We start from the raw sequence: 115343 nt of genomic DNA, 5'->3' as shown, positions 1-115343 counted from the left end.
TATAAACCTGTTGGATTCTTATTTTTTGATCTGAAAGATTATTTAGAATCTTTATTTAATAAAAAAGTTGATTTGGTCACTGTGAATGCTTTAAAACCAATATTAAAGCAAGATGTCTTGAATGAGGTGCAATTTCAATGATGATTAACAGGTACAAGCTATTTTTATCTGACATAGTGTAGTGAGCAGTTTAGATAGCTTAGTTAATCGGTCTATTATTCCAAAAGCAAAACTTCGAACATTTTCCCTAAAATTCTCCATTCCCAACTTGCCCATCCCCGCCATGTAGATTATATTAAAAAATAAGAACAACAGAATGGAGTAGATAATCTATGACGAATTATGAAAGCAATACACCACATATCATCACTTTTCCTAACGGGGTACCAGGGTTTGAACATTGTAGACAGTTTGAACTGACACAAGTGGAGCGGGATCTACCTTTCTATGACTTACAAGAAACAGAAGGGGAGATCACACTATTACTTACGAACCCATTCCTACTATTCCCAGACTATAAACTAGACTTATCTTCTGAAGTCCTACAAGAAGTACAAGCAACCAATGCAGAGGACGTATACATATTTACTATCATCACCATGGGAGAAACATTAGCGCAATCTACTGTTAATCTATTAGCACCAATCATTATCAATATGAATCAAAAATGTGGCAAGCAACATATCTTACATCAAAGCTCATACATATCAAAACAACCTTTTCCAGTAGAGTTGCCACATGGGGGTGTCAAATAATGCTTGTCTTGACACGTAAAATAGGAGAATCTATCGTTATCGGCAATGATATCGAGTTATTTGTACTAGAAACAGACGGAAATAATGTGAAATTGGGAGTGAAAGCTCCAAAACAAGTAGACATCTACCGCAAAGAAGTATACGTAGAAATACAAAAAGCGAACAAAGAAGCAGCAACGAAACATAAATTAGGTAGTAAATTTGCCGATTGGATGCGAAAAAACGAGAAAAAAAGCTAAATGGTGTCATAAAAGCGGTATAAAAAGCAAAATTTCGCTAATTTCAGCGATAATCAAGAGAAAATAGATAAAACAAATGAAAGTCTTCCTCCGATATATATAGTAGGCAAGGCGTGGGGCGGCCGACCTAGCGTCGTGTCAAATACAAGGATGTAATTTATTTCAAGGAGGAAATAATATCATGAGAATTAACCACAATATCAGTGCATTAAACACGCAAAACCAATTAGGAAGAAACAACACAGCAATCGGTAAATCTTTGGAGAAGTTATCTTCAGGTTACCGTATCAACCGTGCAGGAGACGATGCAGCAGGTCTTGCAATCTCCGAAAAAATGCGTGCTCAAATCAAAGGTTTGGACATGGCTGAGAAGAACTCTTTAGACGGAATTTCTTTAATCCAAACTGCTGAGGCTAACATGGACGAAGTACATAGCATGCTACAGCGTATGCGTGAACTATCTGTTCAAGCAATCAATGACACAAATACAGACGACGATCGTGCTAGTCTTCAATTAGAAATTGATGAGTTGAAAGATGAAATCGATAGAATCTCTGAAAATGCAGAATTCAATACTAAAAAATTGCTTAACGGTGATTTGGCTCTAGATATCACTGGAACCATAGCTAGTACAAATGTGACACTTTCTTCTGATGCATATGGTGTTAATCTGGACGCTGGGACTTACGCTTTTGAAGTTAAGGCCGGTACAACCACAGGGGAATTTGATATTGAGATAAAAGATGGTACAACCACAATTGGGTCAGCTTCAATTGATGTAAATGCTACACCTGAAGGGACTGTAACTATAAACGGACTAGAATTTAGTTGGGATAATGCTGCAAATGCTGTTACTGCAGGTACTGGAACCATTACAGTTGATGATTCTAAAGCATTAACGTTCCAAATAGGTGCTAACAGTGGACAAACAATGAAATTAAATATTAATGATATTGACACTTCTGCACTTGGAGTAGATAGTATTGATATTTCTACAGCAGCTAATGCTGAAGCAGCATTAGAAGATATTACAAATGCTATCAATAATATCTCCGCTGAGCGTGCAAAACTTGGTGCAAACCAAAACCGTTTAGAGCATACAATCAACAACTTAAGCACAGCTTCTGAAAACTTAACTGCTGCTGAGTCTCGTATCCGTGACGTAGACATGGCTGCTGAAATGATGGAGTACACAAAACAAAGTATTTTGGTACAAGCTGGTCAAGCTATGCTTGCTCAAGCAAACCAATTACCTCAAGGTGTTCTTCAATTGCTTGGATAATATTGATCCAACTCGCATTACAAAATCTCGAATTGCGCTCGCTGCAATTCGAGATTTTTTTTATATGTTGCCAAGACCACTACCCAAAGTGGTCTTTTTGTTATGTACATCTACCGCAATACATTATAAAATGAAGGATGATACGTACAATAAATACACTAAAAATACCATTCACATAAAGTAAGGAGCTAAAACGTAACATGAGTTTATTATCTGTAGAAAAATTAAGTCATACATTTGGAGAAAGAACGTTATTTAAAGAAGTTTCATTCCGCTTATTAGAAGGGGAGCACGTGGGATTAGTGGGTGCGAATGGTGTGGGTAAGTCTACACTCATGAACATCATTACAGGACAAGTCATTTACGACACAGGCAGAGTGGAGTGGACACCTGGCGTACATTACGGTTACTTAGATCAACATACCGTACTTACACCAGGCAAAAGTATGCGCGAAGTACTGCGAGAAGCTTTCATGCCACTGTTAGAGAAGGAAAAAGAATTGAATGCTGTCACAGAACAAATGGGTTCTGCTACACCAGAGGAATTAGAGCAATTACTAGAGCAAATGGGGGAGCTGCAAGAATACCTCGAAAATGCAGGTTTCTATGAACTAGATGTCAAAGTAGAAGAGGCAGCGCGTGGACTTGGATTGGATGCCGTAGGATTGGATCGTGATGTAGCGGCACTCAGCGGTGGACAGCGTACGAAAGTATTGCTTGCCAAGTTATTGCTGGAGAAGCCAAAAGTATTATTGCTGGATGAGCCGACCAACTATTTAGATGTAGAGCATATTCGCTGGCTTAGCGATTACTTGAAAAGCTACCCACATGCCTTTATCCTTATTTCTCATGATACGGAATTCATGAATGGCGTCACCGACGTTATTTTTCACTTAGAATTTTCTAAACTTAGCCGCTATAAAGCGACGTACGATAAATTTTTGGAACTAGCAGAATTGCACAAAAACCAACATTTGAATGCGTACCAAAAACAGCAAGACTTCATTAAAAAGCAGGAAGATTTTATCGCTAAAAATAAAGCGAGATATTCCACGACAGGACGAGCAAAAAGTCGTCAGAAGCAGTTGGATCGACTAGAGCGAATCGATCGCCCAGAAAATGCGATGAAACCGACATTCGAATTCAAAGAAACTCGTGCGAGTAGCCGCTACGTTTTTGAAGCGAAAGATTTAGAAATCGGGTATACGCATGCGTTGTTACCGAAAATGAACACGACACTGGAACGCGGGGAGAAAGTAGCGATTGTCGGCTGTAATGGGGTCGGGAAATCTACGTTACTCAAAACGATGTTAGGCAAAATCGAACCGGTATCAGGAGCAGTAGAACTTGGGGACTTCCTCGTACCTGCTTATTTCGAACAAGAAGTGAAAGCAGACCATAAGACGCCGATTGAAGATGTATGGGATGAATTTCCACATCTAGATCAACATCAAGTCCGTGCAGCATTGGCACATTGCGGTTTGAAAAACGAACACATCTCTCGTCCGATGAGTCAATTGAGCGGTGGTGAGCAGGCGAAAGTAAGGCTATGTAAATTGATGCAAAATGAAAGCAATTGGCTCGTATTTGACGAACCGACGAATCACTTGGATGTGACAGCGAAAGAAGAATTGAAGCGTGCGTTAAAAGCGTTCAAAGGCACTGTCGTTCTCGTTTGTCACGAACCTGACTTTTACCAAGATTGGGTTACAAAAGTATGGAACGTGGAAGAGTGGGCACACCAGCTAGAACAGCAGTAGGAACAGGAATAATCGTTAAAGATGAAAGGTGATGGGATGGCAAAATCAAAGTTTTATGTCGTATGGGAAGGGAAACAGCCTGGTGTATATAAGACATGGGCTGAGTGTCAGCAGCAGGTGAACAACTATACGCAAGCGAAATACAAGTCCTTTCCTTCGCTAGCAGAAGCAGAGAAAGCTTATCAGGATGGATGGAAAGCGTATTGGGGCAAAGGAAATACGCAACAGGCGAAATCCAAGCAAGGGAAAGCGTCCCAAACAGAGCTGTTTGCAGAAGAAGTAGATATGAACAGTATTAGTGTGGACGTCGGTTGTCGTGGCAATCCAGGTATTGTCGAATATAAAGGGGTCGATACGCAAACTGGGGAAGTGCTGTTTTACCATGGTCCCATTGATAAAGGCACGAACAATTTAGGTGAATTTATCGCTATTGTTCATGGTTTAGCTTATTTACAGCAGCAACATAGTGATAAAACGGTGTATACTGACTCCAGAACAGCGCTCAGTTGGCTTAAACAGAAGAAAGTAGCTTCCAGCCTCGTTCGAGATGAATCTACGAAAGAAATATGGGATTTAACAGATCGTGCAGTGCGCTGGTTGCAAAACAATACGTACAACAACAAAGTGCTGAAATGGAACACCGAAGTTTGGGGAGAAATTAAAGCAGATTTTGGCAGAAAATAAGCAGAGGAGAGCAGACAGTGAGTATATTATCTGTTGAACACATTAAAAAATCATACGGCGAAAAGGTGTTATTTGATGCCATCTCTTTTGCCATCTCAGCCAAACAACGTATTGGTCTTATTGGGGTGAACGGAACGGGTAAGTCCAGTTTATTGAAAGTGCTAGCTGGGCAGGACAGTATCGAAGGTGGAGACATCATCCATGCCAATCAATTTCATATCGAGTATTTACCACAGCAGCCCCTTTTTAAGCAAGGAGAGACGGTGTTAGCGCACGTGTATGATGGACAGTCTCCAGTCATGGGGCTCATTAGAGCGTACGAACAAGCGCAGCAAGCATTGGAAAGTGATCCAAACGATGAACGTAAACAAACCGCCTTGTACAGTGCGATGCAAAACATAGAGAATGCGGATGCGTGGGAAGTGCATACGACGGCAAAAATGGTTTTAAACCGCTTAGGGATTACGAAGTTGAATCAAGCGGTCTCGGAACTGTCTGGTGGACAGCAGAAAAAAGTGGCCATCGCTAGAGCCTTGATTCAACCTGCGGATTTATTGCTACTCGATGAGCCTACCAACCATCTGGATAATGATACGATTGCTTGGCTTGAGTCTTACTTAGCTCAATACCAAGGCGCATTAATGATGGTCACACATGATCGTTATTTTCTCAATCGGGTGACGAGTGACATATTTGAATTAGATCAAGGAAAGTTGTATACGTACAGTGGTAATTATGAAGTGTTTTTGGAGAAGAAAGCGGAGCGAGAAGAAATAGAGGCACAGCAAGAGAGTAAACGGCAAAATGTATTGCGCCGTGAATTAGCATGGTTGCGACGAGGAGCGAAGGCGAGAACGACGAAGCAAAAAGCGCGAATTGACCGTGTGCATGCGTTGCAAGCAAATGCCCCTAGTAAAGCAAACGACAACATTGAAGTGGTGACAGGTTCAAGTCGATTAGGGAAGAAAGTCATATCATTAGAACATATCTCTAAGTCCTATGGAGAGAAGAAGCTCATTGCTGATTTAAGTTATTTGATCGTTCCTGGCGAGCGGCTGGGCATTATTGGACGTAACGGTATCGGAAAATCGACGTTATTGCATCTGTTAGCAGGGAAAACGGCTCCAGATGAAGGCAATGTCATCATAGGGGAAACGGTGAAAATTGGCTACTATACGCAGCAGCATGACCCTATAGATGAGGATATGAAAGTGATTGAATATATACGTGAGCAAGCAGAAGCGATCACGAGTAGTGATGGGAAGAAGATAACAGCGGAACAAATGTTGGAAAGATTTCTGTTCCCTCGCAGTATGCAGTGGACGTTAGTGCGTAAATGTTCTGGTGGAGAACGACGTCGATTACATTTGCTTCGTATTTTAATGAGTGAACCGAACGTTTTATTTTTAGATGAGCCGACGAATGACTTGGACATTCAGACGTTAATGATTTTAGAAGATTATTTAGAAAATTTCCCAGGCGTCGTCATTACGGTTTCGCATGATCGTTACTTCTTGGACCGTGTTGTCGATCAACTGCTTTGTTTTGAAGGTGAAGGGAAAATCACGACCTTCCAAGGCAATTATTCCACTTACATGGAACAGCAAAAGCAAATAAAACAACAAGAACAAAAAGCCAAAGAAGCACAGTCACAGCAGGACAATAAGGTGGAGAAGTCAAGCAGCAGGAGTAAGCAAGTAAAGATGTCATATAAAGAGCAGCAAGAATGGAACGAAATCGAAGATGTCATCACTAATTTAGAAGAGCGCATTCAAGCATTGCAGCAAGAAATTGCGGATGCAGGGAGTAATAGTGAAATGGTGAATGATCGATTTTTGACATTACAAGAAGCGGAGGGACAGTTGGAAAAAGTAATGGACAGGTGGACGGAACTGTCACTGAAAATAGAAGAAATAGAAAAAAAGTAATCTGATGAGATGTGACTACTGTCATACAGCCCATCACTGTATGCAGTAGGTAGCAACTTCCGCCGCATACACTTCATTACTGCGGAGTTTCCAGTATGTATTGGTGTACATGCTCATCCATTTCCTTCATATAACGTTCCATCAAGGTGTACTCATCTTCCCTTAAGAAAGAATCATCTTTGTTAGCGAGAAATGTTTCTATCGGTAGAACACGGTACTGCCTTTTTCCATTATCGTAAAATTTATGAACCCAAGTCGGAATACTTTCAATGGTAGGAAATGTGATGGTGTGGTCAGGGAAGCTTTTTTCTATTGTGATGTTAAAGATAATGCCCACATCGGTATACATCGGCGTGCCTTGTGCAGGACCTTGATTGGAAATGAAATTACCGAGGGAATAAAGAATGATCCCTTCACGAGGATGCCCATCCTCATCTGTCGTTGTGACAACTTCATAAGGGTGAACGACATGGGGATGACTGCCTAAGATGATATCTGCTCCAGCTTGGATGAAGCGATGTGCAAGTTCTTTTTGCGCTTCTGAAGGTTCTCTGACGTACTCTGCACCGAAGTGAAGGGCTACAGTAACCACATCTGCCTGTTGTGCTACTGCCGTTTGTATGTGCTGTATAATGCGTTCTTCCTCTATGAGTTGTACCGCATACGCCATCTCCTCTGGAATAGGAATGCCATTTGTTCCATAAGTGTAGCTGAGAAAGGCCATGTTGATGTCATGTTGTTTGATAAATGTGATGTCGTTGGCATCTTCTAACGACAAGTGAGTGCCAATCGCTGTGAGTTCTTTATCCTGTAATTGCTCCAACGTTCGCCGCAAACCTTCTATACCTTGATCTAAACTGTGATTATTTGCAGTGGAGAGCACCGTGAATCCACTTTGTTTAAGCGCATCTGCAAGTTCATCTGGTGCATTAAAGAGTGGATAGCCATGAAAGCCTCTTTCTCTGCCTGCCAGTGGCGTTTCCAAATTTCCATACACCCAGTCCCCTTCTTTTAAAATGGGAGCGACTTCACGAAAAAAAGCATCGAATTGATACGTATCTGTAGCGGCATCATAGCCACTAGGCACTTGGGGGCTGTGCATCATAATATCACCGACAGCAATGAATTGTGCGCTTGTGGTGTAAGGTTCTGGCTCGGTTTTGTAGTGTTGTGATTGCATGGACACCATCTCTTGCATAAGCAATTCATCTTGCTGTAGCGTGTATAGAGCAGCGTGAGGGAATGATTCGGTATGGTCATAGATTTGCTTTTGCCATGCTTGCAAGCTGTCCCCGCTAGATAAAGGCATTAATAGTAGCATGAGCAAACATACCAATATTATTCTGAACATTCCCAAAACCTCCAAAATTCAGTTTATTTTATAATATTATAACATGAAGTATGAAAAGCATAATCGTCATTAATTAAGAAAGTAACAGGATTTCTGAACAACAAATGGAGCGTTTGAAAAAATAGTCTATTACTTTTACTTCTATTTCCCGTCAAAAATATAATGTCATCGATAATATAAGTTCGCAAGCCAATATGTACAAAGGGCTACGGACTTTTTTTGTTTGTATTTATTTGTGTTTCAACTTTTGTTGTGTTACCTCATGTGTGTCATTTGCATACATGTGGAGTGTTGTTGTATTGAAGTACAAAAAAATATACAATCAATCCGTACCCATGTTTGCATATTTACGCTATCATAAAAAGAAAGTAATCATGGGGAAAACTCATTTGATATACAGCGTTATACAGCATATTCAATAATAGGAGTGAAAAAAATGAAATTTACAAAGATGCACGGGTTAGGTAATGATTTTGTGATCGTTAATGACGAGCAAGTACCTCACAATATTCACGAATTAGCGGAGCAAATATGTGATCGGCATTTTGGTGTCGGTGCAGATGGACTCGTTTACATATTACCCTCACAACAAGCAGATGTGAAAATGCGTATTTTTAATGCAGATGGAACAGAAGCAGAGCAATGCGGCAATGCTATCCGCTGTGTTGCTAAATATGTGTATGATCATCAATTGACGAACAAAAGACAGTTAGAAATCGAAACGGCAGTCAGTGTGCAGCGTGTCGTATTAACGGTAGAAGATAACAAGGTGAGCACGGTGCAAGTTGACATGGGTGCTCCGATTTTACAAGGAACGCAAATCCCAACGGTGATACAAAGTGATGTAGTGAAACAGCATCCAATAGAAATAGAAGGAACAACGTTTCATTTTACAGCCGTATCCATGGGGAATCCGCACTGCGTTATTTTCGTGGATGATGCGGTAAATACAGATTTACATGCGTGGGGACCAAAGATAGAGAAGCATAGCTATTTCCCTAACAAGATTAATGTGGAATTTGTGACCGCTGTCTCCCCGCAACATCTGGACATGCGTGTGTGGGAACGTGGAGTTGGTCCTACTTTAGCTTGTGGGACAGGGGCATGTGCAACGTTGGTAGCTGCTGTGTTAAACGGTAAAGCAGACCGCTCCGCTACGGTTTCATTAGCAGGTGGAGACTTGTACATTAAATGGAATGAAGCAGATGATCACGTGTATATGACTGGAGCGGCAACGGAAGTGTATACAGGAGTGTGGGCTTAACACTACGATCTGGCATCCGTATATGTAGGCTTGTAGGTCGTAAAAGAAGCTTGATAATCATATCGTGACATTGTTTAGGGCAGCAGGGCAGGAACGTTCGTTTCTGCTCTCCTTTTTTTAGTGTTTTGCAAGCCATTCACTAGCAATAAAAGGATTGCTATCGTCAAGTAAGCAATATATAATGATGAAAAGTTTTACTGCTTCAACGTGGCATAAATATCGGTAGGTGGGTGAGGAAATGAGAGAGAAATTACTAGATGTGATTCAACATAAAATATTACTAGGAGATGGAGCGGCAGGAACGTATTTGTATCAATTAGGATTCCCTGTAGGCATCTCTTATGAACAGTTTAATATGACAAAACCACATATTATTACTCAGTTGCATCAAAAGTATTACGAAGCGGGTGCAAGGCTCATAGAAACGAATACGTACTCTGCTAACCGAGAAAAATTAGAAAAATACGGATTAGCAAATGAAGTACAATCGATCAATCGCGCTGCGGTGCGTATCGCTAGAGAAGCGGTAGGAGAAGATGCTTACGTGGTCGGAGCCGTTGGTTCTATTCGTGATGAACGAAAACATCATTTAGACCCCAAATACGTGCTGCAAAACTTACAAGAGCAAATTTCTATCCTATTAGAAGAACAAGTCGATGCGATTATGCTGGAGACATTTTTTGATGTGGAAGAAATTTCGATGGCCTTGCAGTTTATTCGTGAGGAAAGCAACATCCCTGTCCTATGTCAATTGGCAGTAGAAGATGCTACACGTATGATGGATGGGATGAAGATCGATCAGGCTTTTCTACAGTTAATGGATGAAGGGGCAGACATGATTGGATTGAATTGCCGCAGTGGACCACAAAATATGAAGCGTACATTGCAATACTTATACGATTGTGATGTGACAGGTCCATTCTCTATTTTTCCTAATGCCGGAAAACCTGACTATGTCGATGGAAAATATGAGTATGTCACCTCACCGCAATATTTTGCTGATCAAGTGTTGCCTTTTGTACAATACGGAGCACGCATCGTTGGTGGATGCTGTGGGACGACACCAGAACATATTGCTGCGATGAAAGCCGCTATCGATGATATTGATTTGGATCAACTGCATGCTCCTGCGCCCCAGTTGAAAAAGCAACCGCTACCGTTGAAGGTCGTTTCCAAATCGGAAGGTGACCACCATCAGCCTACCATCGTAGATATTGTGAAAGAGCGCCATGCTGTCATTGTAGAACTCGATCCACCGAAAGATCTGGATATTGATAAATTTTTAGCAGGCACAAAAGCGTTAAAAGAAGCTGGCGTCGATGCGTTAACGATGGCAGATAATTCGTTAGCGGTGACGAGAATGAGTAATATGGCGCTTGCAACGATCGTGAAAGAAAAGTATGACATCAGGCCACTCGTACATATTGCGTGTCGTGACCGTAATTTAATCGGTACGCAATCGCATATGATGGGATTTGATGCTTTAGATATAGATCATGTATTAGCAGTGACAGGGGACCCCGCGCGATTCGGTGACCTGCCTGGTGCAAGCTCTGTATACGACTTGAATTCATTTGAAATCATTCGCATGATTAAACAGTTGAATGAGGGAACGGCATTTTCAGGTAAACCATTAAAGCAGAAAGCGAATTTTGTCATTGGAGCTGCATTTAATCCACATGTAAAACATTTGCATAAAGCGATTGAACGGTTAGAGAAGAAAGTGGAATGCGGTGCGGATTACATTATGACGCAGCCTATTTATGATGCGGCATTGATTGAAGAACTTCATGAATCCACGAAGCATTTAGACGTACCTATTTTCGTTGGTATTGCACCGTTAGCAAGCGGAGGCAATGCGGAATATTTGCATAATGAAGTGCCAGGGATACAATTATCAGATGAAGTAAGACAGAGAATGGCAGGCTTAAGAGGGGAAGAAGGCAGAGCTGCAGGGGTGAAAATTGCAGAGGAATTACTGGATGTAGCGATGCCATTATTTAACGGTATTTATTTAATGACCCCATTTCTAGCTTATGATATGACGGTTGCTTTGACAAATTATGTGTGGAAAAAGACCAAACGTTTTGATTTGCACTTGTCCAAGTAAACAAAATAACTTAAAATAGGGTAATGGATGTGATACTAATGTATAGTATGACAGGGTATGGACTGTGTGATACGATGATAGACGATGTGTACGTTAAAATAGAAATGAAATCAGTGAACCATCGTTATTTAGAAAGTGCGATCCGTATGCCGAGGGAATGGATTCGTTTTGAAGATGCATTGAAAAAGCGGATTAAACAACGAATAAGCAGAGGGAAATTAGATGTTTTTATTACTGTAGAACAAGGAAGTCATGCTGAAAAGCATGTTTCTATGGATAGTAAGTTAGCATCTTCACTCCGAAACTCTTTAACAGAGATGCAGCATTATTTTAATGTTCAATCTGTTTCTTTGCATGACCTGCTGCAAGTTCCTGACTTGATTAAAGTGGAACAAGCGGAGATGCAGGCAGATGAAAACGTACAAGCTGCTTTATTGCAATGTTTGGATACTGCACTTTCTCAACTCATAAACATGAGATTTCAAGAAGCAGTACATATAAAAGAAGATTTAATAGAGCGTCTCACTCTATTGGAGAAAGTTATCCAACAAATAGACAGTGTATGTGATGATGTCAAACAAAACCACCGAGAAAAACTTCGCAATCGATTGAAGGAACTTCTCGAAGATAGTGATGTAGATGAAGTCAGATTCACGATGGAAGTGGCTTTATTGGCAGACCGCAGTGACATCAGCGAAGAATTGACAAGATTGAAGAGTCATTGCAAACAATTTTATACGCTTATGGAAACAGCAAGTCCCATTGGTCGAAAAATTGATTTTCTCATTCAAGAAATGAATCGTGAAACCAATACGATCGCTTCAAAAGTTAATGATCTTGCTGTGACAAACCATGTCATTCATATGAAATCGGAACTAGAAAAGATTCGCGAGCAAATACAAAATATAGAATAAAAGTCCGATAACATACGTATATGATTTGTATTTTGTGCAAATATGTATAGGGAGGAATTAAGCGTGCCAATTAAATTGATCAACATTGGATTCGGTAATATCGTTTCTGCTAATCGCATTATTTCCATTGTTAGTCCAGAATCGGCTCCAATCAAAAGAATTATCCAAGAGGCTAGGGATCGACATATGCTAATTGATGCTACATACGGTAGACGTACGAGAGCGGTAATTATAACCGATAGCGATCATGTGATACTTTCTGCTGTTCAACCGGAAACGGTAGCACATCGTTTAGCCAACAAAGAGGATGAACAAGATGATAAAAAGATGTGAGGTTTATGATGCATAAAGGATTATTAATTGTTTTGTCTGGACCTTCTGGTGTAGGCAAAGGGACGGTATGTGCCGCTCTACGAAAAAAAATGACAAATTTGGTGTACTCCATTTCTGCAACCACACGTTCTCCAAGAAAAGGGGAACAGGATAGTGTCAATTACTTTTTCAAAAGTAAACAAGAGTTCGAAGACATGATTGGTCGCGGAGAAATGTTGGAATGGGCTAAGTATGTGGATAATTACTATGGCACACCAGCGAAGTTTGTAGAGGAAACGACAGAATCAGGCAAAGACATCATACTAGAAATCGATGTCAAGGGCGCGATGCAAGTGAAAGAAAAGTGTCCGAATGGCGTGTTTATCTTTTTGGTTCCGCCATCTCTTAATGAATTGAGAAGTCGTATTGAGAATAGAGGCACAGAAAACGAAGCCACCATTCAAAGTCGTATGGTAGTAGCCAAAGAGGAAATTAACAGGCTGAAAAGCTATGATTATGTCGTGGTAAATGATCAAATTGAGCTGGCAAGCTCTCGCATTGAATCGATTATCGAAGCGGAACATTGTAAGCGAGAAAGAGTGTTCCCTGATATTGAAAAAGCGGCAATTGAAGCGTTTCAGGTAGATTAACTATCCCATTATTGTTACATTTTACGTAACATGGTATGCTATAAAGGGAAGAGGTGAGTGAACATATGTTAGAACCTTCTATCGATGAATTGGAACAGAAGGTGGGGAGCAAGTATTCATTAGTGATTGCATCTTCCCGCCGAGCTAGAGAATTAAGAGATGGTGCTGTTTGTTTATTGCCAAGAACACATTCACATAAATTTGTTGGCATGGCACTGGAAGAATTAATTGAAGATGAAGTAAAGATAGAAATAAGGGACGAAAGATAAGCAGTGAGAACAACAACCGAAGGGTTGTTTTTTTCTTTCTTGCTCTTTTTCGTAGTATGCTAATTTGAAAAAACAAGACAAAGAAAATGAACTTTATAATGGAAGCGGTGAGGTAACGTGGTTAAAGGTAAATCTATTATATTAGGTATTTCAGGTGGCATTGCTTCATATAAAGGGATAACACTCTGTAGTACATTAGTACAAGCTGGTGCAGACGTACAAGTCATTATGACGAATTCTGCATCTAAATTTATCGAACCGTTAACGTTTCAAACGATATCGCGCAATCCGGTTTATATAGATACATTTAACGAAACAAATCCGAAAGTCGTCTCGCATATTGATGCTGCGGATAAAGCAGATTTGGTCATTATCGCACCAGCTACTGCAAATATTTTAGCGAAAATGACACATGGCATCGCTGACGATATGTTAAGCACGACCCTTTTAGCAGTGACATGTCCTATCGTCATTGCTCCAGCCATGAATGTCAACATGTACGCACATCCTGCTGTACAGCAAAATATGCAAACGTTATTGGACAGAGGTGTACAGTTCATAGATCCGAATGAAGGCCAATTGGCTTGCGGTTATGTTGGGAAAGGGAGAATGGCTGAACCAGAGCAAATTTTCAACTACGTGCAGGACATGCTCGCCTCCAGTATGCAAAATAGCCAAAAGCTCAAAGGCAAGAAAGTGTTGATTACCGCAGGTGGAACGAGGGAGCGGATTGATCCTGTTCGCTATATTGCCAACGACTCTTCTGGAAAAATGGGTATTGCACTCGCAGAACAAGCAAGAGATCAAGGCGCGGATGTGACGTTTATTCACGGTCATATGACAGAGCCTTGTCCTACTGGTGTACAGTCTATATTTACAAGTTCATCTAAGGAAATGTATGACGCGGTGAATGAGCATTTTTCGCATACCGACATACTCGTGATGGCGGCAGCGGTGAGCGATTACCGACCGATCAACGTGGAAGAACAAAAAATAAAGAAAAAAAGTGACCAATGGGACATTGCACTACAGAAAACAGAAGACATATTGCAACACATGGGAAAACGTAAAACGAATCAGTTTATCGTTGGCTTTGCCGCGGAAACGGAAAACGGTGATGTTCATGCTCAAGATAAATTGAAACGTAAACATTGTGATTTGATCGTACTGAACGATGTCACTGTTCCAGGTGCAGGCTTTTCATCCAATACGAATATCGTAAAAGTATTTAATGAAGATGGCATGATAGCAGATTTACCGATGATGTCTAAAAAGCAAGTGGCAGCAGAGCTAATGTCTATTATCTCGGATACATTAATAGATGAAGGAAAGTAATCCGATGTTTGCAGAAGTTATTGTTGATGTTGCAACAGAAAATACAAATCGCATATATGATTATATCGTTCCTGATGCACTACTGCCGTGGGTTACGGTAGGAAGTAGAGTTGGAGTCACTTTCGGACCCAGAGTGGTACAAGGCTACGTCATTCAAATGAAGCAGACTAGTGAATACCCACGAGAAAAGTGCAAACCGATCACTAGAGTGCTAGATTCCTTGCCTCCGCTAACGAAAGAATTAATCGACTTATCCGTATGGGTGAGTGAACGATACGCTTGCCATCGCATCACAGCGATAAAGGCAATGCTTCCGTCTGCACTTCGGGCCAAGTACAAGCGAGTGTTGAGAATAAATGAGCAAACGGCACTACCTTCGATTGTCCTTGCAGAAGAACAGGACATCATTGCCTATATTCAGCACAAACAAAAAGTAGAGTTGAATGAACTATTAACTCATTTTCCTAAACATAGTAAAGTGATTCAAACGTTAATTCAAAACAACGTGCTGCTAGAACAACAAGAAATTAAAGATAAAGCAGCAAGTAAACAAAGGTTAACGGTCATTCCGCCTCATAAAAAAGCATTGCAGCAATATGTAGAGCAATGTTCATCCAATGCAAAGGCGCAGTTAAAAGTATTGCATTATTTCATAGAACATAACGATGAAATTGCGATCTCTGCTTTATCTAGGGAGTTAGGGATTACAACACAAGTGATGAAAGCGATGGAGGCCAAAGGATGGCTGCAAATACAAAAGCGTGAGGTGGCAAGAGATCCTTATGCTCATCGCACATTTGAAACTTCTACTCCATTGCAGCTCACGACGAATCAGCAACGCGTCTATGATGATGTAAGCAAGCCATTATCTTTACAGCAGTATGCGTGGTTTTTACTACACGGTGTAACGGGCAGTGGTAAAACAGAAATATACTTACAGCTAATTCAGCAATGCTTAGATCAAGGCAGAGAAGCGATCGTACTCGTGCCCGAGATTGCTTTAACAGCGCAGATGGTGGAACGGTTTAAAAGTAGGTTTGGCGATCTCGTAGCGGTACTGCATAGTCGACTTTCTACAGGTGAACGATACGACGAATGGAAGAAGATTAAGAATAGTAACTGCAAAGTGGTGATTGGAGCGAGATCTGCACTATTTGCTCCTTTTGATCGTATCGGCTTAATTATCATTGATGAAGAACATGAGTCGACGTACAAACAAGAAGAAAGTCCTAAATATCATGCGAAGCATATTGCATTGAAAAGAGCGCAGCATCATCAAGCCGTTGTTGTGCTTGGGTCGGCAACACCTTCACTAGAAACGTACTATGCTGCACGGAGAGGGAAAGAAAATTATTTAGGTTTACACGTGCGAGTGGGGAACCAGCCACTGCCTCCTGTTCAACTCGTAGATATGCGCGAAGAGCTAAAAGAAGGCAATCGATCGATGTTCAGTCGTGCTTTACATGAAGCCATTGAAGATCGGTGCGAAAAAGGAGAGCAAATCGTGCTACTCATGAATCGACGCGGTTTTTCTACGTTCGTACTGTGCCGATCTTGTGGGTTTACGGCGACGTGTCCGCATTGTGAAATCTCGTTAACGTATCATCGTCATCAGCATCACATTCGCTGTCATTACTGTGGGTATACCGAACAAGAGTTAAAGCAATGTCCAGATTGTCAAAGTGAACACATTCGTTATTTTGGTGTGGGGACACAGCGTGTAGAGGAGCAATTAACAAAATATTTCCCAGGAATTAGAGTCATTCGGATGGATATGGATACGACAAGGGAAAAAGGTTCACACGAGAAGTGGCTAACCCAATTTAGAGAGAAGAAAGCCGACGTGTTGTTAGGTACGCAAATGGTGGCGAAAGGACTGGATTTCCCTGATGTCACGCTAGTAGGGGTCATTGCCGCAGACACCACACTAAAATTACCTGATTTTCGTGCAGCGGAAAAAACATTTCAGCTTTTAACGCAGGTTTCTGGAAGAGCAGGCCGACATGAACTGCCGGGCGAAGTTATTATCCAAACTTATAATCCAGATCACTACAGTCTGCTCAGTGCACAGCACCATGATTACGAAAAATTTGTATTACAAGAGTTGAATCAGCGTAAGCTGCATATGTACCCACCGTATTGTCATTTATTGCTCATTACGTTCAGTCATGAACATATTGATCTTCTCATCCATGCTGGTGAAATGCTCGTAGAACATTTGAGTTCCATGTGGCAGCGAGAAGGGAACGCGCATCAAGCATTGCCGCAAATATTAGGACCGGTTTCTTCTCCACTTGCGAAAGTGAAAGATAGATATCGTTTCCAATGCGTGATAAAATATTTGGGAGAAGCGAAGATCTTGAAGCAAGTACAAGCAACCATAGATCAAGTGAAAAATAATATAAACGATAAGCATCTGATGATCAGTATCGATGTAGATCCACAAATGATGCTTTGAATTTGAACATAATATAGCATGAAGGTTAGGTGAATGTAATGGGAATTCGTATTATTGTGAAAGACCCAGATCCGATATTAAAAAAAGTGTGTAAACCTGTCACGAAATTCAATGCCAATTTGCACAAATTGTTAGATGATATGGCAGCAACGATGTATGACGCTCCAGGAGTAGGACTTGCGGCTCCGCAAATAGGTATTTTAAAGCGTGTTTTCGTCATGGATGCTGGCGATGAGAACGGTTTGATTGAATTAATTAATCCTGAAATTGTAGAAAAAGAAGGCGAACAATTAAGTCAAGAAGGTTGTTTAAGTATCCCAGGATTTTTCGGTGATGTTCGTCGCTTCAAAACGATTAAGGTCAAGGCGCAAGATCGCAACGGTGAAACATTTTTCATGGATGCTGAAGATTATGTTGCAACGATTTATCAGCATGAAATGGATCATTTAAATGGCGTGTTATACACGGATATCGCAGAAAAGGTGTTTAGAGAAAAGGAATCTAACAATGAATAATAAAAAAACAAATATTATTTTTATGGGGACGCCTGACTTTGCCGTCCCTTCGCTGCGTTCTTTATTAAACAACGGTGACGTTCATCTATTAGCTGTGGTCACTCAGCCCGATCGTCCAAAAGGCAGAAAGAAAGTACTTACTGCCCCTCCAGTGAAAGAAGAGGCGATCAAACATGGCTTAAAAGTGTTGCAACCGGAAAAAATAAGAGAACATGTGCAGATGATTAGCGACTTGCAGCCCGATCTTATCGTTACAGCGGCTTACGGGCAAATACTGCCAGCTTCCTTATTAGACATTCCTCCTCTAGGGTGTATTAATGTACATGCTTCCCTTCTTCCCAAATACAGAGGGGGCGCGCCGATTCAGTATGCGCTACTACGCGGGGAAGAGAAAACAGGTGTAACGATCATGTATATGGCAGAAGGATTAGATACGGGAGACATGATTAGTAAAGTCGAAATCCCGATCAAAAAAGAAGATGACGCTGGAACGTTATTTGATACGTTAAGCCAAGCAGGATCGGTATTGTTACAAGAAACGTTGCCGAAATTAATAGCAAATGAAATCACTGCTGAGAAGCAAAATGACGAAGCAGCAACGTATGCCAAAACGTTAAAAAGAGAAGATGAAAAAATAGATTGGGAAAAAGGAAATGTAGATATTTACAACCACATTCGCGCGTTGTCCCCATGGCCTATTAGTTTTACTCTATATGAAGGTAAAGTATTGAAAATGGGGGCAAGCGTACATCCCGAAGATGCACCAGCTTGCAGCAATGAACATGCTAAGCCAGGTACGATATTACAGTTCGAAGACAAAGGCATGGAAGTCAAAACTGGAGATGGAAGCATCTGGATTACACATATTCAACCTGCTGGTAAGAAAATGTTGCCGGTGGAGCAATATATGCGCGGTAAAAAGCTAGAAATCGGTACCATATTAGGAGGAACGGATGAAACTGCAGCCAAATAAAATTCCTAAAACAGCAAGAGGATCAGCTTTACATGTGCTATGGCAAGTAGAAGAGGACAAGGCATATAGTAACATTGCCCTCAATCAACGATTACAGCACGTCAACTTATCGTTAAAAGATAGTGCGCTCACGACAGAAATTGTGTATGGCACCCTGCAATTTCAAAACGTTTTGGATAATGTGCTAAATACATTCGTGAGCAAAGGGGTGAAGAAGCTCCATGCATGGGTGAGATGTTTGCTTCGTATGAGTGCTTATCAATTCATGTATTTGGACAAAATTCCAGACCATGCGATCGTGAATGAAGCTGTGAACATAGCGAAAAAAATAGGACATAGCGGTATTTCTGGTATGGTGAATGGTGTGCTCCGCAATATGATTCGCAATCGTGAAGACTTGCACCTTCCAACCTCTACAGCGACTCCTAAAGAGATGGCGTTAACTTATGCTCATCCACAATGGATGATCCAAAAGTGGGTAAAGCAATATGGGAAAGAAGTGACAGAGCGTATTTGTTATGCGAACAACCAATCTGCTAAGCTTAGTATTCGAGTCAACATCAACAAAACAGATAGAACGACGCTCTTTCAATGGTTAGAGGACAATGGGTATGAACCTGCATACTCTTCCCTTTCTCCTGTCGGTATGGTGTTGAATAAAGGGACGGTAAGTAGTTTGACGAATACATCCCAGTATGAAAATGGACATTTTACGATACAAGATGAAAGTTCTATGCTCGTAGCGGACGTAGTCGATCCACAGCCGGGGATGATGGTGCTCGATATGTGTGCGGCTCCAGGTGGAAAAGCAACACATATAGCGGAAAAAATGCAAGGCAAAGGCACGGTGTATGCCAACGATATTCATCCACACAAACAACAGCTTATGGATCAGCAAGCTGCTCGTCTAGGGTTGCATCACATGAAGACGAAAATAAGTGATGCGGCTAACTTATCAGAGAAGTGGAATGAACCTACATTCGATGTGGTACTGCTTGATGCGCCTTGTTCTGGTTTAGGTGTTATGCGTCGCAAACCAGAGATGAAATGGACAAAGAGCGAAAAAGAAATAGCAGCGCTGCCTGCAATACAGCTGGAACTTTTGCGTGAAGCTGCCAAATTGGTGAAAAGCGGTGGGGATATCGTATACAGTACGTGTACGATGATAAGGGAAGAAAACGAAAAGGTGATAGCGCAGTTCTTGGAAGAACATGATAACATCACACTAAGTGATGCTAGTGCGCTGTTACAAGATCATGTCTTGGACACGTTGGCTTCAGAAAATAAGATGATACAAATACTTCCACATCACTTTAACTCCGATGGCTTTTTCATAGCTAGACTGCATAAGAAATGATACAATGAAAGAAATTGGAACAAGCTATAACATAAGCAATCGGAATAGCTATAACATAAGCAATAACAAACGAAACAGATAGTCATGTTTTTAATCATGTCAATAATAGAGTAAGAAGTAGCAAGAGATAGTAAGTGAATAATACAAAGTAAAGTACTGAGGTGTAATAGGTGTCCAACATAATCGTTCCATCCATCTATGATTTAACTTATGAACAATTACAAAGCTGGGTTAAAGACCATGGTCAGCCTGCTTTCCGTGCAAACCAAATTTTTGAATGGTTGTACAAAAAAAGAGTTACTGATTTTGAAATGATGACGAACCTTTCCAAATCATTTCGTGAACAACTAGCAGCATCATTTCGTTTTATCACATTAAAAGAAATTACACATATGCGTTCCAAAGACGGTACCGTTAAATTTTTATTTGCATTACATGATGAACATGCCATAGAAACGGTATTGATGAAGCACGACTATGGGTATAGTGTTTGTGTGACAACACAAGTTGGCTGTCGTATTGGATGTACGTTCTGTGCGTCTACATTAGGAGGTTTAAAGCGGAATTTAACGACAGGAGAAATTGTTGCTCAAGTGATGAAAGCACAAATCCTGCTAGATGAAGGAGAAGAACGTGTCAGCAGCGTCGTTGTTATGGGATCTGGTGAACCATTTGAGAACTACGAACCGACGATGGATTTCATGCGCATTTTGATTCATGAAAAAGCCCTGCACATTGGGCAACGACACATTACAGTGTCTACGAGTGGTATCGTACCTAGCATGTATAAGTTTGCAGATGAGAACACTCAAATTAACTTTGCAGTCTCCCTGCATGCACCGAACAATGAGCTGCGTTCGAAATTAATGCCTGTGAATCGAAGATTTCCTTTCGAAGAAGTGATGAAAGCATGTCACTATTATGTGGAGAAAACAGGTAGAAGAATCACATTCGAATACGCATTAATTGGTGGTGTGAATGATAAAGCAGAACATGCAGAACAATTGGCAGAATTGTTGCAGGGCATGTTATGTCACGTTAACTTAATTCCTGTAAATTACGTGCCAGAACGTGATTACGTCAGAACATCGAGAGAAGATGTTTTACATTTTGATCGTATTTTGAGAAATAAACGAATTAATTCAACTATACGTCGTGAACAAGGACACGATATTGCAGCGGCTTGTGGACAGTTGCGTGCAAAACATACGGAATCAAGTAAGAGGTAGGTGATGAACAATGAAGATGGTCAATCGCTCTGATGTAGGAAAAATCCGCATGGTAAATGAGGACCGAGCATGGAGTCAAGTCATCAATGGTCTTACGGTCGGTATTGTTGCCGATGGAATGGGTGGACATAAAGGTGGAGACATGGCTAGTGAAATGGCGATCGATCAAATCAAACAACACCTAAATCGTCATCTTTCCGCTGCATTGTTTGAGACCAACTTGGAGCAATGTGAAGTCATTGTGAAAGAAGCTATTCAGCAAGCAAATGAATACATTTATCAATACGCTACAAGCCATCCTGCCTTCGAAGGAATGGGAACGACATTAGTGACGGTTATCGCCTCACATGACAAATTGCTCATTGCTCATATTGGGGACAGTAGAGCGTATAAATTTGCGCACGGTGAGATGGATCAGCTGACAGAAGATCACTCTCTAGTGAATGAATTGCTGCGAAACGGACAAATCACTTCCGAAGAGGCAGCAGATCATCCCCGTAAAAATATTTTAATGAGAGCGTTAGGAACAGATCCTGAAGTAGAAGCAGATTTGTATTGCGGGGCATGGCAGCAAAATGATATTTTACTCATTTGTAGTGATGGGCTAAGTGGACTCGTGCAAGAAAAAGAAATAAAAAACATTGTAGGTTCAGAGCATCATTTAGATTGGAAAGCAGAAAAATTAATACAGCTAGCATTGGATGCTGGTGGGGAAGATAATGTGACTGTCGTCCTCCTTTTTAATGAAATTGAACCTGAGCAAGAGGGGTGGACAGATTGATTGGAAGTCAACTAGCTGGTAGATACGAAATTGAGAGTCGTGTTGGTGGCGGTGGCATGGCTATCGTGTACAAAGCCCGCGACATATTGCTCAATCGCAACGTAGCAGTAAAAATGCTTCGTAATCAGTATGTTCACGACGAAGAGTTTGTGAAAAGATTTCAAAGAGAAGCGCAATCCGCTGCTTCTTTATCTCATCACAATATCGTCAATATTTATGATGTGGGACAAGAAGAGGATGTTCATTACATCATTATGGAGTATGTAGACGGGAAGAACTTAAAAGAAAAAATAGAAGAGCAAGCGCCTTTGCAAGTGGATGAAGCGATACACATCGCAGAACAAATTTGTGATGCGCTGTTGCATGCCCATCAAAATATGATTATTCATCGAGATATCAAACCACATAATATTTTGCTTGGAAGTAATGGCAGAGTGAAAGTGACGGACTTTGGTATCGCTAGAGCCGTAACTTCGACAGACATCACACAAACAGGTGCAGTGCTCGGATCGGTACACTATTTTTCCCCTGAACAGGCCAAAGGTACGATGCAAGGCGTTAAGTCAGACTTGTATTCCCTTGGTATTGTGTTATATCAGATGCTAACGAATTCCCTTCCGTTTAAAGGGGAAAGTCCGATTAGTGTTGCACTCAAACATTTGCAAGAAAAAGTGGAGGAACCAAAACAGCTTAATCCTTTGATTCCTCAGTCGGTTGAAAATATTATTCTAAAAGCACTTCGCAAAAATCCAGAGGAAAGATATCAGTCTGCTGGAGAAATGTTAGAAGACTTGCGCACGTGTTTGAATGAAGAAAGACAGTACGAGAAAAAGGTCACGTATCATGATGAAGTAGATGATGAAGCTACAATTGTCATGCCAGCGATTAGCAATCGACATACGAACAGTGAACAGCAAGACACCATGGCGTTTTCTTCTGCATCACAAGATGCTGATGAGAACCATAAAGAGCATAGAAGTAATAAAAAATGGGTCAAACCACTCATTTGGGTATCGTCTATTTTTCTGCTAGTCATGGCTTCATGGATTGGAATTAATGCCATTAAGGCCTCTATTACCGTACCAGAAGTTGTCGTTCCTGATCTAATAAACAAATCGGAAGAAGAAGCAAAGCAATTATTATTACAAAATAATTTAGTACTTGGGGACATTACAGAAGAAAATAGTGAGGATATTGAAGCGGGAGACGTCATCAGTCAAAGTATGAAGGCTGGGATGAGCGTAAGAGAAAATTCAGAGATTGATTTGACCATTAGTACTGGTGTAGAGATGGTGGAAATGCCAGATTGGACGTTGGAAAAGTGGGAGGATGTACAATCTAGTATTATTACCTTTGTCGGTGATCAAGATCGTATTGATATTAATGCCGTCAAAAGCGAAGAAGAAGCAGGTACAATTATTAAACAATCACCGAGAGCTGGCAAGGAAATATCGATTGCTGACTCAGAATTTCGTTTTACGGTAAGTGAAGGACCTGGTACAGTAACGATGCCAGATATCATCAACAAAGATTTAGAAGAAGCGACATTACAACTTGAAGAACTTGGTCTAGTGGTAGACGAAGACATTCAATATTTAGAGAGTTATGAATTTGAAAAAGATCATGTCATGGAAACGAGTCCGTACAAAGCGGGCGATGAAAAAGTTCCTTTAGGACAAGAAATAAGATTGTACGTAAGTAGTGGTTACGCTGAGGATGCGATTTCGTACAGTCATACTATTAATGTATCTCCTGCTGAGGAGGGCGAGGTTTCACAAATTCGTATCGTTTATTCTGACGCTACCACGGTAGACGGATCACCAATAGAGTGGGGTGTTCGTGACATTAGCAGTGATACTTCATTCAATATTGATGTGATTTTAACGAAAACAACGCCTGCATTGATTGAGATACAGCGAGATAATAAATTTTTAGATAAAGTCACTGTAACGTTCGAAAATGCGACAGACGGAACATCTTCTTCGACAGAAGATAATACAGATGGAGGCAGTGAATAATGCCATCAGGGTTAATTATTAAAGCGCTAAGTGGATATTATTATGTTTTGCCAGATCATGATCAAGATAAAATCATTACGTGTAGGGCTAGAGGCGTATTTAAGAAAAAGGAAATTACACCTTTAGTCGGTGATAAGGTGGAGTATGAGCAGCGAGAAGGGGATGAGGGGACGATTGTACATGTTGGTGAGCGGCATGCTGAGCTTATTCGTCCGCCCATCGCCAATGTAGACACTGCGTTGCTTGTATTTTCACTAGCCGAACCGACAATGAATAAGCGTCTGTTGGATAAATTTCTTGTCCATGTGGAAAATGCAGGGCTAGATGCTTGTATTTGTTTAACCAAATCGGATTTGATACATGAAGATGATACAGTGATAGAGGAAGTGACGGCTGTTTACAGTAAGATCGGATATCCTATTTTTGTAACGAGCAAGGAAGATGTCACTACTGTAGATTCTCTTTTGCAGTCACTACAACATAAAATTGTCGTGCTTGCTGGTCAGTCTGGTGTGGGCAAATCTTCTTTAATTAATATCATACATCCAGAGTTAAAATTAAACACAGCTGAAATCAGTAACAAATTAGGCAGGGGAAAGCATACGACTCGACATGTGGAACTTATTGCCCTGCCTCATGGTGGTATGATTGCAGATACACCAGGATTTAGCTCTCTAGATTTCAATCAACTGGAAGTAGAAGATTTGGGAGATTGTTTTAAAGAATTTAGGTCGTATACAAGGCAGTGTAAGTTTCGTGGGTGTCTTCATGTCCAGGAACCAGGATGTAAAGTCATTGAGGCAAAAGATGACGGGGAGATTGACGCTACTCGATATGAGCATTATATACAATTTATTACGGAAATGAATGAAAACAAACGGAGGTACTAGACATGATGAAAATTGCACCATCCATTTTGTCCGCTGATTTTGCAAAATTAGGTGAAGAAATCAAAGAAGTGGAGACAGCAGGCGCAGATTGGCTCCACGTTGATATTATGGACGGACATTTTGTTCCCAACATTTCTATTGGTCCAATGATTATTGAAGCGATTAAACCACATACTGAGCTTCCACTAGATGTACATTTAATGATTTCTAATCCAGATGCTTATATTCCAACAGTAGCTAAAGCTGGAGCAGATCTCATCACCGTTCATGCAGAGGCGTCCGTTCATCTACATCGTACCGTGCAGCTTATTAAAGACCATGGTAAAAAAGCAGGCATTGCTTTTAATCCTGCTACGCCGATACAAGCCATCGAACCGATGATAAATGAGGTCGATTTAATTTTGGTCATGACAATAAACCCAGGTTTCGGAGGGCAGAAATTAATTGACTTTACGGTAGATAAAGTGAAAGCAGTACACGATCTAGTGCAACAGAAGGCAAATCATCCTGTTCATATTGAAGTGGATGGTGGTGTCAATGTGGATACGATAGATTCCCTTGCGCAGGCAGGAGCGGATGTATTAGTAGCTGGCAGTGCTATTTTCAATCAAAAAGATCGCAAGCAAGCGATACTGGATTTAAGAGAAGCAGTAACAAAATAGTCATAACATCATATTGGTTCAGCATATAATGATTACAAGAGTCAGCTCTTGTAATTTTTTTTGTCCATAATGATATAAAATGAAGAAATAATGAGATGAAGTTTACGCTCGAACAAGAATATGAAGGATGAAGGAAATCCTAAATATACAATCACATTTTTTAATGGTTGTGGAATATAATAACTATACACTGATTAGGGGGGCGTTTAAATGAGATTTTACACCATCAAACTTCCAAAATTTCTAGGTGGATTTATTAAAGCGGTCTTAAAAACATTTGAAAAAAAACAATAAGACATAAAAAACAACCGCCTTATATGATGCGGTTGCTCTTTTATGAATGAAAATTCTCATTGAATTTTACTCATGATTGTTCTAATTGTTATTATTGTAAATTATACACGTGTTACTTTGCCGGACTTTAAAGCACGAGTGCTAACGTAAACACGTTTTGGTTTGCCGTCAACTAAAATACGGACTTTTTGAACGTTAACTCCCCAACTGCGTTTTGTTTTATTATGGGCATGAGAAACATTATTTCCTTTTTTAGGACTTTTCCCAGTAATATAACATTTGCGAGCCATAACATCCACCTCCTCAAGCCAATTGAACAAGTTATTCAATCTTCACATTTTTGCACACTTTAGTTATAATAGCATAGTTAAAAAAGAGAAGTCAATAAACAGTATTGCTAGGAAGGAAATTATTGTTTTGTACAAATGGTCTTTTATTCATAAACTTGTTATAGTAAAATGGTAACTGTTCCATTTAAATCTCTAGTAAGGAGATGGTCATTGTGCCAGTTGAATTTAAAAATGCTGATGGTAACATTATTGTAACAGACGAGGTTATTTCGATCATAGCTGGCTCAGCAGCTTTAGATTGTTATGGCTTGGTTGGAATGTCCTCTCGCAAACAATTAAAAGATGGCATTGCCGAATTGTTAGGTCGCGAAAACCTTAGTCGTGGTGTAGAAGTTAGGAGAGAGAATGAAAATTTACATATAGATTTGTACATCATCGCAAGTTATGGGACGAAAATTTCAGAGATCGCACATAATATTCAAATAAAAGTGAAATATGTTTTAGAAGAAATTGTAGACATACAAGTGGATACAATAAACATATTTGTGCAAGGGGTTAGAGTTGCCCAATAGGAAGGAGAATACTCTTGAGTAAGGTCTTTATAGATGGACAGGATTTTATTAAGATGATTACCGTGTCCACGCAACGTTTAGCGGAGGAAGTGGAAACGGTTAATGCATTAAACGTCTTCCCAGTTCCTGATGGGGATACAGGCATTAATATGAGTATGACGTTAACTTCGGGAAATGAATATCTCCGGGAAAACATGTCCGATCATATCGGGCACTGTGCTGCAGCTTTTTCAAAAGGTTTGCTGATGGGGGCAAGAGGAAATTCGGGGGTTATATTATCCCAATTGTTCAGAGGTTTTGCCACCGCTGTGAGTGATAAAGAAAAAATTAATAGCGAACAGTTCGCAGCAGCATTACAAAAAGGTGTGGATATGGCCTATCAAGCTGTAGTTAAACCTGTAGAGGGTACGATACTAACAGTTTCAAAATCTTCCGCAAAAGCAGGGGTTCAAGCTGCAAAATATCATGAAGATATTTTGGAAGTGATGAGTGAGGTGTACCAAGAATCAGGTGTTGCTTTAGCGAAAACACCAGATCAGCTTGCTGTGTTGAAACAAGTAGGCGTAGTCGATTCTGGTGGACAAGGTCTCGTATTTATTTATGAAGGTTTCATGAAAGCTTTAAGTGGGAAAGAAGTGGATGATTTTATTATTCCAGAAAAGAAACCGCTATCTCAGCAATTCAAGAAAACATTCGATCCTATGAAAGCACAGTCTCAACTTGCTACGGAAGACATCGAATTCTTATATGATATGGAGTTTTTCATTGATATCGGTGCTGGTAAAGTATCTGGATCTACATTTGATGCAGATATATTTCGTCAGCAACTCGCGGAAGATGGCGACTCTATCTTGGTCATACAAGATGAGGATTTTGTGAAAGTCCATGTACATTCCAGAAAACCTGGGGATGTGTTTAACTACGCTATACAATACGGTGAACTAAGTCGCTTCCAAATTGAAAATATGCGTGAGCAGCATAGAGACATCGTAGAAGTGAAATCCATAGATGTGGAATCGAACAACAGTGCGGACACTTCAGAAGGAAGTAGTGTAGTCGAAGCAAATGAAGCAAGACAACCATACGGCATGGTAGCCGTTGCAGTAGGGGAAGGCATTAAAGAAGTACTGCAAAGCATTGGTGTTGATGTAATTTTATCTGGTGGTCAAACGATGAATCCAAGTACAGAAGAAATTGTACAAGCCATTAAAGAAACCAATGCAGACCAAGTATTCGTATTTCCAAACAATTCTAATATTATTATGGCAGCACAACAAGCGAAGGAATTGGTTGACGTGGATGTTGCTGTTATCCCAACGAAAACGATTTCTCAAGGAATGGTATCTGCGCTGGTATTCCAAGAACACCTGGATTTTACCGAAAACATGGAGCAGATGAAAGAAGCGATTTCGACGGTGAAATCAGGTCAAATTACTCATGCTGTTCGTGATACAGAGATTGATGGTGTTGCTATCAAAGAAGGAGACTATCTTGCTATTGAAGACGGCAGCATTATTACAGCAGAATCCAACATTGTGGATGCTGTAAAACATCTTATCGATCACATGATTGTAAATGAAGATGAAATTATGACAATTTTCACTGGTGAAGATGCAGAGGAAGAAACGACAAAAGAACTAACTTCATATATCGAGGAAAAGTACGAAGATATAGAGTTAGATGTGCTTGAGGGTGGACAGCCACTGTATCCATATTTATTATCCATTGAATCATAAAACATTGAATGATAGAAAAGTGTAAGTAATGAAAAAGGAGAGGTTGTGGCAACTATGTCAAAAATTCGTATTGTCACCGATAGCACTGCAGATATTCCACAGGAAGTAAGAGAACAGTTAAAGGTTGAAATGGTTCCACTTAAAGTTCATTTTGCTGAAGAAACATTTGTTGATGCTGTTACTATCCAATCTGAGCAATTTTATGAAAAGTTGAAACAAGCAAAAGATTTACCAACGACATCACAGCCTTCACCTAATGATTTTTTGGAAACGTATAATAAAATATTAGCGGAAGATGATGAAACCGAGATCATTTCCATTCATCTTTCTGCAGCAATGAGTGGAACGATTCACTCTGCTAAACTCGCACAATCGATGTTAGATCAACCGGAAAGAGTGAAAATTTTCGATGGTCGCTCCGCATCTTATGGAACAGGGTTTCTTGTTATAGCAGCAGTCAATGCAGCCAAACAAGGTCTATCATCCAGTGAGATTATACCATTGATTGAGGAAATTAGAGAAGAGATGCAATTGTACTTTTTCGTAGATACTTTGGAGTATTTACAAAAAGGAGGTCGCATAGGTAAAGCGGCTGCATTATTTGGAACGTTGCTAAACATTAAGCCAATCCTGTCTATTGATGACGAAGGTGAAGTCACGTCTGTAGATAAAATCAGAGGACAGAAAAAAGCGGTTGCGAAAGTGGTTCAAAATTACAAAGATCACTTTGGGGATGAACCTGTTATCGCTGTGTTTGCACATGGAGATACGGACTTATCTCACTTCGTTATGGATAAGATACACACGGAATTAAATGTGAAACATACGAGAGAAACAACGGTTGGTCCTGTTATTGGTACGCATGCTGGACCAGGAACTATAGGTATGTTTTTATATCCAGAACGCTATGCAAAATATTTATAATATTTCTGTTGAGCAAGTAAAAGGGATTGGCTCCCAAAAAGGTATTATATTACAGCAGCTTGGCATATCAAGCGTTGGGGACTTATTAGATTATTATCCTTATCGATACGAAGATTATCGCCTCCGGGAATTACACGAAGTCACCGATGGAGAAAAAATTACGGTACAAGGCATCATATACTCACAACCTAGCGTGCAGCATTTTGGTAAAAAGAAATCGAGACTTTATTGTAAAGTTTACGTTGGAAAAAGGCTGATTAGCGCGGTATGGTTTAACCAGGCTTATTTAAAAGAAAAAATAACTCCTAGTCGTGAGTTAATTTTATCAGGTAAATGGGATCAAAAAAGGCTGCAATTAACGGTATCCGAAACGGAGTTCTCTATAGAGAACTCCAAAGTTGCCGGCACATTGCAGCCTGTTTATTCATTAAATGCAAAAATCGGTCAAAAATGGATGATCAAAGTGATTACACAAGCGTTGGAGCAGTATCAAGATCACATTCCTGAAGTGCTGCCTGAAAGCATATTGAAGAAATACGACTTTTTATCTCGAAAAGAAGCCATCTATGCCCTTCATGTTCCAAGCTCTGTGGGTGAAGGTAAACAAGCACGAGAGCGTATGGCTTATGAAGAATTATTTTTATTCCAATTAAAGTTACAAGCTTATCGTTCACTTAACAAGAGACGGGCAGATGGTATTGCTCATGAAGTGGATAATCAAGCGGTGGTGAGTTTTTTAGACACATTGCCGTTCTCTTTAACTTCGTCGCAAAAAGAAGTGTTGCGTGAGATCATGAGAGATATGAAATCCCCATACAGCATGAATCGGTTACTACAAGGGGATGTTGGGTCAGGTAAAACTATTGTTGCCGCTATCGCTCTTTTTGTAGCTGTGAAAGCAGGGCATCAAGCTGCATTAATGGTACCTACTGAAATTTTAGCGGAACAACATTTACAATCTTTACAGCGGTGGTTTGCTCCATTTCAAGTAGAAGTTGCTTTATTGACAGGGAGTTTGACGTCAAAAAAAAGAAAAGATGTTATCGCCTCACTACAAATGGGGATGACACATATCGTAGTAGGTACACACGCATTAATTCAAGAAGATGTATATTTTCGGTCTTTATCTTTAGTAGTAACGGATGAGCAACATCGCTTCGGTGTAAATCAGCGCAGTATTTTAAGGCGAAAAGGGATGCATCCGGATGTGCTTACGATGACAGCTACACCTATTCCAAGAACGATGGCGATCACAGCATTCGGTGATATGGAAGTATCCACGTTGAAAGAAATGCCCAAGGGAAGAAAACAGATCAAAACGTATTGGGTAAAGCATGATATGTTGGAACGTATCCTTCATTTTATCGAAAAAGAAGTGAAGGCAGGAAGACAAGCGTACATCATTTGCCCGCTCATTGAGGAATCTGAAAAATTAGATGTGCAAAACGCCATCGACTTACATGCGATGATGCAGATGACATTTTCTCAACTGCGTATTGGATTACTGCACGGACAACTACATAATGATGAAAAAGAAGAAGTGATGCAGCAATTTCATGACAACAAGGTACAAGTGCTAGTGTCTACTACCGTAGTGGAGGTAGGTGTCGATGTTCCAAATGCAACGGTCATGGTTATCTACGACTCGGATCGCTTTGGACTGTCTCAACTCCATCAGCTTCGTGGGAGAGTAGGAAGAGGGGAGCATCAGTCTTACTGTATTTTAATTGCTGACCCTAAGACAGAAACCGGAGTAGAGCGAATGGAAGTCATGACGGAAACGAATGACGGTTTTGAAGTGTCTAGAAGAGACTTAGAAATACGTGGCCCAGGAGAATTTTTTGGTACAAAACAGAGCGGATTGCCAGAGTTTCATGTAGCGGATTTATCGCATGATTTTGCCTTATTGGAACAAGCCAGAGAAGATGCTTCTTTCCTTGTGAACCAACCTCAGTTTTGGAGCGATGTACAATATACTTCATTGCGTGATTTCCTGCAACGACAAGATATGTTTCAAAGTGGCTTATTGGACTGATAACGTGTTGGATAAAGTAAGCTTATGCTTTCTTCACCTTTTTTCACGCTTAAACATAGGATAAATGTGAAAGAATTACTCCAGCTATGGATGTTATTTTAAGGTGAAGGCGTGAAGAACATGTTTTTTAACGAAGGGTATAAGGAATACGGTGTAGATGAAGAAATTATTAATAAAGTAAAAAAGAAGTTAAAACAGCCAAAGATGAGAGGCAAAATCATCGGTATTTTTAGTTCCGCCTCTAAAGCAGATTTACAGAGCAAGGTGCAACTGAAGAAAATGGTGAGACAACTTTCTAGAACGACGGGAGTTACGATTGGACCAAAGCAAAGCCAAAATATGGTGAGCTTTATTATGGATCAAAAAATTGATCCTAATAACCCGTTGCATTTAATTAAAATTATTTCTATGTTTAAATAGACTGTATTGTACATCAGCTTACATCTTTATTCTAATTGTGTATTTTCTTTTCATGTCAGTCATGGAGTGAAGGTAATTCATATGCATGGTGAGCGGTAATAAGTTGGGGAACATATTCTCCACTTATTACCGCTTTTTATGAATCATAGAGATCTTATCTACTATATTCATTCTGTATGAACATTTACCGTTTACATCAGTGGTGCGAACAATCGTAATACAATATGAATTGCTTTCGTATAGAATGGCGTCTTTTTTAATTTGTCCATGTTCATTTCTTCACACTTTTTCATCGTCTCTAATATATCTTCTTTGACAGCTGAGATGACGTTGGAATGCATAAATAAAATCCCACATTCAAAATGTAAATAGAGGCTTCGATAGTCCATATTGATCGTTCCTACAACGGATATGGTGTCGTCTGCTACAATCATTTTGGCGTGAATGAACCCAGGTGTGTATTCATATATTTTAATGCCGTTTGCTACAAGCGCTCTGTAATAAGATTGTGTCGTCATAAAGACTATTTTTTTATCTGGAATATGAGGCGTAATAATGCGCACATCTACTCCACTTTTTGCAGCTCTAATTAAAGAAGTCATCATATTGTGATCTATGATCAGATAAGGTGTCGTGATATAGACATACTTTGTTGCCCTGTTGATAATGTTCAAATATGTATTTTCTGATACATCCCACGTATGTTTCGGTATGTCTGCAAAAGGCTGAACAAATCCATCTGATTTCACTCCACTAACTTCGTTTAAAAACTGCTGTGGTGCTAGATCGTTTTTCGAAGTATAGTTCCATAATTGAAGAAACATAGAGATGAGACTGGACACTGCCTCCCCTTCAATCATGACAGCCGTATCTTTCCAATGGCCGTATTTCTCTATGACATTAATGTATTCATCTGCAAGATTTAATCCACCGCAAAAGCCTACTTTTCCATCAATAACCGTAATTTTACGATGGTCACGTTGATTCATTAACAAATCTATTTTCGGTTTAAACGGATTAAACACTTCAACATGAATACCTGCTTCACGCAATGTTTTGTCGTAGCGGGCTGGTAAGGTATTAATCGTGCCTAAATCATCATACAGTAAGTATACTTTGACACCCTCAGCAGCTTTTTCTTTTAAAATTTCTAACGTGGTATTCCACATGACACCTTCTTCAATAATGAAATACTCCAGAAATATGAATTTTTTTGCTTTCTTCAACTGTGCCGTATGTTCTGCGAAAAAAGCTTCTCCAGTTGAAAAGTATGTACTATTCGTATTTTTCCATATTGGATATCCTACTGCATTTTTAATGAATTTAGATGTTTTTATATATTGTTGATCGATATGAGGAACCTCTTCATATATGTGTTCATGATGATCTAATAGTTTGGTGTGATATTTTAAATATTTCTTCATTTTTTGTTTAAATCTTACACTGGAAGGAGTGTGTACCGATGTAAGGTAAAATGCTACTCCTAGTAAGGGGAAAATCAATATCACGATGGACCAAGCTAATTTGTATGATGGGTTGTTATTGTTACCTATAATGATGATGACCATCACAATGGCAGCTAGCTGAACCAAAGAATAAATGAGTGAAGAGTATTGCAATATACCGGATATAATCACACTTAAAAACGCTATTTGTGCAACGATGATCGTACTAATGATAAAAAAACGACTAAATAGTAATCGTACAATTTTTTTCACTACTTGTCCTCCGAAATAATGTAATAAAGCAAAATGGATAATTGTTATGATTATTAACTATATCATACCTAATAATGCATGAGAATCATATATATGGAATACGATAACCAATATTGTGGTGAAACATGTAACGAGTTATTGGTTATCGTATATAGAAGTAAATGAAATACCATTATATCAAGCTGATTTTAAGTGTAATAGGTGCAATAGGTATTATAGGTGTAAATAGGTCCAATGAAGCAAAGTTTGAACATGTTGCATGCTGTACTGGAATTATTTCATGATTTGTTGTGGAGCAGTAAGTAGTACAAGGATTTGTTCGTCTCCAGTACGTTTCATGACGCGGTAACCTGTTGGAGCATCAGTAGCAATACCTTCTTCGTTTGGCATGCAATAACCGTTCACTCTACATGTGCCGTCGTCTCTAACACGTAACTGACCAATTAAACCGACTGCACTCCATTCATCTCTCTCTTGGCGAGGAATATACGTTTGTTCAGCATTATATTCAGGATTGACGACGCGTTGTCTTTCCACATGCTGTTCGACCATAAGATTGCCGTGATCATCATATTGATCTGGCACCAGCACATCTTCATAAATAGCACGACCCCATTCATCTGTTGCATAATATTCATGCCAATTATCATAGGAACCTGCTAACATACCAGGTGTGGCACTTGTTACACCTAAAATGTAACGGTCACTTGCAGTTGCTTTACGAATTTTTTCGCCATCAAGGGTGACAAAATAACCGACATCGATCTTATTGCCATCAAAGGATTCGAACATTTCAGCGAAGTCACATGGTCCGACTGATGTACCATTTAAGAAACAACCTTGACCACTGTTCCCAGAAATTCTAGCTTGAATGGCGCCATTAACCAAGAAAATGGAGTTGGACTCATTAGCAGATCCATTCCTTCCTATGATGATCGTTCTAGCGTTCCCATTTATATTCGTATTATCTCCAAAAGCAACGGACTGTGCACCGTCGGCAACAGTACGAAAACCAGTAGCAATGGCCTGATTGCCAGATGCAACAGTATTTGCGCCTGATGAGTGAGCTTGTGGTCCGCTGGCCACGGTATTTGCCCCTTGTGCATGCGCAGCCACTCCACTGGCTTCAGTATTTTGCCCTTGTGCATGCGCTTGTTCTCTCGTAGCTCTAGTGCCAGCCCCTTGTGCATGGGATTGATTACCTATAGCTTGCGTATTATTACCTTGGGAATGTGACTCTGTTCCTTCTGCTCTCGTATTCGCACCTTGGGCGTGAGAATTTCGTCCTATTGCTTGATTTGTGTTTCCTTGACAATGAGACTGTGCACCTTCTGCTAAATTATTTGCTCCTTCACAGTGTGATGCTTCTCCATTAGCGGTATTATTATTCCCTTCGCAGTGGGATTGATTTCCCATGGCCATGGTGTTGGCCCCTTCTGCATGGGATTCCGATCCACCTGCAATACTGCTTGCACCTTCTGCGTGGGCTGCAACCCCTTTTGCAATGGTAAATTGTCCTTCTGCATGTGCTTGCACTTCTTCTGCTCTCGTGCCAAAACCTTCGGAGTGAGTACACTCTGCAAGCGTAATGGTTTCACAACCTTCCGCATGAGAGAACTTCCCTTGTGCTGATGTTTTGCTTCCCTCTGCATGAGCACATTCACCCTCTACAATAGTATGGCAACCTTCCGCATGACTGCAATCTCCTATTGTCTGTGTATAATCTCCTTCGGCGTGAGAATTCATACCGATAGCAACGGTATGTGCTCCTTCTGCATGGGAGTTATCTCCTACTGTTTGAGTTTCATACCCTTCGGCATGAGAATTAACGCCATCCGCAATCGTCTTAGCTCCTTCGGAGTGAGCACTTTGCCCATTTGCATGAGTTAAGCTGCCTTCTGCGTGCGCGTAGTCTCCACAAGCACGAGTTTGATATCCTTCCGAGTGAGAAGTATCTCCTAATGCATGCGTTTCTTTCCCTTCGGAGTGAGAGTGGTCTCCATTCGCGTTTGTCTTCTTTCCTTCAGAGTGGGAACAATCTCCATTTGCTGTTGTGAAACAACCTTCACTATGTGAAGCAATACCATTTGCAAATGTATCTAGTCCGTTTGCGAAGGATGCTACACCATTTGCAAACGTGTTTTTTCCAAATGCTTTCGCGCATCGCCCATTGCTTTTAGCGTTGCAAAAATCTTTTTTTATCGGGATAGGGTCATAGTCAACATGTATCGGAGGACATGGAACCGAGTTTCCTTTATGGTATCTTTTTTTTCTTTTCTTTCTTTTGATAGCCAATGAACTAACCTCCATCGTATTTTAAAGTAAAAACGTGATGGTTAAGTAAGACGCTACATACCACTACTAACCAACATGCTTTTTGATACCCATTAAAATTAAAAATGTAAATTGCCTAATGGATAGGTGATGATGTATCATATGTGGCAGTACATTAGTCTGTATAGGTTAGTGACATTGGACAGATGACGATTTTATAGGAGGTTGTCTTGGTTCATTTGTCTTTCTATTGATTTTTATTCATACTTTTGTTTTTATTTTTATTATATAAAAAGGTGGTAATCCTTTGGCTCACACGATATTGGCAGTGGACGACGATATAGAAATATTAACATTGTTGGAACATAGTTTGTCATTCGAACACTTTCATGTCATGACAGCAACAACGGGTATAGAGGCTATGGAAGTAATCAAATCTAATCCGATTGATTTTGTTATTTTAGACATTATGATGCCTGAAATGGATGGATTAGAATTATGTAGAAAAATTAGAGAGGAATACCATATGCCGGTGATGCTTTTAAGTGCAAAAGATAGAGATGTAGATAAAATCGTAGGCTTAGAACTTGGAGCGGACGATTATATGACCAAACCGTTCAGTATACAGGAACTAGTGGCTCGTATAAAAGCACACTTTCGAAAATTGAAAAGAATGCAGCAACATGTATCTCCTGTCACTAATTTGGATAGTTGTATTGTAATAAACGACCAAACATATGAAGTGTTTTCAGATGGAAAAAAGTTGGATCTGTCAACGAAAGAGTTTTTGATTTTACAGTTTTTATCCTCTCGCCCGAATCAAGTATTTACACGTGAACAAATTTATCAAGGCATATGGGGAGATGACTTTGGGGATTTAAATACAGTAACCGTGCATATTAAAAACATTAGAAAAAAAATAGGAAAGACGTGTGACTGTATTAAGACGATATGGGGTGTGGGATACAAGTTCGTGGAAACGGGATTGCGGTCATGAGGCTAAAATTTCATATTCCTTTATTATTTTTGATTGTGATCGTTCTTATTTTTATTTTTACATTTCTGTATATCCGGTTTTCAGTATATGATTCAGTGAACAAAGATATTTACGATTCCCTACGAGAAATGGAAACCATTCAATATGAAATTATAGAGCGTATCAAAAATATTCATCCGAATCAAGCAGAAATTGAACGTGAATTATCTGCGATCGTAGAACAGGAAGAGTACGACATTACACTACTAGATGGTAACTTTGAAATGGAATTGTTTAATTCTCAAACTTTTGGTGGTTGGACAACAAGAGATAGCTGGTTTCCTATCATTATTAATAATCAAGTAGAGTATTTTATTACGGTTTCATTTGAAATAGATGGCAAAAAATTAGGGCTACAAGAAGCGTTAATGGATATTTTAGTTTTTTTTCAAATAATGTTGTTTATTGCTTTTGGACTGCTCATTTTATATTTTCAAGATAAAATTACGACACCACTAAATCATCTTATTCGACGGTTCAAAAAAGTGAATTTATATCAAAAGCTTCCTCCTTTATCGACAAATCGAAAAGATGAAATTCATGAGTTATATACAAGATTCAATGATATGGAAAAAAGAATTCGTGTCTCGTATGCAGAGCAAATGAATATGATTGCCGCCATTGCTCATGATTTGAAAACGCCGTTAACATCGATGAAAGGATTTTTGGAGTTAATGGAATCCAACGCTCCTTCAGAAAAGCAAAAACAAGAATATATCATGCTGATGGAAAAAAAGACCGATTTCATGGAGCAGCTTATTCAAGAATTTTCTCTCTTTTTTAAAAACGAATTAGAATTGGAGCAAATGGAGCAGAAAAAAGTGAATATGGCTTCATTTTTTAGATCCATTTGTGAAGAATACGAAGCAGAGCTCGAGGGTTTAGGTTATGCATGTAGGTCACAACATGATTTGTCTGATGATGTCTTTATTTTTGCCAATGAGAAGATGTTGCGAAGAGTGTTTGCAAATATTATTGGTAACGCCGTACGTCACGCAGAGCACAAAGATTTATTAGTTCGTTTGCATGGTTATCAACATGGTGATGACGTCGTCATGAGTATAGAAGATAACGGGCATGGTGTTCCGAAACAAGAGTTACCTTATTTATTTCAAAAGTTTTATACGGTAGATAAGTCACGTCGTAGCGAAGAGACAGGCACAGGTTTAGGGCTAGCGATAACTAAATCCATTGCGGAAAAACATGGTGGAAAAGTGGAAGCTTCGCTTACTTCTGAAGGAGGCCTTTCTATCATCATCCGTATTCCTTTGTATATGGAGTAGGAAGAATTTGTTTATTTTTTTATGATTCTTTATTATTGTTTCACTTTTGCTTTAGGTTTTGTTGTTATCTTTATGGTATGAACAACAAAAATGTAAAGTGAGGAATATGCAGATGAATGTGATTTTGAAGATGAAGTGGCCACTCGTTTTAATGTGGGTTATATTGGCGTTGGTTTTATTCATTACGATGCCAAGTTTAGACGATTTGGTCAGAGAGAAAGGGCAGCCGCAAATTCCTGATGGATATGTGTCCAAGTATGGGGAACAGTTAAATAACGAGTATGAATCATCGAACGGGCAAGATGTCATGGACATTGTTGTTGTGTTTCATGAAGAGGAAGGATTATCTTCTGAACAGATAAAGGACATTGAAACACAAGTCCAGCAATGGAAAGTTGATCAAGAAAATATTGGCATCTCTAGTGTGCTGTCCCATTTTGACAGGCCTGATTTGAAAGAGCAGTTTGTATCAGAAGATGAGTCAACGATATTAGTGCCTTTATCCATAGATAAATTAAATCGAACGGCAGATGAAGTGAGAGCTGATGTGGAGCGGTATATGCAAGTCGGTGACTTGGGCACATACTTGACAGGAAATGAACTTATTATTGCGGATCAGATAAAAACATCGCAGGAAGGTGTTAAAAAGACGGAAATATTTACGGTTTTATTTATCATTATCGTATTAGTCATTGTATTTCGATCTGTCGTTACACCTATCGTTTCTTTATTGTCAGTAGGGCTTACGTATTTGGTTTCATTAGGTGTTGTCGCTCACTTAGTGGATGCATTTAATTTTCCTTTTTCCACTACAACGCAAACGTTTTTAGTCCTTATTCTGTTTGGTATTGGTACAGACTATAATATTTTGTTATTTAGTCGTTTTAAAGAAGAATTGGCTAAAAATGAATCAGTGAAAGAAGCGGTGAAGACGACATATCGTACTGCGGGCAAAACGATTCTTTATAGCGGTATTGCGATTGCGATCGCATTTGGGATACTCGGATTTGCACAATTTTCTTTCTTTAAAGCATCTGTTGCTGTAGCTATTGCAGCGATCATATTAATTTTGCAACTGTTTACTTTCATGCCATTTTTCATGTCTATCATGGGTAAATTTATGTTTTGGCCTTCAAAGAAAGCCGTAGGACATGGAGAGAGCAGATCTTGGAAGAGTTTGGGTGCTTTTAGTGTCAAGCGTCCGATTGTGTCTGTTATCATCATATTGATCATTGTAGGTAGTGTATTTTTTGTATATGAAGGTGATGTTTCATTCAACAGTATTGATGAGGTAGATCAATCATACGAATCTATACAAGCATTTCGTATTCTATCGGATCAATTTACAGCTGGAAAATCAATGCCTACAACGGTATTATTGTCTGCTGATGAAGCGATGGATAGTAATGAATATTTAACGATAATTGAAAGTATTTCCGCTTCTATTGACAATATTGAAGGCGTCAAGACGGTATACGGACCTACAAGACCGCAAGGGGAAGTACTAGAAGCATTATACGTAACGGACCAAACTTCCACATTGCAAGACAATTTACAGTTAGCCAATGATGGAATTGTTGAAGTGTCATCTGGACTTTCAGAGGCAGAGCAAGGATTAGCACAAGCTCCGACAGAAGATTTTTCCAGTGTAGATCAATTAAATGAAGCGACAAAACAAGTGGGGCAGAGCTTGGTTTTAGTCAATAATGCGTTGATAGAAATAGAAGGTGGCTTGAATGAAGGGGTTGCAGGTGCGGAACAACTCGTAAGTGGAGCTGCTAGTTTGAAAGAAGGTTTACAACAAACAGAGCAATCCATTGGGCAACTGAGCAGTTCCTTTCAGCAAATAGAGAGTAGTTATGTGACGTTAGCAGATAATTATGTCGCAATGCAAGAGCAAATGAATGCGATGCAATCCTTACTAACGGTAATGGAACAACAGGCAGATGCAGTGGAAGAAGGACATGATCTGAGTAATGATGAATCGTATATACAACTAGTTTCCAGTATGGAACAGTTAAAAACGATGATCACTCAGATAAGTAGTGGATTGGAACAACTAAATGCTCAGTTTGCTTTAGTTAATGCATCGTTGCAACAAGGGAATGAAGGAATGGAAAGTATATTGCAAGCACAGCAGTCACTGATAGCAGGTGCAGAGCAATTAGAACAAGGGGCATCTTCTTTACAAGCTGGTTTACAGCAGGGAAGTGGTGGCCAAAGACAAGTGATCAACAACATGACGCAAATCAATAATGGTGTCAAACAGATTGAGCAAGGACAGGCCGCTTTAAGTGATGGATTGCAACAACTAGAGGAACAGCTTGGTACGCTGCAAGATGGATTAATGCAAAGTACGGAAGGTTTAAATGAAATCTCTGGTGGTTTATCGGAAGCGAATCAGTATCTGGGAGAACTAGCAGAAGCGCCATCCGATGAAATATACATTCCTGAAGCGTTGTTAGAAGATGAACAGTTTCAACTTGCACTAGATGCATACATGTCAGAAGATCGTAGTATAACGAAAATTTCCGTTGAATTAGAACAAGATCCTTATTCTTTCGAAGCGATGGAAATCATAGAGCAAGTGCAGCAAACGATAGATAGCCAGCTAGCCTATTACAATATGGAACAGCTAGAGGTCGGTATTGCAGGAGTATCTGCAATTAACCACGATTTAAATATTATTTCTCAAGGCGATTTCACACGTACCGTTATATTAATGCTAAGTGCTATCTTCGTTATCCTTATTGTGATTTTACGTGAAATATGGATGCCTATTTTCATTATTGTTTCTTTAATCTTAACTTATTTCACGGCTCTTACGATAACGGAATTATTTATTCCAGATTTGTTAGGATTGGAAGGCATGAACTGGGCTATTCCTTTCTATGGTTTTATCATGATTACGGCGTTAGGGGTAGATTATAGTATCTTTATAATGATGCGCTACAGAGAGTCTGAATTAAATTCACCAGTAGAGGCCATGGTAGATGCAATGAAGAAGATGGGTACCGTCATTATATCTGCCGCAATTATTTTATGTGGTACTTTTGCAGCCATGTATCCATCTGGAGTTGTGGTGTTGGTTCAAATCGCAACCATTGTCATCATTGGACTTATGCTATTGACTTTTGTTCTACTTCCTATTGTGTTGCCAGGTTTATTATCGTTAACACAAAAAGTATTTAAAAAATAAAATGAAACACACATGTATTCCCTTCGGTTGTTGTATTCGAACGAAGGGAATTTTTTTATGTATTAAGGTAGAAAAAATTACCTTCACTTTATCATTTTAAAATAGGAATATATGTTCTATACTAATCATAATGATATGACCATATGATGTAATGAAAGGGAGGGGAATAAAATTGCAGCAAAGTTGAGTGAAAGAGAATTGTATCAAGTAAAAGAGTATATTCTTTTCCCCGTCATCATCGATGTGCTTCATCATGATATACAAAAACTGCAAAAGACTTCATTAAAGATGGGGGATGCTTATATCTCTCAATTGCGTAGTATGGAACACCACGTGTATAAAGATTTTTACAAATTACGTCAAACACTAAAGAAAAATGGGATAGGTGTGTACCAGCAAAAAAGAGATGAGCACGGGATAACAGCAAAATATTGTTGTCGTGGTTATCATCATCAAAGTGTGATGATGTGGGAGTACATAAAAGCACAGTTACATAGTAAATTTGTATATTACTTGACTACAAATTAAATAGCCAAACCTTCAAATCTACATATATTCTTTCGTATATTGTTCTTCCAATACATGTAGTTTATGTTTTAACTTCGTTTGCATTTGCGTGATTTTACCTATTTTTGCTTTTAATATCAATCGATCATGTGTCTCCATATTTTTTCGCTTCATCTTCGCCTTATGTCCATCTAATATTTTCTGGAAGGTACGAATTTCTTTTCTATAGCGACTAGCTAATGAAGTGTTGAAATTTGTTTTTTTAGGAGTGGAATCATGATTCACTCTTTTTTTTGCTTTTTCTGATTCTATTTGTATCTCTGATTCCCTTTGCTTTTCTAGTTCTTTTTGTGCTTCATTCATTGCTCTTTGTGCTTCTATTTCTCTTTGTATTTCTAGTTCTTGCTGAAATTGAAGTTCTTGTTCTGTTGGCACTTCTATGGATTGTGGGAGTTGTTCAGCTGGTACTTCGGACTCTTTTTCTTTTTCTTTTTCTAGTTCGGCTAGCAATGCTTTATTTTCCATAGAAACATCTTGCTTTGTCTGCTTTTTTTTCTTACTGCTTTGTCGCTTTGCTGATTTCATTTTTGATGGGAGGTTATTTCCTTTTTTATCCATAACTTGTAGCCCGTCTTTTGCCTCTTGGCTAATAGTAACTTGCTGCACGAGTTCTTCTAATTTATCAATATGATGATTCATTTCTTTCATCGTATAATTGAATTGCTCCGCTGCAAAATCTAACAAAGACAAACTTGCGACCCTTCCTTCTTTCATAAGTTGGGAATTATTTTCACGCATTTCTTTAATACGCTTCATTTGTTCCGCCATTATTTTTTTCTTTTTTTCCTCCGTATCTATGGATGGTTCTGGGGTAGATGGCTTGTGATTTTCCTTTACATCAATTTCTTGTAATTGCATGATATCGTCCTCATCTTTCTTATCATTTTTTTGAATATGATCATCAGAGCAGATCGTCATCTGTTCTGTTTTTGTATGTTCTTCCACTGGATCAACAGCTGTGGTTGTAAGGTTTGGATTGTCATCTTGTATTAAGGTTATATTTTGTAGTAAATGGTGTAGGGTTGAAGTTTGAGGAATGGTGATTTGTGAGTGTAATGTTTTTTGCTTTTTATCGTGGAGTGATTGAATACGGTTAATTTGTTGCTGTAACATTTGTTTTTTGTCAGGATGTGTTTCTTGTAATTTTCTTAAATTCAGTTCGATTAAATCCCAGTCCATCATTTTTCCTTCGTTCACATGAATACTCACTTCGTATCCTCCTCCTCCTTTTACTATTACACTATATGGCATGAAGGGTAGTAATGTGCCTATAGTTTTCGCAGCACAAAAAAAACCGCAGGGAAATCCTGCGGCAATATGGTGTCTGATATTTTAATGTATCAAACACTTTCATGGGAGAGGAGAAACCGGATGAAGAGCTTATGGGGAAACGTAAGTCTTCTCCGCGGTTGTCAACGACATTTTATAATGTCGATATATTCATTATGTACTGTAATGTGAAAAATATACATGGAGATACATGCAAAGTACAACATATAAAGTGAAGGAAAGAAATATTTCATCCCTTACAATTTTTTTGTCTTTTAAAATCGAATTGAGTTGTGATACGATAAACAAGAATATTTTGTATGGAAGACCATGAAGAAAGCGTATACATCGAGACAAGATTAAAGGGTGAATAATATTGAGAGTAATTTCTGGTGAAGCAAGAGGTAGGGTATTAAAAGCAGTGCCAGGGCAAAATACCAGACCAACAACAGACAAGGTGAAAGAGTCTTTATTTAGTGTAATTGGGCCATATTTTTCTGACGAAATAGTACTGGATTTATTTGCTGGTACAGGCTCTTTAGGTATCGAAGCGTTAAGCAGAGGTGCGAAGAAAGCCATTTTTGTCGATGCAGAAAGGAAAAGTATTGAAGTTGTAAAACATAACATTATGGTGACTGGCTTTGAACAACAGGCTGAAATATATCGTAATGATGCGTTTAGAGCTTTGAATGCTTTACATAAGCGAGAGGTACAGTTTCAGCTCGTTTTCTTGGACCCTCCATATCGTATGAAAAATATGGACGAATTATTAGAACAGATGCAGCAAAAACAGTTACTCGCTAATGATTCAACCGTGGTGATCGAACATGATGCAAAACATCAATATCCACAACAAATTGGTGAGTTGCATCGTATACGAGAGCTTACATATGGAGATATTGCCATTTCAATTTATAAGCATACGGAAATAATTTGAGGTGAAAATAAAATGATGCATACAGTTCCTTGCAATCCTAGTATTGCTATATACCCAGGTAGCTTTGATCCCATTACAAATGGACATTTAGACATTATTAAAAGGGCGGCAAAACAGTTCGATCGTTTAGTCGTGGCGATTTTAAATAATCACAATAAAAATCCTTTGTTTACAGTAGAAGAGAGAACACAGTTAATAACTAAAGTGGTAGAAGATTTGCCTAATGTAGAAGTGGAGCATTTCAGCGGATTGCTCGTTCATTATATGGAAAATAAAGAGGCCAACGTTATTATTCGTGGTTTGCGTGCCATATCAGATTTCGAATATGAAATGCAAATCGCTTCTACGAATCATAAGTTAAGTGATGAGATTGAAACTTTTTTCATGATGACATTGCCACAATACAGCTTTCTAAGCTCTAGTATTGTCAAAGAAATTGCAAAATACAATGGCTCCGTTAAAGATTTAGTGCCACCAGCAGTTGAGCAAGCATTACTACAAAAATATAAAAGTAAAGATTGATGTATTCGTCATTGATTTTTACTGTTAAAAATGGAAATAAGATAAGAACTTAATGACATGAAGCATAGTAATGCAGTAAAGGCTAACAAGCTATAGCATGCAATGGTAAATGGAGATGGTACAGCAAAGTTTTCTCTGATGACTTGTTGAGTAGATACTGCAACCGTATTACTCTGATCCCAAAGATAAGTAAAGGCAGGATACAGTATCCACATCAACATAAATGCAATGATAGTTTGTATACTTTTAAATACAACAAATACGGAAAAACGAAGATCGATGTTAGATATGATGGCACGCACTTGCATGAGTGTAGACAGTCCACTCCAAGTCACTATAGCAGAGAGGATAGCAAGTTGAAGCACAGGATGATGCTGTATGTTAACACTTGTAAAATAAGCGCCTAGGTGCATTTCTAAAGCACCACTTATCCATGGAATTGTCCATGGTGCAGGAGTGAACGAAATAGTAATCATCTGTATCATTACAGAGAAAAACATCATAATACCGCCGATCAACATTAACGTTTGTATAGAATTGGATACGGCATCCCCTAGCACTTTACCGAAGCTCAACGTTTTGTTGGCATTCAAAAAAGCCAGTACTTCATGTTGTTTTAATGTTGGGTGGTTATCATGGGTAGTAGAAGAATGGAATATATATTTCAGTATAATAGTCATGATGAACACCGAGCATAGATGTGTGATCAATAACAACCAACCGTATGGACTATGTTGTAAAAAGCCGACACCAATCACCATAATGATAAAAATTGGATTTGTCATATGCGATAGGATAAGTAATTTTTCTCCTTCTTGTCTAGTGATGAAGTGATGCTGTCTTAAGGTGGCAGTCATTTTTGCCCCAGCGGGATACCCCGCAATACATCCTGTGGCCATTATCACGGCTGCGATGCCTGGTAAACGAAATAATGTTGTCATTAAAGGTTCGAAACTTTTACTCATGGTATGAAGCAATCCTAAAGCCATTAATATTTCTGTCAAAATAAGAAAAGGGAGCAGAGCAGGGAAAATAATCTCCCACCAAATTTGTAGCGACTGCAACGAGGCTTCAAAAGTTAGTTTGGGATTCATGAAAATATTTAACACCACCATAATGGAGACAACGGCTAATAAGAGCGTATGGATGTAACCTCGTACTTGTGTGGTCAATGCTCATTCATCCTTTCCACTTGTTTTGACAAGCTTACTACATCATACGTTACATCAGATTTACGTATGCGAATTAATATAAAAGAGAATCGTGAATAAAAGGGAGTGAAGCGATGCGTAGTTGGAATCAAAATAGAATGCAAAAGAGATGGATTATTTTTGCATTCATTTTTATACTCTTGTGGTTTATAGAAACCCCGTATGCTGTTTCCCAGCCAGGTAGCGCGCAAGAAGTACAGTCTATGATTGAGGTGAAAGATGGATTCACAGAAGAGGAAGGTTCACTGATGTTAACGACCGTTGCTTCCAGTAGAAGTGTCAATGTTTTTTATTTGATATACGCAGGCGTGCATCCTAATATGGATATTTATGAAAAGACAAACGAATCTGATGAAAATTATATTCAACGTCAACTTACTTTAATGAGGAGTTCACACCAAAATGCGATTGCAGCGGCATACGATATGGCAAACATTCCTTATGCTTTGTTAGAGCAAAGTGTGAGGGTAAACAGCATTGTTCCTGGCTATCCTGCCGATGGAAAATTGCAAGGTGGAGATGACATTACGCAAATTGATGATGTGAATATGACCAATGTGGATGAATTAATTTCATATATCAATACAAAGAGTGTTGGAGATGCGGTGGAAGTTTATTTCCTAAGAAATAACGAATCACAGTCAGTAACGTTAACATTAGCGTCTTCTCAAGATGGTGAAAGTCGTCCGCTCATGGGGGTTCAATTAGTAGATGTCCAAGAAATTAAACCAGATAGCCCCGATCATGAAGTCATGTTTGACGTGGAGAAGATAGGAGGCCCCTCCGCTGGGTTAATTTTTTCTCTAGAAATATATAATCAGTTGGTGGAAGAAGATATTACAAAAGGGTATGAGATTGCTGGAACTGGAACGATCAGTGACAGTGGAGCAGTTGGAGCAATAGGTGGTATAAAGCATAAAATCGTGGCTGCGCATGAAGAAGGAGCACAAATATTTTTGTGTCCTCCATCCAATTATGAAGAAGCTTTGGAGAAATGGAACGATCTAGAGACGGATATGCAGCTGGTACCCGTGAAATCGTTACAGGAAGCGATTGATTTTTTGCAAAATCTAAGTTGAGACACCTTACTTGACATATACTACAATCGTAAATACGTGACCACATGGCGAGCAAGTAAACAGCATTCTACGGATGTGTCATGTTGTTATCGCCGTAATGGCGCTTGTATAAAATCCCTTTTTACATCTTGTTGATTTATTTCAGGATAGGCAAGGGCATAGGCAGCAGCAGCTTGCAAATCAAGTTGTCCTATCGTCGAGAAAGTTCGATCTACATTCGTAATGACAGGGACTGTGGCAGTTTTCTTCATTTGTTTTAGTAATGTTCTTCCTTTTTCTGAAAATCCTAGTATACGAAGATACGGTACACCTTGAGCAAGTGTGCTAGCATTGATCATCTCTTTGGAATGTTGTAATAAGATGCGAACTAACATACGCTGTAATTTGGTTAACGTATATCTTTTTGTTTTTATTTTGGATAATAAATGCTGAACGGACGGTGCTTCCAACTGGAATAAAGATTGCTTTAATCGATGCTCCAATCCTTCTTGTACCTCGTATATTTCTTGAAGTTGATACGAAGAATACACAGTAAGGATATGGAAAAGTGGAGCGGCAAATTGCTCCCAGTCCATTGGGGCTCGTCCTTGTTCCCATTCTTTTTTTAAAATGTCATACGTATAGTGAGGCATGTAATCTTGAACTTCTTTAAGGGAATGTATGTCGTTCATCATATGTTTTCTTATTGCGGTTGCACTTGCAATGTTTTGATGTGTAATGTCTTGTTGGTTGTAATCTGCGTTTGTCCTTGCAATCGTAAGCGGATTGATACTGCTTTGCAATCTTTCTAGTGCAATGCAATAGTGTAATCCAAGTGTATTGTTGGGCTGTACTAGTTGTGCTATGGGTGTATTTACCATGGAAAATTCACGTACTGTTTGACTGTAAGCTTGTGGGTAATTGATGCCTTGTTTTAATGTTTGCTGTAATTTTTGCTTGAACTTTTCAGGCTCTTGACTGAGTTGTTTCGCAAGCTGTTTGATCCATTCTATTTCACCGCTTTCGCTTCCGAAACACAAATGCTGGACTACGCCAGTAGCGTGTAGTGCAGACACTGCACCATAAGCAAACCATTCTGCAGGCTGAGAAGCGAACATAACAGGAAGTTCAATGACAACATCAACCCCCATATGGAGAGCCATTTCTGTTCTTGCCCATTTATTGACGATACTAGGTTCTCCACGCTGAAGAAAATTTCCGCTCATGACCGCAATGACTGCATCCGCGTTTGCTGTTTGTTTTGCTTGTTGGAAATGATGTACATGCCCATTATGAAGAGGATTATATTCAACAATAATACCGACTGTGTTCATATTACCTCCCTGTAGAATATGTATTGAGTATACGCTAACTCGTCGTTTTCATATTTTTTACTATAGCATGAAACAGTTATGATTGACAAAATGGAGGTATTATCGGTATAATTACTTTGTTTGTTTGAGGTGAATTACTAGTGTCAACATTACGGATTAATGTAAAAGAATTAGCAGTTAGAAATAAACCGCTAGAAATCAATAAGCAACTTAATGTTCAACATCTTGTCGACGAAATGCCAGAAATCGTTTCTGCTACTCCGTTGGAGTTGCATTTAACAGCAGAATACAACAGAGGTATGGTACAAGTTAGTGGACAGTGTCAGATTACAGTTACATTTATATGTGCTCGCACTTTAGTTCATTTTAATGAAAATTTACATTATACATTTCATCAGATGTTTACAACATCACAGGCTCAAACGATGAAAGATGAAGATATAGAGTGGATTGAATTCGATACGTTTGATTTAGTCCCTTATATAGAAGAACAACTCATATTACAGTTCCCTCTCGTTCCTATTTGCAAGAACCCAAAGGAAGAAGATGAGGCATTGTTAAAAACGTATAGTGTAGAAGAACTGGAAGACACAGATGTACAACAAGTGAAAATTGATCCTAGGCTAGAAAAATTAAAAAGATTTTTTGATGAATGAACACTATGTATTGATTTCATTAAGGGGGTGGAAAGAATGGCAGTACCTTTTAGAAAAGTGTCTAAAACTCGTCGTAATATGCGTCGTACTCATTTTAAATTACAAGCACCAGGTATGGTAAGCTGTGATAATTGTGGAGAAATGAAAATAGCGCACCGTGTGTGCAAAAGCTGTGGGCATTACAAAGGAAGAGAAATCGTAAAATAAGGTAACAAAACACGTAGTACTTCATCTAAGATGAGGTGCTATTTTTTTGTATATATAACAAGTATTGTTTGGCTTTTATTTTAACTGGATACAAAAAAATGCTTCACAAATGGCCTTTTTTTATATATACTTACTATTAGTACCTGGTAATAAAAGAATTCAAACTGTATCATACAGTTTCAAATAATAGCAGAAGTAAGACACGCTAGAACGATTTGCATGTGTAAGGTGGTGCTCAAGATCAGCAAGCTCCCGAAGAAAAAAAGGCAGCAACATTTAGTTGAAAAAATTGAACATAATCCTTTTATCACAGATGAAGAATTAATGAAATGTTTTCAGGTAAGTATTCAAACTATTCGATTAGATCGCATGGAACTTGGTATACCTGAATTAAGAGAAAGAATGAAGAGTATGGCGGAGCAAACATACGATCAAGTGCGTTCCTTGCCGCCAGATGAAATTATAGGTGAAATTATTGATCTGCAGCTCGACGAGAGTGGGATATCTATCTTTGAAATAAAAGAATCTCATGTTTTTTCTCGTAATCGTATTGCAAGAGGTCATTACGTATTTGCACAGGCAAATTCACTTGCCATCGCTGTCATTGACGATGAGATTGCGTTAACGGCTAGTGCACACATTCGTTTCGTTCGATCTGTTCAACTTGGAGAGAAATGTATCGCAAAAGCATCTGTGAAATCGTCGAATAATGAGCAAGATAAGACAAAGGTAGAAGTTAATACATATGTAAATGACGAGTTGGTGTTTCATGGCGACTTCGTTGTATATCGTAGTGAAGACAACGGAAATAAGTAACGGAGAAAGGATGGAACAACATGAAAGTTGCAATAGATGCCATGGGAGGCGATCATGCACCTCACATTAATGTAGAGGGAGCTTTGCAAGCAGCCAAACAATGGAATGACATCGATATTGTGCTAGTTGGAAATAAGAATGAGATAGAAAAGGTAGAGACCAATTTCCCTTCTAACATTCACATTCATCATACGGAAGAAGTTATCTTACCAGATGATGAGCCTGTACGGGCTGTACGTCGTAAAAAGAATGCTTCCATGGTCGTTGCTGGAAAGATGGTAAAAGAAAAAGAAGTCGATGCGATGATTTCATGCGGTAATACGGGGGCATTAATGAGTACTGGAGTGCTCATTATTGGACGTATCAAAGGAGTAGAAAGACCTGCATTAGCTTCTATGATTCCCACTGCGGATGGAAAGGGTGTCATGGCATTAGATTTAGGGGCTAACATGGATGCAGCACCAGAGCATTTGTATCAGTACGCTGTGATGGGAAGCATGTATAGACATTTAGTAGATGACTTGTCTAAACCAAGGGTTGGTTTGCTGAATGTAGGCTCAGAGCAGAAAAAAGGAAATGATCTGATCAAGAAAACATATCCTTTGCTGCAAGAAGCACCTATTCATTTTATAGGTAATGTAGAATCCAGAGATGTGGTACAAGGAAATTGTGATGTGATGGTATGTGATGGATTCGTTGGCAACGTGATGTTAAAAGCGATGGAGGGAACAGGTGAACTTCTTTTTTCTCGTTTAAAAGAGGAACTCACTAAAAATATGTTTAGCAAAATGGGAGCGCTGATGTTGAAGCGTGGCCTCATGAATATAAAAAGTCAAATGGACCATAACGAATATGGCGGAGCGCCGCTTCTTGGTCTAGATGGCATATGTTTGAAATGTCATGGTTCTTCGAATGCTACAGCGATTAAAAATGCAGTGGGAAATGCAATCAAAGCACACCAAACGAAAGTTGTGGATGTGATTACGTCTAAAATTACAAGGGGTGAATGACCGTCATGAATCAAATTCCTGTAGGCGTGTTAGGGCTAGGAAAATATGTTCCTGATACTGTATTGACAAACAGTGATTTAGAAAAAATGGTGGACACAAATGATGAATGGATCAAGACGAGAACGGGAATAAGTGAACGTAGAATTTCTGCTAAAGATCAAGCAAGTTCAGACTTGGCGTTGCATGCAGCGAACCAAGCATTAGAGCGTGCGAACATGAAAGCAGAAGATTTAGATTTGATTGTGGTTGCGACAGTGACGCCAGATATGTCCTTCCCGTCTACTGCAAATATTTTGCAAAGTAAGCTTGGTGCTACAAAGGCAGCTGCCTTTGACCTGGCAGCAGCATGTACTGGATTTATATACGGATTATCTACTGCTTCTAATTTTATAGCCAACGGTTCCTATCGTTATGCGCTTGTTGTTGGTGTGGAAAGCCTATCTAAAATAACAGATTATACTGATCGAAATACATGTGTGTTGTTTGGAGATGGTGCAGGCGCTGCGGTGCTTGGACCTGTAGAAGAAGGAAGAGGATTTCAATCCTTTGTACTCGGTTCGGATGGGTCAAAAGGCGATTTGCTAAAGTTACCGGCTGGAGGATCTTTGCATCCTACTTCAGAAGAGACGCTTGCCAATAAAATGCACTATATTCATATGGAAGGTCGAGAAGTATTCAAGTTTGCCGTACGAGCTATGGGTAGTTCAGCAGAGGGAGCATTAAGTAAAGCAGGATTGGAAAAAGCTGATATTGACTTGTTAATTCCTCATCAAGCTAATGTGAGAATTATAGAATCAGCGGTGGAACGACTAGAATTACCTAAAGAAAAGTGTGTTGTGAATTTAGATCGTTATGGTAATATGTCTTCCGCTTCTATCCCAGTAGCACTTGCAGAATCATGGGAAGAAGGAAAAATAAAAGAAAATGATTGCTTAGTGTTAGTAGGTTTTGGTGGAGGCTTGACATGGGGCGCTTCCGTATTGATTTGGTAACGTAGATAGAAGAAAGAGAAGAGGAAGGGGAATGGTTGATGGGTAAAATTGCATTTATTTTTCCGGGTCAAGGTGCACAGAAAGTAGGCATGGGTAAAGATGTTTACGATCAGTACGATGAGAGTAAGAAAATATTTGATAAAGCAGATGAAGTATTAGGGTATTCGTTAACAGATATTATTTTTAATGGTCCAGAAGAAACGTTAAAACAAACTTACCACACACAACCTGCTTTGCTGGTGACTAGCTTAGCCATTATGGAGGCTTTCAAAGAAAGCAACATCCAACCTGATTTTGTAGCAGGACACAGCTTAGGAGAGTATACAGCACTTGTTGCAGCAGGAGCGTTAAGCTTAGAAGATGCTGTGCGTACTGTTCGCAAAAGAGGAGAGTTAATGGATCAAGCAGTACCATCTGGTGTAGGTGCTATGGCAGCAGTACTTGGAGCAGATAAAGACAAGTTATTAACGTTGACGCAAGACATCACGCAAGAAGGTCATGTTGTGGAGTTAGCTAACGTCAATTGCCCAGGACAAATTGTTGTATCTGGTAGTGCAGCTGGTGTAGCGGCAGTAGAAGCACGTGCAAAAGAAGAAAGTGGAGCTAAAAGAGTCATACCGCTTGAAGTAAGTGGACCATTCCATTCATCGTTAATGAAGAGCGCTGCTAGCGGTTTAGGACAATATTTAGATGAGGTCGAAATAAAGGATGCATCTATTCCAGTAATATCAAACGTAACAGCAAAAGCGTTGTCAGAAGGTAATGACATGAAGAAGCTTTTAGTAGAACAAGTCGTTTCTCCTGTGCAGTGGGAAGATTCTGTTAACACGTTACTAAATCAAGGTGTGGATACGTTCTATGAAATAGGTTCTGGAAAAGTGTTAATGGGATTAGTGAAGAAGATTGATCGATCTGTTAAGATTCATGCTATTCATGACGTTGCCGCCATTCAGTCGTCTAAGGAATAAAAGTATATCTATATAAGATAAGGAAGAAATGATCGGAAAAATGAATTCAAGGGGGATTGGAACAATGCTTTCAGGGAAAGTAGCACTAGTTACAGGTGCTTCTAGAGGCATCGGTCGTGCCATTGCTATGGAATTAGCAAGAGCAGGTGCAGATGTCGTGGTCAACTATGGTGGCAATGAACAGGCAGCAGAAGAAGTGGTGCAGCAAATACGTGCTCTAGATAGAAAAGCCGAGAAAATCCAAGCCAATGTTGCAGACAGTGAACAAGTTGGTGCTATGATAAAGGAAGTCATCTCGCAGTTCGGTAAAATAGACATTCTAGTTAATAATGCGGGTATCACAAGAGATAACTTATTAATGAGAATGAAAGAGACTGAATTTGATGCTGTAGTAGATACAAATTTAAAAGGTGTTTTCCATTGTATTAAAGCCGTATCACGTTACATGATGAAACAAAAATCAGGGAAGATTATTAATGTTTCTTCTGTGGTCGGTATATCTGGGAATTTAGGTCAAGCAAATTATGTCGCAGCGAAAGCAGGCGTAATTGGTTTGACGAAGGCTGCAGCCAAAGAGTTGGCATTGAGAGGCATACAGGTAAATGCCATAGCGCCTGGTTTTATTGAAACAGATATGACCGATGAGCTTCAGCCAGAAGTGCGTGAAAGCATGCTGAAACAAGTGGCACTTCAGCGAATGGGGCAACCAGAAGAAATAGCAAAAACCGTTCGATTTTTAGCATCAGACGATGCTTCTTATATTACAGGACAAACGATTGTAGTGGATGGTGGCCTTTACATGTAACGCTGTATAAAAATGAAGAAATCATGATATACAAGTTTACGCCTCAGTAGCCAAGCGTAAAGGTTGTAACAAGATTTTTCCATCTTATGATTAGCGGTAATAAGTTGGTTGAACAAGTTCATTCAACTTATATAGTTTTTGGACTGGTAAGATAGGACGTATTCTCGTATAATACATGAAGGAGGTGAACCGGAAATGGCAGACATGATGGATAAAGTAAAAAGTATCATCGTTGATAAGCTGGGAGTAGACGAAGCAGAGGTAACCCCGGAAGCTTCTTTTAAAGATGACTTAGGGGCAGACTCTTTAGATATCGTAGAACTAGTCATGGAACTAGAAGAAGAATTTGATATGGAAATTTCAGATGAGGATGCTGAAAAAATTACATCTGTAGGAGAAGTGCTTAATTACATACAATCTCAACAGAAGTAATGATTATCGCTCTGTAAAACGTAAACGTGTAGATGTAGGAATCGGATGGAGATATGATCCGTTTGATTCCATTTCCAATTATAGAAGACGGAATCTTATACTCACCATAGTATAAGATTCTATCTTTTCATCACATATAAAAAAGGTTGACAAGATATAACCCCCATTTATTAATGGTTGGTTCATAAATATTGAGGTGGTTAAAAATGAAACATAGAGTTGTAATAACCGGAATGGGTGCTATAACTTCTTTAGGTCATGATTTAGATTTGTTTTGGGAAAATTTAATAAATGGAAAATCTGGGATATCTCTCATTGAACATATGGATACAGCCGATTATAACACTAAGATCGCAGCAAGCATTAAAGATTTTGATCCGCTTGATTATGTAGAAAAAAAAGATGCACGAAAGATGGATCGTTTCGTACATTTTGCTGAAGCTGCGGCTCAAAAAGCATTAAAACATGCAGAACTTAAAGTCGGAGAACAATCTATTCCTGAGAGAACAGGGGTTATCATTGGATCTGGTATCGGTGGACTTCAAACATTGGAAAAACAACATGAAATTTTAATGACAAAAGGTCCTAAGCGAGTTAGCCCTTTCTTAATTCCGATGATGATTGCCAATATGGCTTCTGGTAGTGTATCGATTCATACTGGTGCGAAAGGACCAAATACGACTGTCGTCACTGCTTGTGCAACAGGGAGCAACGCAATAGGCGAATCTTTCCGTACGATTGAACGTGGAGATGCAGACGTTATGATATGTGGTGGGGCAGAAGCAACCATTACGCCTATTGGTATGGCTGGTTTTTGTTCCATGCGAGCGATGTCTACTAGAAATGATGAGCCTGAGAAAGCAAGCCGACCATTCGATGTTCATCGTGATGGATTCGTCATGGGTGAGGGTGCAGGTGTACTCATATTAGAATCACTAGAACACGCGGTAAAACGTGGTGCAAATATTATTGCAGAAGTGATCGGATACGGTATGAGCGGTGATGCACATCATATGACAGATCCAGATCCAGATGGAGCAGCTCGTGCAATGAAAAATGCAATAGCTGATGCTGAAATCTCTGTTTCTGATGTGGACTATATTAATGCTCACGGTACATCTACTCCCGTAGGAGATTTATCTGAAATAAAAGGAATTAAGTCGGCATTTGGGGAACATGCACAACATGTTGCTGTTAGTTCTACAAAATCGATGACGGGCCATCTGTTAGGTGGAGCGGGTGGTATTGAAACCATTATATGTGCTTTAACTTTGCAACATCAACAAATTGCTCCTACCATGAATGTGGATGAACAAGATCCTTCATGTGATCTTGATGTGGTGCCAAACCAAATGAGAGAACAAGGTGTGGAAGTAGCATTATCCAACTCCTTCGGTTTTGGTGGTCATAATGCGACAATTATATTAAAAAAATATGATGAGTAATTGCACCTTTATAGATCGCACAGAGTGGTTCTTTTTATTCTCCATTTGAACACGTATGAGTAGTGAGTGGAGAGGAGGAAATCAATGAATAGAAATATTAAGAAACTGCAAAAAAAACTAGATATATCGTTCCAGCATCCGATGCTTTTGCAACAAGCATTCACTCATTCTTCTTACGTGAATGAGCATCGGATGAATAAATTTCAAGATAATGAGCGATTAGAGTTTCTTGGTGATGCTGTATTAGAGTTAACGGTCTCCGAATATTTGTATAACAAATACAAAAATTATAGTGAAGGAGAATTAACGAAACTTAGAGCATCTATCGTATGTGAACCTTCGTTAGTTGAATTTGCACAATCGTTAGGCTTTGGATCTTATGTCTTGCTAGGTAAAGGCGAAGAAATGACGGGAGGAAGATCTCGTCCAGCTTTATTAGCAGATGTTTTTGAAGCGTTTATTGGAGCACTTTACTTAGATCAAGGATTGGAAGCCGTTCGACATTTCTTAAAGAAGTATGTCTTGTGTAAATTGAACAATGAAGGTAAGCCTCAGGTCATTGATTTTAAAACACAACTACAAGAATACATCCAACAACGAAGTATGGGACATCTTAGCTACCGTATTATTGATGAACGAGGTCCAGCACACGATAGACAATTCGTTTCAGAAGTGTATATGAACGATGCAATGCTAGGTGAAGGTATGGGAAGATCAAAGAAAGAATCCGAACAACAAGCCGCATCTAAAGCATTATCGAAATTAACGAAAGCAAATAAAGAATGACACGAAGTCCCTATACCTTCATGGTCGATAGGGACTTTCAATATATTGGATATAAAAAGGAAAAAGTATTTACACGTGTGGATGTCCTGTGCCAATAAGTAAATATGATACAATAGGTGTGGGGTGAAATCATGTTTTTAAAGAGTATTGGACTAGCGGGGTTTAAGTCTTTCGCTGAAAAGACAGAACTTGAATTTGTTCCCGGAATTACAGCAGTGGTAGGACCGAATGGAAGTGGAAAAAGTAATATTTCCGATAGTATACGTTGGGTATTAGGTGAGCAGAGCGCGAAGTCACTGCGCGGTGGAAAAATGGAAGATATCATTTTTGCTGGTAGTGATGGCAGAAAAGCAGTTAACTTCGGTGAAGTTTCCCTTACTTTAGATAATACAGAGCAAAGACTACCATTAGACTATAGTGAAGTAACCGTAACGAGAAGATTGTATCGTAGTGGAGATAGTGAATATTTCATTAACAATCAATCTTGTCGATTAAAAGATATTACAGAACTATTTATGGATACAGGCATTGGGAAAGAAGCATACTCCATTATTGGACAAGGAAGAATAGAAGAAATTCTTAGCACTCGTTCGGAAGATCGCAGAGGTATTTTTGAAGAAGCATCCGGTATCGTAAAGTTTAAATCAAGGAAAAAAGAAGCAGAAAAGAAACTAGCTGATACAGAACAAAATATATTGCGTATTCACGACCTTATTTCCGAGCTAGATGATCAAATAGAACCACTTAAATTGCAAGCAGACAAAGCGGTTCAATTTAAGAAGTTAAAACATGAATTACAGCATCACGAAATTTCATTATACGCATACCAAATAGATCATATCCATCAAAAATGGAAAGAAGTTCTACAAACACTAGAAGCGTTAAAAGAGCAAGAAATAGCTTTGTCTACCGTTGTACAATCCCATGATGCACAGCTAGTAAACGAAAGATTAGAAATTCGTAAATTAGAAGAAGAAATGGAACACATGCAGCTTTCTTTACTGCAAGTGAGTGAACAGTTCGAGAAAAGTGAAGGAAGCAGAGGGATATTAAAAGAAAGAAAGCGCAACCTCGTTTCTAACTTACAAACTTTAGAAGAGACAATAGCGAAAGAAAAGGAACGTTACGAACTCAGTTTGGAACAACAACACACGTTGGAAGCAAAGCGAAATCAGCTGAGTGAACAATTGAGAGAAGTAAGGCAGCAATTACTGGATGAAGAACAGCAGCTTAGTGGTGTGATTCAAGATGAAGCTATCCAAAAAGAAGAGGGACTGAAAGCAGAACTTTTGGATGCGCTCAATGAAGCAGCTCAAGCAAGAAATGAAATACGGTATGTAGAGCAGCAGACAGAAAGCATGCTGAGTAGAAGAGACAAGATCCATGGAGAGCAACAAAGGTGGGCCAATCAACAAGAGGAACTATTACATAAAAAGAAGAACTTGGAAAGTCATTTGTCATCTATTTCTGGAGAGATTGATGAACAGCGACAATATGTCACAAAAACAACAGCAGAATTCACGAATAAACAGTCACTCATGGAAGAAATAAAAGGCACTATGCACAAATGGCAACAACAAATGGAAGCCATGACATCGCGAAGAGATACGATGAAAGAAATGCAGGACGACTTTGATGGTTTTCAGCATGGTGTAAAAGAAATTCTTAAGCTGAGAGAAAGATCTGGAGCTGCTTCGGGTGTACTTGGTGCGGTTGCTGAATTAATTCACGTGCCACAAAAAGTAGAAAAAGCGGTTGAAACAGCACTCGGTGGTGCTTTACAGCATATTGTGATGGAAAATGAAGCACTCGCTCGAGATGCTATAACGTATTTGAAAAAGAAACAATATGGTCGAGCTACATTTTTACCGCTAAGTACGATTAGGGGTCGTTTTATTCAGCAAAGAGAAATGAAAGCGGCAGCAGAACAAAAAGGGTACGTTGGCGTAGCCGTTGACTTGGTGCAATATGAAGATATGTATGACTCTGTTATTTCCAATTTGCTAGGACAAGTTATCATTGCTGAAAAGTTAGAAGATGCTAATAATATTGCTGCAAGCTGTCAGTATCGATATCGCGTCGTTACATTAGATGGGGATATTGTAAACGCTGGCGGTTCTATGACTGGTGGTAGCTTTCGTAAAAAAACGGTCAGTTTATTAGGACGGAAGCGTCAAATTGAAGAAATGGAACAGCAGATGGAAAAAGGAAAGCAGCAGTTATCCCTGTTAGATCATAAACTAAAGCAACTTAAGGTAAGTACGGATACGTTGTCCCAAAATCTAAATGAAAGCAAAAATGATTTAGATAAAAAGGTCATGTTAGAACAGAAACTCAAGGCAGAGCATCAGCAAATGGAGAAAGAGCATACGTATTTGCAGCAGCAAATTAATGTATACGAACAAGAAAATCACATGTTTGAGCAGGAGTTACAAGCATATGAAAAGCAAAAAATAGAGGGGCAACAAAAGTTAGAACAAAGCATCGCCAACGAGGCAGCTTTACAGCAAAAATTAAGTCAAGCGGAGGAAGAGCGGAAGCAGAATGAAACCGCTAAGGAAGCTCTGCAAGTTACGCTAACCGATTTGAAGGTCAAAACAGCAACATTAAAACAAGAGAAACAAGCGGTAAAAGAGCAGTGGGAACAAGTAGTTAAAGAAAACGAAGTATTACAACAGAGTGTATTACAACATACGACGACACTGGATCAATGGAAATCAGAGCTCACACAAATTGAAACCACAAAAGTAGGACAGACAGAACAAATAAATCAGTTAAAGTTGAGTAAAGAAAAACTTACAGAGTCATTGGAGCTAAAAAGGTCCAATCGAGCGGCTTGTATGGAAAAGGTAGAAACAGAAGAAGCAAAGACGAAAGTAGAAAGAACAGAACTAAAAAAAATGGAAGACCATATTCATCAAACAGAAGTCAAGGCGAACAGATTAGATGTGGAATTGGAGAACTTATTGCAAAAGTTACAGGAGGACTATGAAATTTCTTTTGAAATGGCAAAAGCAAAATATCCAATGCCAGATGATGTGATTGCCTTGCAACATGTGGTCAAAGAATTAAAGCGAAATATATCGGATCTAGGAGAAGTGAATATCGGTGCAATTGAGGAATACGAGCGTATTCATGAACGATATCAATTTCTATCTTCACAAAAAAGCGATCTTGATGAAGCCAAACAGAAATTGTACGATGTGATTAAAGAGATGGAAGCAGAGATGTCATTACGCTTCACGTCTACGTTTGAGCAAATAAGAAAACACTTCATTGTCGTATTTGCGAAATTGTTTGGTGGTGGGAAAGCAGATCTCATCTTGGAAGAGCCTAACGAACTGTTGCAGACAGGGATTGAGATTGTCGCACAGCCACCAGGTAAAAAACTTCAAAATCTGCAATTGCTTTCAGGAGGCGAGCGAGCTCTTACTGCAATCGCGTTGCTGTTCGCCATTTTGAATGTTAAGCCCGTTCCATTTTGTGTACTGGATGAAGTGGAAGCGGCGTTGGATGAGGCAAATGTAACTCGGTTCGCACAATATTTACGAGAATTTTCACAGACTACGCAGTTTATCGTGGTCACTCACCGTAAAGGAACGATGGAAGAAGCTGATGTACTGTACGGTGTGACGATGGAGGAAGGCGGGGTATCCAAACTCGTTTCCGTTCGATTAGAGGAAGAATCTGAAATTGCTTAAAAGCTGAAGGAGGAAGTACACGATGAGTTTTTTTAAGAAGCTGAAAGAAAAAATCTCGAAAAGTACAGATACAGTAACGAATAAATTTAAAGAGGGTTTGAGTAAAACCCGTACCGCTTTTACTGAAAAAGTAACGGAACTAGTGTTTCGCCGAAAGAAAATAGATGAAGAATTCTACGAAGAATTAGAAGAAATTCTCATTACCTCCGATGTAGGGGTAAATACCGTGATGGATCTCATTGACGATCTTCGTCAAGAAGTAAAGGAAAGAAAAATTGAGGAATCAGCCGAACTGCAACCGATACTATCAGAAAAGCTTGTAGAACTTCTACAAGGAGAAAACGAAAATAGTGACATTAACCTGCCGGAAAATGAACTTGCAATCGTGTTATTTGTCGGTGTGAATGGTGTAGGTAAGACAACCACGATTGGAAAAATGGCTCATCGATTGAAGCAGCAAGGAAAAAGTGTCATGCTGGCAGCAGGGGATACGTTTCGAGCTGGTGCGATAGAGCAGTTGGAAGTATGGGGCGAACGCGTAGGAGTGGAGGTCATCAAGCAACAAGCTGGATCTGATCCTGCAGCTGTCATGTACGATGCGATTCAAGCAGCGAAAAACAGAAATGTGGACGTATTGCTCTGTGATACAGCAGGACGATTGCAGAACAAAGTAAACTTGATGGAAGAATTGAATAAAATATATCGTGTCATCCGTCGTGAAGTACCAAGTGCACCACATGAAGTTTTACTCGTATTGGATGCTACATCAGGACAAAATGCGTTGACGCAAGCAAAGTTATTCGGAGAAAAGACAGGTGTATCTGGATTGGTATTAACGAAATTAGACGGTACAGCAAAAGGTGGAATTGCGATCGCTATACGTCAGGAGTTAAACATTCCTGTTAAATTTGTAGGCTTAGGTGAAAAAATGGATGACTTACAGCCATTTGATTCCGAGCAGTTTGTACATGCCTTGTTTTCAGGCATGATGACAGAAGAAACGGTAGAAAAGACGGTAGAAGAAAATTAGCATGGTTACATGGAAATGACTCACGGAATGATCTATGAACATCAACATCTCTTGTGGACGGATTAATCTTTGTTGTATATAGAGGTATATGAATGAAGCACCAACATGGTTGTGTTGTCTAAGACAGCACTTCCATCATTGGTGCTTTTTTTTGTCCTCTAATGATGATACATATGAGACTTCATTTATTTGTCAAATTTAAATTTGGCTAGTGCATCAGCTAAAGCAGTGTTCATCGGTTCGTCGTTATCTTTGTTTTGCTTTTTTAAGAAAGTAGATACTTCTTTTTTGGAAACATTGTTTTTTTGTTCACCTTTACGTTTTTGAAAAGCAGAAAGTTTTTCCCGATAACTACAGGAGCAAACGAAGATTTGACCTTCGCCTTCCCCTCTTAATTCCATCTTTTTGTGGCAATTCGGGCAGCGTGCATTGGAGAGGATGGATATTTTTTTGCGAAATCCACAATCTCGATCCTGACATACATGCATTTTACCTTTCTTTCCATTCACTTCTAACAGCGGTTTGTTACATTCAGGACAACGCTTATGTGTGACATTATCATGTTTGAATTGCTGTTTGCTTTGTTTGACTTCACTTACGGCTTTTTGTGCGTATTGTCTCATGTCTTTGACGAATGTTTGTTTTTGCAATGTTCCTTTTGCAATTTGTTCTAATTTAAGCTCCCACTCCGCAGTGAGCGCAGGAGATTTGAGTTCTTCTGGTACTAATGCAAGTAATTGTTTTCCCTTCGAAGTTAAATAAATATCTTTGCCCTTCTTTTCTATGGTGAAGCTGTTGAATAGTTTTTCAATAATATCTGCTCGTGTTGCAACCGTACCTAAGCCACCTGTTTTACCTATCGTTTTAATTAATTTCTGGTCTGTACCTACCATGTACTTACTCGGGTTTTCCATCGCAGATAACAATGTTGCTTCATTAAATGGTTTCGGCGGCTTTGTTTTTCCTTCGGTTTGTATCATAGAAGCAATACGCAGGTCATCCCCTTGCTTCAATTCAGGCAATAATTGCTCTTTACTTTGTTCGTCGTCCTCTTCTTCTATGATATTACCGTAAATTGCTTTCCAACCTTGAGAAAGGATGCGTTTCCCTTTTGCAATGAATACTTCCTCCCCTATCTGAGCATGCACTACAGTTTGTTCGTATTCAGTAGCGGGGTAGAAAACAGCAATAAATCGCTTCACTACGAGATCATAGATTTTACGTTCTTGCTCGTTTAATTTTCCCATTTGAACCACTTGTTCTGTTGGGATGATAGCGTGATGATCCGAAACTTTACTGTCATCTACAACCGCTTTACCTAATTTGATTGGCTTTTTGAGCACGTTGGCAGTAAACGAAGCATAAGGTTTTACACTGCATGCTTTTAATCGATCACCTAATGTACTTACAATATCACTAGAAAGATGACGAGAATCCGTTCTAGGATACGTAAGCACTTTATGTTGTTCATATAATTTTTGCATGATAGATAGTGTTTCTTTTGCAGAAAAACCGTAAAGTTTGTTGGCGTCTCGCTGTAATTCAGTTAAATCATATAGCGATGGAGCATAATTTTTTTTATGTGCTTTTTTAACTTCTATTATTTTAGCATCTTTATGCTGAATGGAACCCATAATGTTTTCACATTTTTGTTTATCAAAGATACGAATATCCTGCGTTGTTTTACTTTGCCATGTTAACTTGAGTTTGTCACTTACCGCTGTAATCCCGTAATAAGGAAGTGGAGTAAAGTTGTTTATTTCTTCTTCTCGTTTGGCAATCATAGCAAGCGTCGGAGTCTGAACTCTGCCGCAAGATAACTGTGCGTTATGTTTACACGTCAATGCTCTAGTCGCATTCATTCCAACTAGCCAATCTGCTTCTGAACGTGCCACGGCAGAGGCGTATAAATTGTCATATGCTTTACCGTTTTTCAATTTTTTGAACCCATCTTGAATGGCCTTATCTGTAACCGATGAAATCCATAATCGTTCTAAAGGCTTTTTTACTTTTGCTTTTTCTATGATCCAACGCGCTACAAGTTCCCCTTCTCGGCCAGCGTCTGTAGCGATGACAATTTTTTTGACATCGTTTCGTAATAACTGCGATTTTACCGCGTGGTATTGTTTCGCTGTTTTTTTAATGATCACAAGTTGTAATTTGGATGGAAGCATGGGAAGGTCTTCTAACTTCCATGTTTTATATTTATCATCGTATACTTCTGGATCTGCCAAAGTCACAAGATGACCGAGTGCCCACGTTACGATGTATTGTTTTCCTTCTAGAAATCCATTTCCTTTTTGATGACAATGTAAAACCCTAGCGATATCCCTTGCGACAGAAGGTTTTTCGGCTAGGACAACAATTTTTGACATATGAACATCCCTTTCGATTGAACTCCTTATAAGCGTAACATGAGATTTTGTTTTTTCAATGTTTTTTCAATATGTGGTGTAAGGATATCTGAATTAAAAAAGAAATGTACTAGGAATGTAGATACTTATCTACTCCATCAAAACATTACATGCATAGTATAAAAGTAATGTAGCTTAACATGCAGCTGAATGGAGGGATTAAGTAGCGGATGGCAAATCCATATAGTAAATGGGAAAAAGCAAAGTTATTATATGAAAATGAAAAAACAAAAGTGTATTCTCCAGAAGTAAGAAAGTTTTCAAAAAAGGAACTCCGCATCATGCTAAATAAATATGGGGTTGTATATGTGAAACCTATTTTTGGTGGCGGCGGAAGTGGGGTTATAAAAGTCAGCAAAGTGAAAAAAAGAGATACAATATATCAATTTCATTATCGTAAAGTGATTAGAGCATTTACAACTTTTGCTGCACTGTTCAAAGCATTGCAACGACAAAAGTTAGATAAACCATATATGATACAAAAAGGGATACATTTAATGCGTTACGGAAAGCGGCCATCGGATATTAGAGTTATGATGCAAAAGTCAAATAAAAAATGGGAACTTACTGGGGTCGCTTGTCGAGTCGCAAGACCAAAAAAAATTATTACCAATGCATGCAAAGGCTCTACCGTCATGTCGTTTCATACTTTAATGAAAAATGTTAGAAGCGAAAAGCAAATACGTGCATTAAGCAAAAAAATTTACGATTTGAGTATGCAATCCGCACACATTCTAGGTCATAAGTATCCAGCATTAAAAGAGATTGGTATTGATCTAGGTTTAGATACAACGTTCAAACCATGGATTATTGAGACGAACGCTAAACCGAGAATTCAAATTTTTTATAAGTTGAATGATAAAAGAATGTTAAGACACATTTTACGCAAACGAAGAGAGAAGTAGTTTATGTTCACTTACTTTTTTTATGATGAAAAAATAGAGTGGGGATGATCATTCATATCATTCCCACTCTATCGTGTGTCTAAGTACTTATCTCCTTGTTCATATACGTATTAGTCTGTAATAAACAATTCAATTTTATCGTGAATAAAATAATTCATTCTGTTTTCATCTTCGTCTTGTATACCGTAGAACGGGGAATCTGGCATGTGGTACCAGCTTTTGAAACTGTCTGTATTCATGTCATATGTTTTTTCCATGCCACTTTGCAACATAATTTGAAGCCCATCTTCCTTAGCGAATTCTGGTATACCATCGTCAGGGTCTTCAATGGCTGGGTAAGAGAACATTTCAATTAATGCATGTGGAATATAATGTGTCTTATTATCTTTTGTTAAAATGTAATAATCAGATGAAGTTCCATTTTTTCCGTCAGCTGATTCATACCAATCCATAAAGTTATTTATTTTTGACTGTGTGAGTTCATATTGTTGTGAAAGTCCGCTAACAAAATGAATATCAAATGTAGTCGTTGGGATAATTTCTGGAAAATACATTTCTGTTGTAGCGGAATGATCTTTTGTTGCATATTTCCCACCTATTAAAATAAACCCACCGTCAATGGAAATAGAAGCCAGTTGTGATTTATTTTTTTTGTATACGTCACTGTTTATTTTAACGGAGTCCCAAGTTTGACTTTTCGTATCAAAAATATCAATGTAACCGTGATCATTTGCTCCTGTTCCACCAATAATATAAATGCTGCCATCGATAACCGTTGCCGCAAAGTTCGCTTTCGGATTAGGCATGTTTCCGATTACTGTCCATGTATTTTGTGCAGGATCATACATTTCTACTGTATCTAAGTATGTTTTTTGACTAGCGGATTTACTAGTTCCCACGTATGGATGATCCCAGCCACCCATAACATAAATTTTACCATCCACTGTTACTGCTTTTGCACCATTTCTTTCCACATTCAATTGAGACTGTTCTGTAGATTCAGACCATGTTCCGTCAGTAGTGTTGAAAGTAAGTACCTCTTTAGTAGGTTCTCCGTTTTCACCACCATAGGTTCCGCCTATAATATAAATATAGTCTCCTAATACTGTTGTCGCATATTTACCTTTGAATTTGTCATCTGCTCTCGTTGTTGTTTCTTGTCCCTCGTATTTCATTGCTTCTGCATAATTATAGCAATCATCGCTATTTAGAGTAGTACACGTTTCAGGATTAAAATAGATCGTTTCTCTTGGTCCAAACAAATATACTGCATCATTTACGGTAGCTGCCCCTCTGCCTACATATGGATAAGGTAACTCAAATGCTTCTGTCCAAGTATCGTTTATTGGATTATACATTTCAACGGAATTGGATTTTCCGCTATCTGTTTGACCTCCAAAAACATAGATGTTCTCATTAAACATAGCAGCATCAAACCCAAATCGTTTTTCATTCATTTCATCTAATGATTTCCACGTTCCTTCTCCGTATTCTGCAAATGCTGCAGATGCAGAAAAACTCATAAAAAGTAACAAAGAAACTATAAATAACACTTTTTTCATAAGGAATTACCACCTTTTATTATATTTGAGCAGCTCGTTTATAAAGTAACGCATTATTGATGAAATGTCTACTAAATTCAGAATTTTTATTGAATTATTTTAATTCTCTTTCTAATTGTATGTTACAAATAGAAAATAAAGTTTTTATTTGATTTTATTGCATGATTTTTTTGGTACATTTTTTATAAATTTCTGATGTTATGAAGTTTTTTTCCTCACATTTTGATAAGATGAAACTTGTTATAGTCTTCATGAGGAGGTGAAACATTTGGAACCGTCAGGCATTATATCTAATATATTTTTATTTATCTTTTTTGCTGTTATTTCTATTTTTATACTTATTTTTGTCTATGGTATTTTTAGTAATTTGAAACAAGCAAGACATAATTTTAAGCAGCCAGTATTAACGATACCAACTACAATTGTAGCAAAACGCACAAAAGTAAATACAACTGCTCATCGTCATCGCGGTGACACCCATCGTACTATTAATGGAACCTATACTAACTACTACGTGACATTCGAGGACACAAGCGGGGGTCGAGTGGAGTTCCTAAATTCCACCAATTCGAAAGAAAGTCGTTACATAAACAGAGCAACCACTTCTAAACTATTTACGAGCTTTAAAATAATGACAAGGTAAATGCCTTGACATTTGTTTTTTGATAGTGTAGACTTCTAAAAGTGCTGTAAAGTTGTTTTCCTTGACGGAAGGAGTGACGCTTGTGATAAAAGAACAAGCTTTGGAAAAAATGAATCGTATCAATATACTTTTTTCCTTTTACGAGTTTCTGTTAACAGAAAAACAACAGTACGTACTTCAGTTATACTTTCATGAAGATTTCTCACTAGCAGAAATAGCAGAACATATGCAAATCAGCAGACAAGCTGTGTTTGAACATATTAAACGAGCAGAACAAGTGCTGGATACGTATGAACAGAAATTGCAATTGCTAAAGCAACATGAAGAGAAATTGCAACACATTGCACAGATTGAAGCACTTATAGCAAATTGGGAAGAGAACAATAAAGACGTTATTTTAAATAAATTAGAGCAATTAAAATAGTTTTACGGGAATTAGCTTGAATGTGGAGGTGAAAGTAATGGCTGCATTTGAAGGATTAACGAGCAGATTACAAAGTGTGTTTGGTAAGCTGAAAGGTAAAGGAAAAGTTGGCGAAGATGATATTAAAGAAGCCATGCGTGAAGTCAGGCTTGCTTTATTAGAAGCAGATGTTAACTTTAAAGTCGTAAAACAATTCATTGCAAATGTAAAAGAAAAAGCACTCGGTCAAGAAGTAATGAAAAGTTTTACACCTGGCATGGTCATCATTGATATTGTTAATAAAGAAATGACAGCATTGATGGGTGGGGAGCAGAGCAAACTAGCCAAAGCGAACAAACCACCAACAGTCATTATGATGGTAGGTTTACAAGGTGCTGGTAAAACAACCACGACAGGAAAGTTAGCTCGACTTTTACAAAAACAAAACCATAAGCCAATGCTTATTGCCGCAGATATTTACCGTCCAGCAGCGATTAAGCAGTTGCAAGTGTTAGGGGAGCAAATCAACGCTCCGGTCTTTTCCTTAGGAGATAAAGTAAGTCCTGTTGAAATTGTAACCAAAGGGATGGAACATGCAAAAGAACATCATCATGACTATGTTATCGTCGATACTGCAGGTCGATTACACATCGATGAAGCGTTGATGGATGAGCTAAAGCAAGTAAAAGAAGTGATTAAGCCGAATGAAATCTTACTCGTGATTGATGCCATGACAGGACAAGATGCTGTGAACGTGGCGGAAAGTTTCCATCAGCAAATGGAATTGACGGGTGTTGTGCTTACCAAGTTAGATGGAGATACTCGTGGTGGAGCAGCTTTATCTGTTAAAGCTGTAACGGGAACACCAATCAAATTTGCTGCACTAGGTGAGAAAATAGATGCATTAGAGCCGTTTCATCCTGAACGGATGGCTTCACGAATATTAGGTATGGGAGACATGCTGACGCTAATTGAGAAGGCACAGTCTTCGATTGATGAAGAAAAAGCTAAAGAGCTTGAGCGCAAAATGCGTAAAGCTGAATTTACTTTTGAAGACTTTTTAGAGCAGATGGAGCAAGTTAAAAAACTCGGTCCGTTAGATCAAATCATGGATATGATGCCAGGAATGGGCAAAATGAAAGGTTTGAAGAACCTTAACGTAGACGAGCGAAAACTTGCGCAAACAGAAGCAATTGTAAAGTCAATGACAACAGTAGAAAAGCGTAATCCAGAAATCATTAATGCCAGCAGACGCAAACGCATCGCAAATGGAAGTGGAACTTCTCTGCGAGATGTGAATCAGCTGATTAAGCAATTTGAAGAAATGAAAAAGATGATGAAGCAATTTTCTGGCATGATGGATGGGAAAAGTGGTAAGAAGATGAAAAACAAGCTTGCTAAAGGGATGAAATTCCCGTTCGGTGGCTAAGTTTGATGATATAGCAAAAGCAAAGAAAGTTTATGTTGTAAGGAGGTGAATTGAACATGGCAGTACGTATTCGTTTAAAACGCATGGGAGCTCATAAAGCGCCATTTTATCGTTTAGTTGTATCTGATTCCCGTTCTCCGCGTGATGGACGTTTTATCGAGGAGATTGGATATTATAATCCAGTAAGACAACCAGCTGAAGTGAAAATTGATGAAGAGAAAGCATTGAAGTGGCTTCAAAACGGTGCACAAGCATCTGACACTGTACGCAACTTGTTTAGCAATGCTGGAATTATGAAGAAATTTCACGAGTCAAAATTGCAAAAGTAAGAAGTAATCTTGTCTTGGAGGGTCTCGCATGAAGGAATTAGTGCAAATTATAGCTAAAGCTTTAGTTGACCATCCAGAAGATGTACGCGTTTCGGAGAGTGAAGAAGGTAATACGATTGTTTATACATTGACTGTACACCCTGAAGATAAGGGGAAAGTGATTGGTAAGCATGGTCGTATTGCTAAAGCGCTTCGAACCGTTGTAACATCTGCAGCAGTGAAATTAGATAAGCGTGTTGTGATCGATATCGACTCATAATACCGGTGAAGGGTGCGGGGATAAACTCGCCCCTTTTTCTATATCAACTTATCTATACATAAAAATAACAGATAATGATGAAAAGTAAGGAGGAGTGCTCCATGAGTGTTTCATACAATGTAGGAAAAATCGTGAATACTCACGGTGTTCGTGGTGATGTGAAAGTCATAGCGAAAACTGATTTTCCGGAAGAAAGATTTGCAAAGGGAGCGAAGTTGTGGCTTCATCATGATGCTTTAGACACCCCTTTAGAGGTAACCATTTCTTCCACAAGAGTACATAAACATATGTATATTCTTCATTTGGAACAATTCAACAACATTAATGATGTGGAAAAATATAAGGGTGGAATGTTGAAAGTGACGTCCGACCAACTACTGGAACTAGATGAAGATGAATACTATTTTCATCAAATTGTAGGGTGTGAAGTCTTGACGGATGAAGGGGAGTTACTGGGTGTCGTGAAAGAAATCCTCACACCAGGCGCGAATGATGTTTGGGTTGTCAAACGAGAACAAGGTAAAGATCTGTTAGTGCCTTATATCGATGACGTTGTATTAGACGTAGATATGGATCAGAAAAAAATTACGGTGTCTCTCTTAGAAGGATTGTTATAATATGAAAATCGATGTGTTAACGCTATTTCCAGAGATGGTAGAGCCATTTTTTCATACTAGCATTATCGGTAAAGCGAACGAAAAAGATATTGTACAATGCCAAGCGATCAATTTCCGATCGTTTTCTACGAATAAACACCAGACGGTAGATGATTATCCATACGGTGGAGGAGGGGGGATGGTATTAAAACCAGAACCCATTTTTGCCGCAGTATCTGCACTTCAGCAGCAAGCCCTTCCTTCTTCACATCCAGAAGATGTACAACATCAGCCCAAAGTCATCTTGATGTGTCCACAAGGTGAAACATTCACACAACAAAAAGCAGAGCAATTAGCAAAGGAAGATCACCTTATTTTTATTTGTGGTCATTATGAAGGATATGACGAACGTATACGGGAACATCTTGTCACAGACGAGTTGTCCATTGGTGACTATGTGCTAACGGGTGGGGAACTCCCTGCCATGGTTGTCATAGACAGTGTCGTTCGATTGCTTCCCGGAACGTTAGGGAACGAGCAGTCTGCGGTGACGGATTCTTTTAGCACTGGATTATTGGAGTATCCACATTATACACGCCCTGCTTCTTATGAAGGGATGGATGTGCCTAGTGTATTGTTATCTGGACACCATGAAAATATAGAAACGTGGAGAAAAAAAGAAGCGCTAAGGCGGACGTGGCAACGCAGAAGAGATTTATTAGAGGGAAAAGAGTTAACGAATGAAGAGAGAAAGTGGATAAAGGAATTTCAGCAACATAACAAGTAGTGTGGCGGGGAGAACGTATGATGAGAGTAAATAAAGGGGTGCGGCGTGCTGTTAGTTGGCTGGGCTTTTCTACATCATTGGAAATAAGTCATGTAGAAGTGACATTATCTAGACTTCCTGCAGCATGGAACGGTCTGAAAATCGTTCAAATAAGTGATATACATATGGCTCATTTTTTTCATCAAGATGATTTAGAGCAACTAGTACAAACGATTAATGCACAGCAACCTGATGTGGTATGCTTTACTGGTGATTTGGTAGATAGAAATAGAGAAATTGTGGTGGAAGACATCCAGCCATCTTTAAGCAAAATCAACGCACCTTTAGGCAAATATGCTGTACTCGGTAATCATGATTATGCTAATCAGAATAGACTACAGATGACGATTTCACTGTTAGAGGATGCTGAATTTAATGTGTTAATGAATACGCATGCAACGATACACAAAAACGAATGTGCACTGCATATTGCAGGTTTAGATGATATGAAACATGGTGCACCTAGCCTAACCAAAGCATTGGAAGGCATTCCAGGTGATGGTTGTACTATTTTACTTGTTCATGAACCTGATTTTGCATTACAAAGCAAGAAGTATGCTGTAGATCTGCAGTTGTCTGGTCATAGTCATGGCGGGCAGATAAGACTTCCTTTCATTGGCCACGTGCGGACTCCTTCATGTGCAAAACATTATGTACAAGGTTTATATCATGTAGAAAATATGGTGTTATATGTTAACCGTGGTGTTGGGATGACATTCTTACCTATACGTTTTTGCTGTCGACCAGAGCTGACGGTAGTGACATTACATCATGCTCCTGAGTCTGCTGCTTATTAGGTACTGGAGTTATGAGTAATGTAGTACTTATTCGTATCGTAATTAGTACGATGAATAATAAAAGGTATACTCAAAAATTATTCCTTACACTTTATTTTCACTACTTGTATTGGTCATTCTACTATGTTATTATTAATAGTGTTGTGTTTAATTACAGCGGTCCTCTGTACGTAGATAGAATATGAGGTTCTATCGTTATAAACGGCAAGAACGCTTGTGTGGAAGGAGGGAGTCAACATGAATTTAGATCTATTAAAGGAGATTACACAGGAACAGTTCCGCAGTGATATTCCAACATTTCGTCCTGGTGACACGTTGAAAGTTTACGTGAAAGTTATCGAGGGTTCTCGTGAGCGTATCCAGTTGTTCGAAGGTGTTGTGATTAAGCGTCGTGGAAGTGGAATCAGTGCTACATTCACAGTAAGAAAAATTTCTTACGGTGTTGGAGTGGAAAGAACATTCCCGATACATTCTCCAAAAATCGATAAGATCGAAGTGGCTCGCCGAGGTAAAGTACGTCGTGCTAAGTTATACTACTTACGCGAATTACGCGGAAAAGCAGCTCGTATTAAAGAAATTCGATAATAAGTACGTAAATGTATGGAGGAGCTTGTATAAACAAGCTCCTTTCTATTTATATACAAGCATAAGCATAATGGACCTGCCAGTCATGTTGGAGGTGAAGAGATGACAATACAATGGTTTCCCGGCCATATGGCCAAAGCAAGAAGACAGATAGAAGAGAAATTAAAACTTATTGATGTCGTTATCGAATTGTTGGATGCGAGAACACCATTATCTAGTCGTAACCCGATGATCGATGAGATTTTAAGTCGTAAACCAAGGGTTGTCGTGTTGAATAAAGCTGACATGGCGGACAAGCAAATCACAAAAGATTGGGTTGCTTACTTCGAACAAGAGAAGCATCTCACGATTGCTGTCGATTCTACAACAGGCAAGAGTAGTAAAGGCATCATTGCGTTGTGTCAACAAGCGGCATCTGAAAAAATAGCGAAGTTAGAAAAGAAAGGCATACAAGCTAGAGCGATAAGAGCTTTGATTGTAGGTATTCCGAATGTGGGTAAGTCAACCCTCATTAATCGTCTAACTGGAAAAAATGTCGTGGCTACTGGTGATCGACCGGGCATTACGAAAGCACAGCAATGGATACGTGTGGGACAAGAACTGGAGTTGTTGGATACACCAGGGATTTTGTGGCCAAAGTTTGAAGATGAACAAGTGGGTTATCGGTTAGCTGCAACAGGTGCGATAAAAGATGAAATATTGAATGTAGAAGACGTTGCTTTTTACACGTTAAAATATTTGATGACAGCCTATCCTGATGCGCTGATGGATCGATATGAATTAAAGGAATTGCCATCTGATCTTGAAAATCCACATGAGATAGTGGAAGTCATGGAGCAGATTGGGAAAAAGCGCGGTTGTTTGCAAAGTGGTGGCGTCATTAATTTGGAAAAAGCCTCGTTAGTTATTTTACGTGATCTGCGAACAGATAAGCTGGGTAAAATCAGTTTAGAAAGACCATCATGATGATGAACTTTGCATGAAATGAACTCTCATTGATTACATGAGAGTTTTTTTGTTTTTATGTTTACTACAATCTATTGACTACATCTTTTTACTAAAAGTGTACATACATACAAACGGTAAACACAATTTGCTATAATGGATTAATAAAAAACCTTCATTTTTTCATCCTATTCATAGCGACGAAAATGAAATGGAAAAGGTTTAATAAATGAAGTACAGCAATAGAAAGGGATAGAAAACGTCATGATGTTAGATAATGAACAACAGTTTTGGAAACAAGGTATGACCTATGTAGCAGGAGTAGATGAAGTAGGTAGAGGTTGTTTGTTTGGAGACGTAGTGGCCGCGGCGGTTATTATGCCACAATCATTAGTATTGGAAGGCATCAACGACTCCAAAAAATTGAGCGAAAAAAAGAGAGAATCATTATATGAAGAAATAGTAAAACATGCCTTAGCGATTGGCGTTGGCAGAGTAGATGCTGCAACGATTGATGAAATCAATATTAAACAAGCAGCGAGACTAGCAATGAAAAAGGCAGTTGAGCAGTGTACGCCTCAGCCAGATCAATTGTTGATCGATGCAGAAACGATACATAGTCATATTCCACAGTTGGGCATCATTAAAGGGGATGAGAAAAGTCATTCCATCGCTGCAGCATCGATTATTGCAAAAGTAACACGGGATCGACTATGTCATGAGTGGGGGCAGTTGTATCCAGAATACGATATAGCAAAGCATAAAGGATATGCGACAAAAAAACATCGGGAAATGATTCTGGAGTTTGGACCTAGCCCGATGCACAGACGTACATTCTTATCGAACATCGTCACAGAACAGTTGGAATTATTTTAAGAACTTTTTTTTCATTAAAGAAAACGAGTGTTTACAACCACTCATGTTATACATTTATCACGAATGACAACACAATTGCCGATATAAAACATAACATTGCTATACATAAGATGACGTAACCAATATAGTATGATAGTTCGATAAAGGAAGTGATGAATTTGAACATAGGGCAATTAGTGCAACAATTTATCGGAGATGTGCGGGCGAAAGATAGTAAAGTCTTAGAATTAAAAGCAGGACAAACAGTGAGAGGAACGGTATTGCAGTTACTGGCAAATAATGAAGCATTGTTAGATTTGAACGGAGTGACGGTAAAAGCGACGCTAGAAACGCCACTGAAACAAGGGGAAACAACATGGCTAAACGTCCAGCCACAGTCTGCTCATGGTCAGTTGATTTTAAAACCTGTCCCGTTTCAACAACTCACGTTAGATCCGATGACATTAGCTTCGTTGCTAGAATCATTTGCTGCTGATCCTAAGAACAATCAACATCAGTTGCTTATTAAAATGATGCATGCACAAGGAATACCGATGCAAAAATCTGAATTTGCAGCGTTATCTCTTATATTGAGTGATAAGCCTGCTCATGTTGCTACAAACGAATGGATTCAATCTGCAGTAATGCTCAGAGAAAAAGGAATGCCACTCAGTAGTCAAAGCGTGTCGGCACTGCATCAAGTACTGTTTGGTAAGCCAATGATGAACCAAGTTCAGACGCTGCAATCTCAATTACAACAGTTCATGCCAACTTCTACTTCCAGCGGACAGCATGTACAGCTACTGCAACAGCAATTACAACATGTCATGCAACATACAGCGGCATTTCAAGCGCTAAATGCTTCTGCATCTTTACCTAATCAAACTAATCAAGGGGCAAACGGGATAAATCAGTCACTATTGGCTAATCAAAATGTACCATCACCAGCAAGTCATGTATCACCTTCCAATATGCCAACTTTTCAAGCAACATCTACTGTGATGGAAACGACAACGTTGAGCGGATCTAAGCCATCAGAACAAGCAGCTATACAAGCACAAGCAAATCCAAGCACTGCAACGGCAAGTAACATTAGCGGAAACGCAGCGGCTAGTGGTATGCAGCCTTCTACCACAGAAACAAGTATGGGACAACTACTGAAAGCACTTGGCGTTCATTACGAGCAAAACATAGCTAAAATATTGAACGAACACAACGGTTTAGCTACAAAAGAAGGTGGTGCTAAATCTGGGAGCGTCACGACAGCCAATCAAGAAATGATGATGAAACAACTAGAAAACGTTTCAACGTTAAAAGGTTCATTATTACAGCTCGTAAAAATGGAAGACGTTCCACCTAGTATAAAAGAGACAGCGCAGCAGCTTATTCAACAAATTACGGGACAGCAGCTTCTACTGAGTTCCGACAGACAAGGTGTATTTACACATGTTACGATGCAGCTGCCGTTACCGCAAACGAAAGAAGATCATCATCCATCTATTACGATTTCCTCACGGAGAGGACAAAAAGGTGAGTTAGACGCAGAAAATTGTCGAATGATGTTTGATCTTTGCTTAACCCATTTAGGTAACACATTTTTGGATGTGAAAGTGACGAATAAAATAGTGAGTGTTACGATGCATAACGATCACGCTTTTGTAGCTCCGTTAACACAAGCATTTCAACAACCTTTGTTTGATGCATTGAAAAAATCGGGCTATCATTTATCATCTATTCAATTCGATAAATATCCTGATTATATAAAAGAAGCTTCAGAAAAAGATACGTTACCTTTAACACAGCAGATGCAAGAGACAAACAAAATGAACTACAAGCGAGTGGATATAAAAATATGAGTACAAAAAATGTAAAAAAGGCCGCTGCCATTACGTATGATCCTGCAAAAGGAGAGGCCCCTATTTTATCTGCCAAAGGAAGAGGGTTTGTTGCCCAGCGAATTATTGACACGGCTTCGGAACATGGCGTTCCAATACAAGAAGATGCATCGTTAATAGAAGTTTTATCGGCACTGGATATTGACAAGCAAATTCCACCTGAGCTATATCAAATGGTTGCTGAAATCTTAACTTTTGTGTACCAAGTAGATGGGCAGTGGGATGAGCATTTTTTAGCACATAGCAACAAAACAACAAAATAACAAAATAACAAAATAACAAAATACCAATACAGGAGTAAAAGCAGGAGGGTTTGTTGTGGGTCGTTCAAAAGAGAAAAAAGATCAAAAAGATAAAGCGTACAAACAGCAGTTAGGTAAAAAAGGAGAGGAGATTGCCTTTGCCTACTTAATTTCTAAACATCATCACATTTTACAGCAAAATTGGCGTTGTCGATTCGCTGAGATCGATATTATATCTAAAGATGGGGACACCCTTGTTTTTACAGAAGTCCGTACACGATCAAACTCCCCCTATTTTGGAACTCCGGAGGAGTCTGTAGATGCTAAAAAACAAAATAAAATTCGTCAAGCAGCACAATTCTACATGCAGCAACAACATTTGCAAGATTTGTTAGTAAGATTTGATGTGATTGGTATTCATATTATAAAAGAAAAAACGGAACTACAGCATATAGAACATGCATTTTAATTTTTACATATGACATTTATTTTCAATAAAATGAATTTGATTTTCTATTGTATTTATTTTTTCTTTACTTTCCTCTGAACCATCATGATGATGTTTTAAAATCATGAGTTCTTGTTTTAACTGAGGTAAATCATCATTAGCATGAGCACAGTTATAGTTGCTCTCTAAATTATTGATCATCATTTCACGCCTCCATTTTTGCATATTCATTTTCATGTACGTATAGGATCACTCTGTTTCTTTCATTTTATGCTCTATGTTGTGAGGGTAATGTGAAATGGATGAAAAGTTCTTTATTATAATATCCCTTCTTCTTTATCTAGGCAGCGGTATTGCATTGCCTCTGCCAAATGGGTCAAAGATACGTGTTCCTTACCGTCTAAATCCGCAATCGTTCTTCCTAATTTTAAAATCCGATCATGGGAGCGCATACTTAGGTGAAAGCTTTCAAATGCTTGCTGCATGAATGCTTGCGTTTCTTTGTCCAAAGCGCAGAAATGCTCTAACTGCTTACCGTATAATTGTGAATTCCAGTTGCATTCTCTCAAAGAGCGATAACGATGCTGCTGCATGTAGCGAGCTTGCTGTACCATTCTCCTCATATCTACAGAGCTTAAAGGCTTTGTATCACGCTGTATCATTTCGTAATTCATCCAAGGTACTTCCACATGCATATCGATTCGATCTAGTAATGGTCCGGAAATTTTCGAACGATATTTCTGAATGCTATGTGTATGACATGTACACGTTTTGTGTTGTCCTTCTGCTCCAAAGAAGCCACATGGGCATGGATTCATCGAGCATGCTAAAATAAACTTGGTCGGGAATGTATAAGAAGCTCGTGCACGGCTAATTGTGATGGAATGATCCTCTAGAGGTTGCCTCATGACTTCAAGCACTGGTCTGGAGAATTCAGGAAGTTCATCTAAGTATAATACACCGTAGTGTGCTAAGCTAACTTCACCTGGTTTCGGTGTTGATCCTCCGCCAATTAATCCAGCAGCTGTAATCGTATGGTGTGGGGCGCGAAAAGGCCTTTCTGTCATTAATTGATTCGTATGCTTTAGTTGATTGCATACACTGTAGATTTTCGTTACTTCTAAGGATTCTTCTTCTGATAATGGGGGAAGGATGCTAGGAAGTCTTCGCATCATCATCGTTTTTCCTGTTCCAGGTGGACCGATGAGTAGTATGTTATGCATGCCAGCGGCCGCAATCATTAAGGCTCTTTTCACGTGATGCTGCCCTTTGACTTCGACATAATCATGCTTCATTTCATGGTGCCTATCACTTGCGGCTATGTTGACATGATAGTCATAGGGAACGATAGGAGAAGATAACTGTTTTAAATGTGTAAGAGGTCCTATTTGTAGATTGGAGATCAAGGAAGCTTCTTCTAAATTTCCATATGGAAGTACAATGTGACGTATTCCTTTTCTTTTAATGTGATGAATCATGGATAGCATGCCGTTAATCGGTCTAAGACTTCCTTCTAAAGATAATTCGCCTATAAAAATCGTTTGATGATGATTATCCATTTGTACTTGTTTACTTGCCAATAAAATGCCGGCTGCGATAGCTAGATCAAAAGAAGACCCTTCTTTTTTCAAGTCAGCAGGAGCTAAATTGACGGTAATACGTTGGGTTGGAAATTGAAATTGACTATTCTTAATTGCTGCTCTCACTCTCTCTATCGATTCTCGGACAGCAGAATCAGGTAATCCAACGATATTGAATTGAGGTAATCCTGGGCTGATGTCGACTTCGACTTCAATAATTTGACCATCTATTCCTTGTATGCAACAGCTTAATAACTTTGTGTACACAAAAAAAACCTCCTTCAAGTCGGGCGTAAATGAAAGTTGTTTCACGCCGTTTGACTGGAAAAGGTGCTTCCTTATTCCTACCTTATATTTATTTCTCTACATTCATCACCTTTACGCCTGTCAACTGAGGCGTAAAATTTGTATTCATTCATTTCTTCATCTTTATATCTCATTTGATTGTACATGATGAAGCTGTATTTTACAACAGAGACAAAACACCACAAAAATTTTACAGTAAAAGTGCTGCATATATTAATTTGTAATAAATTGCTATTGAATTTAATTTAGTTTTCAAAATTTTAAGGCATGTTAATAAGAAAAATGATACAATAGTAAAGGTTTATCCATCACATTTTTCATGAGTCGTTTTTTGCAAAAAAATGTTTTATCCATTTATTTTAATCCAATTGGAATCAATTGAGATATTGTTAGGAGGATGTGTGAATGAATATCCATGAGTATCAAGGTAAAGAAGTCCTAAAACAATACGGGGTTTCTGTACCAGAAGGAAGAGTAGCTTTTACAGTAGACGAAGCAGTAAAAGCAGCAGAAGAGCTAAATTCATCTGTCACGGTTGTAAAAGCTCAAATACACGCTGGTGGTCGCGGTAAAGCTGGTGGTGTCAAAATTGCCAAAAGTGTGGAAGAAGTTCGTACATATGCTGGTGAATTGTTAGGGAAAGTGCTTGTCACACATCAAACAGGCCCCGAAGGGAAAGAAGTGAAGAGACTTCTTATAGAGCAAGGTTGTGACATAAAGCAAGAATACTACGTTGGTGTAGTAGTAGATCGTGCAACAGGTCGTGTTGTCATGATGGCTTCAGAAGAAGGCGGTACAGAAATTGAAGAAGTCGCAGAAAAAACACCAGAGAAAATTTTCAAAGAAGTTATCGATCCTGCTGTTGGATTGATGCCATTTCAAGCGAAAAAACTTGCTTATGCAATTAATATACCTAAATCACTCGTAAACAAAGCAGCAAAGTTTATGATTTCTTTATATCATGCATTTATTGAAAAAGATTGTTCCATTGCTGAAATCAATCCACTTGTCGTGACGGGCGATGGAAATGTGATGGCATTGGATGCAAAACTAAATTTCGATTCTAACGCATTGTTTAGACATCAAGATATTTTGGAACTACGTGACTTGGCAGAAGAAGATGAAAAAGAAATTCAAGCATCGGAGTACGATCTAAGCTACATCGCATTAGATGGAAATATTGGATGTATGGTTAATGGTGCTGGCCTAGCTATGGCAACGATGGATATCATTAAACATTACGGTGGAGACCCTGCAAACTTCCTCGACGTTGGAGGCGGCGCTACAACAGAGAAAGTAACGGAAGCATTTAAAATCATCTTATCTGATGAGAATGTAAAAGGGATTTTTGTCAACATATTTGGTGGTATTATGCGTTGTGACGTTATCGCAAATGGTGTGGTGGAAGCAGCGAAACAAATCAGTTTGGATCGCCCACTTGTCGTACGTTTAGAAGGGACAAACGTGGAGATTGGAAAGCGCATTCTTAATGAATCTGGATTAAATATTGTTGCAGCCGATTCCATGGCAGACGGTGCACAAAAAATCGTTTCATTAGTCAAGTAGGATAATGGGAGGGATACGAGATGAGTATTTTAATTGATAAAAATACAAAGGTGATCACACAAGGGATTACTGGAGCTACAGGGCTGTTTCATACGAAAGGCGCATTAGATTACGGAACACAAATGGTAGGCGGCGTTACACCGGGTAAAGGTGGGACGGAAGTAACGATAGAGTTAGAGAATGGAGAAAGCGTTTCCTTGCCAGTATTTGACACGGTAATGGATGCAAAGAAAACGACAGGTGCAACGGCATCCGTTATTTATGTACCACCTGCATTTGCAGCAGATTCCATTATGGAAGCTGTAGACGCTGAGATGGACGTTGTCATTTGTATTACAGAGGGCATACCTGTATTAGATATGGTCAAAGTAAGCAAATACATGGAAGGTAAGAAGTCCAAACTCATTGGTCCAAATTGCCCAGGCGTGATTACACCAGATGAATGTAAAATCGGTATCATGCCTGGTTACATTCATACCGCTGGACATGTTGGCGTTGTCTCCAGAAGTGGAACTCTCACCTATGAAGCCGTTCATCAATTAAGTACGCGTGGCATTGGCCAATCTTCAGCAGTAGGTATTGGTGGAGACCCAGTAAAAGGGATGGAATTTACTGATGTATTGAAAATGTTTAACGAAGATCCAAATACGTATGCTGTCATTATGATTGGTGAAATTGGCGGAACAGCAGAAGAAGAAGCAGCAGAGTGGGTGAAAGAAAATATGACCAAACCAGTAGTAGGATTTATTGGTGGTCAAACCGCTCCTCCAGGAAAACGTATGGGACATGCTGGTGCTATTATTTCTGGCGGTAAAGGTACAGCAGCAGAAAAGATAAAAGTAATGGAGCAGTGTGGTATTAAAGTCGCACCTACTCCTGCAGAAATGGGCGCAACGCTGGTATCCGTTTTAGAAGAAAAAGGATTGTTGGAATCATGTATTGTTAAAAAATAATATAATCAAAACATGATGTAGAAGTCGAGGCAGCCATTCATTTTACAACATAAAATGAGAGGCTGCTTCTTTATTACTATTGACATGGTTGGTTAACCAAGAATATGATATAGCTATTATAAAGAAATGGAAATGTTGTCAGAGTGATGGAGTGAGAGGAGGAGGCACATGAATCATCGTCACATTATATTTGTTTTAGATCAGTTAAAAGGAATTGGTTGGAATACGATAAAAAAATGCGTGGACTATTTTGATAACCTTACCGATATGCTGCATGTAGAAGAGAGAGAATTGCAAAGAATAGGACTAAAGAGTGATCAAATTGTCATCATAAAAGATAATTTAAATGAACCTTTTTTACAACAAAAGATCAGTGAATATAACATACATAACATTCATGTTGTGACTTATTTTGATGAGCAGTATCCCTCACTTCTAAAAGAAATAGACACGCCTCCTTGGGTTTTATACTGCAAAGGGGATTTGAAATATTTAAAGATGAATGGTTTAGCCGTAGTTGGGACTAGAAATTGTACGACGTATGGTAAAGTAGTAGCAGAGCGGTTGTCCAGCCAAATTGCAGCACATGGTTATGCAGTCGTCAGTGGACTAGCCAAAGGCGTGGATAAAATTGCACATGCTGCAGCGCTGAAAGAAGGGGCCACAATTGCTGTAGTAGCGACAGGACTGGACATGGTATATCCGTCAGAACATACATTATTGGCAAAAGAAATTGCTAACCATGGTCTTATTTTAAGTGAATATCCCATTGGTACAAAAGCTCATCGTGGCCTGTTTCCAAAACGAAACAGAATTATAGCGGGATTATCTCTTGGTACACTAGTCATTGAAGCTGCACAAAAAAGCGGATCATTAATTACGGCCGATCATGCTGCCGAATATTCAAGAGATGTGTTTGCTGTTCCAGGCCAAATATATGCAAAACAAAGTCAAGGGACAATGGAATTGATTAAGCAAGGAGCCAAGCTCGTTACGGGAATCGAAGATATTTTAGCAGAGTATGAAAATATACCTAGCAAAGCAAACACTGTCCCGGAAAAAGTTCAGGAAAAACAACGTGTATTACTTAATGAAGATGAACAAAAAATAAGTACATTAATCGGAAAAAATATAACATCAATTGACTATATAATAGAACATACAAAAATGGAATTTGGACATTTGCATACAATTCTGTTATCTTTACTAATGAAAAATAAGATAAAACAATTACCAGGATCAATGTATATTTTAGTTGATTGAGAAGGATGAGGGGGCTAGTCTATGGCAGATTCACTAGTCATTGTGGAGTCACCGGCTAAGGCCAAGACTATAGGTAAATATTTAGGGAAAAAATATATCGTTAAAGCTTCAATGGGTCATATTCGAGATTTGCCCAAAAGCCAAATTGGCGTAGAAGTGGAAAACGATTTTAATCCAAAGTATATAACGATACGCGGAAAAGGTTCTATCATTAAAGAACTGAAAGATGCGCGCAAAAAAGTGAAAAAAGTTTATCTTGCGGCTGACCCTGATAGAGAAGGGGAAGCGATTGCTTGGCATTTATCTCACTACTTGGATTTAAAGGAGAATGAACCTTGTCGAGTTGTTTTTAATGAGATTACAAAACAAGCAGTGAAGGATGCGTTCAAAGAACCTCGCAAAATTGATATGGATTTAGTGAATGCCCAGCAAGCTAGACGTATTTTAGACCGTTTAGTAGGGTATAAAATCAGTCCGTTGTTATGGAAAAAAGTGAAAAAAGGACTTTCTGCTGGTAGAGTGCAGTCCGTTGCTGTTAAATTAATTATCGATCGTGAAAACGAGATTAATCAATTCATACCGGAAGAATATTGGTCTATCACTGTTCAATTAGAAACCAACGATACAACATTTGAAGCCAAGTTTTATGGTTTAAATGGTAAGAAGAAAGAACTTAAAAATGAAGCAGAAGTAAAGGAAATCACGAAGTTAATTGCTTCCAATGACTTTATTGTAAAAAGTGTAAAAGAGAAAGAGCGTCTTCGTCATCCATCTGCTCCATTTATTACGAGTACATTGCAGCAGGAAGCGGCGAGAAAACTTAATTTCCGTGCTGCAAAAACGATGTCTGTAGCTCAGCAGCTTTACGAAGGAGTGGAAATTGGTAAAGAAGGTACGGTAGGTTTAATTACGTATATGCGTACAGACTCTACTCGTATTTCTACCCAAGCACAAGATGAAGCAAAGACCGTTATCATGGATAAATACGGCGACAAATATATCCCTTCTACACCAAGAGTATATGGTAAAAGTAAGGGGAAATCACAAGATGCACATGAGGCGATAAGACCAACATCTGCGCTTCGAGATCCTGTGAGTATGAAACCATATTTATCGAGAGAACAAATGCGCTTATATAAACTCATATGGGAGAGATTTATCGCTAGTCAAATGGCATCTGCGGTGATGGACACACTAACCGTTGATATCACTTGTGACAAAGCTGATTTTAGAGCCGCTGGTTCTAAAGTGAAATTTCCTGGGTATATGAAAGTGTACGTAGAAGGTAACGATGATGGGAAAAAAGAAGAAGAAAAGTTCTTGCCAGAAATGAGTACAGGGGACAAATTGAAAAAACATAAAGTCGACCCGAAACAGCATTTTACACAACCACCTCCTAGGTATTCTGAAGCAAGATTAGTAAAAACATTAGAAGAAAAAGGCATCGGCCGTCCAAGTACGTACGCACCAACATTGGAAACCATTCAACGAAGAGGTTACGTTGCACTAGAAGAGAAAAAGTTTATGCCGACTGAAATGGGAGAACTCGTCAACCAATTAATGGAAGAATTTTTCCCGGAAATATTGGATGCTGAATTTACAGCGCATATGGAAAATGATTTGGATCACGTAGAAGAAGGCGAAGAAAACTGGAAAAAAGTGCTGAACCAATTCTACACTTCCTTTGAACAACGATTAGAGGTAGCAGAGGAAGAAATGAAAGAAATCGAGATCCAAGATGAAGTTTCCGATGAAGTTTGTGAAAAGTGCGGTAAACCGATGTTGTATAAAATGGGCAGATTCGGAAAGTTTCTAGCGTGTTCTGGTTTCCCAGACTGCCGAAATACGAAACCTATTGTGAAAGATATCGGGGTTAAATGTAAAACGTGTAACGAAGGTCGTATTGTGGAACGACGCAGTAAAAAAGGACGTATTTTCTACGGATGCACCGAATATCCGGAATGCGAATTTGTATCTTGGGACAAACCGATAGCACAAGATTGTCCAACTTGTGGTGGATTAATGGTAGAGAAGAAAACGAAAAAAAATACTCGTCATCAATGTACCGTTTGTCATTACAAAAAAGAAGTCGAACAAGAATAAACAATAGAGTATTGGTTTATTTGCCTACAAGCAAGGTCATCATTTTATGTAGCATGTTATGAATTGTCTCTATAGGTTGTTTTCATGTAAAAATGAAGACAACCTATTCCATGTTATATTTATAAGGGGGAAACAACACCATGAAGGAACATCAAGTCACAGTCATCGGAGCTGGATTGGCTGGATCAGAAGCAGCTTGGCAGTTAGCGAAGCGGGGAATTAAAGTGAAATTAATTGAAATGCGCCCGGTGAAGCAAACACCTGCGCATCACACTTCATTTTTTGCAGAGCTAGTATGCAGTAATTCCCTTCGCGCAAATCAAATTACAAATGCAGTCGGACTCATTAAAGAAGAAATGCGCATGATGGATTCATTAATTATTCAGTGTGCAGATGATCACGCTGTACCAGCAGGTGGTGCACTAGCAGTAGATAGGGAGTCTTTCTCAGGAGCGATAACCGAGCGGTTAACCAATCATCCTAACATCCAGTTTGTGAATGAAGAAGTCACGCATATTCCTAGTGAGGAAACGGTTATTGTCGCAACTGGTCCACTCACATCGCCATCCTTATCTCAAAATTTAAACGAAATTATGGGAGAAGAATACTTATACTTTTACGATGCAGCAGCTCCTATTATTCAAAAAGAATCCATTGACATGGACAAGGTGTTCTTAGCTTCTCGCTATGATAAAGGGGAGGCTGCTTACTTAAATTGTCCAATGAACGAAGAACAATTTGATGCATTTTATGATGCATTAATTCACGCTGAAGTCACACCGCTTAAAGAATTCGAAAAAGAAGTATACTTCGAAGGGTGCATGCCAATAGAAGTGATGGCAAAGCGTGGAAAGCAGACTGTATTGTTTGGTCCCATGAAACCTGTAGGTTTAATTGATCCTGCAACAGGTAAACAACCACATGCTGTCATTCAATTACGACAAGATAATGCAGCGGGAACGTTATACAATATGGTTGGGTTTCAAACTCATCTCAAGTGGGGAGAGCAAAAAAGAGTTTTTTCTCTTATCCCTGGTTTAGAAGAAGCAGAAATTGTGAGATACGGAGTCATGCATCGCAACACTTTTATTAACTCACCTAAACTGCTAAATGAATCATTCCAATTAAAAGAACAGCCACGTATCTTTTTTGCAGGACAAATGACAGGTGTAGAAGGTTACGTAGAATCTGCTGCATCAGGTCTTATGGCAGGTATACAGGCATATCGTCAACAGATGGATAAGGAAAAAATTGTTTTCCCTCGAGAGACAGCTTTAGGAAGTTTAGCCTATTATATTACGCATGCGGAGTTTAAAAACTTCCAGCCAATGAACATAAATTTTGGCTTACTCCCACCATTAGAAACTAGAATTAGAAAGAAAAAAGAAAAGAATGAGAAAATCGCAGAGCGCTCCATTACTTCACTAAAGCAAATGTTAGATGAAATTTGAAATGTGACAATGGTATGAATTTTATAAATATTTAGTTGATAAAATAAAAAATAAGAAATATATTTTTGTAATGATAAGATGAAGAACCTTTATGATAAGTGTATACCTCATTTTTGACGTAAAGCTTTTTTGTAGAAGGGTTTCTTCATCTTTTATTTCGAATAATGTTAAAGATGTGGTGTATTATATTTGTAAAAGTCATAGCCTTAACAAGGTCTTTTTTTTTCATCATACATATGTAAAAAATAACCATTATACTTATTTTTTCCTATTCTCACACTTGTAATGTGTTTTGGGAATGTGTTAACATAATTTCGTATGCCTTTGATACCATTGAGGTGAGTACATGAAAACCATTATCGATCAATATAAAATCGAATTGCAGGTGCTAAGAAATGCGTCACACCATACAGTTAAAAACTATTTAAACGATTTGAATCAATTTGAGGCATTTCTCAAAGAGCAACATATTCATCACTTTGCTGAAGTTACGTATTTTCATATTCGAATGTTTTTAACAAAGCTTAATGAGCTGCAATATGCAAAAAAAACAATTTCCAGAAAACTATCATCCCTAAGATCATTTTTTGTATTTTTAGAAAAAAATGACTTTGTCGAACAAAATCCATTTCAATTTGTTAAGGGACCTAAAGGAGAGACCAAGCTTCCTTCGTTCCTATATGTCGATGAAATGAAAAAATTGTTGAATAGTGTTGATACTAACCAAAATATGGGGATTAGAGATGCAGCTATATTAGAGTTACTGTATGCTAGTGGTATGCGAGTAAGCGAATGTGCTAATCTCAACATCAGGGATATAGATTTTACTGCTGGTCTTGCACTGGTTTTTGGTAAAGGCGCAAAAGAAAGATATGTGCCCATTGGTGAGTATGCCATTGCTTCGTTGGAATGTTATTTGAAGCATGCTAGGTCAAAAATAGTTAAAAATGTTGAAGAAGTTGCACTTTTTTTAAATTTACGAGGTACACGTTTGAGTGATAGAAGTATTCGACGTATTATTGATAAATATATAACCAAGTCTGCAATGCAAAAAAAAGTGAGCCCTCATACATTTAGACACTCTTTTGCCACCCATTTATTAGAAGCTGGGGCTGATTTACGAACAGTTCAAGAATTACTGGGACATGCAAATTTATCTACAACTCAGATATACACTCATGTAACTAGGGATCATTTGCAATCGATATACAATAAGTCACATCCAAGGGCTTAGAAAGGGGTAACAAAGATGGAGCAAACATTTCACGCAACGACGATCTGTGCTGTACATCATGATGGTAAAGGTGCTATTGCTGGGGATGGACAAGTGACATTCGGTAACAGCATGGTGATGAAAAATAAAGCGAAAAAAGTGAGAAGACTACATAATGGTAAGGTGGTAGCTGGCTTTGCTGGTTCAGTAGCTGATGCTATTACCTTATTCGAAAAGTTCGAAGCAAAATTAGAGGCACATCATGGTCAGCTTCAACGTGCAGCAGTAGAACTAGCTAAAGAGTGGAGGTCTGACCGCGTACTACGAAAATTAGAAGCGATGCTGCTTGTGATGGATACAGATCATTTGTTGCTTGTATCCGGTAATGGGGAAGTCATTGAACCTGATGATGGGATATTAGCGATTGGGTCTGGTGGTAATTTTGCTTTATCTGCTGCAAGAGCATTAAAGAGACACGGAAAAGATTTAACTGCAAAAGAAATGGCGGAAAATGCATTGCATATTGCTGCTGAAATCTGCGTGTTTACAAATGATCAAATTATAGTTGAAGAGGTGTAAACGAAGGAGGTAAATGTTTTGGATAATAAATCATTGACACCGAAAGCCATTGTAAAAGAGCTTGATAAATATATTATTGGTCAGCACATGGCCAAAAAAGCCGTAGCTGTTGCACTTCGAAATCGTCATCGTAGAAGTTTATTGGAAGACAATCTAAAAGACGAGATTGTACCTAAAAATATACTAATGATCGGTCCAACGGGTGTTGGAAAGACAGAAATTGCAAGGAGACTGGCGAAATTAGTGCAAGCACCATTTGCAAAAGTGGAAGCGACAAAATTTACGGAAGTAGGTTATGTAGGTCGTGATGTAGAATCTATGGTTCGCGATTTGGTGGAAACTTCGATTAGAATGGTAAAGAACTTAAAAACCGAAGAAGTAAAAGAGCAAGCTTTGGAATTAGCTAATGAGAGGATTGTGCATATTTTAGTACCTTCTACCCAGAAGAAAAAAAATATGAAAAACCCTCTGGAAATGATTTTCGGCAATCAAGAACAAAATGAAGAACCAGAAGAAGAGGAAGTAAAATTAAATAAAGCAGAAAAAAGAAAGCAGATGAAAGAGAAATTGCAACAAGGTGAATTAGAAGATACGGTGATTGAGATTGAAGTTGAAGACCATTCACCTTCTATGTTAGAAATGTTCTCTGGACAAGGTAACGAGCAGGTTGGGCTCAATATGCAAGAATTACTTGGCAATATGATGCCTAAAAAAATGAAAAAACGTAAGCTGTCGATTGCTGATGCACGGAAGGCATTGACCCAAGAAGAAGCACATAAATTGATTGATATGGACGAAGTCATGCAAGAAGCAGTTCATCTTGCGGAACAGCATGGGATTATCTTTATTGATGAGATCGACAAAATCGCCCGTGCAGACCGTGGAGGAAGCCCAGATGTGTCCAGAGAAGGCGTGCAGCGTGATATCCTCCCTATTGTAGAGGGAAGTACGGTCATGACGAAATATGGCCCTATTAAAACAGATTATATTTTATTTATTGCGGCTGGTGCTTTTCACTTCTCTAAACCATCTGATCTGATTCCAGAGATGCAGGGAAGATTTCCAATACGTGTGGAATTAGATAATTTAGGGAAAAATGATTTTATAGCTATCTTGAAAGAACCTAAAAACGCTTTAACAAAGCAGTATACTGCTTTACTGGAGACAGAAGGATTCAAAGTTGAATTTTCGGAAGAATCGATAGAAGAAATTGCTGCTATGGCCGTTGATGTAAATCAGAATATGGACAATATAGGGGCAAGGAGATTACACACCATACTGGAAAAATTATTAGAAGACTTATCTTACGAAGCACCTGAAATCACGTTAGATGTCTTCACGATTACGCCAGAATACGTAAGAGAAAAGCTAGAAACCATTGCTAAAAACAAAGACTTAAGCCAATACATCTTATAAGAAACTCAGGAGGAAGAAAAGAAATGAATCTGTTAGAGAAAAATAGAAAATTAAATGTACTATTGCAAAAAGCTGGAGGGCATGCTGTTAACTTTATGGAAATGGCGGATGTATTGAAAGATACAATCTTGTCTAACGTATATGTCATCAGCCGTAGAGGAAAGATTTTGGGGCATTCTATCATCTATCCGACGATGTCCGATAAACTGTACAAAATGGTGTACGAAGACAAAAGAATAAGCGAAAAGTATAATGATTTCTTAATGACGATCAAAGAAACAGCATTGGATTCAGACTTGCATTTTTATGATGCGGAAGATAAGGAAGAGTTTAAGGAACTTTTTGATAATAAGTATTTGACACTTATTCCGATTATCGGTGCGAAGGAAAGATTGGGAACGTTGGTGCTTGTTCGTTTGAATGAACCATTCGTAGATGATGACTTAATTCTTGCAGAATACGGTTCCACCATTATTGGTATGGAGATTTTGCGTGAGAAGACGGAAGAAATTGAAAAAGAAGCTAGAAATAGAGCCATTGTACATGTGGCTGTTTCCTCATTATCCTATAGTGAATTAGAATCAGCAGAACATATTTTTGAGGAGCTAGATGGGAAAGAAGGCTTACTTATTGCTAGTAAAATCGCAGATCGAGCAGGGATAACAAGATCTGTTATTGTAAATGCGCTTAGAAAATTAGAAAGTGCCGGTGTAATTGAAACAAAATCACTAGGCATGAAGGGAACATACATTCGAATTTTGAACATGTTACTTGTGGATGAATTAAAAAAGGCAAGAAATTTATAAAAAATATAACAATCTTAATAATAAATTGATCATAACGTCACAAATAAAAGTTGCAAAATTTTATTTCATGATTTTTGCCTTTTATGTGTGACATATTTAATAATAAAATGTAAATAAAGTATAAGGTGAGAAGTCCTATCTCTAAAGATGGGGCTTTTTGCATATTTACAAAAGTAACCTAAACACCTTAAAATTTTTCCAACAAGGTTTTACACCAAATCATAAAAAATCACAAAAATATATAAAAAGCTGTCGATTTAACCTATGATAATCAGTTTTTGTGTAGAATTGTGAAATACAAAAGGAGGTGGATGTCATGAGCATGCTAGTGAATCGCAACTTTGGCATAATAGAAAGCAGCTTGAACGCAGCTACGATGAGACAAGAAGTGATTTCACATAATTTATCCAATGTAGATACACCGCATTACAAAAGATCTGAAGTTGTATTTGAGTCTGTACTTGCGGAGCAAATGAAACAACCTTCCAAAATTGTCGGATATAAAACAGACCAACAACATTTACAAGTTGGAGGTTCGACCAACATGAATGTAAAGCCAACCATTACCGTAGATCAACATACATCGTTTAATAACAATGATAATAATGTGGATGTAGATATGGAAATGGCATTGATGGCTCAAAATCAATTACGCTATAACGTTCTTGTTGAGCAGATGAGCCATGAAGTTAAGTTTTTGAGAACATCAATAGGAGGTAGCTAGTCATGAGATTAAGTAGTGCATTTGATATATCTGCATCAGCTTTAACCGCTCAACGACTTAGGATGGACGTGATATCCTCCAATATTGCGAATGCGAACACAACGAGAGCAAAACAAGTGGACGGAGAATGGGTTCCATATCAACGAAAAATGGTCGTTTTTGAGCCACACAAGACATCATCATTTGAAAACGTCTTAGGTAATGCTTTAGATCAACAGAGTGGTCGTGGTGTGAAAGTAACAAAAATAATGGAAGATGAAGCTCCTTTTAAAAGAGTGTATAACCCATCTCATCCAGATAGTGATGCACAAGGCTTTGTGTATATGCCGAATGTAGATATTGCAAAAGAAATGGTGGATATGATATCTGCTACAAGATCATATGAAGCAAATGTTACAGCATTAAATGCAACGAAAGGAATGGTGATGAAAGCATTAGAGATTGGTGATTAATAACATTTTAAGGAGGTAGTATTGATGAATGTACAGCTGAATCCAATGAGTCAAGTCGCTAACGTTTCAAACATAAATCAAATTCAGCGAAATAACGATGCTATACATATGAGTAAAAATTTTAATGCCATGTTGACTCAATCATTAAATTCTGTTGCTACACAGAAAAATGAAGTCGAACATTTGACCAATCAATTTATAACGGGTCAACTTAGTGATGTACATCAACTTAAAATCTCCTCTGAAAAAGCATTACTTGGTTTGCAATTAACGGTACAAGTACGTGATAAAGCAGTTGAAGCATACAGAGAAGTAATGAGAATGCAAATTTAATGTAATGCATGCTGAAGGTTATTAAAGCAATGAGGTGAAAAAGTGAAAGAAACATGGAGTAAGTACAAAGAGAGACTCACACAATATTGGTCGTCTTTTACCAAGAAGCAAAAAATATTATTCTCAGCAACATTTATCGCCTTAATCTTTGCATTGGGAATCACCATATTTGTACTATCGAGAACGGAATACACTTGGGCTTACCATGAACTAGATGGAACAGATATGGCAGCAGTCACAGAATATCTAAATAGTCAGAATATCCCATATGAGTTAGGTGCTTCTGGAACAAGTATTGCGATTCCTAGTAAAGATGTGAATCAAGTTAAAGTGGATATCGCGGGTGCTAATTTAGTGCAAAATGGTTCACAAGGTTTTGAAATATTCCGAGAAAACATTTCAGGATTCGGAATGACAGACAATGAGTTCAAACTGTTGAGACAAGATTCGCTTTCAGGAGAGATAGAGAAGCTATTAAAAGATAGCTTCGGTGAAATCAAAAGTGCCAGTGTGATTTTGTCATTACCAGAAGACAGTCCGTTTGTTAATGATACAAAGGAATTTGCTTCTGCTTCGGTTAGTTTGGATTTTAGCCCAGGATTTCGACCATCACAAAAGGTAACAGATACGATTTATAATTTAGTGCAAACAAGTGTCGGTAAAGATCACATGCCACTAGAGAATATTACGATAAGTGGACCAAATGGTGAATTGTTCCCATCTTCTGAACTAGATGGAGGCATGCTATCAGATTCATCCATAGTAGATGAGCAATTCAGAATAAAGCAAAAATTCGAACAAGATGTAGAGAGCAACATGGAAGACTTTTTTAAACTTCAATTTGGCGAAGATAGAGTGATTGTACGTGTGATGTCTACTTTAAACTTTGATCAAAAAAGTAAACAACAAACGCTGTACACTCCTGTTATAGACGAAGAAAACAGGGGAATTGAACGTAGTATACAAGAAATTGAGAAAAGTGTTGTCGGCGCAAGTACACCAGATGGTGGAGTGCCAGGCACAGGGGAAACAGACATCCCAGGTTACCAAACGACGGATAATGATCAGTTGATGGAATCTGATGAGTTGGAACGTATCGTAAATTACGAAGTAAATGAAAGTCAAGAAACGATTATTTCTAGCCCATTTGTAGTAGAAGATGTGACTATTTCACTTGCTATTCGTGATGAAGATAATACGATTGACGAAGCAATGCAGGAGAAAATTATAAACAGTTTAGAAAGTAATGTGAAAACGCTATTAGCAAATAGTAATAACTTGGATAATATAAACGTGGAAGAAAGAGTTGAGTTGTTCGTCCACTCTTTTTATGATGAGCAAAATACCACGAATGATGTACAAACCTCTAACTTATTATGGTATGCGTTAGCAGCACTAGCTGTTGCGATTGTAATTGGAGCTACGATAGCTATTGCAAGTCGTAGAAATAGTAATGCAATGATGGAACAAGATTTGCCAGATATATTGGATGGAGAAAGCCCATCGATGAAACTTGAAAATCTAACTAAAGACCATGAAATTCGTCACCAACTTGAATTACTGGCTAAAACAAAACCAGATGAATTCGTGAAGTTGATGAGAACATGGTTAGTGGAAGAATAGAGGTGAGGGTTGCTCATGAATAACGTACAACAACAATTTAAATTAACTGGAAAACAAAAAGCAGCTTTACTACTCATCTCGCTCGGTCCAGAAGTATCGGCACAAATATTCAAGCATTTACGAGAGGATGAAATAGAAGAGCTTACGTACGAAATTTCTAATTGTCCTAAAGTAATGAACGAAGAGAAAGAACTTATTTTACAAGAATTTTATGAAATATGTATGGCTCAGGAGTACATTTCACAAGGTGGAATTGCTTATGCGAAAGAAGTGTTGGAAAAAGCACTAGGTACAGAGAAGGCAATGGATATATTAAATCGATTGACGGCAACGCTTCAAGCACGACCGTTTGATTTTGCACGTAAAACAGACCCAGCTCAAATATTGAATTTTATTCAAAATGAAAATCCACAAACGATTGCATTAGTTTTATCCTATTTGAACAGAGATCAATCTTCAGCAATCTTGTCCGCACTTTCGCAAGATAAACAAGCAGATGTAGCGAAGAGAATTGCTATGATGGGTAGCACTTCCCCTGAGATCATTAATCAGGTTGAAAGAGTGCTGGAACAGAAATTATCAGCTACCGTTACACAGGACTATACTAACACTGGTGGTATAGAGTCTATTGTGGATATTTTAAACGGCGTCGATCGCGGAACAGAAAGAACAATATTAGATGCCTTAGAAATGCAAGATCCTGATTTAGCAGAAGAAATAAAGAAAAGAATGTTTGTATTCGAAGATATCGTCAATTTGGACAACCGCTCCATTCAGCGTATTATTCGTGATATTGAAAATCATGATCTATTACTTGCGCTTAAAGTTGCAAGTGAAGAAGTACGCAATGTCATATTTAAAAATATGTCCAAACGTATGGTGGAAACATTCCAAGAAGAGATGGATTACATGGGTCCAGTTCGTCTGAGAGACGTAGAAGAAGCACAAACAAGAATTGTGGCTACGATTCGCAGATTAGAAGAATCAGGAGAAATTGTTATTGCTCGTGCTGGAGGAGATGATATCGTTGTCTAACCTTATTAAATCCACTTCTTATGTAACCGTAACGGAAACAAAAGAAATAAAAGCAGACATCGTTTCTCTTGCTGAGACCGAAAGTGAAAGTCATACAGAGCAACATGAAGATATGGAAAAAGTGAAAAAAGCGTTAGATTTAGAACTTGAGCAAGAAATTGCTGAAATGAAGCAAGTCAAGATGGAAGAAGTGAAACAAGAAGTAGAGCGTAAAATGAAACAAGCAGAGCAACAAGCCCATAAACGCATGGAACAAGCACAAGCCGAGATTGAACGTTGGTGGGAAGAAAAGAGAGAAGAAGATGCACAGTGGATAGAACAGTGTCGTCAAGAGGCAGCAGAAGAAGGGTACAAGGATGGATTTCAGAAAGCAGAAGGGAATGTACAGGAACAATATGCTGATACATTAGAACAAGCTGCTTCTATCATCCAATATGCCCACAAACAAAAGCAGTCCATCATTGATGAAGCAGAGCCATTTTTGGTAGAAGTGAGTATTGCTATTGCAGAAAAAGTGATGAACAAAGAATTAGAAGCTAATTCTGAATGGATATTGGACATGATCAAGCATGCATTAGAAAAACAACGTGAAAAGGGTATCATTTCGGTATGCGTATCACCTTCACACTATCAATACATAAATGATGCCAAAGAAGAATTGAAATTGAACATGGATGCGCAAACGGAACTACAAGTTGTTCCAGATTACTCCGTAAAGGATGCGGGTTGTATTATTCGATCTTCGAACGGCAGCATTGATGCAACCATTGATACTCAACTAAAAGAAGTGAAGCAAAAATTAATGCAAGTTGCTAAAAGCGAAGAGGGGAGAGCGGAGTGAAATGACATTGTCTGCTGAGAAGTACAAAGAACATTTACACCGCATTGAACCTATTCGTTACAACGGGAAAGTAACGCAAATTATAGGGCTAACCGTAGAATCGGAAGGACCTGAGGCAAGAATAGGTGATGTGTGTCATATTTATCCAAACTATGACAGTAGTCCTATTTATGCCGAAGTAGTAGGGTTTAAAAATAATAGAGTTTTACTGATGCCTTTAGGTGAATTGCACTCTATTGGACCCGGTTGTGACGTAGTAAATACGGGCAAACCGTTATCCGTAAAAGTAGGATATGAATTACTAGGGAAAGTATTGAACGGTTTAGGCGAGCCACTAGACGGCTCTGTTTTATCACCAAAGATGAATGAATACTCTACTTACAATCAACCTGATAATCCTCTAAAGAGACCAAGAATTAAGGAACCTATTGGGGTTGGCATACGCTCCATTGATGGATTGCTCACGGTCGGGAAAGGGCAAAGAGTAGGTATATTTGCTGGATCAGGAGTAGGGAAAAGTACGATGCTCGGTATGATCGCAAGAAATACTGCGGCAGATGTCAACGTCATCGCCTTAATAGGGGAAAGAGGTAGAGAAGTACTAGATTTCATTGAAAGAGATCTTGGTGAAGAAGGACTTAAGCGTTCCGTAGTTATCGTTGCGACATCCGATCAACCGGCACTTATCCGCATTAAAGGAGCATTAATTGCAACGTCTATTGCAGAGTATTTTAGAGATTGTGGCTTGAATGTCATGTTTATGATGGACTCTGTTACACGCTATGCCATGGCAATGAGAGAAGTAGGATTAGCCGTAGGTGAGCCTCCAACAACAAGAGGATATACGCCTTCTGTATTTACAAACTTGCCAAAGTTGCTCGAGCGTACTGGTACAAGTGAGCACGGTTCCATTACTGCTTTTTACACTGTGTTAGTCGATGGTGACGATATGAATGAGCCAATATCCGATACCGTTCGCGGAATTTTAGACGGTCATATCGTGTTGAGTCGAGCATTAGCAAGTAAAGGACATTATCCAGCTGTGGATATTTTAACTAGTGTCAGCAGAGTCATGAGTGAAATCGTAGGTAAGGATCATATTGAAGCTGCGAATGAATTGAAAAAGAAGCTGGCTGTATATAAAGAGTCAGAAGACTTAATTCAGATCGGGGCATATCAAGAAGGTTCGAATCAAGAAATAGACGAGGCGCTACAGTATATATCGATCATATGGGAATATTTATCGCAAAAGACAGATGAGAAAGTAAAGTTTGAAGAAGCTTACGAACAATTAATTGAACTGTTTCTAAGGAGCTGATCATGTTGGTCTTTCGTTTTGCAAAACAAAGAATAGTAGACTTGAAAAGTAATGAAAAAAAGCAATCTTCCTGGATGTTGTCAAGAGCTATTCACGATATGAAGGGAACTGAAAAATCACTAGAGCAGTTAAACGCAATGAAAGATAGCAAACTAAATGAACTAGATGAAATGAAAACAAAGGGAACCTCTATTTCTGATATTTTACTAGAGCAGCAATATGTAGAGTACATAGATCAGAAAATAGTAGTGGGGAAAAAAGAACTTCATCAATCCAAGTTGCACGTGCAACAGCGACAACAAGACCTATCTTACAAAACGAAAGATGAAAAAATATGGAACAAATCAAAACAGCGAGCACACGAGCTATTTAAAGAAGAAGTGAATCACAAAGAGCAATCTGAGCTGGATGAAATTGCTTCTACTAGATATAGTATGAGCTAACCTTGGAGTAAGGAGGGAAGACAAGGTGACTGAAACAAGTGTAGACAATCAGAAAGTGAGTATGTGGGCTCGGATCTTATATTACTTTATTATACCTGTAGTATTTGCTTCCGTACTTACCATCGTATTGCTTACGATTACGGGTTATGATCTGAAAACTCCAATGATGAAAGTGGCACAAAACATACCGTATGTTGATTCACTTTTACCGAAAAGTGAGGAAGCGATTGCGAAAGAGAATGATACAAGTGAAGTGGAAAAACTCACTTTGCAAATTGCAGAGCTAGAAACGCAGTTAGCATCTGCAAATGAACAAATTGAGTCACAAACTATATCCAATAAAGAACAGCGAATACAGTTAGTCAAACTTCAAGAAGAAGTGGACACAAAGGTAGATGAAGAAATAACTACCAAAGTGCAAGCATTAAAAGATCTGTATGTCAAAATGAGTGCTCGAAAAGCATCGTCTATTTTGGAAACACTAACGTTAGAAGAGCAAGTGTTAATCCTATACACGATGACTGCACAACAACAAAAAGACATACTAGAGAGAATGGAACCTGAAAATGCAGCAGAAGCTTCTATCGCCTTAAAGGATGTTGCATCACTAGAAGATGCATATGTAGCAGCTAATGATGTGAGACAGGAAATAGTAGATGAACGAGAGCAAATGGAACTGTTTACGTTGGAAGATATCAGTTTGACTTTTGCTTTCATGGAGGCAAAAAGCGCAGCTGAGATTTTAGCAGAAGTATATGCCAGTAACAATGATCTAGTTATTGCGATTTTACAAGAAATAGACGTAGCATCTCGCTCTTCTATATTGGCAGAAATGAATGATATGAACGATGCTGAGGGCAAAAATTACGCAGCAGCCATTTCACAATCACTAAATTAAAAGATGAAATTGATATTTGAAAGGAGGTGAAAAAACATGAACCCAATCATGCTAAATGCAAATGCAACTGTACAGCAGAACAAGCCTTTATGGAGTAGTCAAAACACTGGAAAAGCAAATGGGTCTAATTCTTTTGCATCCATTTTTCAAAGTGTAGAGGGTATGGATATGCAGGGGATGGAAGCAAGTGGCGCAATACCTTTATCACAATTACAATCTTTAACCTTAGAAAATCCGTTACTAGCCCAGGATTTACTTGATTTGTTTAGTCAAATGGAAGAGTTATTGTCGGCGTTGATCTTGTCCATGGAAGATGTACCTGCAGAGCAGCCAACACTACAGCAAGATGAACTTATTGCAGCAATGCAACTTAGCAATGTTCAAACACCACTGTTGATGATGCAACAAACAGAAAACATGGATGTAAAAGGGATGCTGGCTTTGACCATGCAGCAAAGTGGTAATGCACTTCCATCTGTGGAATCATTGCAACAAGTACTGAGCAAATTGCAACAATTGCAGAGTAACTTGCAAAATCAACAAAACCTTTCTTCTTTACAACTTACACCTGCTTTACTTACAGATGCAAAAGCTCTTTTTGCACAGTTTGAACAAGTACTTCAGCAAAATGGAGTGTTGGAGCAGCTTCCTGCTGACATGAAAAAACAAGTAGAGCTGTTAAAGACAAGCGCACCATCCTTGTTTGCTAATCTTGCATCTTTAATGGAAGACGGGGACGTTAAAATGTTAGAAGGGAAAGAGAATCCTTTACTGCAATTTAACGCAAAACCAATGCTGGAAGGATCAAAAGTGGCGTCATTATTAAACACTACCACTGCACCTGCAATTCCCATTTACAGTCAACAAGGGCTTGATCAATTAAGCCAATTTGTAAAGCAGCTACAAATATCGCAGCAAAACGGAATTTCTGAGGCGACTATTAAACTAGTACCAGAACAGCTAGGACAGGTCCAAGTCAAAATTTCCATGCAAAACGGCCAGATGGTAGCACAATTCATGGCAGAAACGTTAGTGGGTAAAGAGGCAATTGAAAGCCAGCTTGCTCAGTTGCGAACAAACTTACAAAACCAAGGCATTCAGGTTGATAAATTAGAAGTGATACAGCAAGAGGAAGCACCATCTTTTCAACAGCAGCCAGGTCAGCAACAACAGTTCTCCAATGAACAACAACAATTTACACGAAACAATAGCTCGTCCGCGCAAGCTGTTTACGATGAAAATATGGACGTATATCATCCAGACCTTGAAGTAGAGATGGATGTTGATCAGCCGAAAGATATAGAGTCCCATTCATTTCACGCAACAGTATAGTGTATAGAAAGGAGAGCGATTTTTTTGCCACAAATTAATACACAGTATACAGCAGCAGAAGTTACAAGCAAGAATGCTGCGAATAGTAAACAGAGTGCACAAAGTGCACCTAACAAGATGGGTAAAGATGAATTTCTTCAAGTGCTATTAGCACAGTTGCAATATCAAGATCCAATGGAACCGATGGATAATAGTGCTTTTGTCGCACAAATGGCACAATTCAGTTCACTTGAACAATTAATGGATTTGAATAAAGAGTTGGCATTAATGCGTCAATCTCCTAGTATTGCTTCTGGTTTAATTGGTAAATCCGTAAGTTGGATTGAATACAATTCAGATACAGAAAAAAATGAATTAGTTTCAGGTGTGGTAGATTCTATTTCTATTATCGATGGCATCCAGTATGCTGCGGTGGGAGATATGGCCATTCCAATAGATAATATCGTGGAAATTGCTAATCAACCTCCTGCTGATCAGGATGACGGTAGTGATGCTGGAAGTGGGGATGGTTCTGGAGAAGACGGAGATGGTGATACTGGAGAAGGAGTAGAAGGGTAATGGTAAAAGTTAATCATACTCTGTATACAGGAAAACCGTTACATCTTACTCAACAACCCGTAAAACCTAATCATGCCAAGACATCAGATGCGCAAACTTCATTTCAACATATTCTAGAGCAGAAGCAGTTAAAGTTCAGTGCACATGCATCGATGAGACTAGAAGAGAGAAATATTGCGCTTAGCCAGGAACAACTTCAACGATTAGACAAAGGGATGGTAAAAGCAGAAGCAAAAGGTGCGAAAGATACATTAATTATGATGGATCAATTTGCTTTTATTACCAACGTTAAAAATAAAACGATTGTCACTGCAATGGATCAACAATTGTTGAAAGATCATGTATTTACGAAGATTGATAGCACTATCATCGTGTAATAATGGCTGGACCTTGATAAGGAAGCCAATCGCTGTGAAACGACAGAAGCAGCAAAATTTTAACTTGAAAGAGAGGAATTTATAATGATTAGAGCAATGTATTCAGGCGTAGCAGGAATGCGTGGTTTTCAAACGAAGCTGGATGTAATATCCAACAATATTTCCAACGTGAACACGGTAGGTTTTAAAGGTAGTCGCGTCATGTTTCAAGACATGTTAAGTCAAACGATGTCCGGCGCAACAGCTCCAACAGACGAGAATGGGGGTGTAAATCCAAAACAAGTAGGATTGGGTAGCACTATATCAGCAATAGAGACGATATACACACAAGGAAGTGCATTGCCTACAGGAGTTACGGAACATTTGCGTATTAGTGGAGATGGATTTTTTCTTGTAGCACAGAATGAAGATGCAGCAAATGACGGTGAATTCTTTTTGACGAGAGATGGAGATTTTAAACGAGACGCTGTTGGTAACCTCGTTAATTCTGCTGGCATGATGTTGTTAGATAGTGATTTAGCTCCTATTGTAATAGATCCTGAGCCAGATGAAGTTACTTCTTTTACGATAGAACAGAACGGCACTATAAGAATTGTAGACGGAGATGGTGAGTTTGAAGATATAGGTCAGATTGGTATTGCTAAGGTTACGAATCCAGGTGGACTAGAAAAAGTTGGTGGAAATTTATACCGAATGACAACAAATGCTAATCTTGAAGGTGAAGATTTTATTTTTACCGCAGATGATTCAGAAGTTGGAACTGGTGAAATCATTTCTGGTGAATTAGAAATGTCCAATGTAGATATGACACAAGAATTTACAGAGATGATTATCGCACAGCGTGGATTCCAAGCTAACTCTCGCGTCATTACAACGTCAGATGAAATGCTGCAAGAAGTAGTGAACTTAAAATAGTTAGTTAACGTAGTGGAATGAAGAAGGAAAGAGAAGAGTGCAGAAAGTTGATTCACCTCTTCTCTTTCTCTAACAAAGTTTTAAAGCAATAACAAAAAGTACTGAGTATTAGAGGTGATTGTCAATGATAGAAGTTACTCGCCTAAATAATAAAAAGTTAATGATTAATGCTTTATTGATTGAGTCGATAGAATCGACACCCGATACCGTAATTACATTAACAACCGGTAAGAAGTGGATAGTGCTAGAGTCAATACATACGGTTAACGAGTTAATCATTCAGTTTATGAAGGAGATTGGTGCAATAAATTGCAATATACATATGAATCAAAAAGGGGGTAGTAAAGATGTCTAATAATAAATTATTAACGACAATGATCATTTTACTTGTATCTATCACTTTAATTATTGCATCCGTGTTCCTATTAAAAGGGTACGTATTTGATAATGAAAAAGCTGATAAAAACACATTAGAAGGTACACAATTTTTATCTGCGGTGGAGCGTGCTGAATTAACGGTGAAAGTAGAGAACAAGATTACAAACTTAAAAGGTTTGGATCACATCGTAAAAGTTAGCTATGCATTCCTTATGAATAATGAAGAATCTAGAGCTGAAATGGATGAGTTAACCGCGGAAGTAAATGGAGTGATTGTGGAGACACTGTCCATGACAACCGCAGAACAGTTACATGATCTAGACAGCCAAAGCAAAATCAACCAAAGTATGATCAAAGAAATCAATGAAATTTTAAATAAAGGAAAAGTGATTGAAGCTCGCATTACAGATTTACTTATCACAGAGCAATAGTAAGTTATTCAATCTCATACTTACTTGTAAAACACTATACTTTGAACTCACGGATGTAGATTAGCAGAAGGAGGTGTCAGGCTCAATGGAAGTACTCTCGCAAAATGAAATAGATGCGCTTCTTACAGCCATTTCCACAGGGGAAATGAGTGCTGATGAACTAAAAAAAGAAGATGAAGAAAAAAAGGTAAGGGTATACGACTTTAAACGAGCTGTTCGTTTTTCCAAAGATCATATACGAAGTTTATCCAGAATTCATGAGAACTTTGCAAGATACTTAACGACATATTTCTCAGCTCAATTGAGAACGTTTGTGCAAATTAACGTCGTACAAGTTGAACAGCTTCCATATGAGGAATTTATAAGATCAATTCCGAAAGTAACCATCCTTAATATTTTTGAGGCAAAGCCGCTCGAAGGGCGGATGGTCATGGAAGTTAATCCCAACGTTGCTCAATCGATGATTGATCGCCTATTAGGTGGTGTAGGTCATTCTGTATCCACAGAAGTTGGAACATTAACAGAGATCGAAAACATGGTGCTAGAGAGAATTTTTAGCAGGGCATTACACAGTTTAAAAGAGGCTTGGAACAATGTGCTCGATGTGAATCCACGTATGGAAGCACTAGAAACTAATCCGCAATTTATGCAAATTGTTTCTCCTAATGAAACGATAGCCCTTATTTCACTCAGCACGAAAATTGGGGATACGACAGGAATGATGAATTTATGTATTCCACATGTCGTGATAGAACCAATTATGTCGAAATTATCGATGCATCATTGGTTTGTTTCACAGGAAAAAGTGGTGGAAGGCACAGGAAGTTCAGCCCTTAAAAAAAGATTGCACAAAGCTGATTTACCTATCATAGCTGAATTAGGTGGTTCACAAATTACAGTAAACGAATTGCTGCATTTGAACGAGCAAGATGTCATTCGTCTAAATCAGTCGGTAAAAAAAGGATTGAATATTCGGGTAGGTGATAAAGTTAAATTTCATGGAACTGCTGGTCAAAGTGAAGGAAAATTAGCGGTACAAATTAGTGACGTTGTACGTGAGGAGGAAGAAAATGTCGAATAACAAAGAATACTTGTCTCAAGATGAGATTGATGCATTGTTAAATGCTTCTGATAGTTCAGAAGATCAAAGTAATGAAATAACAGCATCACCTACTACTATGGTGGATCAGTATTTAACATCGCTTGAACAAGATGCATTAGGGGAAATTGGTAATATTACATTCGGTAGTGCTGCAACAGCATTATCTACATTAATGGGTAAAAAAGTAGACATTACAACACCACAAGTTTCTATTATACAAAAAACGAAACTACAACAAGAGTTTCCAAAACCACACGTTACAGTTCACGTTAAATATGTGGATGGTTTTGTAGGAACTAATTTACTTGTGATACAAACGCAAGATGCTAAGGTCATTGCTAACCTTATGTTAGGGAAAGAAGATGTAATAGAACCTGAAGATTCACCATTAGATGAGTTACATCTAAGTGCTGTGCAAGAAGCGATGAATCAAATGATGGGTTCTTCTGCAACATCCATGTCTACTATCTTTAATCGCTTTGTGAATATTTCTCCACCAGGTATTGATATTTTAGATGTCATGAAAAAAGAAGGAGTCTCCCAACTTCCAGAAGGAGAAGTGCTAGTTAAAATATCTTTTCGTTTGAAAATAGGAGATGTCATCGATTCTTCCATTATGCAGCTTCTTCCTGTTGATTTTGCCAAAGAATTGGTACAATCTCTCTTAGGTTCCAAACAAGATGTTGAAAATACAGAGACACCATCAACAGAATCGAAAGGAGAAAAGCAGATGGAAACAAATGCTGAGCAAACGTTACATAATCAGACCAAAGATTCACCTTCATACACGTCACAACAAGAAGCGGCAGCTGTTGAATCTATTTCTAATCAGCGAGATGTGAATGTACAACCCGTTCAATATACACAATTTTCTCAGCAGCCTGTCACGAAGCAACCTCAAAATTTGGATCTGTTAATGGATATACCACTTAATGTAACGGTTGAACTAGGAAGAACATCAAAACAAATTCGTGAAATTTTGGAATTAAATCAAGGTTCTATCGTTGAATTAGATAAACTAGCAGGTGAACCTGTAGACATTCTCGTTAATAGTAAATTAATTGCTAAGGGAGAAGTTGTAGTTATCGACGAGAACTTTGGCGTTCGGGTTACCGATATTGTGAGTCCAATGGAAAGACTAAAAAATATTCAATAAACGTGGAGGAATGAACAATATGTCAAAAAAGAAAATACTAATTGTGGATGATGCTGCATTCATGAGAATGATGATTAAAGATATTCTTGAAAATAACGGGTATGACGTGGTTGGGGAAGCCAATGATGGAACCCAAGCGGTAGAAAAATTTAAAGATTTACGACCTGATTTAATTACATTAGATATCACGATGCCGGATATGGACGGAATTGCAGCATTAAAAGAAATTAAATCTATCGATCCTGAAGCAAAAGTCATTATGTGTTCCGCGATGGGGCAGCAAGCCATGGTCGTAGATGCTATACAAGCTGGCGCTAAAGACTTTATTGTTAAACCATTCCAAGCTGATCGAGTGCTCGAAGCAATTAATAAGACATTAAGCTAATGACAAGCATGACTTCCAAGTATACTTCAGGGTGGTTTTTAACTGGTTACAAAGCAGATTACGCTAGTGACGGCTGGATGAGTTTTTTGTATGTCATTGGCACGCTAATTTTTATTATCTTTCTGTTTTTGATCATCATTCGTTTTATTCATAAAAAAAGATCATTTTGGCTACCAAAGTCTCCAATCCAATCACTTGGAGCTTTGTCCGTAGCACCGCAAAAAACGATCCAAATTATTGAATTAGGAGAAGTGATTTACGTTATAGGTGTAGGTGACGACATTACTGTACTCGATAAGTTATCGGAATCAGAACAAGTTGAAAAAATACGTGAGCAGTTAGCTTCTCCGTCTAGTAAGACTCAGGCTTATTCCTTTTTTGAGCAATGGAGAAAGAGAAATGAAAAAAGGAATAGTAATGCAACAACAAATGATCAACATTTTCAAGACATGATGGAAGAAGAACTAAGTCGTAATCAACATAAAAATCAATAAGCGCAAGCACAAAACAAGATGCTATAGATAGGTTGGAATACTATGAAAAATCTTAGGTTTATCGCATGGTTGTCTTTCGTTATTTATTTCTGTCAACCTAATATAGGAAATGCAGCAACCATTGAGCTACCAGGTGTAGAACCTTCGAGCGCAATATCGATTATATTGTTAATCACTGTACTAAGTATTGCACCAGCAATTCTAGTATTGATGACATGTTTTACGAGAGTCGTAGTTGTGTTAGGGTTTGTGCGAACATCATTAGCAACACAACAAATGCCTCCCAATCAAGTTATTATCGGATTAGCGTTATTCTTAACCTTGTTTGTGATGGCACCTACATTTGCAGAAGTGAACGAACAAGCCATACAACCTTATATTAGTGGTGAGATTACTACCTACGAGGAACTATTTGAGAAAGCTGCTGCTCCATTAAAAGATTTCATGGGCAAGCATACGAGGGAAAAAGACTTGCAGTTGTTTTTAGATTTTGCAAATGCGGAAAAGCCTGAGAATATTCAAGATACACCGATTACGGCACTGATTCCTGCATTTGTTATCAGTGAACTAAAAACAGCCTTCCAAATGGGTTTTATGATTTTCATTCCTTTCTTAGTAATAGACATGATCGTATCTAGTGTATTGATGTCGATGGGAATGATGATGCTCCCACCTGTAATGATTTCATTACCGTTTAAAATACTACTATTTGTATTAGTAGATGGTTGGTATTTGGTTGTGAAGTCGTTGTTATTGAGTTTTAATGGATAGCTAAAACATAGACATTGAAGTCATACTTTACACATGTTAAGGCGTCTTAAAAACAAGCAAAAAGGAGTCTATCATGAATTCAGAATTGGTCATCGAAATAGCAACACATGCCGTCAATACGATTTTGAGGATAGGATTGCCCCTTATGCTAGTAGCACTTGTTGTTGGTTTACTCGTAAGTATTTTTCAAGCGACGACGCAAATACAAGAACAGACGCTTGCATTCATTCCTAAAATTATTGCTGTACTAGTAGCGGTGCTTTTTTTTGGTAGATGGATGTTAGGGGTAATGGTAGATTTTACATACAATTTATTGGATAACCTCTATAATTTCATTGGATAGGTTGTGAGGTTATTGCAGCTCATATTAGATTTTTTACCGTCATTTTTACTCGTATTATGTAGAATATCAGCGTTTTTCGTATCATCACCTATCTTCTCCTTTCGTGGCATACCGCCTCAAGCGAAGGTAGGGTTAGCATTTTTTATTTCATTTATCGTCTTTTTTTCTGCTGGTTTACCGTCCAGTATACCACTGGATGTTGCATATATGATTAGTGTCGTTAGAGAAATACTCATCGGATTGGCACTCGGATTTGCAGCGTATATATTTTTTACAGCGATCCAGATTTCTGGTTCTTTCGTAGATTTGCAGATGGGATTTGGAATAGTGAATGTGTTTGATCCGATGACAGGCGCACAAAGTCCCATTATAGGTAATTTCAAGTATGTCATTGCGACATTATTATTTTTAGTTATGGATGGTCATCATTATTTATTAAAAGCAGTTGTACAAAGTTTTGAATGGATTCCTTTTGACAATACGTTTTTTAATGCAATTTATGATGGAGATGTTAGTAATTTTATGTTGCAGAGTTTCGTGCAAATGTTTTCGATAGCCTTGCAAATGTCAGCTCCATTAGTTGCGGCACTATTTTTATCGGATGTAGCCTTAGGGATCTTATCCAAAATAACGCCACAATTTAACGTGTTCGTAGTCGGTATTCCATTCAAAATTATTGTTGGATTTTTAATTTTACTACTAATGATACCAGGTTTCGCTTATTTGTTTGGTCAATTATTTGAAACGATGTTTACAGCGTTAGATCAGTTATTGCAAGTATCTGGCACTTGATCGGGAGAGATGAAGTTGCGAAAAGTGATGTTAGAGTTAGATTTGCAACTATTTGCTCAAGAGAAAACAGAAAAAGCCACACCGAAGAAGAGGCAGGAGTCTCGGAAAAAAGGGCAAGTTGCCAAAAGTAATGAAATTCCCGGGGCGCTCATCTTGCTTTGCAGCATGTTGGCGATGTTTTTACTCGGTGGATTTTTTAAAAATCATATTGCTGATTTTTTCGCCTTTACTTTTCACGAGTATATGCTGTGGGATGTCACGATAGATAATATGGTTATTATTTTTAACAATATGATGTTCGAAATGTTATTGATTCTATCCCCTATTATGCTCGTTGCCGTTGTGTTTGGTATTGTAGGTAATTACATTCAAATCGGTTTGTTATTTACAACCGAACCACTGAAGGTACAGTTTAAAAAGATTAATCCTATTGAAGGTGCAAAAAAAATATTTGCACTTCGTGCTTTGGCTGAACTAGTAAAATCTCTTTTAAAGTTAACGATTATAGGATTCATTATCTTTTATACGTTGTGGAAAGAAAAAGAGCAAATAGTTCAGCTGTCCTTGTTGTCTTTAACCGATGTTTTGTCTTACATTGCAAGAGTGACGTTTTTACTAGGATTTCAAATCGGTTTACTGCTTATTGGTATTGCTATATTAGACTACTATTATCAGCGATATGAGCATGAAAAATCGATTCGTATGTCCAAACAAGACATCAAAGATGAGTATAAAAAGTCAGAGGGAGACCCTTTGATAAAAAGCAAGATCAAAGAAAAGCAAAAGAGAATGGCGTTGCAGCGTATGATGCAAGAAGTGCCTCATGCTGATGTCATTGTAACGAACCCGACTCACTTTGCTGTTGCTTTAAAATACGACAATCAAGAAATGCAAGCACCGATGGTGATTGCTAAAGGACAAGATTACGTTGCACAGAAAATAAAAGCAATTGCAAAAGAACATCAGATTGTAACGATGGAAAATAAACCATTAGCAAGAGCACTATTTCAACAAGTTGAAATCGGGGAGAGTATCCCAGAAGAAATGTTCCAAGCAGTAGCAGAAGTATTAGCTTATGTGTATAAAATGAAAGGCAACGATCAGAGAAAATGACGGGAAAGGAGGTTGCGCAAATGAAAACGAGAGACGTCGCTATCATGCTAGGTGTTATCGGTATGATTTTAATCATGATTATACCGATACCTTTAACTATTGTTAGTTTCTTATTGATTATTAATATTTCTTTGGCATTAACGATCTTATTGATTGCGATGAATACACAGGACGCTTTGCAGTTCTCTATCTTTCCTGCGATTCTTTTAGTCACTACGTTGTTTCGACTGGCGCTAAATGTTTCCACTACACGTAAAATATTGTCGGAAGCAGATGGTGGAAACGTCGTTTCAGTATTCGGCGCATTCGTTGGTGGACAATCAGTCATTGTCGGTTTCGTCGTATTCCTTATTCTTGTCGTTGTACAATTTATCGTTATTACGAAAGGTTCGGAACGTGTGGCGGAAGTTGCAGCGAGATTTACATTGGATGCGATGCCAGGGAAACAGATGAGTATTGATGCAGATTTAAATGCAGGCCTCATTAATGAAGAGCAAGCAAAACAACGACGCGAGAAAATCGAGCGAGAAGCCGATTTTTACGGAGCGATGGACGGTGCTAGTAAGTTTGTTAAAGGGGATGCGATTGCAGGTATCGTCATCATGCTCATCAACTTAATTGGTGGGTTAATCATCGGTATGGTCGTGCATGAAATGGACATAGCCACAGCAGCAAAAACATTTTCTATGCTGACAATTGGTGATGGTCTAGTCAGCCAAATACCAGCATTGCTCATATCGATTTCAGCAGGTTTAGTAGTGACCCGTTCGGCTTCCGAAGGAAACTTTGCAGAAGATGTTAGTTCACAATTGTTAACTTATCCAAGACTACTCTATATCGTTGCTGGAACACTCATACTGCTTGGATTTACACCTATCGAATGGAAGTATATTATACCGATTGCAGGCATCCTTATTTTTGCAGGCATACGAATGCAGCAGACGATGAATCAGAAGGATGAGGTAGAACAAGTGATGGAAGAAGAACAGGAAATAGAAGAAATTAAAAGTCCAGAGAGTGTAATCAACTTACTTCATGTCGATTCTATCGAATTTGAATTTGGTTATGGTCTAATACCGTTAGCGGATGCGCAACAAGGTGGGGACTTACTGGATCGCATCATTATGATTCGTCGACAAACTGCGGTAGATTTGGGATTTGTCGTACCTGTTATCCGAATTCGCGACAATATTCAACTAAAACCGAACGAATACGTCATTAAAATTAAAGGGAATCGCGTGGCCGATGGTGAAATATTACTTAACCACTATTTAGCGATGAGTACTGGAATGGAAGATGAATCGATTAAAGGGGTAGAAACAGTAGAGCCTGCATTTGGACTTCCAGCGTTATGGATCGATGAACCAACGAAAGAAAGAGCGGAGCTTTCAGGCTATACCATCGTTGACCCTCCATCCGTTGTAGCTACTCATTTAACTGAAGTAATCAAACGACATGCTTATGAATTAATCGGAAGACAGGAAACACAAATGCTTGTGGATAATTTAAAAGAAAATTATCCTGCATTAGTAGACGAACTTATTCCGAATTTAATGTCGATTGGTGACATACAGAAAATATTGGTGAGATTATTAAATGAGAATATTTCTATTCGTGATCTTGTGACCATATTTGAAACATTGGCTGATTACGCTACGTACACGAAAGATCCTGAAGTGCTTACGGAATATGTGAGACAAGCACTATCAAGACAAATCACACAACAATATGCGTCGGATAACCAATCATTAAAAGTCATTACGCTTGCCGCTGCAGTGGAGAAGAAAATTGTCGATTCTGTGCAGCAGACGGAGCAAGGGAACTATTTAGCTATGGACCCTACTTCTTCTCAATTAATTTTAAGAAGAACGAAAGAAGAGTGCAACAAATTGTTACAGCTTGGGCAACAGCCAGTGTTACTAGCATCACCCAATATTAGAATGTATCTACGTCAATTGTTAGTTCGTGCACTTCCAGATGTACCTATACTTTCTTATAACGAGCTAGAACCGAGCGTAGAAATAAAAAGTGTTGGAGTGGTTAATGCATGAGTATGAGTACGAAACATTATGTTGCTGATTCCATGGAAAAAGCACTGGAGCAAGTAAGAGCAGATTTAGGAGCCGACGCTGTTATTTTAAGTAGTAAAGAAATTGTCGAAAAGAAAATGTTAGGTTTAGTTAAAAAGAAAAAATATGAAGTCATTGCAGCTAGTGAATGGAACAATGTAAAGCCTAACGCAAAATTAAATAATAGAAGTTTTACAAAAGAAAGTAAAAACCCCTCCACTACATTTGAACGAAAGCTAGCAACGTTAACTTCTGCTGTAGCGGAACATACATTGCAACAAGAAGTGACTTCCAAGCCAAGTGATGAGGTATCGCCTTTGTCACATGCTAGTAAACAAGCAGAAGTAAAGCAAAACCTTGCTTCTACTAACGATGAAAGCATGCAGTCTATACAAGAACAAATGCAGCAAATGAAACAGTGGATAGGAACGTTAGTAAAAGAGAAAGATGACACTTTTGCCCCACTAAAACAGTTGGAGCAAAAATTAAAAAAAGCAGAAGTATCAGAGGCAATCATTGAGTCACTAACATTATCTATGATAGAGCATGGCAGTAATGTCGTTGATTCAGATTGGGAGGATTTGGTGAAGCAAAAACTTCACCAAATCTTAACACCTGAAAAAGTAGGAGACATGAAGCAAGAGACTAAAATGGTACACGTAGTGGGACCAACAGGGGTCGGAAAAACGACAACGTTAGCGAAACTAGCGGCAAATGAAATGTTAAAAGGTAAAAAAGTTGGATTCATTACATCCGACACATTTCGTATAGCAGCTGTCGAGCAAATGAAAACATATGCAAAAATTTTAAATGCACCATGTGAAATTGTGAATTCTCCGAAAGATGTCGAAAAAGCTTATCATAAACTGACATATTGTGATATTATTTTTATGGATACAACAGGAAAAAATTTCTGCGATGAAGTGCATGTTTCAGAAACAATCAGTTATTTAAATATAGTGCCTGTTCCTACTGAGACTTTTTTAGTCGTTAGTCTGAATAGTAAATATAGTGATATGAAAATAATCATAGATAACTTTTCTAAATTTCAGGTGGATAAAATTATTTTCACAAAAGCGGATGAAACGAACAGTTTGGGGACTATCGTTAATGTAGCACATGATTTTCCTTACCAACTATCGTACATTACGTTTGGTCAAAATGTTCCAGATGATATTGCATTAGTTGATCCGAATAAAGTGGTAGATTCTTTATTAAAGGATAATTAATTGTACCTTATCAAGGGAAGGTGACATCTATGAAAATATACAGGGTAATGGTCGTTGATGATTCTGCTTTTATGCGGAAAATCATAGCGGATTTAATTGACGAGGATAAAAGATTAGAAGTTGTGTATAAAGCAAGGGATGGGGTAGATGCATTAGAGCATCTATCTACCATACAACCGGATGTCATCACGATGGATATCGAAATGCCTCTAATGAATGGGATGGAAGCATTACAGAAGATTATGGCTGTAAGACCTACTCCCGTCATTGTATTAAGTACATGGGGTGACACCGACACTACCATTCGTGCCCTTCAACTAGGAGCTTTTGACTTTGTATGTAAACCATCTGGCAGCATTTCTTTAGATTTATCGTCGGTAAAAACATTATTAATACAGAAGCTACTTGCTGCAGGCAAAAGTGAAATGAAAACATTAGCGAAGGACACGAAAACAGTAACGAATGAGGTTCATCACTGTGAAGAAGAAGTGTCATTCCAACATCATAATGATAACGAAGTGAGATCTATTGTTGCTATTGGAGCTTCCACAGGTGGGCCAAAAGCTTTACAGCAAGTGCTTACTAGTCTACCAAAGTATTTTCCAGCTCCCATTGTGATTGTTCAGCACATGCCTGCTAAATTCACGGCATCTTTAGCGAATAGATTAAATGCAGGTTGCTCACTCCATGTAAAAGAGGCAGAACAAGGTGAACCTCTATTAAATGGAAAAGTGTACATTGCACCTGGTGATTATCATATGGAGGTTGTAGAGCGGCCTGCTCGTCACTACACCATTCAATTGAATCAAAATGAGCAGTGTTGTGGACACAGACCTTCTGTTGACGTATTGTACGAGTCTTTATATACACTACAACATGTAAAACGATTGTTAGTTATTATGACCGGTATGGGAAGCGATGGAGCTCAAGGAATGAAAAAATTAAAACAGCTAGACGATGTAGGTACGATTGCACAGTCAGAAGAAACATGTGTAGTGTATGGTATGCCTAGATCTGCAGTAAGACTTGATGTCGTCGATCATATTGTTCCACTGGAGCACATTGCAAGCAAAATCAGCCTATTTCTAAAATAAGAAAAAAGCTTTAGCTTAAGGAGGTGCGAGCGTTTTGGATATCAATCAGTATTTACCTATGTTTATAGAGGAGACCACGGATCATTTGCAATCAATGAATGATATGTTATTGCAATTGGAAAGTGACCACTCTAATCTCCAAATCGTTAACGATATTTTTAGATCAGCGCATACGTTAAAAGGAATGTCTGCAACCATGGGTTTTAATGATATTGCAGATTTGACTCACGAAATGGAAAATGTGTTAGGACAAGTGAGGGAAAAACAACTTGCAGTCTCATCCACACTTTTTGATTTGTTCTTTTCAGGTTTGGACAAATTAGAGCAAATGTTACAGGATGTTATAGATGGTGGACAAGGCAAGTTAGATAATACTGAATTAATTGCAAACTTACGATCGCTGAATGACAGCAGTCAACAATCGATGTCAAGTAGTCAGCAAGACGAACTGGATGAATATCAGAAACAAGTGTTGATACAAGCACTTGAGAGTAATATGTCCGTTTTTTATTTAACTGTTCAATTAGAATCATCCTGTCAATTAAAAACAGCAAGGGCATATATGGTTTTTAACCAGCTAGAAAAAAGCGGAGAAATCATCCACTGCATACCTTCTGTAGAACATATCGAACAGCAATTATGGGAAGAAACAGAACTTCGAATTTATTACATAGGGAATACGAACCAACAAAAATTACAAGATGAGATATATCAAATATCAGAAATAAAATCTGTTCAATGTGAACGCTTAAAGATGGATCAATTGAAAAAGGATGCATCCAAAAATGAGCTAGAGGAAACAGAACAAAAAGATAAATCTACTACATCTAAGGGCAATCAAAAGCAAGGTGGCGTTGCAGGTAAAACGATTAGAGTAGATATTGAACGATTGGATCAATTAATGAACTTATTTAGTGAGATGCTCATTGATCGAGTTCGGTTACAATCCATGGCTGAAAGTATCGGGGATAGTAATTTAACGGAGACAGTCGATCACATGTCCAGAATTAGTGTTCAACTGCAAGATATCGTATTAAAACTTAGAATGGTAACCATTGATTCTGTGTTTAGTCGATTCCCGCGCATGATTAGAGATATTGCAAAGCAACTGAATAAAAAAGTAGATCTCGTCATGGAGGGTGCAGATACGGAGTTAGATCGTACACTAGTCAATGAAATTGGAGATCCTTTAGTACATTTACTGCGAAATGCTATTGATCATGGTATTGAAAAGGCAGAAGATCGGTTGGCAAAAGGGAAAGACGAAGTAGGAAAAATATTTCTTCGCGCCTACCATAGTGGAGACAACATTTTTATAGAGATCGAGGAAGATGGGGCAGGAATTGATCCAGAGAAAATAAAATCTTTGATCGTGGAACGTGGCATCTTAACGGAAGAGGTTGCTAACGAATTAAAAGATGAAGAAGTATATCCGTATCTCTTTCATGCAGGATTTAGTACAGCGGAAAAAGTAACAGATTTATCTGGAAGAGGCGTAGGATTAGATGTCGTCAAATCTAAAATCGACGCTCTTGGTGGAGATGTTTCTATTGAATCTGCTTTGCAAAAAGGGACGAAATTTACTATTCGTTTACCACTAACTCTATCTATCATCACTGCCATTCGAATTGTAGTTAGTGATGAAAAATACGTATTGCCTATTACATCTGTCATTGAAACGGCAGCTATAAAAAAAGATCAAGTCAAAAATGTACATGGCATAGAAATGTATGCTTATAGAGACATGCTAATACCAGTAATATATGTACACCGTATATTTGATATTGTAAAAAAACCATCTAATAACGATGATTTGGACATTGTCATTATTCGTAAAGGAAAAAAATATGCTGCACTAGTAGTCGATGAAGTACTAGGTCAACAAGAAATAGTCATTAAATCGTTAGGTCAGTATTTAACGAATGTGCCATATATATCTGGAGCAACCATATTAGGAGATGGAGAAGTTTCACTTATCATCGATCCTAACTCATTTATCAGTTAAGGAAATGGATAAATAATAAGGATTACATTCATATATCGATGTCTTTATATCATATAGTCAACAGCATAACCTAACCCTAAGGAGGGAGTAACATGGAAGTTAAAGTAGTCGTGTTTGCACTTGGGAGTGAAAGATACGGTGTCGAAGTAGAGAAAATAAATACGATTGAAAGAATGATGCCGATGACACGTGTACCTAAGACACCAGCTTTTGTAAAAGGAGTTATCAATTTAAGAGGGGTAGTGACTCCTGTTATCGATCTAAGAGAGCGTTTTGCCTTAGCGATGAAAGAATATGATGAAAACAGTCGCATTATTATCGTTTCTGTGGAAGAGATGGAAGTAGGATTAATCGTAGATAGTGCCAATGATGTAATAGAAATAAATGAAGAAGAGATTGAAGACCCTCCAGAAGTAGTAGGAGGAATTAAAGCAAAGTATTTACGCGGTGTTGCTAAACTGCAAGATGATCAGTTGCTCATCATGTTAAATTTACATGAAGTATTAAATAGAGAAGAAATTATTCAACTCGAAAATATTGAGGAGTAAAGAGCCTATGCATCCACCAGAAAATGTTCCAGCACATCAATTAGATATATTGAAAGAATTGGGTAACATCGGATCTGGTCATGCAGCTACTGCATTATCACAGTTACTTAACAAAAGGGTAGATATGCAAGTGCCGTTTGCTAGATCGTTATCTTTTAATGAAATTGTTGACATTGTTGGCGGCGCAGATCATATTGTGGTGGCAATATATTTACGAATGGATGGAGAAGCACCTGGTAACATCTACTTCATTCTTGAAGTGGATTCAGCTAAGCGGTTGCTAGCCCATTTTACTCAAATTCATAGTGCAAATAACAAAGAGTTTACCACGTTAGAGTACTCTGCATTAAGTGAAATCGGTAACATATTAGCTGGGTCTTATCTCACCTCTTTAATGGAATTGACGAATTTATATATGTCACTTTCTGTCCCTCAAATCAACATTGATATGGCAGGAGCTGTACTCAATGATGGTTTGATACCATTTGGGACAGTGGGAGATCAAGCTTTGTTAATTGATTCTACATTTAAAGATGGGAAACAAGATTTTGATGCTAGATTTATTCTTATTCCAGATCCTAGTTCCTATGAAAAAATATTTTTGTCGTTAGGAGTAGCTATGCATGAATGAAAAAACAGTCATTCGAGTTGGAATGGCTGAACTAAAAATCGCTACATCACCGCACATCTTAAGAACGTCTGGATTAGGATCCTGTGTTGGGATGGCTCTGTATGATGCTAGCGAACGCATAGGCGGGATGGTGCACATCATGTTACCTACATCCAAGATCGCACGAGAAACTGACCCTAACCCAGCCAAATATGCTGATTTAGCAGTTCCAAAATTGATGGATGAACTCATAAAGTTTGGTGCTAAGCCTAGCAAAATTAAAGCAAAATTAGCGGGTGGAGCTCAAATGTTTGCTTTCAAATCGGAAAGTGAAATGATAAA

At 38.5% G+C, this 115343-nt stretch carries 113 protein-coding genes (2 of these 113 running past the window's edge); 102 read left to right on the top strand and 11 right to left on the bottom strand.

Annotation, left to right across the window (positions count from 1 at the left end):
• The 7 genes from D1Z92_RS03790 to D1Z92_RS03760 all read left to right on the top strand — a co-directional run.
• A protein-coding gene (locus tag D1Z92_RS03790; protein ID WP_128894324.1) for a nucleotidyltransferase family protein crosses the window boundary here: on the top strand, positions 1–141 show its 3' end. The gene continues 147 nt to the left of window position 1, outside the view; only the last 141 of its 288 coding nucleotides appear in the window; its start codon lies off the left edge, out of view; the stop codon is at positions 139–141.
• A gap of 191 nt (positions 142–332) precedes the next feature.
• Entirely contained in the window at positions 333–755 is a 423-nt protein-coding gene (gene fliW / locus D1Z92_RS03785) for a flagellar assembly protein FliW (RefSeq protein ID WP_128894323.1), read from the top strand.
• A complete protein-coding gene (gene csrA, locus D1Z92_RS03780; protein WP_128894322.1) occupies positions 755–994 on the top strand; it encodes a carbon storage regulator CsrA in 240 nt (79 codons plus the stop codon). The genes fliW and csrA overlap by 1 nt, the downstream gene beginning before the upstream one ends.
• Positions 995–1175: 181 nt before the next feature.
• Positions 1176–2276 (top strand): flagellin N-terminal helical domain-containing protein, encoded by a 1101-nt coding sequence (locus D1Z92_RS03775; protein WP_128894321.1) that lies wholly within the window; start codon positions 1176–1178, stop codon positions 2274–2276.
• 200 nt (positions 2277–2476) lie between these two features.
• Positions 2477–4036 carry an ABC-F family ATP-binding cassette domain-containing protein gene (locus D1Z92_RS03770; RefSeq protein ID WP_128894320.1) on the top strand — a complete coding sequence of 520 codons (1560 nt, stop codon included), beginning with the start codon at positions 2477–2479 and terminating at the stop codon, positions 4034–4036.
• Between the two features lie 36 nt (positions 4037–4072).
• A complete protein-coding gene (gene rnhA, locus D1Z92_RS03765; protein ID WP_128894319.1) occupies positions 4073–4720 on the top strand; it encodes a ribonuclease H in 648 nt (215 codons plus the stop codon).
• 17 nt (positions 4721–4737) lie between these two features.
• A complete protein-coding gene (locus tag D1Z92_RS03760) occupies positions 4738–6648 on the top strand; it encodes an ABC-F family ATP-binding cassette domain-containing protein (RefSeq protein WP_128894318.1) in 1911 nt (636 codons plus the stop codon).
• A gap of 76 nt (positions 6649–6724) precedes the next feature.
• On the opposite strand, the gene D1Z92_RS03755 is transcribed toward D1Z92_RS03760, so the two are convergent.
• Positions 6725–7999 (bottom strand): CapA family protein, encoded by a 1275-nt coding sequence (locus tag D1Z92_RS03755; protein ID WP_128894317.1) that lies wholly within the window; start codon positions 7997–7999, stop codon positions 6725–6727.
• Between the two features lie 436 nt (positions 8000–8435).
• Between D1Z92_RS03755 and dapF the strand changes: the two genes are divergently transcribed.
• From dapF to spoVM, 17 genes are all read left to right on the top strand, one after another.
• On the top strand, positions 8436–9263 hold the full coding sequence (gene dapF, locus D1Z92_RS03750) for a diaminopimelate epimerase (RefSeq protein WP_128894316.1): 828 nt from the start codon (positions 8436–8438) through the stop codon (positions 9261–9263).
• Positions 9264–9501: 238 nt separating this feature from the next.
• Positions 9502–11373, top strand: a complete 1872-nt coding sequence (locus D1Z92_RS03745) for a bifunctional homocysteine S-methyltransferase/methylenetetrahydrofolate reductase (protein ID WP_128894315.1) — start codon at positions 9502–9504, stop codon at positions 11371–11373.
• Positions 11374–11411: 38 nt separating this feature from the next.
• The gene (locus D1Z92_RS03740; RefSeq protein WP_164931440.1) at positions 11412–12287 is read left to right on the top strand and encodes a YicC/YloC family endoribonuclease; all 876 of its coding nucleotides are present in this window, start codon (positions 11412–11414) and stop codon (positions 12285–12287) included.
• Positions 12288–12350: 63 nt separating this feature from the next.
• Positions 12351–12620: an extracellular matrix/biofilm regulator RemA gene (remA, locus tag D1Z92_RS03735; protein ID WP_128894313.1), complete on the top strand. Its 270-nt coding sequence runs from the start codon at positions 12351–12353 to the stop codon at positions 12618–12620.
• An 8-nt stretch (positions 12621–12628) separates the two neighbouring features.
• Positions 12629–13249, top strand: coding sequence for a guanylate kinase (gmk, locus tag D1Z92_RS03730; RefSeq protein WP_128894312.1), 621 nt, complete (start codon positions 12629–12631; stop codon positions 13247–13249).
• 65 nt (positions 13250–13314) lie between these two features.
• On the top strand, positions 13315–13518 hold the full coding sequence (rpoZ, locus tag D1Z92_RS03725; RefSeq protein ID WP_128894311.1) for a DNA-directed RNA polymerase subunit omega: 204 nt from the start codon (positions 13315–13317) through the stop codon (positions 13516–13518).
• 117 nt (positions 13519–13635) lie between these two features.
• A complete protein-coding gene (gene coaBC / locus D1Z92_RS03720; RefSeq protein WP_128894310.1) occupies positions 13636–14853 on the top strand; it encodes a bifunctional phosphopantothenoylcysteine decarboxylase/phosphopantothenate--cysteine ligase CoaBC in 1218 nt (405 codons plus the stop codon).
• A complete protein-coding gene (gene priA, locus D1Z92_RS03715; RefSeq protein WP_240666558.1) occupies positions 14840–17311 on the top strand; it encodes a primosomal protein N' in 2472 nt (823 codons plus the stop codon). Before coaBC ends, priA begins: the two co-directional genes overlap by 14 nt.
• A 38-nt stretch (positions 17312–17349) precedes the next feature.
• On the top strand, positions 17350–17826 hold the full coding sequence (gene def, locus D1Z92_RS03710) for a peptide deformylase (protein WP_128894309.1): 477 nt from the start codon (positions 17350–17352) through the stop codon (positions 17824–17826).
• On the top strand, positions 17819–18799 hold the full coding sequence (gene fmt, locus D1Z92_RS03705) for a methionyl-tRNA formyltransferase (RefSeq protein ID WP_128894308.1): 981 nt from the start codon (positions 17819–17821) through the stop codon (positions 18797–18799). Before def ends, fmt begins: the two co-directional genes overlap by 8 nt.
• Positions 18780–20156 (top strand): 16S rRNA (cytosine(967)-C(5))-methyltransferase RsmB, encoded by a 1377-nt coding sequence (rsmB, locus tag D1Z92_RS03700; RefSeq protein ID WP_128894307.1) that lies wholly within the window; start codon positions 18780–18782, stop codon positions 20154–20156. Before fmt ends, rsmB begins: the two co-directional genes overlap by 20 nt.
• Positions 20157–20338: 182 nt before the next feature.
• On the top strand, positions 20339–21385 hold the full coding sequence (gene rlmN, locus D1Z92_RS03695; protein ID WP_128894363.1) for a dual-specificity RNA methyltransferase RlmN: 1047 nt from the start codon (positions 20339–20341) through the stop codon (positions 21383–21385).
• Between the two features lie 10 nt (positions 21386–21395).
• On the top strand, positions 21396–22166 hold the full coding sequence (locus D1Z92_RS03690) for a Stp1/IreP family PP2C-type Ser/Thr phosphatase (RefSeq protein WP_128894306.1): 771 nt from the start codon (positions 21396–21398) through the stop codon (positions 22164–22166).
• Complete coding sequence (gene pknB, locus D1Z92_RS03685) at positions 22163–24184, top strand: Stk1 family PASTA domain-containing Ser/Thr kinase (protein ID WP_164931439.1); 2022 nt, start codon at positions 22163–22165, stop codon at positions 24182–24184. Before D1Z92_RS03690 ends, pknB begins: the two co-directional genes overlap by 4 nt.
• Positions 24184–25074 (top strand): ribosome small subunit-dependent GTPase A, encoded by an 891-nt coding sequence (gene rsgA, locus D1Z92_RS03680; protein WP_128894304.1) that lies wholly within the window; start codon positions 24184–24186, stop codon positions 25072–25074. Before pknB ends, rsgA begins: the two co-directional genes overlap by 1 nt.
• A gap of 2 nt (positions 25075–25076) precedes the next feature.
• Positions 25077–25736 (top strand): ribulose-phosphate 3-epimerase, encoded by a 660-nt coding sequence (gene rpe, locus D1Z92_RS03675; RefSeq protein WP_128894303.1) that lies wholly within the window; start codon positions 25077–25079, stop codon positions 25734–25736.
• 210 nt (positions 25737–25946) lie between these two features.
• The gene (gene spoVM, locus D1Z92_RS03670) at positions 25947–26030 is read left to right on the top strand and encodes a stage V sporulation protein SpoVM (RefSeq protein WP_128894362.1); all 84 of its coding nucleotides are present in this window, start codon (positions 25947–25949) and stop codon (positions 26028–26030) included.
• A gap of 101 nt (positions 26031–26131) precedes the next feature.
• Here spoVM and rpmB read toward each other — a convergent pair whose 3' ends face one another.
• Positions 26132–26320, bottom strand: coding sequence for a 50S ribosomal protein L28 (gene rpmB / locus D1Z92_RS03665; RefSeq protein WP_128894302.1), 189 nt, complete (start codon positions 26318–26320; stop codon positions 26132–26134).
• A 212-nt stretch (positions 26321–26532) separates the two neighbouring features.
• On the opposite strand from rpmB, the gene D1Z92_RS03660 reads away from it, so the two are divergent.
• The 5 genes from D1Z92_RS03660 (at position 26533) to D1Z92_RS03640 (ending at position 32007) form a co-directional block, all read left to right on the top strand.
• Positions 26533–26892: an Asp23/Gls24 family envelope stress response protein gene (locus D1Z92_RS03660; RefSeq protein WP_240666557.1), complete on the top strand. Its 360-nt coding sequence runs from the start codon at positions 26533–26535 to the stop codon at positions 26890–26892.
• Between the two features lie 14 nt (positions 26893–26906).
• A complete protein-coding gene (locus D1Z92_RS03655; RefSeq protein ID WP_128894300.1) occupies positions 26907–28628 on the top strand; it encodes a DAK2 domain-containing protein in 1722 nt (573 codons plus the stop codon).
• A gap of 54 nt (positions 28629–28682) precedes the next feature.
• On the top strand, positions 28683–29552 hold the full coding sequence (locus D1Z92_RS03650; RefSeq protein WP_128894299.1) for a DegV family protein: 870 nt from the start codon (positions 28683–28685) through the stop codon (positions 29550–29552).
• Entirely contained in the window at positions 29536–31587 is a 2052-nt protein-coding gene (gene recG / locus D1Z92_RS03645; RefSeq protein WP_128894298.1) for an ATP-dependent DNA helicase RecG, read from the top strand. The genes D1Z92_RS03650 and recG overlap by 17 nt, the downstream gene beginning before the upstream one ends.
• A gap of 120 nt (positions 31588–31707) precedes the next feature.
• The gene (locus D1Z92_RS03640) at positions 31708–32007 is read left to right on the top strand and encodes a stage VI sporulation protein F (protein WP_240666561.1); all 300 of its coding nucleotides are present in this window, start codon (positions 31708–31710) and stop codon (positions 32005–32007) included.
• A gap of 191 nt (positions 32008–32198) precedes the next feature.
• Here D1Z92_RS03640 and cls read toward each other — a convergent pair whose 3' ends face one another.
• Both cls and D1Z92_RS03630 read right to left on the bottom strand, forming a co-directional pair.
• Complete coding sequence (cls, locus tag D1Z92_RS03635) at positions 32199–33725, bottom strand: cardiolipin synthase (protein WP_128894296.1); 1527 nt, start codon at positions 33723–33725, stop codon at positions 32199–32201.
• A gap of 273 nt (positions 33726–33998) precedes the next feature.
• A complete protein-coding gene (locus D1Z92_RS03630; protein ID WP_164931438.1) occupies positions 33999–36020 on the bottom strand; it encodes a peptidase G2 autoproteolytic cleavage domain-containing protein in 2022 nt (673 codons plus the stop codon).
• A 286-nt stretch (positions 36021–36306) separates the two neighbouring features.
• Here D1Z92_RS03630 and D1Z92_RS03625 point away from each other — a divergent pair, with 286 nt between their 5' ends.
• The 4 genes from D1Z92_RS03625 (at position 36307) to D1Z92_RS03610 (ending at position 42045) form a co-directional block, all read left to right on the top strand.
• On the top strand, positions 36307–36996 hold the full coding sequence (locus D1Z92_RS03625) for a response regulator transcription factor (RefSeq protein ID WP_128894294.1): 690 nt from the start codon (positions 36307–36309) through the stop codon (positions 36994–36996).
• Between the two features lie 95 nt (positions 36997–37091).
• Positions 37092–38318 (top strand): sensor histidine kinase, encoded by a 1227-nt coding sequence (locus D1Z92_RS03620; protein WP_164931437.1) that lies wholly within the window; start codon positions 37092–37094, stop codon positions 38316–38318.
• A 112-nt stretch (positions 38319–38430) separates the two neighbouring features.
• Positions 38431–41517 (top strand): MMPL family transporter, encoded by a 3087-nt coding sequence (locus D1Z92_RS03615; protein ID WP_164931436.1) that lies wholly within the window; start codon positions 38431–38433, stop codon positions 41515–41517.
• A gap of 183 nt (positions 41518–41700) precedes the next feature.
• Positions 41701–42045: a YhjD family protein gene (locus D1Z92_RS03610; protein ID WP_164931435.1), complete on the top strand. Its 345-nt coding sequence runs from the start codon at positions 41701–41703 to the stop codon at positions 42043–42045.
• Between the two features lie 18 nt (positions 42046–42063).
• Here the strand turns inward: D1Z92_RS03610 and D1Z92_RS03605 are convergent, their stop codons facing one another.
• Positions 42064–43293: a hypothetical protein gene (locus tag D1Z92_RS03605; protein WP_128894290.1), complete on the bottom strand. Its 1230-nt coding sequence runs from the start codon at positions 43291–43293 to the stop codon at positions 42064–42066.
• Positions 43294–43729: 436 nt separating this feature from the next.
• Here D1Z92_RS03605 and rsmD point away from each other — a divergent pair, with 436 nt between their 5' ends.
• Together rsmD and coaD are read left to right on the top strand one after the other, a co-directional pair.
• A complete protein-coding gene (gene rsmD, locus D1Z92_RS03600) occupies positions 43730–44290 on the top strand; it encodes a 16S rRNA (guanine(966)-N(2))-methyltransferase RsmD (RefSeq protein WP_128894289.1) in 561 nt (186 codons plus the stop codon).
• Positions 44291–44305: 15 nt separating this feature from the next.
• Positions 44306–44812: a pantetheine-phosphate adenylyltransferase gene (gene coaD, locus D1Z92_RS03595; protein WP_128894361.1), complete on the top strand. Its 507-nt coding sequence runs from the start codon at positions 44306–44308 to the stop codon at positions 44810–44812.
• An 8-nt stretch (positions 44813–44820) separates the two neighbouring features.
• On the opposite strand, the gene D1Z92_RS03590 is transcribed toward coaD, so the two are convergent.
• Positions 44821–45984, bottom strand: a complete 1164-nt coding sequence (locus tag D1Z92_RS03590) for a nucleoside recognition domain-containing protein (RefSeq protein ID WP_128894288.1) — start codon at positions 45982–45984, stop codon at positions 44821–44823.
• A gap of 113 nt (positions 45985–46097) precedes the next feature.
• Between D1Z92_RS03590 and D1Z92_RS03585 the strand changes: the two genes are divergently transcribed.
• On the top strand, positions 46098–47102 hold the full coding sequence (locus D1Z92_RS03585; protein WP_128894287.1) for a SepM family pheromone-processing serine protease: 1005 nt from the start codon (positions 46098–46100) through the stop codon (positions 47100–47102).
• Between the two features lie 86 nt (positions 47103–47188).
• On the opposite strand, the gene D1Z92_RS03580 is transcribed toward D1Z92_RS03585, so the two are convergent.
• The gene (locus D1Z92_RS03580; RefSeq protein WP_128894286.1) at positions 47189–48415 is read right to left on the bottom strand and encodes a nucleotidyltransferase; all 1227 of its coding nucleotides are present in this window, start codon (positions 48413–48415) and stop codon (positions 47189–47191) included.
• Between the two features lie 140 nt (positions 48416–48555).
• On the opposite strand from D1Z92_RS03580, the gene D1Z92_RS03575 reads away from it, so the two are divergent.
• The 12 genes from D1Z92_RS03575 (at position 48556) to ftsY (ending at position 61263) form a co-directional block, all read left to right on the top strand.
• Positions 48556–49071, top strand: a complete 516-nt coding sequence (locus D1Z92_RS03575) for a YceD family protein (RefSeq protein WP_128894285.1) — start codon at positions 48556–48558, stop codon at positions 49069–49071.
• A gap of 36 nt (positions 49072–49107) precedes the next feature.
• The gene (rpmF, locus tag D1Z92_RS03570) at positions 49108–49278 is read left to right on the top strand and encodes a 50S ribosomal protein L32 (protein ID WP_128894284.1); all 171 of its coding nucleotides are present in this window, start codon (positions 49108–49110) and stop codon (positions 49276–49278) included.
• 219 nt (positions 49279–49497) lie between these two features.
• Positions 49498–50094, top strand: a complete 597-nt coding sequence (gene fapR, locus D1Z92_RS03565; protein WP_128894283.1) for a transcription factor FapR — start codon at positions 49498–49500, stop codon at positions 50092–50094.
• A 20-nt stretch (positions 50095–50114) separates the two neighbouring features.
• On the top strand, positions 50115–51104 hold the full coding sequence (gene plsX / locus D1Z92_RS03560; RefSeq protein ID WP_128894282.1) for a phosphate acyltransferase PlsX: 990 nt from the start codon (positions 50115–50117) through the stop codon (positions 51102–51104).
• A gap of 5 nt (positions 51105–51109) precedes the next feature.
• Positions 51110–52096, top strand: coding sequence for a beta-ketoacyl-ACP synthase III (locus D1Z92_RS03555; RefSeq protein WP_128894281.1), 987 nt, complete (start codon positions 51110–51112; stop codon positions 52094–52096).
• Positions 52097–52134: 38 nt separating this feature from the next.
• Positions 52135–53064: an ACP S-malonyltransferase gene (gene fabD, locus D1Z92_RS03550; RefSeq protein WP_128894280.1), complete on the top strand. Its 930-nt coding sequence runs from the start codon at positions 52135–52137 to the stop codon at positions 53062–53064.
• Positions 53065–53128: 64 nt separating this feature from the next.
• Positions 53129–53869: a 3-oxoacyl-[acyl-carrier-protein] reductase gene (gene fabG, locus D1Z92_RS03545; protein WP_128894279.1), complete on the top strand. Its 741-nt coding sequence runs from the start codon at positions 53129–53131 to the stop codon at positions 53867–53869.
• Between the two features lie 195 nt (positions 53870–54064).
• A complete protein-coding gene (gene acpP / locus D1Z92_RS03540) occupies positions 54065–54301 on the top strand; it encodes an acyl carrier protein (RefSeq protein ID WP_128894278.1) in 237 nt (78 codons plus the stop codon).
• Positions 54302–54507: 206 nt separating this feature from the next.
• Positions 54508–55746: a beta-ketoacyl-ACP synthase II gene (gene fabF, locus D1Z92_RS03535; RefSeq protein WP_128894277.1), complete on the top strand. Its 1239-nt coding sequence runs from the start codon at positions 54508–54510 to the stop codon at positions 55744–55746.
• Positions 55747–55830: 84 nt separating this feature from the next.
• Positions 55831–56532 (top strand): ribonuclease III, encoded by a 702-nt coding sequence (gene rnc, locus D1Z92_RS03530; RefSeq protein WP_128894276.1) that lies wholly within the window; start codon positions 55831–55833, stop codon positions 56530–56532.
• 131 nt (positions 56533–56663) lie between these two features.
• Positions 56664–60233: a chromosome segregation protein SMC gene (smc, locus tag D1Z92_RS03525; protein ID WP_128894275.1), complete on the top strand. Its 3570-nt coding sequence runs from the start codon at positions 56664–56666 to the stop codon at positions 60231–60233.
• A 22-nt stretch (positions 60234–60255) separates the two neighbouring features.
• On the top strand, positions 60256–61263 hold the full coding sequence (ftsY, locus tag D1Z92_RS03520) for a signal recognition particle-docking protein FtsY (RefSeq protein WP_128894274.1): 1008 nt from the start codon (positions 60256–60258) through the stop codon (positions 61261–61263).
• Positions 61264–61448: 185 nt separating this feature from the next.
• Here the strand turns inward: ftsY and D1Z92_RS03515 are convergent, their stop codons facing one another.
• Positions 61449–63638, bottom strand: a complete 2190-nt coding sequence (locus D1Z92_RS03515) for a DNA topoisomerase III (RefSeq protein WP_128894273.1) — start codon at positions 63636–63638, stop codon at positions 61449–61451.
• A 209-nt stretch (positions 63639–63847) separates the two neighbouring features.
• Here D1Z92_RS03515 and D1Z92_RS03510 point away from each other — a divergent pair, with 209 nt between their 5' ends.
• Complete coding sequence (locus tag D1Z92_RS03510) at positions 63848–64582, top strand: YheC/YheD family protein (RefSeq protein WP_128894272.1); 735 nt, start codon at positions 63848–63850, stop codon at positions 64580–64582.
• Positions 64583–64692: 110 nt separating this feature from the next.
• Here the strand turns inward: D1Z92_RS03510 and D1Z92_RS03505 are convergent, their stop codons facing one another.
• Entirely contained in the window at positions 64693–66144 is a 1452-nt protein-coding gene (locus D1Z92_RS03505) for a Kelch repeat-containing protein (protein WP_128894271.1), read from the bottom strand.
• A gap of 268 nt (positions 66145–66412) precedes the next feature.
• Between D1Z92_RS03505 and D1Z92_RS03500 the strand changes: the two genes are divergently transcribed.
• From D1Z92_RS03500 to D1Z92_RS03435, 14 genes are all read left to right on the top strand, one after another.
• A complete protein-coding gene (locus tag D1Z92_RS03500; protein WP_164931434.1) occupies positions 66413–66787 on the top strand; it encodes a DUF2500 family protein in 375 nt (124 codons plus the stop codon).
• 82 nt (positions 66788–66869) lie between these two features.
• Positions 66870–67211, top strand: a complete 342-nt coding sequence (gene ylxM, locus D1Z92_RS03495; protein ID WP_128894269.1) for a YlxM family DNA-binding protein — start codon at positions 66870–66872, stop codon at positions 67209–67211.
• 37 nt (positions 67212–67248) lie between these two features.
• On the top strand, positions 67249–68619 hold the full coding sequence (gene ffh / locus D1Z92_RS03490) for a signal recognition particle protein (RefSeq protein WP_128894268.1): 1371 nt from the start codon (positions 67249–67251) through the stop codon (positions 68617–68619).
• A gap of 56 nt (positions 68620–68675) precedes the next feature.
• Positions 68676–68948, top strand: coding sequence for a 30S ribosomal protein S16 (gene rpsP, locus D1Z92_RS03485; protein WP_128894267.1), 273 nt, complete (start codon positions 68676–68678; stop codon positions 68946–68948).
• Between the two features lie 28 nt (positions 68949–68976).
• Complete coding sequence (locus D1Z92_RS03480) at positions 68977–69207, top strand: KH domain-containing protein (RefSeq protein WP_128894266.1); 231 nt, start codon at positions 68977–68979, stop codon at positions 69205–69207.
• A gap of 101 nt (positions 69208–69308) precedes the next feature.
• Positions 69309–69824, top strand: a complete 516-nt coding sequence (rimM, locus tag D1Z92_RS03475) for a ribosome maturation factor RimM (RefSeq protein WP_128894265.1) — start codon at positions 69309–69311, stop codon at positions 69822–69824.
• A gap of 1 nt (position 69825) precedes the next feature.
• Positions 69826–70590 (top strand): tRNA (guanosine(37)-N1)-methyltransferase TrmD, encoded by a 765-nt coding sequence (trmD, locus tag D1Z92_RS03470; protein WP_128894264.1) that lies wholly within the window; start codon positions 69826–69828, stop codon positions 70588–70590.
• Positions 70591–70610: 20 nt separating this feature from the next.
• Positions 70611–71426 (top strand): metallophosphoesterase, encoded by an 816-nt coding sequence (locus tag D1Z92_RS03465; RefSeq protein WP_128894263.1) that lies wholly within the window; start codon positions 70611–70613, stop codon positions 71424–71426.
• Between the two features lie 237 nt (positions 71427–71663).
• Entirely contained in the window at positions 71664–72011 is a 348-nt protein-coding gene (gene rplS / locus D1Z92_RS03460) for a 50S ribosomal protein L19 (RefSeq protein WP_128894262.1), read from the top strand.
• Positions 72012–72113: 102 nt separating this feature from the next.
• Entirely contained in the window at positions 72114–72977 is an 864-nt protein-coding gene (ylqF, locus tag D1Z92_RS03455; RefSeq protein ID WP_128894261.1) for a ribosome biogenesis GTPase YlqF, read from the top strand.
• 246 nt (positions 72978–73223) lie between these two features.
• The gene (gene rnhB, locus D1Z92_RS03450; protein ID WP_128894360.1) at positions 73224–73832 is read left to right on the top strand and encodes a ribonuclease HII; all 609 of its coding nucleotides are present in this window, start codon (positions 73224–73226) and stop codon (positions 73830–73832) included.
• Between the two features lie 158 nt (positions 73833–73990).
• Positions 73991–75667 carry a TP0910 N-terminal domain-containing protein gene (locus D1Z92_RS03445; RefSeq protein ID WP_128894260.1) on the top strand — a complete coding sequence of 559 codons (1677 nt, stop codon included), beginning with the start codon at positions 73991–73993 and terminating at the stop codon, positions 75665–75667.
• Positions 75664–75969 (top strand): EscU/YscU/HrcU family type III secretion system export apparatus switch protein, encoded by a 306-nt coding sequence (locus tag D1Z92_RS03440; RefSeq protein ID WP_128894259.1) that lies wholly within the window; start codon positions 75664–75666, stop codon positions 75967–75969. Before D1Z92_RS03445 ends, D1Z92_RS03440 begins: the two co-directional genes overlap by 4 nt.
• Positions 75970–76024: 55 nt before the next feature.
• Entirely contained in the window at positions 76025–76417 is a 393-nt protein-coding gene (locus D1Z92_RS03435) for a YraN family protein (protein WP_128894258.1), read from the top strand.
• A 3-nt stretch (positions 76418–76420) separates the two neighbouring features.
• On the opposite strand, the gene D1Z92_RS03430 is transcribed toward D1Z92_RS03435, so the two are convergent.
• Complete coding sequence (locus tag D1Z92_RS03430) at positions 76421–76600, bottom strand: DUF2524 domain-containing protein (RefSeq protein ID WP_370741197.1); 180 nt, start codon at positions 76598–76600, stop codon at positions 76421–76423.
• A 113-nt stretch (positions 76601–76713) separates the two neighbouring features.
• On the bottom strand, positions 76714–78243 hold the full coding sequence (locus D1Z92_RS03425; protein ID WP_128894257.1) for a YifB family Mg chelatase-like AAA ATPase: 1530 nt from the start codon (positions 78241–78243) through the stop codon (positions 76714–76716).
• Between the two features lie 444 nt (positions 78244–78687).
• Here D1Z92_RS03425 and sucC point away from each other — a divergent pair, with 444 nt between their 5' ends.
• From sucC to D1Z92_RS03230, 39 genes are all read left to right on the top strand, one after another.
• Positions 78688–79848 (top strand): ADP-forming succinate--CoA ligase subunit beta, encoded by a 1161-nt coding sequence (sucC, locus tag D1Z92_RS03420; RefSeq protein WP_128894256.1) that lies wholly within the window; start codon positions 78688–78690, stop codon positions 79846–79848.
• Between the two features lie 20 nt (positions 79849–79868).
• A complete protein-coding gene (gene sucD, locus D1Z92_RS03415) occupies positions 79869–80801 on the top strand; it encodes a succinate--CoA ligase subunit alpha (RefSeq protein ID WP_128894255.1) in 933 nt (310 codons plus the stop codon).
• Between the two features lie 168 nt (positions 80802–80969).
• The gene (gene dprA, locus D1Z92_RS03410) at positions 80970–82064 is read left to right on the top strand and encodes a DNA-processing protein DprA (protein WP_128894254.1); all 1095 of its coding nucleotides are present in this window, start codon (positions 80970–80972) and stop codon (positions 82062–82064) included.
• Between the two features lie 21 nt (positions 82065–82085).
• Positions 82086–84167: a type I DNA topoisomerase gene (topA, locus tag D1Z92_RS03405; RefSeq protein ID WP_128894253.1), complete on the top strand. Its 2082-nt coding sequence runs from the start codon at positions 82086–82088 to the stop codon at positions 84165–84167.
• A 140-nt stretch (positions 84168–84307) separates the two neighbouring features.
• Positions 84308–85618 carry a methylenetetrahydrofolate--tRNA-(uracil(54)-C(5))-methyltransferase (FADH(2)-oxidizing) TrmFO gene (trmFO, locus tag D1Z92_RS03400; RefSeq protein ID WP_128894252.1) on the top strand — a complete coding sequence of 437 codons (1311 nt, stop codon included), beginning with the start codon at positions 84308–84310 and terminating at the stop codon, positions 85616–85618.
• A gap of 346 nt (positions 85619–85964) precedes the next feature.
• Complete coding sequence (xerC, locus tag D1Z92_RS03395; protein WP_128894251.1) at positions 85965–86852, top strand: tyrosine recombinase XerC; 888 nt, start codon at positions 85965–85967, stop codon at positions 86850–86852.
• A 15-nt stretch (positions 86853–86867) separates the two neighbouring features.
• The gene (hslV, locus tag D1Z92_RS03390; RefSeq protein ID WP_128894250.1) at positions 86868–87410 is read left to right on the top strand and encodes an ATP-dependent protease subunit HslV; all 543 of its coding nucleotides are present in this window, start codon (positions 86868–86870) and stop codon (positions 87408–87410) included.
• A gap of 18 nt (positions 87411–87428) precedes the next feature.
• Positions 87429–88826: an ATP-dependent protease ATPase subunit HslU gene (hslU, locus tag D1Z92_RS03385; protein WP_128894249.1), complete on the top strand. Its 1398-nt coding sequence runs from the start codon at positions 87429–87431 to the stop codon at positions 88824–88826.
• Positions 88827–88849: 23 nt separating this feature from the next.
• Positions 88850–89632: a GTP-sensing pleiotropic transcriptional regulator CodY gene (codY, locus tag D1Z92_RS03380; protein WP_128894248.1), complete on the top strand. Its 783-nt coding sequence runs from the start codon at positions 88850–88852 to the stop codon at positions 89630–89632.
• Between the two features lie 316 nt (positions 89633–89948).
• Positions 89949–90356, top strand: coding sequence for a flagellar basal body rod protein FlgB (gene flgB, locus D1Z92_RS03375; RefSeq protein WP_128894247.1), 408 nt, complete (start codon positions 89949–89951; stop codon positions 90354–90356).
• 2 nt (positions 90357–90358) lie between these two features.
• The gene (flgC, locus tag D1Z92_RS03370; protein ID WP_128894246.1) at positions 90359–90808 is read left to right on the top strand and encodes a flagellar basal body rod protein FlgC; all 450 of its coding nucleotides are present in this window, start codon (positions 90359–90361) and stop codon (positions 90806–90808) included.
• 24 nt (positions 90809–90832) lie between these two features.
• Positions 90833–91141 (top strand): flagellar hook-basal body complex protein FliE, encoded by a 309-nt coding sequence (gene fliE / locus D1Z92_RS03365; RefSeq protein WP_240666555.1) that lies wholly within the window; start codon positions 90833–90835, stop codon positions 91139–91141.
• 42 nt (positions 91142–91183) lie between these two features.
• Positions 91184–92764 (top strand): flagellar basal-body MS-ring/collar protein FliF, encoded by a 1581-nt coding sequence (gene fliF / locus D1Z92_RS03360; protein ID WP_128894245.1) that lies wholly within the window; start codon positions 91184–91186, stop codon positions 92762–92764.
• 15 nt (positions 92765–92779) lie between these two features.
• Complete coding sequence (fliG, locus tag D1Z92_RS03355; protein ID WP_128894244.1) at positions 92780–93799, top strand: flagellar motor switch protein FliG; 1020 nt, start codon at positions 92780–92782, stop codon at positions 93797–93799.
• A complete protein-coding gene (locus tag D1Z92_RS03350; RefSeq protein WP_164931433.1) occupies positions 93792–94640 on the top strand; it encodes a FliH/SctL family protein in 849 nt (282 codons plus the stop codon). Before fliG ends, D1Z92_RS03350 begins: the two co-directional genes overlap by 8 nt.
• Position 94641: 1 nt before the next feature.
• Positions 94642–95958, top strand: a complete 1317-nt coding sequence (gene fliI, locus D1Z92_RS03345) for a flagellar protein export ATPase FliI (RefSeq protein ID WP_128894242.1) — start codon at positions 94642–94644, stop codon at positions 95956–95958.
• A gap of 2 nt (positions 95959–95960) precedes the next feature.
• The gene (locus D1Z92_RS03340; protein ID WP_128894241.1) at positions 95961–96401 is read left to right on the top strand and encodes a flagellar export protein FliJ; all 441 of its coding nucleotides are present in this window, start codon (positions 95961–95963) and stop codon (positions 96399–96401) included.
• Between the two features lie 25 nt (positions 96402–96426).
• Complete coding sequence (locus tag D1Z92_RS03335; protein ID WP_128894240.1) at positions 96427–97299, top strand: MotE family protein; 873 nt, start codon at positions 96427–96429, stop codon at positions 97297–97299.
• A gap of 36 nt (positions 97300–97335) precedes the next feature.
• Complete coding sequence (locus tag D1Z92_RS03330; protein WP_128894239.1) at positions 97336–98631, top strand: flagellar hook-length control protein FliK; 1296 nt, start codon at positions 97336–97338, stop codon at positions 98629–98631.
• Between the two features lie 24 nt (positions 98632–98655).
• Positions 98656–99189 carry a flagellar hook capping FlgD N-terminal domain-containing protein gene (locus D1Z92_RS03325; protein ID WP_164931432.1) on the top strand — a complete coding sequence of 178 codons (534 nt, stop codon included), beginning with the start codon at positions 98656–98658 and terminating at the stop codon, positions 99187–99189.
• The gene (locus tag D1Z92_RS03320; protein WP_128894237.1) at positions 99189–99566 is read left to right on the top strand and encodes a TIGR02530 family flagellar biosynthesis protein; all 378 of its coding nucleotides are present in this window, start codon (positions 99189–99191) and stop codon (positions 99564–99566) included. The genes D1Z92_RS03325 and D1Z92_RS03320 overlap by 1 nt, the downstream gene beginning before the upstream one ends.
• Positions 99567–99650: 84 nt before the next feature.
• The gene (locus D1Z92_RS03315; RefSeq protein ID WP_128894236.1) at positions 99651–100481 is read left to right on the top strand and encodes a flagellar hook-basal body complex protein; all 831 of its coding nucleotides are present in this window, start codon (positions 99651–99653) and stop codon (positions 100479–100481) included.
• A 124-nt stretch (positions 100482–100605) separates the two neighbouring features.
• Positions 100606–100836: a flagellar FlbD family protein gene (locus D1Z92_RS03310; RefSeq protein WP_128894235.1), complete on the top strand. Its 231-nt coding sequence runs from the start codon at positions 100606–100608 to the stop codon at positions 100834–100836.
• Positions 100829–101290: a flagellar basal body-associated FliL family protein gene (locus tag D1Z92_RS03305; protein ID WP_128894234.1), complete on the top strand. Its 462-nt coding sequence runs from the start codon at positions 100829–100831 to the stop codon at positions 101288–101290. Before D1Z92_RS03310 ends, D1Z92_RS03305 begins: the two co-directional genes overlap by 8 nt.
• Before the next feature lie 85 nt (positions 101291–101375).
• The gene (gene fliM / locus D1Z92_RS03300; protein WP_128894233.1) at positions 101376–102371 is read left to right on the top strand and encodes a flagellar motor switch protein FliM; all 996 of its coding nucleotides are present in this window, start codon (positions 101376–101378) and stop codon (positions 102369–102371) included.
• Entirely contained in the window at positions 102361–103548 is a 1188-nt protein-coding gene (fliY, locus tag D1Z92_RS03295) for a flagellar motor switch phosphatase FliY (protein WP_128894232.1), read from the top strand. Before fliM ends, fliY begins: the two co-directional genes overlap by 11 nt.
• Before the next feature lie 19 nt (positions 103549–103567).
• Entirely contained in the window at positions 103568–103933 is a 366-nt protein-coding gene (locus tag D1Z92_RS03290; protein WP_128894231.1) for a response regulator, read from the top strand.
• Positions 103933–104427: a flagellar biosynthetic protein FliO gene (locus tag D1Z92_RS03285; RefSeq protein ID WP_128894230.1), complete on the top strand. Its 495-nt coding sequence runs from the start codon at positions 103933–103935 to the stop codon at positions 104425–104427. The genes D1Z92_RS03290 and D1Z92_RS03285 overlap by 1 nt, the downstream gene beginning before the upstream one ends.
• A gap of 42 nt (positions 104428–104469) precedes the next feature.
• Entirely contained in the window at positions 104470–105198 is a 729-nt protein-coding gene (fliP, locus tag D1Z92_RS03280; protein WP_128894229.1) for a flagellar type III secretion system pore protein FliP, read from the top strand.
• A gap of 73 nt (positions 105199–105271) precedes the next feature.
• Complete coding sequence (gene fliQ / locus D1Z92_RS03275; RefSeq protein WP_128894228.1) at positions 105272–105541, top strand: flagellar biosynthesis protein FliQ; 270 nt, start codon at positions 105272–105274, stop codon at positions 105539–105541.
• Between the two features lie 3 nt (positions 105542–105544).
• Complete coding sequence (gene fliR, locus D1Z92_RS03270; RefSeq protein WP_306438803.1) at positions 105545–106333, top strand: flagellar biosynthetic protein FliR; 789 nt, start codon at positions 105545–105547, stop codon at positions 106331–106333.
• Positions 106334–106357: 24 nt separating this feature from the next.
• Positions 106358–107446 (top strand): flagellar biosynthesis protein FlhB, encoded by a 1089-nt coding sequence (flhB, locus tag D1Z92_RS03265; RefSeq protein WP_370741203.1) that lies wholly within the window; start codon positions 106358–106360, stop codon positions 107444–107446.
• Positions 107447–107466: 20 nt separating this feature from the next.
• Positions 107467–109497, top strand: coding sequence for a flagellar biosynthesis protein FlhA (gene flhA / locus D1Z92_RS03260; RefSeq protein WP_240666554.1), 2031 nt, complete (start codon positions 107467–107469; stop codon positions 109495–109497).
• Entirely contained in the window at positions 109494–110744 is a 1251-nt protein-coding gene (gene flhF, locus D1Z92_RS03255; protein ID WP_128894224.1) for a flagellar biosynthesis GTPase FlhF, read from the top strand. Before flhA ends, flhF begins: the two co-directional genes overlap by 4 nt.
• Positions 110745–110773: 29 nt before the next feature.
• Complete coding sequence (locus tag D1Z92_RS03250) at positions 110774–111838, top strand: protein-glutamate methylesterase/protein-glutamine glutaminase (protein WP_128894223.1); 1065 nt, start codon at positions 110774–110776, stop codon at positions 111836–111838.
• Positions 111839–111872: 34 nt separating this feature from the next.
• Complete coding sequence (locus D1Z92_RS03245; protein WP_128894222.1) at positions 111873–113843, top strand: chemotaxis protein CheA; 1971 nt, start codon at positions 111873–111875, stop codon at positions 113841–113843.
• A gap of 92 nt (positions 113844–113935) precedes the next feature.
• Entirely contained in the window at positions 113936–114391 is a 456-nt protein-coding gene (locus D1Z92_RS03240; protein ID WP_128894221.1) for a chemotaxis protein CheW, read from the top strand.
• A gap of 7 nt (positions 114392–114398) precedes the next feature.
• Positions 114399–115022 (top strand): chemotaxis protein CheC, encoded by a 624-nt coding sequence (locus tag D1Z92_RS03235; RefSeq protein WP_128894220.1) that lies wholly within the window; start codon positions 114399–114401, stop codon positions 115020–115022.
• On the top strand, positions 115015–115343 hold the 5' portion of the coding sequence (locus tag D1Z92_RS03230; protein ID WP_128894219.1) for a chemotaxis protein CheD. The gene runs 166 nt beyond the window's last position; the window shows 329 of its 495 coding nt (coding positions 1–329); its start codon is at positions 115015–115017; its stop codon lies off the right edge, out of view. The genes D1Z92_RS03235 and D1Z92_RS03230 overlap by 8 nt, the downstream gene beginning before the upstream one ends.

Source organism: Longirhabdus pacifica (genome assembly GCF_004115085.1).
Taxonomy (GTDB): domain Bacteria; phylum Bacillota; class Bacilli; order Paenibacillales; family DSM-105158; genus Longirhabdus; species Longirhabdus pacifica.
Note: the sequence above shows the minus strand (reverse complement) of the source record. Positions and strands in the feature narration are given on the sequence as shown.

Coding starts and splice junctions, on each gene's coding strand:
- fliW (WP_128894323.1), top strand. CDS start 333: ATGACGAATTATGAAAGCAATACACCACATATCATCACTTTTCCTAAC.
- csrA (WP_128894322.1), top strand. CDS start 755: ATGCTTGTCTTGACACGTAAAATAGGAGAATCTATCGTTATCGGCAAT.
- D1Z92_RS03775 (WP_128894321.1), top strand. CDS start 1,176: ATGAGAATTAACCACAATATCAGTGCATTAAACACGCAAAACCAATTA.
- D1Z92_RS03770 (WP_128894320.1), top strand. CDS start 2,477: ATGAGTTTATTATCTGTAGAAAAATTAAGTCATACATTTGGAGAAAGA.
- rnhA (WP_128894319.1), top strand. CDS start 4,073: ATGGCAAAATCAAAGTTTTATGTCGTATGGGAAGGGAAACAGCCTGGT.
- D1Z92_RS03755 (WP_128894317.1), bottom strand. CDS start 7,999: ATGTTCAGAATAATATTGGTATGTTTGCTCATGCTACTATTAATGCCT.
- dapF (WP_128894316.1), top strand. CDS start 8,436: ATGAAATTTACAAAGATGCACGGGTTAGGTAATGATTTTGTGATCGTT.
- D1Z92_RS03745 (WP_128894315.1), top strand. CDS start 9,502: ATGAGAGAGAAATTACTAGATGTGATTCAACATAAAATATTACTAGGA.
- D1Z92_RS03740 (WP_164931440.1), top strand. CDS start 11,412: ATGTATAGTATGACAGGGTATGGACTGTGTGATACGATGATAGACGAT.
- gmk (WP_128894312.1), top strand. CDS start 12,629: ATGCATAAAGGATTATTAATTGTTTTGTCTGGACCTTCTGGTGTAGGC.
- rpoZ (WP_128894311.1), top strand. CDS start 13,315: ATGTTAGAACCTTCTATCGATGAATTGGAACAGAAGGTGGGGAGCAAG.
- priA (WP_240666558.1), top strand. CDS start 14,840: ATGAAGGAAAGTAATCCGATGTTTGCAGAAGTTATTGTTGATGTTGCA.
- def (WP_128894309.1), top strand. CDS start 17,350: ATGGGAATTCGTATTATTGTGAAAGACCCAGATCCGATATTAAAAAAA.
- fmt (WP_128894308.1), top strand. CDS start 17,819: ATGAATAATAAAAAAACAAATATTATTTTTATGGGGACGCCTGACTTT.
- rsmB (WP_128894307.1), top strand. CDS start 18,780: ATGAAACTGCAGCCAAATAAAATTCCTAAAACAGCAAGAGGATCAGCT.
- D1Z92_RS03690 (WP_128894306.1), top strand. CDS start 21,396: ATGAAGATGGTCAATCGCTCTGATGTAGGAAAAATCCGCATGGTAAAT.
- rsgA (WP_128894304.1), top strand. CDS start 24,184: ATGCCATCAGGGTTAATTATTAAAGCGCTAAGTGGATATTATTATGTT.
- rpe (WP_128894303.1), top strand. CDS start 25,077: ATGATGAAAATTGCACCATCCATTTTGTCCGCTGATTTTGCAAAATTA.
- spoVM (WP_128894362.1), top strand. CDS start 25,947: ATGAGATTTTACACCATCAAACTTCCAAAATTTCTAGGTGGATTTATT.
- rpmB (WP_128894302.1), bottom strand. CDS start 26,320: ATGGCTCGCAAATGTTATATTACTGGGAAAAGTCCTAAAAAAGGAAAT.
- D1Z92_RS03650 (WP_128894299.1), top strand. CDS start 28,683: ATGTCAAAAATTCGTATTGTCACCGATAGCACTGCAGATATTCCACAG.
- recG (WP_128894298.1), top strand. CDS start 29,536: ATGCAAAATATTTATAATATTTCTGTTGAGCAAGTAAAAGGGATTGGC.
- D1Z92_RS03640 (WP_240666561.1), top strand. CDS start 31,708: ATGTTTTTTAACGAAGGGTATAAGGAATACGGTGTAGATGAAGAAATT.
- D1Z92_RS03615 (WP_164931436.1), top strand. CDS start 38,431: ATGAATGTGATTTTGAAGATGAAGTGGCCACTCGTTTTAATGTGGGTT.
- coaD (WP_128894361.1), top strand. CDS start 44,306: ATGCATACAGTTCCTTGCAATCCTAGTATTGCTATATACCCAGGTAGC.
- D1Z92_RS03585 (WP_128894287.1), top strand. CDS start 46,098: ATGCGTAGTTGGAATCAAAATAGAATGCAAAAGAGATGGATTATTTTT.
- D1Z92_RS03580 (WP_128894286.1), bottom strand. CDS start 48,415: ATGAACACAGTCGGTATTATTGTTGAATATAATCCTCTTCATAATGGG.
- rpmF (WP_128894284.1), top strand. CDS start 49,108: ATGGCAGTACCTTTTAGAAAAGTGTCTAAAACTCGTCGTAATATGCGT.
- fapR (WP_128894283.1), top strand. CDS start 49,498: ATGTGTAAGGTGGTGCTCAAGATCAGCAAGCTCCCGAAGAAAAAAAGG.
- plsX (WP_128894282.1), top strand. CDS start 50,115: ATGAAAGTTGCAATAGATGCCATGGGAGGCGATCATGCACCTCACATT.
- D1Z92_RS03555 (WP_128894281.1), top strand. CDS start 51,110: ATGAATCAAATTCCTGTAGGCGTGTTAGGGCTAGGAAAATATGTTCCT.
- fabD (WP_128894280.1), top strand. CDS start 52,135: ATGGGTAAAATTGCATTTATTTTTCCGGGTCAAGGTGCACAGAAAGTA.
- fabG (WP_128894279.1), top strand. CDS start 53,129: ATGCTTTCAGGGAAAGTAGCACTAGTTACAGGTGCTTCTAGAGGCATC.
- acpP (WP_128894278.1), top strand. CDS start 54,065: ATGGCAGACATGATGGATAAAGTAAAAAGTATCATCGTTGATAAGCTG.
- fabF (WP_128894277.1), top strand. CDS start 54,508: ATGAAACATAGAGTTGTAATAACCGGAATGGGTGCTATAACTTCTTTA.
- rnc (WP_128894276.1), top strand. CDS start 55,831: ATGAATAGAAATATTAAGAAACTGCAAAAAAAACTAGATATATCGTTC.
- smc (WP_128894275.1), top strand. CDS start 56,664: ATGTTTTTAAAGAGTATTGGACTAGCGGGGTTTAAGTCTTTCGCTGAA.
- ftsY (WP_128894274.1), top strand. CDS start 60,256: ATGAGTTTTTTTAAGAAGCTGAAAGAAAAAATCTCGAAAAGTACAGAT.
- D1Z92_RS03515 (WP_128894273.1), bottom strand. CDS start 63,638: ATGTCAAAAATTGTTGTCCTAGCCGAAAAACCTTCTGTCGCAAGGGAT.
- D1Z92_RS03510 (WP_128894272.1), top strand. CDS start 63,848: ATGGCAAATCCATATAGTAAATGGGAAAAAGCAAAGTTATTATATGAA.
- D1Z92_RS03505 (WP_128894271.1), bottom strand. CDS start 66,144: ATGAAAAAAGTGTTATTTATAGTTTCTTTGTTACTTTTTATGAGTTTT.
- ffh (WP_128894268.1), top strand. CDS start 67,249: ATGGCTGCATTTGAAGGATTAACGAGCAGATTACAAAGTGTGTTTGGT.
- rpsP (WP_128894267.1), top strand. CDS start 68,676: ATGGCAGTACGTATTCGTTTAAAACGCATGGGAGCTCATAAAGCGCCA.
- D1Z92_RS03480 (WP_128894266.1), top strand. CDS start 68,977: ATGAAGGAATTAGTGCAAATTATAGCTAAAGCTTTAGTTGACCATCCA.
- rimM (WP_128894265.1), top strand. CDS start 69,309: ATGAGTGTTTCATACAATGTAGGAAAAATCGTGAATACTCACGGTGTT.
- trmD (WP_128894264.1), top strand. CDS start 69,826: ATGAAAATCGATGTGTTAACGCTATTTCCAGAGATGGTAGAGCCATTT.
- D1Z92_RS03465 (WP_128894263.1), top strand. CDS start 70,611: ATGAGAGTAAATAAAGGGGTGCGGCGTGCTGTTAGTTGGCTGGGCTTT.
- rplS (WP_128894262.1), top strand. CDS start 71,664: ATGAATTTAGATCTATTAAAGGAGATTACACAGGAACAGTTCCGCAGT.
- ylqF (WP_128894261.1), top strand. CDS start 72,114: ATGACAATACAATGGTTTCCCGGCCATATGGCCAAAGCAAGAAGACAG.
- rnhB (WP_128894360.1), top strand. CDS start 73,224: ATGTTAGATAATGAACAACAGTTTTGGAAACAAGGTATGACCTATGTA.
- D1Z92_RS03440 (WP_128894259.1), top strand. CDS start 75,664: ATGAGTACAAAAAATGTAAAAAAGGCCGCTGCCATTACGTATGATCCT.
- D1Z92_RS03430 (WP_370741197.1), bottom strand. CDS start 76,600: ATGATGATCAATAATTTAGAGAGCAACTATAACTGTGCTCATGCTAAT.
- sucC (WP_128894256.1), top strand. CDS start 78,688: ATGAATATCCATGAGTATCAAGGTAAAGAAGTCCTAAAACAATACGGG.
- sucD (WP_128894255.1), top strand. CDS start 79,869: ATGAGTATTTTAATTGATAAAAATACAAAGGTGATCACACAAGGGATT.
- dprA (WP_128894254.1), top strand. CDS start 80,970: ATGAATCATCGTCACATTATATTTGTTTTAGATCAGTTAAAAGGAATT.
- topA (WP_128894253.1), top strand. CDS start 82,086: ATGGCAGATTCACTAGTCATTGTGGAGTCACCGGCTAAGGCCAAGACT.
- trmFO (WP_128894252.1), top strand. CDS start 84,308: ATGAAGGAACATCAAGTCACAGTCATCGGAGCTGGATTGGCTGGATCA.
- xerC (WP_128894251.1), top strand. CDS start 85,965: ATGAAAACCATTATCGATCAATATAAAATCGAATTGCAGGTGCTAAGA.
- hslV (WP_128894250.1), top strand. CDS start 86,868: ATGGAGCAAACATTTCACGCAACGACGATCTGTGCTGTACATCATGAT.
- codY (WP_128894248.1), top strand. CDS start 88,850: ATGAATCTGTTAGAGAAAAATAGAAAATTAAATGTACTATTGCAAAAA.
- flgB (WP_128894247.1), top strand. CDS start 89,949: ATGAGCATGCTAGTGAATCGCAACTTTGGCATAATAGAAAGCAGCTTG.
- flgC (WP_128894246.1), top strand. CDS start 90,359: ATGAGATTAAGTAGTGCATTTGATATATCTGCATCAGCTTTAACCGCT.
- fliE (WP_240666555.1), top strand. CDS start 90,833: ATGAATGTACAGCTGAATCCAATGAGTCAAGTCGCTAACGTTTCAAAC.
- fliG (WP_128894244.1), top strand. CDS start 92,780: ATGAATAACGTACAACAACAATTTAAATTAACTGGAAAACAAAAAGCA.
- fliI (WP_128894242.1), top strand. CDS start 94,642: ATGACATTGTCTGCTGAGAAGTACAAAGAACATTTACACCGCATTGAA.
- D1Z92_RS03340 (WP_128894241.1), top strand. CDS start 95,961: ATGTTGGTCTTTCGTTTTGCAAAACAAAGAATAGTAGACTTGAAAAGT.
- D1Z92_RS03330 (WP_128894239.1), top strand. CDS start 97,336: ATGAACCCAATCATGCTAAATGCAAATGCAACTGTACAGCAGAACAAG.
- D1Z92_RS03320 (WP_128894237.1), top strand. CDS start 99,189: ATGGTAAAAGTTAATCATACTCTGTATACAGGAAAACCGTTACATCTT.
- D1Z92_RS03315 (WP_128894236.1), top strand. CDS start 99,651: ATGATTAGAGCAATGTATTCAGGCGTAGCAGGAATGCGTGGTTTTCAA.
- D1Z92_RS03310 (WP_128894235.1), top strand. CDS start 100,606: ATGATAGAAGTTACTCGCCTAAATAATAAAAAGTTAATGATTAATGCT.
- D1Z92_RS03305 (WP_128894234.1), top strand. CDS start 100,829: ATGTCTAATAATAAATTATTAACGACAATGATCATTTTACTTGTATCT.
- fliM (WP_128894233.1), top strand. CDS start 101,376: ATGGAAGTACTCTCGCAAAATGAAATAGATGCGCTTCTTACAGCCATT.
- fliY (WP_128894232.1), top strand. CDS start 102,361: ATGTCGAATAACAAAGAATACTTGTCTCAAGATGAGATTGATGCATTG.
- D1Z92_RS03290 (WP_128894231.1), top strand. CDS start 103,568: ATGTCAAAAAAGAAAATACTAATTGTGGATGATGCTGCATTCATGAGA.
- D1Z92_RS03285 (WP_128894230.1), top strand. CDS start 103,933: ATGACAAGCATGACTTCCAAGTATACTTCAGGGTGGTTTTTAACTGGT.
- fliP (WP_128894229.1), top strand. CDS start 104,470: ATGAAAAATCTTAGGTTTATCGCATGGTTGTCTTTCGTTATTTATTTC.
- fliQ (WP_128894228.1), top strand. CDS start 105,272: ATGAATTCAGAATTGGTCATCGAAATAGCAACACATGCCGTCAATACG.
- flhA (WP_240666554.1), top strand. CDS start 107,467: ATGAAAACGAGAGACGTCGCTATCATGCTAGGTGTTATCGGTATGATT.
- flhF (WP_128894224.1), top strand. CDS start 109,494: ATGAGTATGAGTACGAAACATTATGTTGCTGATTCCATGGAAAAAGCA.
- D1Z92_RS03250 (WP_128894223.1), top strand. CDS start 110,774: ATGAAAATATACAGGGTAATGGTCGTTGATGATTCTGCTTTTATGCGG.
- D1Z92_RS03240 (WP_128894221.1), top strand. CDS start 113,936: ATGGAAGTTAAAGTAGTCGTGTTTGCACTTGGGAGTGAAAGATACGGT.
- D1Z92_RS03235 (WP_128894220.1), top strand. CDS start 114,399: ATGCATCCACCAGAAAATGTTCCAGCACATCAATTAGATATATTGAAA.